At 41.9% G+C, this 115,343-nt stretch carries 119 protein-coding genes and 1 tRNA gene (1 of these 120 running past the window's edge); 79 read left to right on the top strand and 41 right to left on the bottom strand.

Annotated features, from left to right (window positions below):
* Positions 1 to 985, bottom strand: the 5' portion of a protein-coding gene (gene metK / locus M8998_RS10440; RefSeq protein ID WP_249992552.1) for a methionine adenosyltransferase. 272 nt of this gene lie to the left of the window's left edge; the window shows 985 of its 1,257 coding nt (coding positions 1–985); it begins with the start codon at positions 983 to 985; its stop codon lies off the left edge, out of view.
* A 275-nt stretch (positions 986 to 1,260) separates the two neighbouring features.
* Between metK and M8998_RS10435 the strand changes: the two genes are divergently transcribed.
* From M8998_RS10435 to M8998_RS10310, 26 genes are all read left to right on the top strand, one after another.
* Entirely contained in the window at positions 1,261 to 2,139 is an 879-nt protein-coding gene (locus M8998_RS10435; protein WP_249992551.1) for a diacylglycerol/lipid kinase family protein, read from the top strand.
* 10 nt (positions 2,140 to 2,149) lie between these two features.
* Entirely contained in the window at positions 2,150 to 2,500 is a 351-nt protein-coding gene (locus M8998_RS10430) for a translation initiation factor (RefSeq protein ID WP_249992550.1), read from the top strand.
* 396 nt (positions 2,501 to 2,896) lie between these two features.
* Positions 2,897 to 3,727: a MotA/TolQ/ExbB proton channel family protein gene (locus M8998_RS10425; protein WP_249992549.1), complete on the top strand. Its 831-nt coding sequence runs from the start codon at positions 2,897 to 2,899 to the stop codon at positions 3,725 to 3,727.
* A 101-nt stretch (positions 3,728 to 3,828) separates the two neighbouring features.
* Entirely contained in the window at positions 3,829 to 4,482 is a 654-nt protein-coding gene (locus M8998_RS10420) for an ExbD/TolR family protein (protein WP_249992548.1), read from the top strand.
* 12 nt (positions 4,483 to 4,494) lie between these two features.
* Positions 4,495 to 5,052, top strand: a complete 558-nt coding sequence (locus tag M8998_RS10415; protein WP_249992547.1) for an ExbD/TolR family protein — start codon at positions 4,495 to 4,497, stop codon at positions 5,050 to 5,052.
* 20 nt (positions 5,053 to 5,072) lie between these two features.
* The gene (locus M8998_RS10410; RefSeq protein WP_249992546.1) at positions 5,073 to 5,957 is read left to right on the top strand and encodes an energy transducer TonB; all 885 of its coding nucleotides are present in this window, start codon (positions 5,073 to 5,075) and stop codon (positions 5,955 to 5,957) included.
* Positions 5,958 to 5,967: 10 nt separating this feature from the next.
* A complete protein-coding gene (locus M8998_RS10405; RefSeq protein WP_082785015.1) occupies positions 5,968 to 6,204 on the top strand; it encodes a hypothetical protein in 237 nt (78 codons plus the stop codon).
* A 39-nt stretch (positions 6,205 to 6,243) separates the two neighbouring features.
* Positions 6,244 to 7,182, top strand: coding sequence for a PstS family phosphate ABC transporter substrate-binding protein (locus M8998_RS10400; RefSeq protein ID WP_249992545.1), 939 nt, complete (start codon positions 6,244 to 6,246; stop codon positions 7,180 to 7,182).
* Between the two features lie 30 nt (positions 7,183 to 7,212).
* Positions 7,213 to 8,946 carry a tetratricopeptide repeat protein gene (locus M8998_RS10395; protein WP_249992544.1) on the top strand — a complete coding sequence of 578 codons (1,734 nt, stop codon included), beginning with the start codon at positions 7,213 to 7,215 and terminating at the stop codon, positions 8,944 to 8,946.
* A gap of 130 nt (positions 8,947 to 9,076) precedes the next feature.
* Positions 9,077 to 9,442, top strand: a complete 366-nt coding sequence (locus M8998_RS10390; protein ID WP_249992543.1) for an NADH-quinone oxidoreductase subunit A — start codon at positions 9,077 to 9,079, stop codon at positions 9,440 to 9,442.
* A 58-nt stretch (positions 9,443 to 9,500) separates the two neighbouring features.
* A complete protein-coding gene (locus M8998_RS10385; protein WP_249992542.1) occupies positions 9,501 to 10,055 on the top strand; it encodes an NADH-quinone oxidoreductase subunit B in 555 nt (184 codons plus the stop codon).
* Positions 10,048 to 10,545, top strand: coding sequence for an NADH-quinone oxidoreductase subunit C (locus M8998_RS10380; RefSeq protein ID WP_249992541.1), 498 nt, complete (start codon positions 10,048 to 10,050; stop codon positions 10,543 to 10,545). The genes M8998_RS10385 and M8998_RS10380 overlap by 8 nt, the downstream gene beginning before the upstream one ends.
* Positions 10,546 to 10,569: 24 nt before the next feature.
* The gene (locus tag M8998_RS10375; RefSeq protein WP_249992540.1) at positions 10,570 to 11,805 is read left to right on the top strand and encodes an NADH-quinone oxidoreductase subunit D; all 1,236 of its coding nucleotides are present in this window, start codon (positions 10,570 to 10,572) and stop codon (positions 11,803 to 11,805) included.
* Positions 11,798 to 12,325, top strand: coding sequence for an NADH-quinone oxidoreductase subunit NuoE family protein (locus M8998_RS10370; protein ID WP_249992539.1), 528 nt, complete (start codon positions 11,798 to 11,800; stop codon positions 12,323 to 12,325). Before M8998_RS10375 ends, M8998_RS10370 begins: the two co-directional genes overlap by 8 nt.
* A 4-nt stretch (positions 12,326 to 12,329) precedes the next feature.
* Positions 12,330 to 13,688, top strand: coding sequence for an NADH-quinone oxidoreductase subunit NuoF (nuoF, locus tag M8998_RS10365; protein WP_249992538.1), 1,359 nt, complete (start codon positions 12,330 to 12,332; stop codon positions 13,686 to 13,688).
* A 16-nt stretch (positions 13,689 to 13,704) separates the two neighbouring features.
* Positions 13,705 to 14,721 (top strand): NADH-quinone oxidoreductase subunit G, encoded by a 1,017-nt coding sequence (locus tag M8998_RS10360; RefSeq protein ID WP_249992537.1) that lies wholly within the window; start codon positions 13,705 to 13,707, stop codon positions 14,719 to 14,721.
* Positions 14,722 to 14,734: 13 nt separating this feature from the next.
* Positions 14,735 to 15,772 (top strand): NADH-quinone oxidoreductase subunit NuoH, encoded by a 1,038-nt coding sequence (nuoH, locus tag M8998_RS10355; protein WP_249992536.1) that lies wholly within the window; start codon positions 14,735 to 14,737, stop codon positions 15,770 to 15,772.
* 15 nt (positions 15,773 to 15,787) lie between these two features.
* Positions 15,788 to 16,303, top strand: coding sequence for a NuoI/complex I 23 kDa subunit family protein (locus tag M8998_RS10350; RefSeq protein WP_249992535.1), 516 nt, complete (start codon positions 15,788 to 15,790; stop codon positions 16,301 to 16,303).
* A 12-nt stretch (positions 16,304 to 16,315) separates the two neighbouring features.
* Entirely contained in the window at positions 16,316 to 16,825 is a 510-nt protein-coding gene (locus M8998_RS10345) for an NADH-quinone oxidoreductase subunit J family protein (protein WP_249992534.1), read from the top strand.
* Positions 16,818 to 17,147 (top strand): NADH-quinone oxidoreductase subunit NuoK, encoded by a 330-nt coding sequence (gene nuoK / locus M8998_RS10340; RefSeq protein ID WP_249992533.1) that lies wholly within the window; start codon positions 16,818 to 16,820, stop codon positions 17,145 to 17,147. Before M8998_RS10345 ends, nuoK begins: the two co-directional genes overlap by 8 nt.
* A gap of 60 nt (positions 17,148 to 17,207) precedes the next feature.
* Positions 17,208 to 19,136, top strand: a complete 1,929-nt coding sequence (gene nuoL / locus M8998_RS10335; RefSeq protein ID WP_249992532.1) for an NADH-quinone oxidoreductase subunit L — start codon at positions 17,208 to 17,210, stop codon at positions 19,134 to 19,136.
* Between the two features lie 11 nt (positions 19,137 to 19,147).
* Positions 19,148 to 20,608: a complex I subunit 4 family protein gene (locus M8998_RS10330; protein ID WP_249992531.1), complete on the top strand. Its 1,461-nt coding sequence runs from the start codon at positions 19,148 to 19,150 to the stop codon at positions 20,606 to 20,608.
* Between the two features lie 4 nt (positions 20,609 to 20,612).
* Positions 20,613 to 22,022 carry an NADH-quinone oxidoreductase subunit N gene (locus M8998_RS10325; RefSeq protein ID WP_349665663.1) on the top strand — a complete coding sequence of 470 codons (1,410 nt, stop codon included), beginning with the start codon at positions 20,613 to 20,615 and terminating at the stop codon, positions 22,020 to 22,022.
* A gap of 104 nt (positions 22,023 to 22,126) precedes the next feature.
* Complete coding sequence (locus tag M8998_RS10320; RefSeq protein WP_249992529.1) at positions 22,127 to 24,646, top strand: DUF5686 family protein; 2,520 nt, start codon at positions 22,127 to 22,129, stop codon at positions 24,644 to 24,646.
* A gap of 12 nt (positions 24,647 to 24,658) precedes the next feature.
* A complete protein-coding gene (locus M8998_RS10315) occupies positions 24,659 to 25,429 on the top strand; it encodes an enoyl-CoA hydratase/isomerase family protein (RefSeq protein ID WP_249992528.1) in 771 nt (256 codons plus the stop codon).
* A gap of 44 nt (positions 25,430 to 25,473) precedes the next feature.
* Positions 25,474 to 26,532 (top strand): AI-2E family transporter, encoded by a 1,059-nt coding sequence (locus tag M8998_RS10310; protein ID WP_249992527.1) that lies wholly within the window; start codon positions 25,474 to 25,476, stop codon positions 26,530 to 26,532.
* 4 nt (positions 26,533 to 26,536) lie between these two features.
* On the opposite strand, the gene hemW is transcribed toward M8998_RS10310, so the two are convergent.
* The 7 genes from hemW to porX form a co-directional block, all read right to left on the bottom strand.
* A complete protein-coding gene (hemW, locus tag M8998_RS10305; RefSeq protein WP_249992526.1) occupies positions 26,537 to 27,667 on the bottom strand; it encodes a radical SAM family heme chaperone HemW in 1,131 nt (376 codons plus the stop codon).
* 32 nt (positions 27,668 to 27,699) lie between these two features.
* Positions 27,700 to 28,749: an ABC transporter ATP-binding protein gene (locus M8998_RS10300; protein ID WP_249992525.1), complete on the bottom strand. Its 1,050-nt coding sequence runs from the start codon at positions 28,747 to 28,749 to the stop codon at positions 27,700 to 27,702.
* Positions 28,750 to 28,816: 67 nt separating this feature from the next.
* Positions 28,817 to 29,638: an outer membrane beta-barrel protein gene (locus tag M8998_RS10295; protein WP_249992524.1), complete on the bottom strand. Its 822-nt coding sequence runs from the start codon at positions 29,636 to 29,638 to the stop codon at positions 28,817 to 28,819.
* A gap of 25 nt (positions 29,639 to 29,663) precedes the next feature.
* Positions 29,664 to 30,485, bottom strand: coding sequence for an anti-sigma factor (locus M8998_RS10290; protein ID WP_249992523.1), 822 nt, complete (start codon positions 30,483 to 30,485; stop codon positions 29,664 to 29,666).
* A gap of 20 nt (positions 30,486 to 30,505) precedes the next feature.
* Positions 30,506 to 31,051, bottom strand: a complete 546-nt coding sequence (locus M8998_RS10285; protein ID WP_249992522.1) for an RNA polymerase sigma factor — start codon at positions 31,049 to 31,051, stop codon at positions 30,506 to 30,508.
* A gap of 75 nt (positions 31,052 to 31,126) precedes the next feature.
* Positions 31,127 to 31,537: a tRNA (adenosine(37)-N6)-threonylcarbamoyltransferase complex ATPase subunit type 1 TsaE gene (gene tsaE, locus M8998_RS10280; protein WP_249992521.1), complete on the bottom strand. Its 411-nt coding sequence runs from the start codon at positions 31,535 to 31,537 to the stop codon at positions 31,127 to 31,129.
* 12 nt (positions 31,538 to 31,549) lie between these two features.
* A complete protein-coding gene (gene porX, locus M8998_RS10275) occupies positions 31,550 to 33,103 on the bottom strand; it encodes a T9SS response regulator signal transducer PorX (protein WP_249992520.1) in 1,554 nt (517 codons plus the stop codon).
* Positions 33,104 to 33,330: 227 nt separating this feature from the next.
* On the opposite strand from porX, the gene M8998_RS10270 reads away from it, so the two are divergent.
* From M8998_RS10270 to M8998_RS10240, 7 genes are all read left to right on the top strand, one after another.
* On the top strand, positions 33,331 to 34,560 hold the full coding sequence (locus tag M8998_RS10270) for an HD domain-containing protein (protein ID WP_249992519.1): 1,230 nt from the start codon (positions 33,331 to 33,333) through the stop codon (positions 34,558 to 34,560).
* A gap of 18 nt (positions 34,561 to 34,578) precedes the next feature.
* A complete protein-coding gene (lpxD, locus tag M8998_RS10265) occupies positions 34,579 to 35,613 on the top strand; it encodes a UDP-3-O-(3-hydroxymyristoyl)glucosamine N-acyltransferase (RefSeq protein WP_249992518.1) in 1,035 nt (344 codons plus the stop codon).
* A 44-nt stretch (positions 35,614 to 35,657) separates the two neighbouring features.
* Positions 35,658 to 37,052, top strand: a complete 1,395-nt coding sequence (locus tag M8998_RS10260) for a bifunctional UDP-3-O-[3-hydroxymyristoyl] N-acetylglucosamine deacetylase/3-hydroxyacyl-ACP dehydratase (RefSeq protein ID WP_249992517.1) — start codon at positions 35,658 to 35,660, stop codon at positions 37,050 to 37,052.
* 10 nt (positions 37,053 to 37,062) lie between these two features.
* On the top strand, positions 37,063 to 37,857 hold the full coding sequence (lpxA, locus tag M8998_RS10255) for an acyl-ACP--UDP-N-acetylglucosamine O-acyltransferase (protein ID WP_249994107.1): 795 nt from the start codon (positions 37,063 to 37,065) through the stop codon (positions 37,855 to 37,857).
* Between the two features lie 24 nt (positions 37,858 to 37,881).
* Positions 37,882 to 38,514 carry an ABC transporter ATP-binding protein gene (locus M8998_RS10250; protein WP_249992516.1) on the top strand — a complete coding sequence of 211 codons (633 nt, stop codon included), beginning with the start codon at positions 37,882 to 37,884 and terminating at the stop codon, positions 38,512 to 38,514.
* A gap of 43 nt (positions 38,515 to 38,557) precedes the next feature.
* The gene (gene efp, locus M8998_RS10245; RefSeq protein WP_249992515.1) at positions 38,558 to 39,118 is read left to right on the top strand and encodes an elongation factor P; all 561 of its coding nucleotides are present in this window, start codon (positions 38,558 to 38,560) and stop codon (positions 39,116 to 39,118) included.
* A 123-nt stretch (positions 39,119 to 39,241) separates the two neighbouring features.
* The gene (locus M8998_RS10240) at positions 39,242 to 39,817 is read left to right on the top strand and encodes a 5-formyltetrahydrofolate cyclo-ligase (RefSeq protein WP_249992514.1); all 576 of its coding nucleotides are present in this window, start codon (positions 39,242 to 39,244) and stop codon (positions 39,815 to 39,817) included.
* A 78-nt stretch (positions 39,818 to 39,895) separates the two neighbouring features.
* Here the strand turns inward: M8998_RS10240 and M8998_RS10235 are convergent, their stop codons facing one another.
* A complete protein-coding gene (locus M8998_RS10235; protein WP_249992513.1) occupies positions 39,896 to 40,795 on the bottom strand; it encodes a sugar phosphate isomerase/epimerase family protein in 900 nt (299 codons plus the stop codon).
* Between the two features lie 18 nt (positions 40,796 to 40,813).
* Positions 40,814 to 42,334, bottom strand: coding sequence for a glutamate--tRNA ligase (gene gltX / locus M8998_RS10230; RefSeq protein WP_249992512.1), 1,521 nt, complete (start codon positions 42,332 to 42,334; stop codon positions 40,814 to 40,816).
* A gap of 94 nt (positions 42,335 to 42,428) precedes the next feature.
* Here gltX and M8998_RS10225 point away from each other — a divergent pair, with 94 nt between their 5' ends.
* From M8998_RS10225 to M8998_RS10215, 3 genes are read left to right on the top strand one after another with little or no spacing between them, the layout of a single operon-like run.
* Positions 42,429 to 43,667, top strand: a complete 1,239-nt coding sequence (locus M8998_RS10225) for a sensor histidine kinase (RefSeq protein ID WP_249992511.1) — start codon at positions 42,429 to 42,431, stop codon at positions 43,665 to 43,667.
* Positions 43,645 to 44,193 (top strand): DinB family protein, encoded by a 549-nt coding sequence (locus M8998_RS10220; protein WP_249992510.1) that lies wholly within the window; start codon positions 43,645 to 43,647, stop codon positions 44,191 to 44,193. Before M8998_RS10225 ends, M8998_RS10220 begins: the two co-directional genes overlap by 23 nt.
* Positions 44,183 to 44,599 carry a hotdog fold thioesterase gene (locus M8998_RS10215; protein ID WP_249992509.1) on the top strand — a complete coding sequence of 139 codons (417 nt, stop codon included), beginning with the start codon at positions 44,183 to 44,185 and terminating at the stop codon, positions 44,597 to 44,599. The genes M8998_RS10220 and M8998_RS10215 overlap by 11 nt, the downstream gene beginning before the upstream one ends.
* A gap of 47 nt (positions 44,600 to 44,646) precedes the next feature.
* Here the strand turns inward: M8998_RS10215 and M8998_RS10210 are convergent, their stop codons facing one another.
* The gene (locus M8998_RS10210; protein WP_249992508.1) at positions 44,647 to 47,124 is read right to left on the bottom strand and encodes a beta-N-acetylhexosaminidase; all 2,478 of its coding nucleotides are present in this window, start codon (positions 47,122 to 47,124) and stop codon (positions 44,647 to 44,649) included.
* A 116-nt stretch (positions 47,125 to 47,240) separates the two neighbouring features.
* On the opposite strand from M8998_RS10210, the gene M8998_RS10205 reads away from it, so the two are divergent.
* Positions 47,241 to 47,312, top strand: a tRNA-Glu gene (locus M8998_RS10205).
* A 356-nt stretch (positions 47,313 to 47,668) separates the two neighbouring features.
* Here the strand turns inward: M8998_RS10205 and M8998_RS10200 are convergent.
* Both M8998_RS10200 and M8998_RS10195 read right to left on the bottom strand, forming a co-directional pair.
* Positions 47,669 to 48,640: a recombinase family protein gene (locus tag M8998_RS10200; protein ID WP_249992507.1), complete on the bottom strand. Its 972-nt coding sequence runs from the start codon at positions 48,638 to 48,640 to the stop codon at positions 47,669 to 47,671.
* Positions 48,641 to 48,645: 5 nt separating this feature from the next.
* Positions 48,646 to 49,137, bottom strand: a complete 492-nt coding sequence (locus M8998_RS10195) for a recombinase family protein (RefSeq protein WP_249992506.1) — start codon at positions 49,135 to 49,137, stop codon at positions 48,646 to 48,648.
* A 115-nt stretch (positions 49,138 to 49,252) separates the two neighbouring features.
* Between M8998_RS10195 and M8998_RS10190 the strand changes: the two genes are divergently transcribed.
* The 11 genes from M8998_RS10190 (at position 49,253) to M8998_RS10140 (ending at position 65,369) form a co-directional block, all read left to right on the top strand.
* Positions 49,253 to 49,453 carry a helix-turn-helix domain-containing protein gene (locus M8998_RS10190; RefSeq protein WP_249992505.1) on the top strand — a complete coding sequence of 67 codons (201 nt, stop codon included), beginning with the start codon at positions 49,253 to 49,255 and terminating at the stop codon, positions 49,451 to 49,453.
* Between the two features lie 47 nt (positions 49,454 to 49,500).
* On the top strand, positions 49,501 to 51,615 hold the full coding sequence (locus tag M8998_RS10185; RefSeq protein ID WP_249992504.1) for an ATP-dependent nuclease: 2,115 nt from the start codon (positions 49,501 to 49,503) through the stop codon (positions 51,613 to 51,615).
* Positions 51,612 to 53,387 carry a UvrD-helicase domain-containing protein gene (locus M8998_RS16300; protein WP_249992503.1) on the top strand — a complete coding sequence of 592 codons (1,776 nt, stop codon included), beginning with the start codon at positions 51,612 to 51,614 and terminating at the stop codon, positions 53,385 to 53,387. Before M8998_RS10185 ends, M8998_RS16300 begins: the two co-directional genes overlap by 4 nt.
* Before the next feature lie 48 nt (positions 53,388 to 53,435).
* The gene (locus tag M8998_RS10175; protein WP_249992502.1) at positions 53,436 to 53,897 is read left to right on the top strand and encodes a dsDNA nuclease domain-containing protein; all 462 of its coding nucleotides are present in this window, start codon (positions 53,436 to 53,438) and stop codon (positions 53,895 to 53,897) included.
* A gap of 81 nt (positions 53,898 to 53,978) precedes the next feature.
* Positions 53,979 to 57,338 carry a P-loop NTPase gene (locus tag M8998_RS10170; RefSeq protein WP_249992501.1) on the top strand — a complete coding sequence of 1,120 codons (3,360 nt, stop codon included), beginning with the start codon at positions 53,979 to 53,981 and terminating at the stop codon, positions 57,336 to 57,338.
* Positions 57,339 to 57,341: 3 nt separating this feature from the next.
* Positions 57,342 to 60,563 carry a sacsin N-terminal ATP-binding-like domain-containing protein gene (locus M8998_RS10165; RefSeq protein ID WP_249992500.1) on the top strand — a complete coding sequence of 1,074 codons (3,222 nt, stop codon included), beginning with the start codon at positions 57,342 to 57,344 and terminating at the stop codon, positions 60,561 to 60,563.
* An 843-nt stretch (positions 60,564 to 61,406) separates the two neighbouring features.
* Positions 61,407 to 62,924: an ArnT family glycosyltransferase gene (locus M8998_RS10160; protein ID WP_249992499.1), complete on the top strand. Its 1,518-nt coding sequence runs from the start codon at positions 61,407 to 61,409 to the stop codon at positions 62,922 to 62,924.
* A 481-nt stretch (positions 62,925 to 63,405) separates the two neighbouring features.
* Complete coding sequence (locus M8998_RS10155) at positions 63,406 to 63,714, top strand: TM2 domain-containing protein (RefSeq protein WP_249992498.1); 309 nt, start codon at positions 63,406 to 63,408, stop codon at positions 63,712 to 63,714.
* Between the two features lie 122 nt (positions 63,715 to 63,836).
* The gene (locus M8998_RS10150; protein WP_249992497.1) at positions 63,837 to 64,130 is read left to right on the top strand and encodes a DUF2752 domain-containing protein; all 294 of its coding nucleotides are present in this window, start codon (positions 63,837 to 63,839) and stop codon (positions 64,128 to 64,130) included.
* Complete coding sequence (locus M8998_RS10145; protein WP_249992496.1) at positions 64,127 to 64,564, top strand: magnetosome magnetite crystal formation protein family; 438 nt, start codon at positions 64,127 to 64,129, stop codon at positions 64,562 to 64,564. The genes M8998_RS10150 and M8998_RS10145 overlap by 4 nt, the downstream gene beginning before the upstream one ends.
* A 79-nt stretch (positions 64,565 to 64,643) precedes the next feature.
* The gene (locus M8998_RS10140; protein ID WP_249992495.1) at positions 64,644 to 65,369 is read left to right on the top strand and encodes a M48 family metallopeptidase; all 726 of its coding nucleotides are present in this window, start codon (positions 64,644 to 64,646) and stop codon (positions 65,367 to 65,369) included.
* Between the two features lie 34 nt (positions 65,370 to 65,403).
* Here M8998_RS10140 and M8998_RS10135 read toward each other — a convergent pair whose 3' ends face one another.
* From M8998_RS10135 to M8998_RS10115, 5 genes are all read right to left on the bottom strand, one after another.
* Positions 65,404 to 65,982 carry a Crp/Fnr family transcriptional regulator gene (locus M8998_RS10135; RefSeq protein WP_249992494.1) on the bottom strand — a complete coding sequence of 193 codons (579 nt, stop codon included), beginning with the start codon at positions 65,980 to 65,982 and terminating at the stop codon, positions 65,404 to 65,406.
* A 139-nt stretch (positions 65,983 to 66,121) separates the two neighbouring features.
* Positions 66,122 to 66,742: an alpha/beta hydrolase gene (locus M8998_RS10130; protein WP_249992493.1), complete on the bottom strand. Its 621-nt coding sequence runs from the start codon at positions 66,740 to 66,742 to the stop codon at positions 66,122 to 66,124.
* 51 nt (positions 66,743 to 66,793) lie between these two features.
* Positions 66,794 to 67,096, bottom strand: a complete 303-nt coding sequence (locus M8998_RS10125; RefSeq protein WP_249992492.1) for a GNAT family N-acetyltransferase — start codon at positions 67,094 to 67,096, stop codon at positions 66,794 to 66,796.
* Positions 67,097 to 67,106: 10 nt separating this feature from the next.
* A complete protein-coding gene (locus M8998_RS10120) occupies positions 67,107 to 68,036 on the bottom strand; it encodes a ring-cleaving dioxygenase (RefSeq protein ID WP_249992491.1) in 930 nt (309 codons plus the stop codon).
* Positions 68,037 to 68,222: 186 nt separating this feature from the next.
* Positions 68,223 to 68,870: a hypothetical protein gene (locus M8998_RS10115; RefSeq protein ID WP_249992490.1), complete on the bottom strand. Its 648-nt coding sequence runs from the start codon at positions 68,868 to 68,870 to the stop codon at positions 68,223 to 68,225.
* Between the two features lie 111 nt (positions 68,871 to 68,981).
* Between M8998_RS10115 and M8998_RS10110 the strand changes: the two genes are divergently transcribed.
* The 4 genes from M8998_RS10110 to M8998_RS10095 are packed head-to-tail and all read left to right on the top strand — an operon-like array spanning position 68,982 to position 70,753.
* Positions 68,982 to 69,392 (top strand): hypothetical protein, encoded by a 411-nt coding sequence (locus tag M8998_RS10110; protein WP_249992489.1) that lies wholly within the window; start codon positions 68,982 to 68,984, stop codon positions 69,390 to 69,392.
* 13 nt (positions 69,393 to 69,405) lie between these two features.
* A complete protein-coding gene (locus M8998_RS10105) occupies positions 69,406 to 70,092 on the top strand; it encodes a M949_RS01915 family surface polysaccharide biosynthesis protein (RefSeq protein WP_249992488.1) in 687 nt (228 codons plus the stop codon).
* Complete coding sequence (locus tag M8998_RS10100; protein WP_249992487.1) at positions 70,080 to 70,223, top strand: hypothetical protein; 144 nt, start codon at positions 70,080 to 70,082, stop codon at positions 70,221 to 70,223. Before M8998_RS10105 ends, M8998_RS10100 begins: the two co-directional genes overlap by 13 nt.
* Entirely contained in the window at positions 70,214 to 70,753 is a 540-nt protein-coding gene (locus tag M8998_RS10095) for a GNAT family N-acetyltransferase (RefSeq protein ID WP_249992486.1), read from the top strand. The genes M8998_RS10100 and M8998_RS10095 overlap by 10 nt, the downstream gene beginning before the upstream one ends.
* A 21-nt stretch (positions 70,754 to 70,774) precedes the next feature.
* Here the strand turns inward: M8998_RS10095 and M8998_RS10090 are convergent, their stop codons facing one another.
* From M8998_RS10090 to M8998_RS10080, 3 genes are all read right to left on the bottom strand, one after another.
* On the bottom strand, positions 70,775 to 72,304 hold the full coding sequence (locus M8998_RS10090; protein ID WP_249992485.1) for a SulP family inorganic anion transporter: 1,530 nt from the start codon (positions 72,302 to 72,304) through the stop codon (positions 70,775 to 70,777).
* A gap of 241 nt (positions 72,305 to 72,545) precedes the next feature.
* Positions 72,546 to 73,577 (bottom strand): LLM class flavin-dependent oxidoreductase, encoded by a 1,032-nt coding sequence (locus M8998_RS10085; RefSeq protein WP_249992484.1) that lies wholly within the window; start codon positions 73,575 to 73,577, stop codon positions 72,546 to 72,548.
* A gap of 26 nt (positions 73,578 to 73,603) precedes the next feature.
* Entirely contained in the window at positions 73,604 to 74,185 is a 582-nt protein-coding gene (locus M8998_RS10080) for a MiaE family protein (protein ID WP_249992483.1), read from the bottom strand.
* Positions 74,186 to 74,251: 66 nt separating this feature from the next.
* Here M8998_RS10080 and M8998_RS10075 point away from each other — a divergent pair, with 66 nt between their 5' ends.
* The 3 genes from M8998_RS10075 (at position 74,252) to M8998_RS10065 (ending at position 76,526) form a co-directional block, all read left to right on the top strand.
* A complete protein-coding gene (locus tag M8998_RS10075) occupies positions 74,252 to 75,487 on the top strand; it encodes a glycosyltransferase (RefSeq protein WP_249992482.1) in 1,236 nt (411 codons plus the stop codon).
* Between the two features lie 76 nt (positions 75,488 to 75,563).
* Complete coding sequence (locus M8998_RS10070; protein ID WP_249992481.1) at positions 75,564 to 76,037, top strand: DUF4293 domain-containing protein; 474 nt, start codon at positions 75,564 to 75,566, stop codon at positions 76,035 to 76,037.
* Between the two features lie 33 nt (positions 76,038 to 76,070).
* On the top strand, positions 76,071 to 76,526 hold the full coding sequence (locus M8998_RS10065) for a hypothetical protein (RefSeq protein WP_249992480.1): 456 nt from the start codon (positions 76,071 to 76,073) through the stop codon (positions 76,524 to 76,526).
* A 9-nt stretch (positions 76,527 to 76,535) separates the two neighbouring features.
* On the opposite strand, the gene M8998_RS10060 is transcribed toward M8998_RS10065, so the two are convergent.
* Positions 76,536 to 77,075, bottom strand: coding sequence for a tetratricopeptide repeat protein (locus M8998_RS10060; RefSeq protein WP_249992479.1), 540 nt, complete (start codon positions 77,073 to 77,075; stop codon positions 76,536 to 76,538).
* A gap of 96 nt (positions 77,076 to 77,171) precedes the next feature.
* Between M8998_RS10060 and ung the strand changes: the two genes are divergently transcribed.
* Positions 77,172 to 77,843 carry a uracil-DNA glycosylase gene (gene ung, locus M8998_RS10055; RefSeq protein ID WP_249992478.1) on the top strand — a complete coding sequence of 224 codons (672 nt, stop codon included), beginning with the start codon at positions 77,172 to 77,174 and terminating at the stop codon, positions 77,841 to 77,843.
* Between the two features lie 6 nt (positions 77,844 to 77,849).
* Here ung and M8998_RS10050 read toward each other — a convergent pair whose 3' ends face one another.
* The gene (locus M8998_RS10050) at positions 77,850 to 78,917 is read right to left on the bottom strand and encodes a DUF6695 family protein (protein WP_249992477.1); all 1,068 of its coding nucleotides are present in this window, start codon (positions 78,915 to 78,917) and stop codon (positions 77,850 to 77,852) included.
* A gap of 14 nt (positions 78,918 to 78,931) precedes the next feature.
* On the bottom strand, positions 78,932 to 79,402 hold the full coding sequence (locus M8998_RS10045; RefSeq protein WP_249992476.1) for an Lrp/AsnC family transcriptional regulator: 471 nt from the start codon (positions 79,400 to 79,402) through the stop codon (positions 78,932 to 78,934).
* Positions 79,403 to 79,720: 318 nt separating this feature from the next.
* Between M8998_RS10045 and sufB the strand changes: the two genes are divergently transcribed.
* From sufB to sufD, 3 genes are all read left to right on the top strand, one after another.
* Positions 79,721 to 81,172, top strand: coding sequence for a Fe-S cluster assembly protein SufB (gene sufB / locus M8998_RS10040; RefSeq protein ID WP_249992475.1), 1,452 nt, complete (start codon positions 79,721 to 79,723; stop codon positions 81,170 to 81,172).
* A gap of 75 nt (positions 81,173 to 81,247) precedes the next feature.
* Entirely contained in the window at positions 81,248 to 82,006 is a 759-nt protein-coding gene (gene sufC / locus M8998_RS10035; RefSeq protein WP_249992474.1) for a Fe-S cluster assembly ATPase SufC, read from the top strand.
* 48 nt (positions 82,007 to 82,054) lie between these two features.
* Entirely contained in the window at positions 82,055 to 83,368 is a 1,314-nt protein-coding gene (gene sufD / locus M8998_RS10030; protein WP_249992473.1) for a Fe-S cluster assembly protein SufD, read from the top strand.
* 58 nt (positions 83,369 to 83,426) lie between these two features.
* Here the strand turns inward: sufD and M8998_RS10025 are convergent, their stop codons facing one another.
* Together M8998_RS10025 and M8998_RS10020 are read right to left on the bottom strand one after the other, a co-directional pair.
* On the bottom strand, positions 83,427 to 84,257 hold the full coding sequence (locus M8998_RS10025) for an MBL fold metallo-hydrolase (RefSeq protein ID WP_249992472.1): 831 nt from the start codon (positions 84,255 to 84,257) through the stop codon (positions 83,427 to 83,429).
* 66 nt (positions 84,258 to 84,323) lie between these two features.
* Complete coding sequence (locus tag M8998_RS10020; RefSeq protein ID WP_249992471.1) at positions 84,324 to 85,046, bottom strand: ThuA domain-containing protein; 723 nt, start codon at positions 85,044 to 85,046, stop codon at positions 84,324 to 84,326.
* A gap of 243 nt (positions 85,047 to 85,289) precedes the next feature.
* Between M8998_RS10020 and secA the strand changes: the two genes are divergently transcribed.
* Genes secA through M8998_RS09995 form a run of 5 tightly spaced genes read left to right on the top strand, consistent with a single transcriptional unit; the run spans position 85,290 to position 91,333 of the window.
* On the top strand, positions 85,290 to 88,595 hold the full coding sequence (secA, locus tag M8998_RS10015) for a preprotein translocase subunit SecA (protein ID WP_249992470.1): 3,306 nt from the start codon (positions 85,290 to 85,292) through the stop codon (positions 88,593 to 88,595).
* A gap of 12 nt (positions 88,596 to 88,607) precedes the next feature.
* Positions 88,608 to 89,063: an SPOR domain-containing protein gene (locus M8998_RS10010; protein ID WP_249992469.1), complete on the top strand. Its 456-nt coding sequence runs from the start codon at positions 88,608 to 88,610 to the stop codon at positions 89,061 to 89,063.
* Positions 89,064 to 89,084: 21 nt separating this feature from the next.
* Positions 89,085 to 90,269: a M20 metallopeptidase family protein gene (locus M8998_RS10005; RefSeq protein WP_249992468.1), complete on the top strand. Its 1,185-nt coding sequence runs from the start codon at positions 89,085 to 89,087 to the stop codon at positions 90,267 to 90,269.
* Positions 90,270 to 90,275: 6 nt separating this feature from the next.
* Positions 90,276 to 90,845, top strand: coding sequence for a thiamine diphosphokinase (locus M8998_RS10000; RefSeq protein ID WP_249992467.1), 570 nt, complete (start codon positions 90,276 to 90,278; stop codon positions 90,843 to 90,845).
* Entirely contained in the window at positions 90,842 to 91,333 is a 492-nt protein-coding gene (locus M8998_RS09995; RefSeq protein ID WP_249992466.1) for a GNAT family N-acetyltransferase, read from the top strand. Before M8998_RS10000 ends, M8998_RS09995 begins: the two co-directional genes overlap by 4 nt.
* A 7-nt stretch (positions 91,334 to 91,340) precedes the next feature.
* Here the strand turns inward: M8998_RS09995 and M8998_RS09990 are convergent, their stop codons facing one another.
* Entirely contained in the window at positions 91,341 to 92,654 is a 1,314-nt protein-coding gene (locus M8998_RS09990; protein ID WP_249992465.1) for a M20/M25/M40 family metallo-hydrolase, read from the bottom strand.
* Between the two features lie 167 nt (positions 92,655 to 92,821).
* On the opposite strand from M8998_RS09990, the gene M8998_RS09985 reads away from it, so the two are divergent.
* The 4 genes from M8998_RS09985 to M8998_RS09970 all read left to right on the top strand — a co-directional run bounded on the left by M8998_RS09985 (position 92,822) and on the right by M8998_RS09970 (position 95,346).
* Positions 92,822 to 93,136: a rhodanese-like domain-containing protein gene (locus M8998_RS09985; protein ID WP_249992464.1), complete on the top strand. Its 315-nt coding sequence runs from the start codon at positions 92,822 to 92,824 to the stop codon at positions 93,134 to 93,136.
* 200 nt (positions 93,137 to 93,336) lie between these two features.
* Entirely contained in the window at positions 93,337 to 94,761 is a 1,425-nt protein-coding gene (locus M8998_RS09980; protein ID WP_249992463.1) for a Glu/Leu/Phe/Val family dehydrogenase, read from the top strand.
* A 31-nt stretch (positions 94,762 to 94,792) separates the two neighbouring features.
* Positions 94,793 to 95,083: a hypothetical protein gene (locus M8998_RS09975; protein ID WP_249992462.1), complete on the top strand. Its 291-nt coding sequence runs from the start codon at positions 94,793 to 94,795 to the stop codon at positions 95,081 to 95,083.
* An 11-nt stretch (positions 95,084 to 95,094) separates the two neighbouring features.
* Positions 95,095 to 95,346 (top strand): DUF6358 family protein, encoded by a 252-nt coding sequence (locus M8998_RS09970; RefSeq protein ID WP_249992461.1) that lies wholly within the window; start codon positions 95,095 to 95,097, stop codon positions 95,344 to 95,346.
* A gap of 164 nt (positions 95,347 to 95,510) precedes the next feature.
* Here the strand turns inward: M8998_RS09970 and gcvT are convergent, their stop codons facing one another.
* The 4 genes from gcvT to M8998_RS09950 all read right to left on the bottom strand — a co-directional run bounded on the left by gcvT (position 95,511) and on the right by M8998_RS09950 (position 98,503).
* A complete protein-coding gene (gene gcvT / locus M8998_RS09965; RefSeq protein ID WP_249992460.1) occupies positions 95,511 to 96,593 on the bottom strand; it encodes a glycine cleavage system aminomethyltransferase GcvT in 1,083 nt (360 codons plus the stop codon).
* A gap of 76 nt (positions 96,594 to 96,669) precedes the next feature.
* Complete coding sequence (locus tag M8998_RS09960; RefSeq protein WP_249992459.1) at positions 96,670 to 97,398, bottom strand: pseudouridine synthase; 729 nt, start codon at positions 97,396 to 97,398, stop codon at positions 96,670 to 96,672.
* On the bottom strand, positions 97,398 to 97,766 hold the full coding sequence (locus M8998_RS09955; RefSeq protein WP_249992458.1) for a DUF4359 domain-containing protein: 369 nt from the start codon (positions 97,764 to 97,766) through the stop codon (positions 97,398 to 97,400). The genes M8998_RS09960 and M8998_RS09955 overlap by 1 nt, the downstream gene beginning before the upstream one ends.
* Positions 97,767 to 97,771: 5 nt before the next feature.
* Complete coding sequence (locus M8998_RS09950) at positions 97,772 to 98,503, bottom strand: SIMPL domain-containing protein (RefSeq protein ID WP_249992457.1); 732 nt, start codon at positions 98,501 to 98,503, stop codon at positions 97,772 to 97,774.
* A gap of 149 nt (positions 98,504 to 98,652) precedes the next feature.
* Here M8998_RS09950 and M8998_RS09945 point away from each other — a divergent pair, with 149 nt between their 5' ends.
* Positions 98,653 to 98,844 (top strand): cold-shock protein, encoded by a 192-nt coding sequence (locus tag M8998_RS09945; RefSeq protein WP_066755833.1) that lies wholly within the window; start codon positions 98,653 to 98,655, stop codon positions 98,842 to 98,844.
* Between the two features lie 86 nt (positions 98,845 to 98,930).
* Here the strand turns inward: M8998_RS09945 and recO are convergent, their stop codons facing one another.
* Together recO and M8998_RS09935 are read right to left on the bottom strand one after the other, a co-directional pair.
* Positions 98,931 to 99,647, bottom strand: coding sequence for a DNA repair protein RecO (gene recO, locus M8998_RS09940; RefSeq protein WP_249992456.1), 717 nt, complete (start codon positions 99,645 to 99,647; stop codon positions 98,931 to 98,933).
* Between the two features lie 7 nt (positions 99,648 to 99,654).
* Entirely contained in the window at positions 99,655 to 99,882 is a 228-nt protein-coding gene (locus M8998_RS09935; protein ID WP_249992455.1) for a hypothetical protein, read from the bottom strand.
* Positions 99,883 to 100,177: 295 nt separating this feature from the next.
* Here M8998_RS09935 and rpmB point away from each other — a divergent pair, with 295 nt between their 5' ends.
* From rpmB to M8998_RS09885, 9 genes are all read left to right on the top strand, one after another.
* Positions 100,178 to 100,411, top strand: a complete 234-nt coding sequence (gene rpmB / locus M8998_RS09930) for a 50S ribosomal protein L28 (protein ID WP_066755822.1) — start codon at positions 100,178 to 100,180, stop codon at positions 100,409 to 100,411.
* 86 nt (positions 100,412 to 100,497) lie between these two features.
* On the top strand, positions 100,498 to 100,680 hold the full coding sequence (gene rpmG, locus M8998_RS09925) for a 50S ribosomal protein L33 (RefSeq protein ID WP_066755820.1): 183 nt from the start codon (positions 100,498 to 100,500) through the stop codon (positions 100,678 to 100,680).
* A gap of 64 nt (positions 100,681 to 100,744) precedes the next feature.
* Positions 100,745 to 100,906 carry a DUF4295 domain-containing protein gene (locus M8998_RS09920; protein WP_249992454.1) on the top strand — a complete coding sequence of 54 codons (162 nt, stop codon included), beginning with the start codon at positions 100,745 to 100,747 and terminating at the stop codon, positions 100,904 to 100,906.
* A gap of 157 nt (positions 100,907 to 101,063) precedes the next feature.
* Complete coding sequence (gene ftsY / locus M8998_RS09915; protein ID WP_249992453.1) at positions 101,064 to 102,026, top strand: signal recognition particle-docking protein FtsY; 963 nt, start codon at positions 101,064 to 101,066, stop codon at positions 102,024 to 102,026.
* Positions 102,027 to 102,107: 81 nt separating this feature from the next.
* Positions 102,108 to 103,442, top strand: coding sequence for a 30S ribosomal protein S12 methylthiotransferase RimO (gene rimO / locus M8998_RS09910; protein ID WP_249992452.1), 1,335 nt, complete (start codon positions 102,108 to 102,110; stop codon positions 103,440 to 103,442).
* 120 nt (positions 103,443 to 103,562) lie between these two features.
* Positions 103,563 to 105,158 (top strand): bacillithiol biosynthesis cysteine-adding enzyme BshC, encoded by a 1,596-nt coding sequence (gene bshC / locus M8998_RS09905; protein ID WP_249992451.1) that lies wholly within the window; start codon positions 103,563 to 103,565, stop codon positions 105,156 to 105,158.
* 283 nt (positions 105,159 to 105,441) lie between these two features.
* Entirely contained in the window at positions 105,442 to 105,729 is a 288-nt protein-coding gene (locus tag M8998_RS09900; protein ID WP_066755808.1) for an HU family DNA-binding protein, read from the top strand.
* A gap of 6 nt (positions 105,730 to 105,735) precedes the next feature.
* Positions 105,736 to 106,578: a tetratricopeptide repeat protein gene (locus M8998_RS09895; protein WP_249992450.1), complete on the top strand. Its 843-nt coding sequence runs from the start codon at positions 105,736 to 105,738 to the stop codon at positions 106,576 to 106,578.
* A 298-nt stretch (positions 106,579 to 106,876) separates the two neighbouring features.
* The gene (locus M8998_RS09885; RefSeq protein ID WP_249992449.1) at positions 106,877 to 108,430 is read left to right on the top strand and encodes an Rne/Rng family ribonuclease; all 1,554 of its coding nucleotides are present in this window, start codon (positions 106,877 to 106,879) and stop codon (positions 108,428 to 108,430) included.
* Positions 108,431 to 108,487: 57 nt separating this feature from the next.
* On the opposite strand, the gene M8998_RS09880 is transcribed toward M8998_RS09885, so the two are convergent.
* From M8998_RS09880 to M8998_RS09850, 7 genes are read right to left on the bottom strand one after another with little or no spacing between them, the layout of a single operon-like run.
* Complete coding sequence (locus M8998_RS09880; RefSeq protein WP_249992448.1) at positions 108,488 to 109,120, bottom strand: NAD(P)H-dependent oxidoreductase; 633 nt, start codon at positions 109,118 to 109,120, stop codon at positions 108,488 to 108,490.
* Positions 109,121 to 109,163: 43 nt separating this feature from the next.
* Positions 109,164 to 109,544 (bottom strand): DUF1304 domain-containing protein, encoded by a 381-nt coding sequence (locus tag M8998_RS09875; protein WP_249992447.1) that lies wholly within the window; start codon positions 109,542 to 109,544, stop codon positions 109,164 to 109,166.
* Between the two features lie 9 nt (positions 109,545 to 109,553).
* Positions 109,554 to 109,976, bottom strand: coding sequence for an organic hydroperoxide resistance protein (locus M8998_RS09870; protein WP_249992446.1), 423 nt, complete (start codon positions 109,974 to 109,976; stop codon positions 109,554 to 109,556).
* A 4-nt stretch (positions 109,977 to 109,980) separates the two neighbouring features.
* A complete protein-coding gene (locus tag M8998_RS09865) occupies positions 109,981 to 110,574 on the bottom strand; it encodes a MarR family winged helix-turn-helix transcriptional regulator (protein WP_284040310.1) in 594 nt (197 codons plus the stop codon).
* The gene (miaA, locus tag M8998_RS09860; protein ID WP_249992445.1) at positions 110,540 to 111,436 is read right to left on the bottom strand and encodes a tRNA (adenosine(37)-N6)-dimethylallyltransferase MiaA; all 897 of its coding nucleotides are present in this window, start codon (positions 111,434 to 111,436) and stop codon (positions 110,540 to 110,542) included. The genes M8998_RS09865 and miaA overlap by 35 nt, the downstream gene beginning before the upstream one ends.
* A gap of 20 nt (positions 111,437 to 111,456) precedes the next feature.
* Positions 111,457 to 112,629: a Gfo/Idh/MocA family protein gene (locus M8998_RS09855; RefSeq protein WP_249992444.1), complete on the bottom strand. Its 1,173-nt coding sequence runs from the start codon at positions 112,627 to 112,629 to the stop codon at positions 111,457 to 111,459.
* A 37-nt stretch (positions 112,630 to 112,666) separates the two neighbouring features.
* The gene (locus tag M8998_RS09850) at positions 112,667 to 113,428 is read right to left on the bottom strand and encodes a hypothetical protein (protein ID WP_249992443.1); all 762 of its coding nucleotides are present in this window, start codon (positions 113,426 to 113,428) and stop codon (positions 112,667 to 112,669) included.
* Between the two features lie 176 nt (positions 113,429 to 113,604).
* Between M8998_RS09850 and def the strand changes: the two genes are divergently transcribed.
* Positions 113,605 to 114,192, top strand: coding sequence for a peptide deformylase (gene def / locus M8998_RS09845; RefSeq protein WP_249992442.1), 588 nt, complete (start codon positions 113,605 to 113,607; stop codon positions 114,190 to 114,192).
* Positions 114,193 to 114,210: 18 nt separating this feature from the next.
* Here def and M8998_RS09840 read toward each other — a convergent pair whose 3' ends face one another.
* A complete protein-coding gene (locus M8998_RS09840) occupies positions 114,211 to 114,831 on the bottom strand; it encodes a trimeric intracellular cation channel family protein (RefSeq protein ID WP_249992441.1) in 621 nt (206 codons plus the stop codon).
* Positions 114,832 to 115,343 lie beyond the last annotated feature (512 nt).

Genomic DNA, 115,343 nt, shown 5'->3' with positions numbered 1-115,343 from the left:
CATAAGTATTTACATATATTCCCATCGGATCCTTCACACCGATGGCGTAAGAGATTTGAACCAGAATTTCATCTGCCAGACCAGCTGCTACCAGATTCTTAGCAATATGCCGTGTGGCATAGGCAGCAGAACGGTCTACTTTTGAAGGGTCTTTTCCTGAAAATGCACCACCACCGTGTGCACCCTTTCCACCGTAGGTGTCTACGATAATTTTACGTCCTGTAAGACCGGTGTCGCCATGTGGTCCACCGATAACAAATTTACCCGTAGGGTTAATATGATATTTAATGTTTTCATTAAACAAGGGCTGTAGTTCAGCCTTTAATTGTGCTTGTACACGAGGAATCAAGATCTCAACAAGGTCCTTCTTAATACGCTGTTGCATGGCTACCTCATCCGTATCAAAGTCATCATGCTGGGTAGATATCACGATGGTATCAATGCGCAAAGGCTTATTGTTTTCATCGTATTCTAATGTTACCTGCGCCTTTGCATCCGGACGCAAGTAGGTGATTTGGGTGTTTTCGCGTCGTAGTTCTGCTAACTCGTACAGTAAGCGGTGCGAAAGATCCAATGCTAGCGGCATGAAGTTCTCGGTTTCATTGCTGGCGTAGCCAAACATGATGCCCTGATCACCAGCACCCTGATCCTGCTTGGTTTGGCGCTCCACACCTTGATTAATCTCGTTTGACTGCTCATGAATCGCCGACAAGATACCACAAGAATTAGCCTCAAACATATACTCAGACTTGGTATACCCAATGCGCTGAATCACCTGACGCGTAATTTTCTGCACGTCCAAATAAATATTAGACTTCACCTCACCGGCTAATATAACCTGGCCTGTAGTTACCAGGGTTTCAATAGCTACCTTGGAATCCTGATCCCAGGCAAGAAAATTATCGATTAAAGCATCAGATATCTGATCGGCAATTTTATCTGGGTGGCCTTCCGAAACAGATTCAGATGTAAAAAAATATCCCATAAGTCTTACTTACTTAACTTTAAATAATTAACGATTTGTAGAGAGAGCGGGCAATGTGTTAAAGCATTATTCGAATGGTTTTAGCACTTTTTTTCTGTGGTTGCAATCTCTTTGTTAATCTCGAACGAGATAATAACGCAAATCAATCCACTTTTTTGTACCTGCAAAACTACGACTCTTAATTGTATTTGTGAAATGCAAAGTAGCAATAGGCCAAATAATAGATTATAATGACAATAATTTTAGCTTATCTTTATGATCCGTAATGAAAACCGATGAGTACAAAAAAAAAGATCCTGTTTGTGATCAATCCCATTTCGGGAGGTAAACGAAAGACGGCATTTAAAAAGCAGATTCTCGAAACATTAGATCTGAGTAAATTTGAGCCCACCTTTCAGCAAACAGATCATGCAGGCCATGCATACGAATTGGCAAAACAAGCAGTACTTAATAAGTACGATGTGGTGGTTGCTGTCGGTGGCGATGGTACGATCAATGAAATAGGATCGGCATTGGCAGGCACCGATACGCCCCTGGGCATCATACCTGAAGGTTCGGGAAATGGCTTGGCGCTTTATTTGGGCATTCCGCTACACGAGGCCGGAGCTATTCGCCGCATCAATCGTTTCGACACGATGACAGTGGATACCGGCAGTGTCAATGAGCGATTCTTTTTTAATGTAGCAGGTGTCGGCTTCGATGCATCTGTGAGTGATAAATTTGCAACCGACTCTATACGTGGCCCTATTGGCTACCTGCGAACCGTCATGAATCTGCTAGGGTCGTACCGATCCAAAAAATATCAATTATCGATAGATGGAAAATCGTACACCCGAGAAGCATTTATGATCAGTGTGGCCAATTCACCACAATATGGCAATAATGCCTACATTGCTCCCAATGCCTCTGTCACCGATGGGCTGATCGATGTATGTATTGTACACAAGTTTCCATTATACCTATTACCGATGATGGTGTTTCACTTATTTAACAAATCGGTAGATCAATCGGAATATGTGGAAATTATCCCTGGTCGAGTAATTACTATCGAATCCGATGAGATAGGACCAGTACATGTTGATGGGGAGCCCTTGACATTGGAAGCGCCGTTGCAATTTACGGTTCAGGAAAAATCCTTAAAGATCATTTGTTAGTATACACAATATGGCAAAACAGAAGAAACAACAATACGAAGGAGTCGTGTATTCTACGGCTGATGATTTTAATTACAGTGCCTTTGGTGAGCTTGCTACTCAGGAAACCCTGCCAAATCAACAACAGCAGCTGCGTGTTGGTTTAGACAGAAAGTCCAGAAAAGGAAAGGTAGTGACCGTGGTCGAAGGATTTAAAGGTCAGGAGAGCGATTTGGAAGCGCTTGCAAAACAACTGAAGCAACGTTGTGGGGTCGGCGGTGGTGCAAAAGATGGAGTCATCTTAATTCAGGGCGACTTTAAGCAGAAGCTTATTGAGCTGTTAAGTGCTGATAATTATAAGGTTAAAGGTTTTGGAGGATAAATATATTTGTTTAAACACAATAGTATGCTTGTTACACCGTTACTAATAGCACGTGTATCTATTATGAAAATCGCTGAGTGAACACTTACTTAATTTTGGCAATTAATAATTTGATAATTTGCATATGAGAAAAAAAATACCTTTCATTGCAAAACCAAAATCCAAATGGAGCTATTTGGTTATTGAAATATGATTGAAAAACGTAGGCGGACTGCTGGCTATATTTCATTACAGACAATCGGAAGTGATTTCATGGAATTATTTGACATAAATTTTATTTTTATCATAAAATAGTATATTTGTTTTTGAAGTAAGCGCCAAAACCGCTTATTTCTTGTGAAAATTTTGAATTAAACTATAATAATTAACAACAGTAAAATCTAAAAATCAGTAAAAATGGCAAACGCACCAAAAACAACAAGTCCTGCTAAACAAGAGGGAGGAAATTCGGGTAATTTATTTGCAAGTTTAGCGATTATCATATGTTTGGTAATTGGTTATTTAGTTTATGAGTTTGTAATGGGATCACCAAGCAACTTTATAGACGGAGATCGCGAGAACCAACCTTTGCCAGGAAACTACTATGGTATGGTATATCACGCAGGAGTAATTGTACCGGTTCTTTTGGGTTTATTCTTAATGGTATGGGTTTTCGCTATCGAGCGCTTCATCGTAATTGGTAAAGCTTCAGGTACAGGAAACGTAGGTAACTTCGTACGTAAAGTACAAGGTCTATTGAGAGCTCAAAATATCGATGCAGCAATTTCTGAGTGTGACAAACAAAAAGGTTCTGTAGCGAACGTAATCAAAGCTGGTTTGTTGAAATACAAAGATGTTCAAGCTAACCCAGGATTAGATGCAGAAAAATCAGTATTAGCAATTCAAAAGGAGATCGAAGAAGCGACTACATTAGAAATGCCAATGTTAGAGAAAAACCTAACCGTTATTGCTACTTTGGTATCTATCGGTACACTTTCTGGTCTATTAGGTACAGTAACAGGTATGATCAAGGCCTTCTCTGCATTAGCTACAGGTGGTACACCAGATTCAGCTAAATTGGCGAATGGTATCTCTGAGGCACTTATCAATACAGCAACAGGTATCGGTACATCTACTATTGCGATTATCTTCTACAACATCCTTACTTCTAAAATTGATACATTAACTTACTCTATCGACGAGGCAGGTTTCTCTATCGTACAAACTTACGCTGCAAACCACAAGTAAGATAGTGATGTAATTATTTCAGATTTCTTTATGGAATTTGAAATAATAGATCATCATTAAGATGTAGCGAGTTAAGTAAGTAATTTTAAAGAAGAAAAGAAATGGCAAAAGCAAAAGTAAAAAGAGCAAGTACCGTCATTGATATGACGGCCATGTGTGACGTAGCTTTCCTACTTCTTACATTCTTCGTATTGACGGCTACGGCACGTCAACCAGAAACTTTGGAAGTAGATACGCCTGCTTCGACAGTGAAAGAAAAGCTAGTTGGTGACAACATCGGCATGATCACTGTAGGTGATGGCGGCAAGATTTTCTTTGGATTGAAAGATCCTGCTATCCGTCGTGAGACGTTGAAGAATATCAGCGCTAAGTACAAAGTCAATTTTTCTGAGGAAGAATACGAGAAGTTTTCGGAGGCTGAGGATTTCGGTGCGCCTATCCGCACATTGAGACAACTGCTGACGTTGCCCAAAGACCAGAGGACGGTAGAGATTCAACCCGGTATTCCGGTGGATTCGACAGAAAATGAATCCAATGAATTGTACCATTGGGTACAACAAGCACGTTTAGCGACGGTTAAAGTAAACCGCGATCGTGAAAACGAGCAACGTGATTATGTGAACCCAGGTCCAATGCAGGTAGCTATCAAAGCAGATGCGGAAGAAAAGTACGCAGTAATGAATTTGATCATTGAGTCGCTTAGAAACCAGAAACAAAACAAATTTAGTTTTGTAACCGGTTTGAGAGCGGAATAAGAAAATAGGAAAATGGCAGAATTAAATCAAGATTCCGGCGGCGGCAAAAAAGGCGGTAAGGTAAGATCAAAGAAAAACGGTGGACGCGTCGACTTGACGGCCATGGTGGATCTAGCGTTCTTATTGATTACGTTCTTCATGTTGACGACATCATTAAACACGCCGCAGGCGATGGATGTTGCCATGCCGGATAAGAACAAAGATAAAAACGAGGTAAACCCGGAGATCGAAATCGCGGACAACCGTTCTATCACCCTATTGTTGGGCTCCGACAATAAGATTGCTTGGTATTACGGTCAGTTAGCTAGTCCAATCACGCCTCCTACAGTAATTGATTACAGTGCAGAAGGTATTCGCAAGGTGCTAATCGAGAAAAAGGCACAAGTGCCTCGCGTAGCGGGTGGAAAGGATCTGATTGTAGTAATCCGTCCAAGCGATCGATCTGTTCAACGGAATCTCGTCGATATTTTAGATGAAATGAAAATCGTGGATGTAAAGCGTTTTATGATTTCGAAAATCAAGCCAGAAGAAATTACTGTCTTGGAATCAAACGGAATTTATAACGACTAATCCCGAATAAATAGAAAGATATGTTTGGATCGAAACTAGATTTGTTCAAGAAAGAATGGCTAGACGTCGTCTTCGAGGACAGGAACAAAGAGTACGGCGCATATGAGCTGCGTAAAAACGCTTCGAAAGCAACCAATATGGGTTTGCTGGCAGTAGTCGTGATCGTAGCCATCATCAGCTTGCCTAAAGTATTCGGCTTTAGCTACTTCCCAGCAGGAGAACCTAAAGAGGAAGTAGAATACACCGAAGTTACATTAGAGGATTTGGAGATTCCAGAACCAGAGGAGGAAGAAGAGGAAGAGCCTCTTGAAATTGAAGAGACTCCACCTCAGCGTATCGCGGAAGAACCACCTGCAGAAGACCTAATTCGTTTTCCAGAGCCAAAAGTTGTGGACTCTAGGGATGTAAAAGAAGAAGTTGTTTCTCAGGAAGAAATCAAAGAGAAAAATGCCACTCCGGCACGTTTAACCTTAAAAGGAACGCCAGGCGCTTCTGGGGTACCAACAGGTGAATTCGGACCGAAGAAGGTAGAAGGCGCTATCACAGGAAGTACAAAAGGTGATCCAGATGGGGATGCAGATCCGAATAAGATCTTTACATCCGTAGCGGTAGAGCCAGAGTACCCAGGAGGTATGGCCGCATTCCGTAAGTACGTGGAAACAAGTTTCCAATACCCGTCGGGTGCAATTGATGCCGGTGTTAAAGGAGCTGTTGAATTGACATTTGTTGTCGAGAAAGATGGATCATTGACCGATATCAAAGTGTTGAAAGACCTAGGATATGGTACTGGCCAAGCAGGTGTAAACTTGTTGAAGCGCTCCAAAAAGTGGAAACCAGGTATCCAGAATGGTCGTCCAGTACGTGTTCAATATAGATTACCAATCTCGTTGAACTTACAAAACTAATAACACAAAAATGTCGGAAAATCGACGTATATCAAATTACAGACGGAAATCGCCCACACAGCGATTTCTGTCTATTTTAGGGCTGGCGATGTTCTTATTTTACTTCGTCTTGGGTCTGGTGGTGATCTTCTGGGAAGAACTTCCAATCCAAATTGATCCTACCTACCGAAAGCTTTTTGGAGGTTTGCTAATCGTTTATTCATTTTTACGATTTGCCAGACTTTGGCAGAATAATTTTAGAGATTAGTATTAATCCTTTTCTTATTTTTCTAATCTTATATTACAAATGGCAAAGTATTTGAACATATCATTATTTTGTGGTGCACTCCTCGGATTAGCGGCATGCGCCAATAATTCCGACGGTGGAAAAGAGCAATTAACAGAAACACCATTGGCGGGTGATAGTAATGATATTCTGACCGGTACGATGACTGTTATTGTAGATGAAACCGTGGCAGATTTGTTGGAGCAGCAGGTCGATGTGTTTCGCTCCTCCTACATCAATTCTACGGTTAAGGTTGTTGCAGATGCAGAGCGCCCGGCTATCAACAGATTGTTGAAGGGAGAAGGCAGTATTGCCGTCTTGAAACGCGAGCTTACAGCTGCTGAAGCGAAAGGCTTTACGCAACGATCCATCAAACCTCGTGTTTTTGCGGTAGGATACGATGCTGTTATTTTCGTGACAAATGCACAATCGTCCGATTCGACTATCAGCTATGCTAAAGTGGGAAAGCTGATGAATGGAAGCGCTAAAGGTGAGCAGAACTTGGTGTTCGATGATATCAACTCCAGTTCGTTACGACTGTTAAAAGAAGTGACAGGTGTAGAGAAAGTGAGTGCAGGGCAAGTTACTGCGGTCGGCTCCGATATTGAGGTAATTAATACGGTTCAAAGTAAGCCAAATACGATAGGCGTTTTAACGTTAAATCAGTACTTGGCACGTAGGGATTCGTTGGGCGGTCTCAATAAAATTCGTATATTGAGCGTTAGTAAAGAAGATAATGGTGTCGCTTTTCGTCCTTCACAGAGTACATTAGGTGACGATACATATCCGCTGAAACAAGAGTTCTTTGTACTGAATTATCAGCCAAATATGGGTTTGGGAATAGGGTTTTCTGCCTTCCTAACCGGTGATCGTGGACAACGCGTGGTGTTGAAATATGGGCTATTGCCATTCACCATGCCCGGACGAGAGTTAATCATTCGAGAAGAAGCAAATTTTTAATAGGTAAACAACAAGAATTAGGGATAGATTATGACAAAAAGAGAATTATTTTTAGGACTATTAATGGCCGGTGTAGCAGGCGGTGCCAGCGCACAGAAGTTGAAAGACGCGCAGGATGCTATGCAAGTCGAGCAATATGACAAAGCTAAAACTATATTGCAAGAGTTGATTCAGAAGAAACCTAAAGATGCAGATAACTACTTTTATCTAGGTCAAATTCATTTGGTGAACGATAAAGTGGATTCCGCAGAAGTAGTGTTTCAACAAGGTGCTGCAAGCAATCCTAAGGACGTGTTAAATACAGTAGGTTTGGGTGCGGTGGAGTTGCAGAAAGGAAATAAATCTGCTGCGGAAACCAAATTCACTCAAGCTACTTCCAACTTAGGTAAGAAAGACTATTTGCCATTATATTTTACAGGACGTGCTTACATTTCTGCACCAACACCTGATTATACTAAGGCTATTGAGTACCTAACACAAGCAAAAGAAAAAAATGCAAAGGATGCAATGATACCTAATGCATTAGGTGATGCTTATGCAGGACTACGCGAAAGTAATCAGGCTTATATTAGCTATCGTGATGCATTGAGCTTAGACGAAAGTCTAATTGCTCCAAAAATTGGTCAAGCAGTGATCTCTCGTTGGGCACAAGCGTACGATGTGGTAATAGAAGATCTAAATAACTTGATCGCAGAAAATCCGTCTTATGCACCGCTTTATCGCGAGTTAGCGGATACTTATTATTATTCTTCGTTGAAAGCAGCTGAAGAGGATTACCGTGAGATCAACCAAAAAGGTTTAGATGCTTACAAAAAATACTTAGAAGTATCTGGTGACAAATCGCTTGATGCACAAGTTCGTTACGCGGATTTCTTGGTGTACACAGGTAACTACGAAGAATTGAAAACAGTAGCGCAACGCTTGAGTAGCTTAGAAGGAATAGATCCAAAAGTATACCGTTACTTAGGCTATATCGCTTTCTTACAGGACAAAGACTATGCAAAATCCAGCGAATACATGGATAAGCTTTTCGCACAAGTAGACGAAAACAGGTTGATCGGACGTGATTACCTAATCGCTGGTCTTTCTGCAGTGTCTAATGGAGACGAAGCAAAAGGAGCAACTTTGTTGAAGCAAGCGGTTGAAAAGCAAGGTGAAGATGAGGATTTGGATTCAGAAATTGCAGAAACAGCATTCTCTAAATACCAAGATGGTGAGCAAGATATCGCAATGAAAATCTTCGCTATCCCTGCGGCTAATCCAGAGTCAGACTATTACTATGATTCGAACTACTACTTAGGTACTACAGCGTATACAGAAGGTTCTAAATTGTATATCGGTGAAGGTGGCGAGCCAGCAGACAAAGGTGTGGCTAACCTAGAGGCGGCTAGACCATTTTTGGAAAAAGCGATTAAAGCGTTCGACGTAGTCATTGGAGCAACAAAGCCTGAGGCCGTGGAGAAATACAAAATCAATGCGATCTACTTCAAAGGTTTGTCCGAGTTGGCATTAGACAATTTACAGTATAACCCTGAAGAGCACCAAGGTTTATTTGCACCTACATTCGAGCAATTAATCACGTTGTTAACTGAAAAAGGTGAGCTGGATGAAGTTCAACAAGGTTACCTAGTAGATGCTTACAATTACTTAGGCTACCATACTTATTTCAAAGGCGATATGGCTAAGGCCAAATCTTATTTCGAGAAATCTTTAGCGATTGACCCGGAAAATGAAACGGCTAATGCATTCGTTAGTCAAATGTAATTGAGATAGTTTAGATACGTTATAAAAGGGCTGATATTTATATCAGCCCTTTTTTTTTACCCTTTATTTTTATATATTTGATAGAGAGAAGATAAGAGAATTCTAACACGATTATAATACAACATTGCCAATGGAAAACACGCCATTTGACTATGTGCCTATACTGATTCAACTTGCTGTAGCAGCTAGCTTCGGCATAATCACCATTATTGGTACACACCTGTTAGGGCCAAAAGTTCGCACGCCAAATAAGCTAACTTCATTCGAATCGGGTGTAGAAGTGGTAGGCAACGCCAGACAGCCGTTTTCCATTAAATACTTCTTAGTAGCAATACTCTTCGTCATCTTTGATATAGAAGTTATTTTTATGTATCCCTGGGCAGTAAACTTTAGAGAATTTGGTTGGCAAGGGTTAGTGGAGATGTTTGTATTTATGGGTTTGTTGTTGCTTGGCTTCATCTACATCTTAAAGAAGAAAGCACTGGACTGGGAATAGGAAATACCTTCCCCTGAAGTCTATAATATGGCTTTGGAATATAGAAAGGAATTAGAAAATGAGTCAAATAACATTAGCGGATCGTCCACCAGGCGTGGAAGGATCTGGTTTTTTTGCAACAACATTAGATAAGGCCGTTGGTTTGGCTAGAGCCAATTCCTTGTGGCCGCTTCCTTTTGCAACATCATGTTGTGGAATTGAATTTATGGCTACCATGGGTTCCACTTACGATCTTGCTCGTTTTGGTGCCGAACGGCCCAGTTTTTCGCCCCGTCAGGCAGATATGTTACTGGTGATGGGTACGATTGCCAAAAAAATGGCACCCGTCCTGAAGCAAGTATATATACAGATGGCAGAGCCTCGGTGGGTTATTGCAGTAGGCGCATGTGCATCTAGCGGAGGTATTTTTGATACCTACTCGGTGTTGCAAGGCATAGACGAAATCATTCCAGTAGATGTCTATGTACCCGGTTGCCCGCCAAGGCCGGAAGCGATTTTGGATGGTGTTATGCGCTTACAAGACATTGTAAAGAGTGAGTCGCTGAACAGAAGAAATACGCCAGAATACAAAGAATTGTTGGAAAAATACGGTATAGCAACGGATAATGGATAAACGCGATAATCAATCACTCTTAGCAGAGTTAACGGATCGTTTTGGCACCGGTATTAGTCGCCATGAAGAGCCATATGGCTTATTAACAATCCACACCAGCAAAGAGCTGATCCTAGATGTGCTTGCGTTTCTGAAAGAATCGGCAGGGTTTACTTACCTCACCGATATTACCGCAGTACATTATCCGGATGGAGATAACACATTTGCCATCGTATACCATGTGCACAACCTATTGGAGAACGTGCGCGTGCGTATCAAAGCGTCAATACCAGTAAGTGATCCGAAGATACCGTCCGCTACAACCTTATGGGCCGGAGCCAATTGGATGGAGCGCGAGACCTACGATTTCTTCGGCGTACAGTTTGAAGGCCACCCGGACTTACGCAGAATCTTGAATATGGACGATCTCGATGTTTTTCCGATGCGACGAGAGTATCCGCTAGAAGATCCCAACAGAGTAGATAAAAGAGATTTTTATTTTGGACGTTAGTCCATAGTATAAGGAGCGATACGTATGAGCAAGCCGATCACTGAATTAACATCCAACAGACCAGTCTTTGAAGAGCACGACCCAGAGGAAGAGCTCACCACGCTAAACCTTGGTCCCACACACCCTGCTACACATGGTGTATTCCAGAATGTATTGCAAATCGACGGCGAACGAATCATTAGTGGCGTATCGACTATTGGCTATATACACCGCGCTTTTGAAAAAATTGCAGAACACCGCCCTTTTTATCAAATCACCCCGTTGACCGACCGTTTGAATTACTGTTCTGCCCCGATAAATAATATGGGCTGGCACATGACGGTCGAAAAATTACTGGAGATCGAAATTCCTAAGCGCGTGCAGTATATGCGTGTGATTGTGATGGAGTTGGCACGCATTGCAGATCACATTATCTGCAATGGTATCCTAGGTGTAGACACCGGAGCCTTTTCTGGCTTTCTCTACCTCATGCAGGAGCGAGAATTTATCTATGAGATCTTCGAAGAAATCTGTGGCGCTCGCCTAACGACTAATATCGGTCGAATCGGAGGCTTCGAGAGAGATTTCAACGAAATCGCCTTCACCAAAATTGATGAATTTTTAAAACGCTTTCCAGCAGTACTCAGCGAATTTCAGGAACTTTTTACAAGAAACCGAATTTTTATCGAGCGTACTTCTAACGTCGCCGCTGTAACACCAGAACAAGCCTTGAATTACAGTTGGAGCGGACCGATTTTGCGTGCTACAGGGGTAGATTACGATGTGCGCGCGATGGCACCCTACTGTTCGTACGAAGAATTCGAATTTGATATTCCGGTAGGTACCAATGGCGATGTATACGATCGCTTTATGGTGCGCAACGAAGAGATGACGCAATCCATGCGCATCATCGAACAAGCAATAGAAAAAATAAAGGGCGAGCCGGCAGGAGTATTCCATGCCGATGTACCCGAGTTTTACCTACCTCCAAAAGAGCAGGTATATACCAACATGGAAGCGCTTATTTACCATTTCAAGATTGTAATGGGCGAATGGGAAACACCAAAATCGGAAGTGTACCATGCCGTAGAAGGAGCCAATGGCGAATTGGGCTTTTATCTCATCCATGATGGAGGCCGTACACCGTACCGCCTGCACTTCCGCCGTCCATCTTTTATCAATTATCAAATGTTTGCGCCGATGAGCAGCGGCATGCTGATCTCCGACGCCATTATTAATATGAGTAGTTTAAACGTAATTGCGGGAGAATTAGATGCTTAATGTCAAAGAAAATCTGATCGTAGACTTCTCTCCCAGTTTATTAGAGAAGTTTAGCGAGATCGTTGCCCGCTATCCAGAAGGTCGGCAAAAATCGGCCTTGTTGCCGGTTTTGCACGAGGTGCAAGCCGTATATGGCTGGCTCAGTGTAGACGCGATGGATAAAGTAGCCCATTATCTGGCTATCCAACCGATTGAAGTGTATGAAGTCGCTACATTTTATAGCATGTACTTCTTACAGCCACAAGGCAAATATATGCTCGAGGTGTGTCGCACCGGACCATGTTGTTTGGTCGGCGCAGAGAAGATCATGGATCATCTGGAAGGCACCTTGGGCGTCAAAGAAGGAGAAGTGACCTCCGACGGATTGTTTTCTTGGAGAGGTGTCGAATGTCTGGCTGCATGCGGCTTCGGTCCTGTATTGCAAATTGGACCTGAATATACCTTTTATGAAAACCTCACACCGGATAGTGTAGATGAGTTGATCGGCAAGTTGAAAACCGAAGCACAAGCTAAAGATTAGTATCATGGGGCGAAAGTTATTACTCACACATATAGACGTACCCGGCATACAAAGTTATTCCGTGTACAAGGCACAAGGCGGATATCGTTCGGTCGATAAAGCGCTGAAGTCTATGAGTCCAGACGACGTCGTAGAAGAGGTGAAAAAATCTGGACTACGTGGCCGCGGAGGAGCAGGATTCCCTACCGGAATGAAATGGAGTTTTCTGGCGAAGCCAGAAGGCGTACCCCGTTATCTGGTCTGTAATGCCGACGAGTCGGAACCCGGCACATTTAAAGACCGGTATCTCATGACGCATATTCCGCACGCACTGATCGAAGGAATGATCGTATCCAGCTATGCTTTGGGCGCGCACACTTCGTTCATCTATGTACGCGGCGAAATGATGCCACAGATTCGTATCCTGGAAAAGGCCATCGCAGAAGCGAAGGCCGCAGGATATCTGGGTAAAAATATATTAGGTTCTGGCTACGATTTGGAGCTGTACGTACAACCCGGTGGTGGTGCCTACATTTGTGGAGAAGAAACTGCATTGCTCGAATCTTTGGAAGGCAAACGGGGCAATCCGCGTATTAAGCCCCCTTTTCCGGCGATAGCCGGTCTTTACGGCTGTCCTACAGTGGTTAATAATGTAGAATCGATAGCAGCGACGGTACCGATCATCAATGATGGCGGCGAAGAATACGCTAAAATCGGCATTGAGCGAAGCACCGGAACCAAACTGATTTCCGCTGGTGGAAATTTGGCCAAGCCCGGTGTCTACGAAATAGAATTAGGACTTCCCGTAGAAGAATTTATCTATTCGGATGAATATTGTGGCGGTATCGCCAATGGGAAGAAACTAAAGGCGGTGGTAGCAGGCGGATCATCTGTGCCCATCTTACCAGCCAACCTGATCACCAAAACGATTAAAGGCGATGCACGTCTGATGACGTATGAGTCTTTGGCCGACGGCGGTTTTCAATCGGGTACGATGATGGGCTCTGGTGGTTTTATCGCTTTTGATGAGGATCAATGCATCGTTCGAAATACCTGGAATTTCACTCGCTTTTATAGACACGAGAGCTGCGGACAGTGTTCGCCTTGTCGGGAAGGTACCGGTTGGATGGAAAAGGTGTTGTACAATATTGAACATGGGAGAGGCACGACGAACGATATCGACCTGCTGTGGGATATACAACGAAAAATTGAAGGGAACACTATCTGCCCATTGGGCGATGCAGCGGCATGGCCTGTTGCGGCAGCGATAAGGCATTTCAGAGACGAATTTGAATGGCATATCAACCACGGGCAGGAAGCACAGAATAGAAATTATGGATTGGCACATTATGCTGATCCTTTGGAAGTCGTAACGGAATCATAGAGCTAAGCATACGGTGATGGCGGAAGAAGTACAAAAGTTTAAAGTAAGTATAGATGGTATATCGGTCGATGTCGACGCGGGTACAACAATATTAAACGCTGCCCGTAAGATTGGCGGAGATATTGTGCCGCCAGCCATGTGCTACTATTCCAAGCTGGAAGGCAGTGGCGGCAAATGCCGTACCTGTTTGGTGAAGGTTACCAAGGGTTCTGAAAAAGACCCTCGTCCGATGCCGAAGTTGGTTGCCTCTTGCCGTACGACGGTGATGGATGGCATGGAAGTGCAAAACATCACTTCGCCAGATGTGGTAGAAGCCCGCAAAAGTGTGGTGGAAATGCTTCTGATCAATCACCCGCTGGATTGTCCGGTATGCGATCAGGCTGGAGAATGTAAGCTGCAGGATTTGGGTTATGAGCATGGCTCCGAAAATACCCGTTACGACTTTCCGCGTCGTACCTTCGAACGCATTGATATCGGAGATAAAATCCAGTTGCACATGAATCGCTGTATTCTGTGCTATCGTTGTGTATATGTAGCCAACCAGTTGACGAACACACGCGAGCATGGTATCTTATACCGGGGAGATCATGCGGAGATTTCGACTTACATTGAAAACGCCTTGGATAACGATTACATTGGAAATGTCATCGATGTTTGCCCAGTAGGCGCACTAACCGACAAGACTTTTCGCTTCAAAAACCGGGTTTGGTTTACTAAACCAGTCAATGCACATCGCGACTGCCCTTCATGTTCGGGCAGAGTAACGCTTTGGTACAAAGGATCGGATGTATTGCGCGTAACGGCACGGAAGGATGAATACGATGAGGTGGAAGAGTTTATCTGTAACACCTGTCGGTTCGACAAAAAAGAGACGGCAGATTGGACCTTAGAAGATCCAACCAAAGTGAGTCAAGAGTCGGTGATCGCTTCTAATCACTACACGCAGTTTCAACCGCCGGCAGTAATTCCAGAAAATACCCCATTAAAAGAAGCCAATTGGGAACAGTTGGCCAGAACAGAGAAATTGAAATAGGCGCCGAACAGATATGGAGACAGCATTTCTATTAGAAAAATTGATATTAGTGGTCGTCGTATTTACGATCACCTTAGTAATCGCGATGTATTCTACGTTGGCGGAGCGCAAGATTGCGGGCTTTATGCAAGACAGGCACGGACCAGATCGCGCCGGAGCATTTGGATTGCTGCAGCCCCTTTGCGACGGTGGTAAGTTCTTTTTCAAAGAAGAAATTATTCCGGCAGGAGCGCATAAGGGCTTATTTATCATCGGTCCGGTGATTGCCATTATTACCGCCTGCATTAGCTCGGCCGTGATTCCTTGGGGACAAACCCTCACCATAGGAGATGCTAGCATCAAATTGCAGGTGGCGGAAGTGAATATCGGCGTATTGTATATTTTTGGGGTCATTGCACTAGGCGTTTATGGTATTATGCTAGGTGGTTGGGCATCCAATAACAAGTTTTCGTTGATGGGTGCTATTCGTGCCGCTTCTCAAAGTATCAGTTACGAAATTGGCCTGGGCTTATCACTGATTGCTTTATTGATGGTTACCGGCACGCTTTCTATCGGCGAGATCGTCGCACAGCAATCTGGCTTTGTGAACTGGAATATCTGGTCTCAACCGCTCGGCTTTCTCATCTTCGTCGTGTGTGCCTTTGCCGAATGTAACCGTGTTCCCTTCGATTTGCCAGAGTGTGAAACCGAATTGGTTGGTGGATATCATACGGAGTATTCGTCCATGAAACTGGGCTTGTACATGTTCTCCGAGTATATCAATATGTTTGTGTCTTCCGCATTGATGGCAGCATTATATTTCGGAGGATATAACTTTCCGTTTATGAATGACCTAGGTCTTTCAGCGAACTGGATCACCATTATCGGGGTACTCGTCTTCTTCGCCAAAATATTTGCCTTTATCTTCTTTTTTATGTGGATCAGATGGACCTTGCCGCGTTTTCGGTACGATCAGTTGATGCGCTTAGGCTGGAAGAAGTTGATACCATTAGCGATCGCCAATATTGTATTGACGGGAGTAATCATATTGATTAAGGATACATTTTTTTAGAGAGAGGAGCTTTATATGCAGTCGTTATCGAATAGGAAAAAAGTACTGGAACAAAAGCCCATGAATTTCTGGGAGCGCATTTACCTGCCTGCCATCTTCAAGGGGTTGTCCATTACGCTCCGGCATTTTTTTAAAAAAATCCCGACCGTAAAATATCCGGAAGAGGTACGCCCATATTCAAAGAATTTTAGAGGACAACATTCCTTGAAACGTGATGAAGAAGGCAAGGAACGTTGTACCGCTTGTGGCTTGTGCGCCCTATCCTGTCCGGCAGAAGCCATTACCATGACCTCGGCAGAGCGCGCCAAAGGCGAAGAGCATCTGTACCGCGAGGAGAAATATGCGGCCGTGTACGAGATTAATATGTTGCGTTGTATATTTTGTGGATTGTGTGAAGAGGCTTGTCCCAAGGAGGCGATTTATCTGGACGGCCCACACGTAACGGCAGATTACCTGCGTAAAGATTTTATCTATGGAAAAGATAAGTTGGTGGAGCCCAAATTTGACATTACAAAACTTGCTAAAGATTAAATATATAAGCCGATGTCTTTCTTTTATCTCGTAGCTTTTCTATCCGTGATCTTTTCACTGATGACCATTTTTACGAAGAATCCCGTGCACAGTGTACTGTACCTTGTAATCACGTTTTTTACGTTTACGGTACATTATATCATGCTCAATGCCCAATTTCTGGCTGTGGTAAACTTTATCGTTTATATGGGTGCCATTATGGTATTATTTCTCTTTGTGCTCATGTTATTGAATCTGAACAAAGATACAGAACCCATGAAATCTCCCTTGGTGAAGGTGATGGGTACAATCGCAGGAATGTGTTTATTAGCGACCTTTTTAGGAGCCTTCCGCGCTTTAGAGCACAATGACATACTCATCACTCCACACGAAAACATAGGGCTGGTAGAAAACTTGGGGAAAGTACTCTTTGGGGAATTTCTACTACCTTTTGAACTGTCTTCTATTCTGCTGCTAACCGCCATGGTTGGTGCAGTATTGTTGGCCAAACACGAGAAAGGAGTGAAGAAGCAACATGGATAATATGGTCTCTCAGCTCCAAGGAATTCCCTTACAGCACTATTTGATATTCTGTAGTACCATCTTCGCGATCGGCGTAATCGGTGTGTTGACCAGAAGAAATGTCATTATTATTATGATGTCTATCGAGTTAATGCTCAATGCCGTGAATCTGCTACTGGCCGCATTCTCTGCACATCATGCTGATCCTGCTGGTCAGGTATTCGTATTTTTCATCATGGCGCTGGCGGCGGCGGAAGTGGCTGTCGGACTCGCTATCGTGATTATGGTGTATCGCAATACCAAATCGCTTGATATTGATTCATTGACCAAACTGCGCTTTTAGAAGCCACAAAATACTCTGCTAACCCAAGAACATAAACTTGAATAGAAAAAATAACCGCGTATGAACGAATTGATTTGGATAGTGCCCTTGCTGCCTTTATTGGGCTTCGTATTCATCGGGGCGTTGCGAAATTACCTTCCGCACTGGCTGGTGAGCTTAGTTGGCTGTGGCACGGTACTCGCCGCATTCATAGCTAGTGTGGCACTCTTCTCCAATGTATATAGCGCTCGGATGGTTGGAGGCACAGGTGAGATAACTCAGGAGCTATTTACCTGGATTTCTGTTTCCGACTTTCAGGTCTCTTTTCGCTTTTTAGTCGATCCATTAAGTGCCATCATGCTCTTAATTGTCACTGGAATTGGTTTTCTAATTCACCTGTATTCCACGTCGTACATGCATAAAGATCCTGGATTTGCTAAATTCTTCAGCTACCTGAACTTGTTTATCTTTTTCATGCTGTTGCTGGTATTAGGATCCAATTATTTGGTGATGTTTATCGGATGGGAAGGCGTAGGCCTTTGTTCCTACCTATTGATTGGGTTCTGGTATAAAAATACGAACTATGCTAAGGCAGCAAAAAAAGCTTTTGTGATGAATCGCATTGGCGATCTGGGCTTTTTAATAGCGCTGTTCTTTATGATTGCTCACTTTGGTACTTTGGAATTCGCTGGTGTACTAGGACAAGCTAAGTTGATGGTTTCTGGTGACAGCACCTTGTTGATCATTACCTTATTACTTTTTGTGGCGGCAACGGGTAAGTCCGCACAGATTCCACTCTTTACCTGGTTGCCTGATGCGATGGCAGGGCCAACGCCTGTTTCTGCATTGATTCACGCAGCCACGATGGTTACGGCCGGAATCTACATGATTGCCCGATCCAATATTATGTTCACACTATCGCCCATCACGATGCAAGTGATTGCCATCATCGGTGTGGCTACCGCTGTCGTAGCGGCATTTATTGCGCTTACCCAAAACGATATTAAGAAAGTATTGGCCTATTCTACCGTATCGCAATTAGGATATATGTTTCTAGGACTAGGGGTAGGTGCTTTTACCGGAGCATTTTTTCACGTATTGACGCACGCTTTCTTCAAAGCGCTATTGTTTCTTGGTGCGGGATCTGTGATCCATGCGATGAGCGACGAGCAGGATATGCGGAAGATGGGCGGGTTGCGCAAAGCCTTACCAGTTACCTTCGCCACGATGCTAATCGGTACAATTGCGATTGCGGGCATTCCTCCTTTCGCAGGATTTTTCTCCAAAGATGAAATCTTGGCTTATGCCTTCGTCGAAAATCCACTCTTTTGGGTGTTAGGCTTGGCGGGTGCATTAATGACAGCATTCTATATGTTTCGCTTATTGTTTATGACTTTTTCTGGCAGTTTCCGTGGTACAGAATCACAAAAAAGCCATTTGCATGAATCTCCCTGGCCAATGACGGCAGCCCTGATCGTGTTAGCGATGCTATCCGTAATAGGTGGCGCATTGAATGTGCCAGAGGCTTTGCATGGACATCATTGGCTAGCCAACTTCTTGAGTCCCGTCTTTGCCGACTCAACAGCACTATCGGTGCCTTTTAGTTTAGACCATACGACGGAATATCTACTTATGGCGGTATCTACTGTCGCAGCGATTGCAATGGCTGCAATAGCTTATAGGCGATACGTGAAGTCAACTCCACGTGCCGAAAAGGCCGAGCAGGATCGCGGATTGTTATATAAACTGTCCTATCACAAGCTATATGTAGATGAAACTTATGAGCTGCTTATCACCAAACCGCTAAACGGTCTGGCGAGCACATTTAAGAAAGCAGACGTAAAGCTGGTAGACGGCTTGGTAAACGGCGTGGGTAAAGTGTTTTTGTCGGCTGGAAACGGCATCAGGCATTTGCAAACCGGACACGTTAGTTTTTATATATTCATGATGGTGTTGGGCGTGGCAGGCATCATGTTGTACGGCTTTATTGCACAATTAATAGAAAGATAACCTAAGAATTCATGGACAACCTTTTTTCGCTGTTGCTAATCCCTTTATTAAGTGCTATTGCTCTATTCTTTGTGCGTTCGGATCGTGCTAAGTGGGTGGCACTTTTGCTATCCTTAATTAATGTCGGGCTTACCGTACCTTTTTTACTGCGTTTTGATCCACAAGCCGGAATACAGTTTGAGCAGATGTGGGTGTGGATAGAACGGTTGAACGTCAATTTTCATATCGGCTTGGATGGTATAAGCTTGCCATTGGTTTTGTTGACCAATGGGCTGATTCCGTTAATTATTGCCACGGTCGATCAAAAGCGCTTCAAAGGTAATTTTTATGCTTTAGTGTTGTTTATGCAGGTTGGTCTATTGCTTGTGTTTACAGCACTGGATGCATTTTCATTTTATGTCGGATGGGAGATTGCCTTAATTCCGATTTACTTTATCTGTGCCCTGTGGGGCAGCGGTGATCGTATCGCCACCAACCTCAAGTTTTTTATCTACACATTTGCCGGAAGTATTCTGATGTTGATTGGTATACTATACCTGTATCAACAGACGCCGACGCATAGTTTCGAATGGACAGCATTTGCAGCGCTGAATCTTAATGAGGAGGTACAACATTGGGTGTTCTGGGCATTCTTTCTCGCATTCGCTATTAAGATTCCTATTATCCCATTTCATACTTGGCAGCCAAACACCTACGTGCAGGCACCTGCCGCAGGAACGATGCTCTTGTCTGGCATTATGTTAAAAATGGGAATCTTCGGCTTATTACGATGGTTACTGCCGATAGCACCTTTGGGCGTCGCGGAATACGGTACACTGGTGATGATTCTTTGTGTAGTAGGGATTGTTTATGCTTCCGTCATTGCCTTTCGGCAAGATGATGCGAAACGTTTGATCGCCTATTCTTCCATTGCCCACGTCGGCCTGATTGCCGGAGGCGTGTTTTCTTTAACAATCGACGGATTGCAGGGAGCGATGATACAGATGATCAATCATGGTATCTCTGCGGTAGGCTTATTTTTTGTAATCGACTTGATAGAGCGCCGTACGGGAAGCAGAAGCTTATCGGCGCTGGGTGGATTAGCTGCGCGCACGCCTAAACTGGCTATAGCATTTTTAATTCTCGTGATGGGGGCCGTTGGCTTGCCCTTAACGCACGGTTTTATCGGAGAATTTCTTTTGTTGAAAGGATTGTTCGGAGCGGAGGGGTACGGTCTTTGGTATGCAGTTTTCGGTGGGCTAACGCTGATCTTAGGCGCAGTCTATATGCTTAGGCTATACCAGAAGACCATGCTTGGCGAGTTACAGACACAATGGGAATCCATTCGGGATGTAAAGAGTACCGACCTGCTCGTGCTCGGAATTTTGGTCGTCTTGGTCATACTGATTGGCGTGTTGCCAAACTACCTACTACAATTATCAGAGCCAGCAATACAGGAGTTATTACAGCAAATTTCATTTAGAACAGCATAGCTTAATACCAACATACATTATGGGTGCAATTATCACGCTTTCATTATTGGCAATACTGCTTTTGTACTTAGGACTATTTAAGGCCAGAACGGCGTTATTGCCGGTCACCTTAGCTGGCTTAGCATTAGCCGTCGGTTTCGAATGGTATGGCTGGGATCAGGTAGCGGTGCCGCAGTACAGTGGCATGGTGCTGTTCGATCGTTATGCGATCGCGTTTTCCATATTATGTATATTTATTGCTGGCTTAGTCTTATCCCTTTCTAAAGCCTATTTCAAAGCGATCAGTGAGAACGTAGCCGAGTATTATGCGTTGATTTTATTCTCTTTAGTAGGTGCCTTGCTGGTGTGTTCATATCACAATTTTGCTATTCTCTTTATCGGTATTGAGGTCATGTCTGTGGCGCTATATATCTTGGTCGGCATCCGTAAGCGAGATCGTTTATCCAATGAAGCCGCATTGAAATACTTTTTAATGGGTGCTTTCTCTACCGGATTTTTACTTTTTGGTATTACGCTGATGTACGGTGCTACTGGTTCATTTGATTTGGGAGAGCTGCAACGCTACGTACGTACTACGCCCGATCATCAGATCTCACCTTTATTCTTTGGCGGGATATTATTGATGCTAGTTGGCCTCTGTTTCAAGGTAGGTGCCGCTCCATTTCATTTCTGGACCCCAGATGTGTACGATGGATCACCCATTCTGATTACGGCTTACATGAGTACCGTAGTGAAGGTGGCTTCCTTTGCCGGTTTCCTTCGTTTATTTTCTATGGTTATGGTGCCATTAGACAGTTTTTGGGAGCCGTTGCTGCTCACTATCGCGATCATTACGCTTTTCGTGGGCAATATATCTGCTTTAGTACAATCTAGCTTCAAGCGTATGCTGGCCTATTCCAGTATCGCACATGCTGGTTATATGTTATTTGCTATTCTTTCTATAGGAACCCTTTCCCCCGCAGCGATCTTAACCTATGGTCTAGCCTATTCACTGGCTTCTGTGGTCGCATTTGCGGCATTAATTTTGGTGAAAAGACAAATCGGTACGGATCAGTTTGAATCTTTCAATGGATTGGCAAAGCAAAATCCGTTTCTGGCCTTTGTGCTCACCGTAGCCATGCTATCATTGGCTGGTATTCCGCTTACAGCCGGATTTATCGGGAAGTTCATGATGTTTGGCCGAGTAATGGAAAGTTACCATACTTTATTGTTAGTTCTGGCAGCGGTAAATGCGGTCATTGGTGTGTTCTACTACCTGCGTGTGGTGGTACATTTGTACTTCAAATCCGCCGATGTCGAAGCAGATTCTTCTTCGATTAAGGTGCCCTTAAATTTTCAAATCATCTTCACGGTATCCATCCTTTTAACTTTAGCCGTAGGAATCTATCCGGATTGGCTTATCAACCTGTTGTAAATAAGGATCATAATCTAACGTTAACAAAGGAATAAGTTTTTCCTCTGTAAGCGATTAACTCTGCGAACAAATTGTATCTTTATCAGAGTGAGCATAGATGAAACATGACTATAGGGGCTTTAGCGATTAGATTTATATACCTACTTTTCCTGACATCTTTTTTAGCACCTGTAGTACTACTTGGCCAACATAGAATACAAGGTGTGGTCGTGGACGAAGATACAGACAGTCGATTAATGGGTGTTTCCGTCCGTGTATTGGGTAGCAGTACTGGCACGTCGACAGACTCTGTAGGGCAGTTTGTGTTAGTGCTTGATCGACCCTATGCACAGGTAGAACTTACCTCTATTGGCTACGCTACAAAGATGGTACGCATTACCGAACAAGCACCAAACATGATCTCCATGCGCCCCGAAGGTACGCTCATCGAAGGCATTACCGTAAGGGTAAGTAGAAAATATTCGAATAGAGATAATCCCGCTGTGGAGTTGATCGACTCCGTCATCCGTTACAAATCACAAAATCGCTTATCTGGGAATGCTAGTATACAGTTCGAACAATACGATAAAATAAAGATCGGCATTGTAGACCCTCCAAAACTCTTGAAGCGCACTTTGTCTATGGTGAACTTCCCGACCGACAACCTGGATACATTAACATTAGTTGGTAAGGAAGTGCTGGGTATTTATCAGGAAGAAAACCTAGCTAGGGTATATAGCCAACGAGATCCGTCTCGTTCTAAACGGCGCATTGATCATCAGGTCAAAACTGAGTTTGATCAACGATATGTAAACAACCCGAACATCCAGTCTTACATCAACTACGTCTTGCAACCCATCGATATTTACGATGAAAGTATTTTCATGTTGGATAAGCTGTTCTTAAGTCCGATTGCGGATAATGGGAAGGTCTTTTACAAATATTTTTTAATAGATACAGTTACCAATGAACATGGAAAGTTTATGGAGCTGGAGTTTGTGCCGCGCAATGAGAAAGATTTATTGTTTCGGGGGAAGTTGCAAGTGGCTATGGATGGTTCTTATGCGGTAAAGCGTGCGGAGTTGCATATTGGCACCTCTGCCAATCTTAATTGGATAAGTGCGGTAGATCTTCGATTGAATTATTCTCCACGCGACGGTGTGATGTTGCTAGATAGTACGCACGTTGCGGTCTCCTTTGGTTCGGAGAATAATCAAGCGATGTATGGCGAGCGGATGAGTGTGCATCGTGATTACGATTTGTATAGCCCAATTGATATTAGTCTTTTTAGTGGACCGCCTGTCGAAGTCTTACCCGATGTTAGCACATTTATTCCGAATCGTCCGGTGCCTCTTTCTGTTTTTGAGCGAAATACGTATGAAAATATAAATAGACTTAAAAGGGATCCCACTTTTCGCTCTACGTTGGCATTGGGGTATCTGATTGCTCAAGGCTATTACAACCTAAATGCATTTGAATTAGGGCCGTTGGAGTACACCTATAGTCGTAATAATATAGAAGGAAACCGGATTCGATTAGGTGGGAGAACAACGCCATTGCTTTCCGAGAAGATGTATGTGGAAGGATATCTAGCCTACGGCACCCGCGACAATGACCTAAAATATTACTTGAGTACCGCCATATCTGTAGATGGGCGAAATATTGCAACCTTTCCAGCACATTATGTCGAAGGCTCTATCCAACACGATATCCTAGAACCTGGGCGTCAACCTAGTTTTTTGCGAGGCGATAGTTTTTTCGATTCCTTTAGAAGAAATAGGCCAACCAAATGGTTCATGACAGATGCATACCGCTTGCGCCATATGGTGGAGTTTGGGAATCATTTTTCGGTAGAGACCGCCTTTAGTCATATTAGACGACGCACAATAGGAGACTTCCGACTAATTAGTTCAGGAGATCCTACTACGGCAGTACGAGATATAAATACAAATGATGTACAGGTGACCCTAAGATGGGCTCCTTACGAACGATTTTACTATCGAAATCTAACCCGACGAACCATCATAGAACAGCACCCTGTTTTTACGGTGGAATACAACAAGGGGTTGAAGGGATTTTTGGATGCACCGTACGAGTACGATATGGTTAAGGCATCGGCATCACGTCGTTTCTTTTTAAATCAATTCGGCTTCGCCGATATGACCTTCACAGCAGGTAAGATCTGGGGTGTATTGCCTTATACGTTGCTCCATATGCCGAATGTGCGGCAAAAATTGGATGGACGGCACGAAATTCGCTATGATTTGATGAACAGTATGGAGTTTGCGGCTGATGAATATGTGAAGTTCGGTTTTGAACATGCACTGAATGGGTTTATCTTCAATAAAATTCCTTTGCTGAGAAGGCTCAAATTACGCGAGATCTGGGGCGCGCAAATGTTTTACGGCCGTATGAGTACGCAAAATGATCCGGCGCGAAGTGATCAGGTAGTCGAATTTGATACCGATGCTCAAGGTTTCCCGTTGACGCGAAGCCTATTTGGTAGGCCTTATTGGGAAGCGTCAGTAGGAATAGATAATATACTGCGCGTGCTACGTGTAGAATATGTGAGAAGACTCACACACCGCGACTTTCCAAACATCAGTCAAGATAGATACCGCGTATCGCTGTCACTAAACTTTTAAAACCGACGAGTTATGTATAACAACATCAAAATCCAATTACTTGATCAGACCGCATTATTAGAAATCGATCGGCCCAAATACCTCAATGCTCTAAACAGGGAGACGCTGGAAGAGATTGAACATGCTTTTCAACATGAACTGCTCAGCAACACCGACATCAGAGGCGTGATTATCACGGGTGCTGGAGAGAAAGCGTTTGTAGCAGGTGCTGACATTAAAGAATTCATGAAATACAGCACGGAAGAGGGAATGGCACTCGCCAAATGGGGACATGGAGTGATGAATCGCATTTACACTTTTCCCAAGCCAGTAATCGCAGCGATTAATGGTTATGCCTTGGGGGGAGGTTTAGAGCTGGCTTTAGCCTGTCATATGCGTGTAGCATCGAATTCTGCAAAAATGGGTCTTCCTGAAGTCTCACTCGGATTGATTCCAGGATATGGCGGCACACAACGTTTGACGCAATTGGTAGGCCGTGGTAAAGCTTTAGAGATGATTCTGAGTGGAGAAATGATTGATGCGGAGGATGCTAATCAATGGGGATTGGTTAATTATACCACAAATTCAGATGAACTAATAAGCAAAACGACAGATCTGCTGAAAAAAATGTACGGAAAATCTGCTCATGCTATTGCGGCAGCCATTAAGGCAGTAAATGCAGGGTTGGGTAAGGATACAGATGGGTATGAGGAGGAGATCCGATCGTTCGGCGAGAGTTTCGGAACGCCTGATTTTCATGAAGGGGTCGATGCATTTCTCACTAAGCGCAAACCAAATTTTTAAAGCGCTGTTATACTGATTTCAAACCATAATTTTTTTTTCTAAACATGGAAAATCCAGTTTTTTCTCAGAAAGAGCGCAATATTATTATCCTAATTATTGTCCTAGTATTAGGGGCTATTATTCTACATGCTACACGAGGATTATTTGGTGCATTTTTGGGTACTATGCTGATGTATACGCTCTTTCGGCAACTCAACATCTTTTTAATAGAGCGGTGGAAATGGCCAAAACCAGCATCATCGCTTTTCATTATTATTATCTCCATCTTAATTATTGTCCTGCCTATCTACGGAATAGGAAAAATGCTATTTTCAAAAGCGATTGAATTACAACGCGATCCAGAATGGATTAATAATTTGGTCAGTGCCATCAAGCAATTTGCTGGAGACAAATTGGGTCAGCCTGATTTCATAGAAAAGCAGTTAGAAGCCAGTTCATCCTATGTAGGAGGCTTGTTGACCAATACACTTGGCGGTGCCGCGAATCTGTTTCTGGAAATTACCGTGATGTATTTTATACTTTACTTTATGTTTGTCGGCTACAAAGGTTTCGAACAGGCACTACGTTTTTACTTGCCATTTGATGATTCTAACGCTGGCGTTCTAGCAGAGGAGTTTAAAAATGTGACGTATGCAAACGTCGTTGGCCAAACCTTAATTGCCATTGTACAGGGGGCCTGTTTGAGTGTAGGTTTTTATATATTTGGGGCATCCGACCCTTTCTTTTGGGGGGTGATTACCGCTATATTATCCTTCGTCCCGTTGTTAGGCCCTCCCCTGATATTTGTGCCGGCGGCAGTGATTATGTTTTCTCAGGGAATGACCTGGCAGCCCATCGGATTGCTGATCTGGGGATTCGGACTGGTGATTAATATAGATAATGTTTTGAGGTTCATCATTGCAAAGCGAATGGGAGACATTCACCCGATCATTACAGTCGTGGGGGTAATTATTGGTATCCCGCTATTTGGGCTTTTAGGTTTGGTATTTGGCCCGTTGCTTTTGGTGTATTTTCTTTCGGCCGTAAAAGTGTATAAAGCGAATAAGCGATTATCATTAAAACAACAAACTCTACAGCAGCAAATGCAAGAGCGCGGAGGCTAAAGTATTAATCTTCCGTGATAATGAACAGCTCGCTGGCAATACGATCCGCGAGCTGTTTTCCATTTGCAGAAAGCTTCAACGTGTATTGCTCTAAGATCAATTGCCCGCCGAGAATATACGGCTGAGCTTGCTGCAGCATAGCATGCATGACCTCTACACCAAATTGCTCTTCGACAACATGGAGACGAATACCCCACATCGTGCGTAAGCTCGTCATGATATACTCATTAATACGATCCTCCTTACTTAGTATCTCGCTTTCCAAGACAGGGAGATCGTTAGATATGCCGTGCATATACAATGCATTGTTGCTTTTGTTCCAAGATCTCGATATGCCATTAAAGGAATGCGCAGATGGTCCGATTCCTAGATAATGTGTACCATTCCAATAATTCGTATTGTGTTGTGCATATCTACCATCTTTGGCAAAGTTGGAAATCTCGTAGTGTTCAAAGCCATTGGAGGTTAGCTGATCGATTAAGATCGCCATCTGGTCGGCACTTTGTCCCTCATCTATCGGCCTAGTTTTTCCTTTTTTGATCTGATGATGCAGGGCGGTACGCTCTTCCACCGTCATCGCATACGAAGAAATATGAGGAATGCCGTAGTCAATTAGCTGTGCGATATTACGGTGCCATTTTTCGTCTGTCAACAAAGGATAACCGTAAATTAGGTCGCAAGTGATATTGTCAAAACCCGCATCCTGAACCCTTTTGATGACCACATCAGCTTCTTTAGCATTGTGAGCCCGGTTCATCCATCGGAGATCTTCTTCGAAGAATGATTGAATACCGATGCTGAAGCGGTTAATAGGAGTAGCGCGGAGCTCTTGTATTTTGGACAGGCTAAGGTCATCTGGATTTGCTTCTAACGTAATCTCCGCTTGACTATCTAGTGTGAAATTTTCGGATATTTTATCCAATATGCGTTGGATGTCGGACGCCTCCAGTAGTGAAGGTGTACCGCCCCCAAAATAAACGGATCGTATGTGCCGATCTACGAGATAATCCGACCGGAGTTCAATTTCCCGTAGCAATGCGTTTATCATTTGTGCTTTATCACCTAATTGCGTGCTAAAGTGAAAATCACAATAGTGGCAAGCCTGTTTACAAAAAGGAATGTGGAGATAAAACATGAGTGTGATGTCGTTTTAGGAGTTTCTAGGTCTTAAGAGGTGAAAACGACATGTCGTTCGAAGCTGATCTGCACCTTGTCTCCCTTCACATAATCCGGTGTGCCAATCTTTGCCGCGCGCAAGCTGACAGCTTCATTGCCTACCACGTATTCATAATACATGCCGCGAAACTTAATTTCCTGCACCTGAAATGGAGCAGAATCATCGCCAATCAGTGAAATATCTTCCTGATGTATCGCAACGGACGATGAGGTATCCAGTCCTAAAGCCCTTGCTTCATCAGCAGTTAGGATATTGCTCTTCGCCAGTAACTGGGCTGTATACCTATTGCTAGGCTTAAAATACAAATCTTTGGGCTTCCCGTCATCAATGATTTTTCCGTCTTTCATTACGATGAGTTGATCGGACATGGCCAGCACCTCCGATGGGTCATGAGAAACTAATAGCACGGTAAGTCCGGTATCCGCTACAATCTGTTTGATATCCTGTTGCAGCGCATCACGAAATGCGGCATCTACTTGATTAAAGGGCTCATCCATCAGGAGTACTTCGGGATCGTTGACCAGTGCGCGAGAAATGGCCACTCGTTGTCGCTCTCCTCCACTCAGATCTGCTACGCGCTTTTGGGAAAGATGCAAGATTTGAAGCTTTTGTAATGTTTCTTCTGTTTTCCGCTGTTTGTACTCCAAGTCGATATTGGATAATTGAGAAGCCACATTGTCCCAAACTTTAGCGAAAAGATTGAGGTCATCAAAATTCTGAGAGACCATCTTCATGGCATCATGACCAGGAATGAGCTTATCTTTTCGAGTTGGCACTAGCCAGCCGCGGTAGCGGATCTCGCCTTCGGTTGGCTCAATAAGTCCGTAGATCAATTTCAATAAGGTACTCTTGCCACTTCCAGAAGCACCGATGATCGCCGTGATGCTGTTCTCCGTAATTCCTACACTTACCTGATCCACAGCAACGACATCTTCTTTTCCTTCGAAAACACAGGAAACCTGCTGAACATGGATCAATGGAAGGCCATGTTGTTGTACGTCCTGAGGAACCAATTGACAAGAGGAAGATGTTGTGCTCATAAAAAGTGCCGGATCCTTTTAGGTGATCCGGCACAAAAATACGGTTTTAAAATCGGGAATGTTTAACCTAGAAGCCTAAGGTTAGACCGAATGCAAAATTCCTGAATCCTTCTTGAGCAGGAGATTGTTCAAACATATCGTTCATGTAGTATTTGGTGAAAACAGCGAAGGAACCAAATCCTACGCGCAAATGTCCGCCATATTGGAAAGATTGCAGGTTGTAGGTGTCTCGGAAACTTTGTCTTCCCAGCTCCTCGCTGCGCAATCGTTGCGATCCCTTTAATAGGATGCCAAACATTGGCCCTGCCACGATACGCACACGATCTCCACCACGGCTGCGGCCGCTTCGCCACTCAAAAGCTAAAGGCACACGCAGATAAGTAGAGGTTAATACATTGCGGGTGTAATTTACCTCGTTACGATCTACAAAAGTGGGCGTAAGTGGCGCTTGATTTTGATTCAATAAGACATTGCTTGTCAAGCGCATGTAGTTCCATTCGAAGCCCGCTGCAGTATATATCTTGATGTTGTCATCTAAGCGAACACCGAATTGTGCAATATCGAAACCAAAATTAGAAGCTCTGCTGTGCGACAAAAATTGATTCTCCTCCGAGAATGTAAAACTGCCATTGTCCATTGGGCGAGAAAATCCCCAGTCAATACGCGTAAACGTCAGTCCACCAAAAACTCGTGGATATTTTACTTTCTTTTTCTCTTTGTCATTGTTTTGATCGTCATCATCATCTTTTCCTAGCGATAGATTCATGTTTACTTTTTTAGCAGAATCTTTTTCTGTGATGATAGTATCTTGGGTCTGCGCTTGCGCAGCAGTGGTAGCTGAAAGTCCGAACGCGATCCAGACAATCATATGATATACGTATGTTTTCATAGTTGTTTAATGAGTATATTTTGAGTTATTTACGTTTTCTTATTCTGTTTTTGGCAAAGAGGTTTCCTACTTCTAAACGGAAGGAGCCCTCATCATCCTTTGTTACATATACATCCTTCGTCACCTGCGTCGGAGTATGATCATTCACTACGTTAATGATTTTATTAATTACGTTAGTCGTTGCTTTCCGAACAGTACCAGCAATCATCATTTCTTCTTCCTCTTCAAAAGGTTCAATGAGTGGTTTGATAGGATCCACCTCGGTCACATAGCGGGTTGGTAAATCTGCCATCGGCACTTCTGCCAATTGTACCTGATATCGATCCGCCATTTCTGATTCTTCTATCGTGACCACCTGATTTGCTACCGGCAAATTAACAGAAGCGATGCTTTTTTGTTCTGTTGAGACGCTTGGAGAATTTTTTATAGATTCCTCTTTTTGCACCAAGTTCGGGCTATAAGCCAAATGTTTTTCCTGCGGCGAAGCATTATTCGATGATTCTGTATGTATCGTAACGTCTTTCTTGGGTTGCTCAACATCCTTTAGTTCGCTAGAATTTGGCACAGTAGCTTTTTGTTGTGCTATCTGAGTGTTAGCGTCAATAGATTCGTGTTGATTGGCAAAATAGGCGAATAATCCCACTCCAATTAACGCACAAGCCGCTGCGTACTTCACCCACTGGTAACTTCGTTTTTTGGTAAGAGGAATCAGGGGAACAATCCCTTCTTCAGATTCCTTTTCTTCATCCAACTGCTGCGCGATCCTGTCCCATAGCTGTGGGCTGGGTTTGGCCATGTGATCTTCCGCTGCATCGCGAAACAGTTTGTCGATATCGTTCTCTTTCATATCCATTCCTCCTTATACTCTTAACTGATGTTATCCATTTTTGTCAACCGTTCTTTTAGCCAACTTCTTGCTCTCGAGAGTTGCGACTTAGAGTTCGTCTCCGTAATCGACAGATTATCGGCAATCTCCTTATGGCTGAACCCTTCTATCGCGTAAAGATTGAAGATTGTCTTATAATTTACGGGCAGTTGATTAATCAGCTGCAACAAATCTTTGTATCCTGTCTGATCTGCCTGAAACGTGCTGACGATATGCGATGCACCATTGCCCTCTTCCTGCAAATCCATGTACACGATTTTCCGTTTTCTGTATACCTCAATAGCCGTATTCACCATGATGCGTCTAATCCAGCCTTCGAGCGATCCAGTTCCATCATATAAATGATGTTTGGTATACACCTTTACAAAGCCATTTTGTAGTATATCTTCTGCTTCTAAGTGATCTTTTGCATACCGCAAACAAACCGAAAACATCTTCGACGAAAAGTGATGGTATAAAGCTGCTTGTGCTTTGCGATCCTGCTTTTTGCAGCCCTCCCATACCATGTCAATATTCGTCAGTTTCAATTTTACCAGGTTTTATAGGCAAGACGGCACTTCTGCGCTTAAGGTTGCAACAGAAATAAAAAAAGTTAAAAAATCTTAAATAAATTCGATAATGCGACTTTCCGGGCCAGTAACCCGGAGGTGGATCGACTTTGTATCGGAAGGTAATAAATTGGCAATCTTCTCTGGCCATTCGATCAGGCAGTAGTGGCCGGAATATAAATATTCTTCATAGCCCATGTCAAAGGCTTCCTGTTCATCTCGCAGGCGGTAGAAGTCGAAATGATATATAGGTCCACTAGGTGTTTCGTACTCGTTTACAATAGAAAATGTGGGACTAGATGTATTTTCTAGTACACCTAGCTGTACACAAATTTCTTTAATAAATGTCGTTTTCCCGGCGCCCATGTCTCCGTAAAATAAGATCACACGAGCGTCAGAAAAGGATTGTACAATGGTGTTGGCGACCGCGCTGAGGTCCGCCAATGTGTCTACGCGGTATTCCATCACCAAATTTACTTATTTCGGCGTGTAGGTCGCAAATGGAATGATCATTTCTTCCAGGGAGATCCCCCCATGCTGGAAGGTGCCATAGAAATGATTCACAAACTGATTGTAATTGTTGGGATATACAAAATAGGCATCTTCTTTAGCGAAGGTGTATACCGAACTGATGTTTAACTTAGGAAGTTGCGCATCGTGCGGATTCTTGACAACAAATACATCTTTATCCTGATAATTGAGATTTTTGCCCTGTTTGTAACGCAAGTTGGTATTGGTGTTGCGGTCGCCCACAATCTTACTCGGTTTCTTCACACGGATCGTGCCATGGTCTGTGGTTACGATCACGCGTACTTTATGCTGCGCCAGCCATTTCAACACATCCAGCCAAGGCGAGTGCTCAAACCAAGAAAGGGTGAGTGATCGATAGGCCGCATCATCGTTAGCCAGTTCGCGGATCATCGCCATATCTGTACGCGCATGAGATAGCATATCTACAAAATTGTATACCAGCACGTTCAGGTCATTGTTCATCAGGTTGTTTAGATTTTCTAATACATCCTTGCCCTGTTCGTGAGTTAATATCTTGGTATACGAATGCTTGATATCTTTGCGGTATACCCTTTTGATCTGATCGGCCAGGAATACATCTTCGTGCATGTTTTTTCCGCCTTCATCATTGTCATTTTGCCAATGATCTGGAAACCTACGCTCCATCTCCAGTGGCGTAAGGCCGCTAAAGATCGCATTACGGGCATACTGGGTTGCTGTTGGGAGTATGCTAAAATAGCTATCTTCTTCTTCTAGTCGGAAGTACTCGGTGATGATTTCGTTGATCACGCGCCATTGATCGTAGCGCAAGTTGTCTATCAAAAAGAAGAAAGTAGGTCGATCGTCTTCCATCGTTGGAAACACTTTCTTTTTAAAAATATGGTGAGATAGATTAGGACCACTGCCCGGATCATTGATCCAGCCCAGGTAATTGTTCTCGACATACTTTGCAAATAGGGCATTGGCTTCCGATTTTTGCATCGTCAGAATTTCATGCATTCCGCTATCTTCCAATTTTTCGAGCGATAGCTCCCAGTAAAGCAATTTCTTATACGCTTCAACCCATTGCTTATAATCCAGGGCATCATTCATGATCGTGCCCAGATTTCTAAAATCCTGCTGGTATGCCAGTGACGTTTTTTCGCTTACTAACCTTCGGTTTTCAGTAAGCTTTTTTATCGTTAATAATATCTGCTTGGGGTTTACCGGCTTAATCAGGTAGTCATCTATTTTAGAGCCAATTGCGTCTTCCATCAGGTGTTCTTCCTCGTTTTTTGTAACCAGTACGGTCGGAATAGAAGCATTGACAGATTTTAGGATGCTCAACGTTTCTAATCCTGTTAGGCCCGGCATATTTTCATCGAGGAAAACCAGATCGTACGGATCACTTTTAAAGGCATCTACCGCATCGTAGCCATTATTTACGGTCTTGACTTTATACCCTTTTTGTTCGAGTAATAGAATATGGGGCTTCAGAAATTCAATTTCATCATCTGCCCAGAGTATACGTGTCTTCTGCATGTGTGTTGCCTTAAGAAATCTATCAGTTCAACAACTGAAGTTAAAAAATGATTTGATTGGTGAAGATAAGGGGAAGAAACCCATCTTGCTTTCAAACCATCAATTGATTGCGCTTTTTTAACAAGAATTAACGCACATCTGTGTATCTTTGCCGTTATATTCGGGCAGTTTTACGCGTAAATGTAAAACGATAAGTCTGGAACGATATATTAATAGATTATAAAGTATTGAATAAGAAAAAAATAATTAATGACCCGGTGTATGGTTTTGTGACCATTCCATCTGCTTTCATTTATGATCTTATTCAGCACCCTTTCTTTCAAAGACTGCGGTATATCAAACAAGGTAGCATGAGCCACTTGGTGTATCCAGGAGCCCTGCATACTCGTTTTCAACACGCTATTGGTGCGATGCACCTGATGAGTCTGGCCATCAGCACGTTGCGTAATAAAGACGTAGAGATATCGGAAGAGGAAGAAGAAGCTGCTCTTACAGCGATACTTTTACATGATATAGGTCATGGCCCATTTTCTCACTCGTTAGAGCAAACGATCATCGAGGGCGTATCACATGAGATGATTTCCTCCTTATTGATGCAGCGCCTCAATGAGGCATTTGAGGGAAAATTGGATTTGGCGATTTGCATCTTCAATGATAAATACCCGAGACCGTTCCTACATCAATTGGTATCCAGCCAGTTGGATACAGATCGGATGGATTATCTAAATCGAGACAGCTTTTTTACTGGTGTTTCCGAGGGAGTCATATCCTTCGATCGCATTATCAAAATGTTATATGTGGTCGATGAGCAGCTGGTGATCGAGCAGAAAGGAATTTACTCTGTCGAGAATTTTCTGATTGCTAGACGCTTAATGTATTGGCAGGTATACCTGCACAAGACCGTGGTAGCCGCCGAGCAAATGCTCTTGCAAGCATTGCGTCGGGCGAAAGAGTTGGCGCAGGAAGGAATTAGTTTATTTGCAAGTCCGGCATTGGTTCATTTTCTACATCAGCGGATTACAAAAGACAACTTTATGAGCGATCAGTCTCACTTGTCCTGCTTTACCCGTTTAGATGATACCGACATCATGTCTGCGATCAAGGCTTGGAGTACGCATGAAGACAAGATTTTGCGTATCCTGTGTTCCAAGTTAATGAATAGAGAACTATTTCGGACAGAAATGCGCAGTGAGGCGATTACGAACACAGAATTTCAGGATATGCAACGACGCGCGCAAGTTGCCTTCGATTTACAGGATCATGAGGTAGATTATTTCGTGTACACGCAAACCATTAAAAATAGTGCCTACGATCCTTTGCAGAGTGGTATTAAAGTCTTGGCAAAGGACGGTACATTACTGGATATCACGGCAGCATCTGACCTTTCAAATCTTGATGCCTTGTCAAAAATCGTAGTCAAATATGCGGTCATTTACCCAAAAGAAATATTTAATTAACAATAGTCCATATACGCGATGAAATTTTCAGCTCAACAAATTGCGACATTATTGCAGGGCACGATAGAGGGGGATGCAGCAGTATCGGTATCTCGCCTATCTAAGATTGAAGAAGGTGATATCGAAAGCTTATCCTTTCTGTCTAACCCAAAATATGAGCAGTATCTGTACGATAGTGAAGCTGCTATCGTCGTGGTAAATGAATCCCAGGTATTGGATCCGCAACGGGTAGTAAAGCCGACGATGATCCGGGTGAAAGACGCTTATCAAGCGTTTGCTGAATTACTGAAGATATACGAACAAATGCGTTCTGACCGCTCTGGACGTGAAGAATATAGTTTTGTACATGATTCTGCAGAGCTTGGAGAAGGCTACTACGTAGGTGCCTTTGCCTACATCGGGCAACAAACTGTGATCGGTAAAAACGTAAAAGTATATCCGCAAGTGTACATCGGTGATAATGTTCGTATTGGTGATAATAGTGTGATTTATCCCGGAGCAAAAATTTATCATGATTGTGTATTAGGGAGTCATGTAACTGTGCACGCTGGCGCCGTGGTGGGTAGTGATGGCTTCGGCTTCGCACCGCAAGAGGATGGATCGTATACAAAAGTGCCTCAGATTGGTAATGTAATTCTGGAAGATTGGGTAGAAGTAGGTAGCAACACGACAATAGACCGGGCGACACTGGGTCATACTACGTTACGTCGTGGTGTGAAGTTAGACAACCTGGTGCAGATTGCGCACAACGTGGAAGTGGGAGAAAACACCGTGGTGGCAGCACAAACCGGGATCTCCGGCAGTACGAAGATTGGTGCAAAAGTAATTCTGGGGGGACAGGTTGGCGTGGTTGGCCATATTACGGTGGCTCCGGGCACTCAGGTACAGGCGCAATCTGGAATTAACAAAACGATAAGCGAAGAAAACAAAAAATGGGCTGGTTCTCCGGCATTTCCTTATCAAGGGGAGCTTAGGTCGCAGGTGCTTTATGCTAAACTGCCTGAGCTGGAAAAAAGGATCGCCGAGCTGGAGAAACGCCTCAGTGAAAAATAATAGCTACTTTTAATACTTTACTTGACGTCAATATAATGCTAGATATGAATGTAAAACAGCGAACTATCCAATCCGAAGTGACGATTTCGGGTGTAGGACTGCATACGGGGCACCCTGTAAATATATGCATCAAACCTGCACCAGAGAATCATTGGTACAAATTCCAACGTGTGGATTTGGAAGGTAAACCATTGGTAAATGTAGATGCCGATAACGTAACAGATACCTCTCGTGGAACTACCATATCCCAAAATGGCGGATCTGTCAGTACGATTGAGCACCTCATGTCTGCTTTGGTAGGGTTAGAATTGGACAATGTTCTGATCGAAATTGACGGTCCGGAAGTACCCATTCTAGACGGTAGTGCCGCTATCTTCGTCGAGAAATTGCGCGAAGTAGGTTTTGTAGAACAGGAAGCCGATCGCGAGTATTTTGAAGTAACAAGCAACATTCATTATAACGAACCTGAAAGACAGGTGGAGATCGTCGCGATGGCACTGGATGGCTATCGTCTTACGTGTATGATCGACTTCAATTCGCCTGTGTTGGGAAGTCAACATGCATCTATCACGCATATCACAGAATTTCCAAAAGAGATATCTTCGTCTAGAACATTCTGTTTCTTGCACGAGTTGGAGATGTTGGTACAACAAAATCTGGTTAAAGGTGGCGATTTGTCCAATGCGATCGTTATAGTGGATAAGGAGATCGACGAAAATGAACTCAATAAGCTGGAGCATGTCTTCAACAAGAAAGTGGAGGTGGCTAGTGAAGGAATATTGAACAATGTACAGTTGCGTCATTTAAACGAGCCTGCTCGTCACAAATTGCTCGATATGATCGGCGATTTGGCTTTGGTGGGTAGGCCTATAAAAGGACATATCATGGCAGCGCGCCCTGGACATGCGGCGAATGTTGCGTTTGCGAAGCGGATCAAAGCACAGATGAAAAAGGAGCGTTCCCGCAAGAATGTAAAAGTGTATGATCCGAATATGACGCCGGTATACGATACGGTTCAGATTATGAACATCCTGCCGCATCGTCAACCATTTTTAATGATCGACAAGATCTTGGAGCTTTCGGAGCGCCATGTTGTTGGTCTGAAAAATGTAACGATGAACGAAGACTTGTTTATGGGACATTTTCCAGGATCTCCATTATTCCCCGGTGTATTGCAGATTGAAGCAATGGCGCAAACAGGAGGGATATTGGTGCTGAATACGGTTTCCGATCCGCAAAATTGGTTGACATTGTTCCTGAAAATAGAGAATGCAAAATTCAAACATCCTGTTCGCCCCGGCGATACAGTAATATTCACCTGTGAGTTATTAGAGCCAATACGTCGTGGTATTGCTCGGATGAAAGGTGTAGGATTGGTCGGTGAGAAAGTAGTGAGCGAAGCGGAGCTGATGGCACAAATCGTTCGAGTTAAAGAATAAATTAAACATGATGATACAACCATTATCATACATACATCCTGATGCGCAAATTGCTCAGAATGTGGTTATTGAACCTTTTTCTACCATCCACAAAGATGTGGTGATTGGAGAAGGTACATGGATAGGCTCTAATGTGACGATCATGGATGGTGCGCGCATTGGAAAAAACTGTCGTATTTTTCCTGGAGCGATCATCTCGGGTGAGCCGCAAGACCTTAAGTTTGAAGGCGAAATCACAACAGCAGAAATTGGTGACAACACCACGATTCGTGAGTGTGTAACTATCAATAGAGGTACCAAAGATCGTTATCGTACGGTCATTGGTAAAAACTGTTTGATACAAGCGTACAGTCACATTGCGCACGATTGTTTCGTGGGAGATAACTGTATCTTCTCGAACTCCAGTACACTTGCCGGGCACATCACCGTAGGAGACTACGTGGTGTTGGCGGGGATGGTAGCGGTACACCAGTTCTGTAAAATTGGCTCGCATGCTTTTGTGACTGGTGGTACGCTCGTACGTAAGGATGTGCCGCCTTATATCAAAGCTGCCCGCGAACCCATTGCGTATGCCGGAATCAATTCAGTCGGCTTGCGTCGTCGTGGTTACACCAACGAGCAAATCAATGAAATTCAGAATATCTACCGTGTGCTTTTTGTAAAGCATAGTAATTTGGGTAAGGCTTTGGATTTGGTAGAAGCAGAATTTGAAGCAACAGAGCTGAGAGACGAGATTCTGGGCTTCGTACGCGCGTCGAACCGTGGCGTTGTAAAGGGTTTTGGACAAGGAAAAGCCAGTCTTTAACACAGCGTATATAATTCCAAGGAGTTGAACATTACGCTGCACGATATAGGAAGAAGGTATAACCGAGAGTGGATATTCAGACACTTAAGTTATACCTTTTCTGCTGGAAAGCGGTACGCTATTCTGGGGCCGAATGGTTCCGGAAAGTCGACGCTCATTAAGTTGCTGACGGGCAGTCTGTCGGCAAGTGAGGGTACAGTGCAGTATCAACCAGAGTTGCAACAAGCTTGTTCGATCGATGAGGTATACCAATACCTTACCATCGCAGCGCCTTACATGGAGTTGGTAGAGGAGTTCAGCCTGTCGGAATTGATTGACTTTCACTTCCAACACAAAAACTATTTGCCGGGCTACGACAAAGAATCACTTTTGCGATTGTCACAGCTGGAGGATGCCCGAGACAAAGAGATAAAACATTTCTCCTCGGGAATGAAGCAACGCCTTAAATTGGTACTTGCATGCTGTTCGGCCAGTGATTTAGTTTTTCTCGATGAGCCGACCAGCAACTTGGATGTACACGGAGAAAACTGGTATCTGGATCTGGTGGAGCAAACTATTGGCATCGAGCGTATACTCATTATTGGCTCCAACCAGCCAAAGGAATATGCTTTTTGTGATGAACATTTGGATATCCAAAACTACAAGCTTTTTAAATAACCACGGATTTTTCTATTTTTGAGTCCGAAATAAAAGAATAATTATGGCTAAAGCATCAGACGTAAAATCTGGGAATATATTGCGTTTCAACGGAGAGTTGGTAAGCGTAGATGAATTTTTGCACCGCACACCAGGCAATCTACGTGCATTTTACCAAGCAAAAATGCGTAACCTGAAGACAGGGAAATTGGTTGAATACCGCTTCAGAACAGACGAAGAGGTGGAGATTGCACGCGTGGAAACCAATGACTATCAATACCTGTACGATGATGGCGACTTTTTCGTGATCATGGACAATGACAGCTATGAGCAGTTCAATGTGCCAAAATCACTTTTTGGTGATAGTGCCCGCTTTCTGAAAGAAGGTATGAACGTGATCGTGGCTTTCGAAAGCGAAGAACCGATCATGGCGCAAGCGCCTACCACTGTTGATTTGGAAATCACCTACACAGAGCCCGCTGTAAAAGGAGATACCTCTACCAACGCATTGAAAAGTGCGACGGTAGAAACCGGTGTAGAGATTCGTGTGCCTCTATTTGTTAATCAGGGAGACCGCGTGAAAGTAGATACCCGTACTGGAGATTATATTGAGCGTGTCAAATAAGAGAGACGAGCTTATTATTCCTTAAGTAATATAGAAAACGGCCTGTGGTAAGTTCCAAAGGCCGTTTTCGTATTTTAGGATGGGTTTTTAAAGGTCGATACGTGTGAAAATAGTGGAAAAAACATGACGAAAGATACTCTTAGGACAATATATAAAGCCAAGCGCATGGCGCTTATGCCGGAAGAAAAGCAGCTGCTGGACGATGAGATACTCAACGGATTGAAAAGTTTGGATTTATCCAGCGTATCCTACTTGCATGTATACCTACCCATAGTGAAGTGGAATGAGTACGATACCTATCCATTCATTTATTGGCTTCGCCAGCATCATCCTGCGGTGCACATTGTCGTGTCGATATCCGAATTTGAGAAAGGGACATTGCAGCATTATGTCTGGAATAAGGAGTCTGTCGTGGCTAATGTTTGGGGGATTCCAGAAATTATTGTGCAGCCAGACACCGTGCATGTCGATCCACAAGCTATAGATTTGATCTTGATCCCCTTATTGGTTTGCGATCGCGATGGAAATCGTATTGGTTATGGAAAAGGGTTTTATGATCGTTTTCTACAAGGATGTAAAACAGACGTCCAAAAGGTAGGTATATCCTATTTTGATCCGATGGAAGAACAGATACCCGCAGATAGGTGGGATGTGCCTCTGGACAGCCTCATCACTCCCACTGGCAGCATACGTTTTTAGCAATACAAGATTGATTATGCCACAAAAAAAGCGATCAAGTCTTTCGTCTTGATCGCTTTTTTTGTGTGTTTCCTGCGGTTACAATGCTTGTCTGAATTTTTCTACACTGGCTTTTACATCACCCGTGTTGTTTTCCCAGTTATGCTCATACTCCGCGGAGATCATCCCTTTAAATTGCTGACGTTTCAGCTCTTCGATAATCTGTGGCATACCAATTACCCCAGTGCCCCAGTGTACGTCGTGTGCTGCCTTATCGTTGGCTACGTTTAAATCTTTAAAGTGTACATGGAAAACTTTTCCTTCCAATTTTTTCAAAGATTCTACAGGGTTCAATCCCGAACGCTCCCAATGACCTACATCGGCTGCTGCACCCATCTTGTCGCTTCTACCTTCAATCGCTTTCAAAACGATCGCAGGATCCCAGTACGTAGAAGGCTCTGGGTGGTTATGTATCGCTACTTTGATGTTATATTCATCACATAGTTTAGACAGGATATCCAAATGTGCCTCTTTAGGCTCGCAAACCACCACCTGTATGCCCATCTCTTTCGCAAAATCAAAGATCTGACGCCACTCTGCTTCATCTTTACCATCCACCACGCCGTAGGCGTTCAACGTAATACCATGCTCAGACAATAGTTCTTTCGCTTTTTTCCTACCCTCTGCATTAAGCTGATGGCCGGTTTTTTCTGAACTACCTTTAGTAAGATCTTGTCCTGGATACATTTCTACATGCTGTAAGCCAGCCTCTTTAATCTTATGTAAGGCCTCCTCGAAAGAGAATAAGCGAAAGGTGTAGGCTTGAGCGCCTAGCTTCCATCCTAGTTCTTCTTCTGGATAACTTGCCGCAACAGCTGCCGTGGTATCGGTAGTTTCTTCCGTCTCCTTATTGGACGATGAATGGTTGTTACAAGCAGTTGTAGTCCATGCTAGCATGGCCACCAAAGCTGCCTGTAGCATGGTGTTTTGTAGTTTCATAGTGATGTTTATTAGTGATTAGTCTTGTATAATTCTTAATCCATTTTTTATGCGTTGTACAACCTGTTCTTTTCCAAGTGTCTCTGCGATCACAAATACATCTGGGCCAAATTTTCCACCGACCAACATGATACGCAATGGCAGCATCAATTCCCCTACTTTGAGTCCGGACTGTGCTATTTTATCCTTAAATAGGGTTTCTATATTACTCGCGGCCCATTCGTCCTGCGCTTCAAAAACGGTAATTATTTTTTCGAAAAAAGTTGTTTTTTCTGCTGTCCACTTTGGCTTTACAGCAGCACTATCCAATGATTCTGGTGCTTGAAAAAAGTAGGAAGCATGCTCCCAGAAATCGGCAATAAACGTCATCCGATCTTTAACCAAAGCTAATAGGGTATTTATTTTTTCTACCGCTGCCTGAATGCCTTTTTCTACTAATAGTGCTGCGATCTTCGGGACCAATTCTTCATTCGGAGTACGTTGAATCCATTCTCTGTTGAACCATTTCGCTTTCTCAAAATCAAACTTAGCGCCCGCTTTACTAATACGATCTACGGAGAACTTTTCAATAAGCTGATTCAGGGTAAAAAATTCTTCCTCCGTACCATCGTTCCAGCCCAACATGGCCAACATGTTTACAAATGCTTCGGGTAGGAAACCCTTCTCGCGAAATCCTACGGTGGTATCTCCGGAAGTAGGATCTGTCCAATTCATAGCATAGACTGGGAAGCCCAGGCGATCGCCATCCCGTTTGCTTAACTTTCCATTACCGTCTGGTTTTAAGATTAACGGTAAATGAGCCCATTGTGGCATCTCCTGTTTCCAGCCGAGATATTCCCATAGCAAGATGTGAACAGGGGCAGACGGCAACCACTCTTCTCCACGGAAGACGTGAGAAATTTCCATCGCCTTATCATCCACGACAACCGCAAGATGGTAGGTTGGCATACCATCCGCTTTTAGCAACACTTTGTCATCAATCAGTTTGGTCTCGAAGACCACACGTTCCCGTATCATATCCTCAAAAGAGACCGTACCTTCTTCAGGCATTTTGATCCGGATAGTGTGCGGATGGCCTTCTGCTAAAAGTTTGGAGACTTCTGCTTCATCTAAGCTCAGTGAGTTACGAAGACTCATGCGATTTTCATGACTATAGCGAAAGTTTGGTTGTAATTTACGCTGTTCGTCCAGCTCTTCGGCCGTGTCGAAAGCATAATAGGCATGTCCGGATTGAATCAACTGCTCCGCGTATTGACGATAAGAAGGCTTCCTTTCGCTTTGGCGATAGGGCCCGACTGCACCGGGTTTTTCTGGACTTTCATCCGGGGCGATGCCACACCAGGCGAGACATTCGTTGATATACGCTTCGGCACCAGCAACAAAACGGGTTTGATCGGTATCCTCGATGCGAAGAATAAAATCTCCGTCGTGGTGCTTTGCAAACAGATAATTGAACAATGCGGTACGTACGCCCCCTAGATGTAGACCGCCTGTCGGGCTGGGCGCGAAGCGCACCCGGACTTTCTTTTCCAAACTCATAAGAACAAAACTACGTATTATTTCCCGATCATAGGGGCGCATAACCGCTCCTACTAACTAGAAAATGCCTATTTTGTAGCGCGATTAAGAATTTATGCAAAGAAATCCGTACCGCCATCATCGGCAACATTGGAAACTATTTCTATTTTTATTTGCCGCCATGATTGCGGCTGCATCTCTTTTGTATACCAATTACCTCACCAAAAGCCTTTCGAAATCCGAACGGACGAAAGCAGAGGTGTGGGCCATGAGTACACGGAGCATTGTATCGTTGCCCGATGTAAATGACGAGTTCATAAGCTTTATTTACGCGGTGCGTGATAGTCTTTCCTTGCCCGCAATTATCACTGACGACGCTGGAGATATTATTTTTTGGCGTGATCTGGATAGTACACGAACAAATATCTCGGTGGACCCGGCGGATACTTTGGCACAACCGCTTGTCTATGATCCAGGCTATTTTGCAAAGGAATTGGCCGAGATGCGCAGGCGCCATGCCCCCATCATTATCGAACTGGAAACCGGGCAAAAGTGGTTTGTATTTTATAAGGATTCGGATGCGCTTCGGCAATTGCGCATCTTCCCCTATATTCAACTTTCGTTGATCGCGATCTTCCTCATCATTGCGTATACAGTATTCAATTCTATCAAACGATCGGAGGAAAACTTGGTATGGGTTGGGATGGCCAAAGAGGCAGCGCATCAGCTCGGCACGCCTATCTCTTCTCTGATGGGATGGCTGGAGTTGGCTAGGGTAACATTTGAGTCGGAAGATAATACCCTTTTTGATGAGATGGAGCGAGATGTCTATCGCTTAGAAGTGGTGGCCGACCGTTTTTCCAAAATTGGCTCCGATCCGCACCTATCTAACCACAATATTTTCGAAGTGGTTAAAGACTATATGGATTATTTCCGGGTGCGCACCAGTGGCCGTATCTCTTTTGTACTAGAAGGTGACCAACATGTGGAGGCCATGCTGAATGTACAACTATTTGACTGGATTATAGAAAACCTACTAAAGAATGCGGTCAACGCGATTGAGTCGGAAGGAAAGGTGCATATTCATATTTTTGAAAACATCGCAAAGGAAGAGATCTTCATGGATGTGAGCGATACGGGGAGAGGAGTTCCCAGGTCTAACTGGGAATCGATATTTTTACCCGGATTTACTACCCGTAAACGTGGATGGGGCCTTGGCCTCAGCCTCACCAAACGTATGGTTAAGCTGCATCGTGGCCAGATATTTGTGAAAGAATCGGAAGTAGGGAAGGGCACTACATTCAGAATAATTTTAAAAAGTAATTTGCGATATGAACCAACTGAAATCGGATGATTTTCCGGCGTTTTACAGGGGATACATTGAGAGTGTGACTAACCCAGTAATGGATGAATTAATGGAGCAGTTAACCTCTTTTCCTTTATTTGTGCGCGATATACCCAAGGATAAAGAAACGTATCGCTATACCGAAGACAAATGGACGGTCAAGGAAGTGCTATGCCATATCCTAGATAGTGAGCGTGTGATGGCTTATCGTGCGCTGCGTTTCGCCCGAAATGATATGACGGCATTAGCCTCATTCGAACAGGATGAATTCGTGGCCAATGGACGGCACGATGAACGTAGTCTGGAGAGTATCGTCAAGGAATTTACAGCATTAAGGCAGTCGAATATTTGTCTATTTGAGACCTTTAACGAGACAGAGTTGAACAGAAAAGGCATGGCCTCCGATCGACTAATAAGCGTGCAGGCATTTCTTTACATCATAGCAGGACACTTGAATCATCACCGCACGGTATTAGCTACTCGTTACCTAAAGGAGGATAGTAGCAATAATAATCAGCAAGAGCATGTGGTTTAAGGAATATAGTCTAGAGGAAATCAACACACTTTTCGCAAAGAATATGACGGGTTTTCTTGGAATAGAGGCGGTTGAAATTCGTGATGATGCTATTATAGCACGTATGCCGATTACTGATAAAGTCAAGCAGCCCTATGGTTTATTGCATGGCGGCGCATCGGTAGTGCTTGCCGAGTCGGTAGGAAGTGTAGCCACGAATCTGATCGTGGACCCGGATAAATATGTGGGTGTAGGACTCGAAGTCAATGCTAATCACCTGCGCCCTGTTTTATCAGGGGAAGTAATCGCTACGTGTACGCCATTACATATTGGCGGTAAAACGCATATCTGGGATATCAAAATACGAGATAGTAAAGGTAAGCTGACTTGTGTATCTCGCCTAACTGTTGCCATCATCCGTAAATAACAACACCAAACGCCTATTGAAACGACGTTTGGTGATTTTGAGCATTGTTATTGTTGCGTGTAGGTGCTCACACGGCCTTTACGGCCATCCACATCTGTGGTAAAAACCTGAATTTTCTCGCCCACCTTCAAGGATAAGCCTTCTGAAGGAAATGGTTTTGCTGATGTGTTTTCTCGGGTACCTACTGTATAGTGAATTGGAAAGCCTGGGTATTCGGCATTAGCCATTAACTTGCCGTCTTTCTCTTTCAAACCAACTGCTGGTAAACGGTAATGAAAGCCACCAGCAAAGCGGCGTAACTTCGGTAGCTCCGTGCTACCCACCTTGTCAATAAATTCAGCATACCTTTTATCAAACGCTTTTTTGTCGAAGTTGGCTTCGCTTTCCCATTCGGTTGCTGGTGCCCAGGCACGCTCAGCCAACGCGAAGAAGCGCGGGAAGATCATATAATCCAGCGCATCATTATCCAATACGGTTTCTGCCCAAAGCGCACCTTTCAGGCCAACAAGGTGTATTGCGCCTTCCGGTGTCAACCTAGTCTTCTTTGCAAAATAACTCTCTTCCAACGGCTTGCCGCGATCGGTATATTTTATATTGGCAAAGTAGCTTTCTGGAAGTAGAGAGTAGGCATGATATAAATCCGTTTTTGATGCCCAGGTTAGGCCAGGTTCTTCAAAACGGTTGTCCCATGCCATATCAAAGTAGAAATTACTGGCGCTCACGAAAACGGTGTTGTGTCCGGCATTAGCCAACTTATAGGCTAGATCTTCCTGCCCGCCACCAATGGTATTATTCCACACATCCAGTACGAATCCGCGATCCGCAAAGGCTTCATTCACTTCCATACCCTTGCCACGGTTTACCATCCCGATCTCTTCCCATCCGGCCATGGTGAGTTGTTTCTCTTCGAGAATAGCGTGCACACGATCAATATAATACGTCCACACTTCATGTACGGAAGAATAACCTTTTTCTTTCATCAAGGCTTGCACTAAGGGTGATCCTTCCCAAGATCCAGTCGGTAATTCATCTCCACCAATGGAGATCAGCTGTAGTGGCACATCCGCTTCCTGATACATACTTTTGATTTCATCTACGATATGAGCAATGAAACGATAGGTGCCGGACATGGCAGGATTCATCACATTGTCTTGCCAGTATTGTGCGGAAAAGTAGGTAGAGGTATCTTGAAAATCATTCATTAAGAATCGTTCTGCTTCTTCCTTTTGTCCTTCTTTCAGCAATCGGTGATACCGCGCTTCCATGGCCTTTACTGCTGCCCGGGCATGTCCTGGCGTCTCGACTTCCGGGATCACCGTAATGAATCGCTCGTTTGCGTAGCGCAAAAGGGCTTTAAATTCTTCTTTTGAGAGGTATTGCTTTTCCTTCACGTGGGCTCCTGATCCATACGACGGTTGAATGCCGGATCCATCCGCATACTGAGGTGTTCTGTTTGCTCCGATAGCCGTCAACTCAGGTAGGGAGGGGATTTCTAATCGCCATCCTTCATCATCGATGAGGTGAAGGTGCAGTTTATTCAACTTGTACCGCGCCATCACATCTATATAACGTTTTAGCGTTTTCAAATCTTTAAAGTTTCGAGAAATGTCCAACATCAAGCCCCGGTAGCCATAGCGCGGGGCGTCCTCAACCTGTACAAAAGGAACGGATATAGATTTGCTTTCAGGATAGTTAGCAGGGAATAATGATATCAGAGACTGGATACCATAGAATGTCCCTTTTGCATGACTGGCTTGCAAGCGTATGCCGTTGGCGTCTATAGATAGCCGATAGGCATCGTCGGCAAGTCCATCAATTTTTTGAATCGCCAGTTGTGCTTTTTCCGGCTGGTTGACATTTTTAGGCTTCCACCTCGAGAAATCTTGGTGTATCTCCTTAAATGTACCAGAAAGATCTTTTGCTAATGCCGCGTCGATGTAAAAAGAAAAACCGGTGCTGATTTCATAACGACCCGTTGATGCGGTTATGGATTGCGGTGTGGGTAAGATGAGCTGTGATTCATCACCTTCGAATAGTGCATTTTTGTCGTACAGGTCGGCAAGCATTTTTATATGCTTTTCTCTGGATAAGTTTGGCGCAGTAATATGCGGGTCAGGTAATGAAGTTACCTGCCTTGGGTCTTTGCGCGACTGTAAATAGAAGCCGTTTGGCGCAATGGATATATGCGTAATTGGAAAATCCGTACTATAGGTGATGACTAAAGAATCGCGATTCGCTAGACTAATTGGTTCTTTAAAGCTGATGCGGTATAGATTTCCATTTTCGTCTGATAGCGTGTATTTGATATGGCCTTGCTCCTTAATGTGATAATTAGAATTAAACCATAGATCGTATGCGCTCATGTCCAATACCTTGTCATGATTGTTCTTCAATACAATATCAAACTGCTTTCCTGTAGTATCTTGATGAGAAGCTCGCCAGGTTAGCGTGTAGGGCTGTTTTTGGGCATGCCCTATAGTTAGGGCAATGAGGTAAACAAAAAGTGATAGGCCTATTTTTTTCATCTGGTTCGTTTTACGTTGCTCTAAAATAGCTTTTTTAATAAGTAGCTGCAATTTTTTGAAAATAATTTTGATGTATATAGATATAATTCTATATTTGCACACCGAAACAGAAAAATGGCCCGTTCGTCTAGGGGTTAGGACGCCAGATTTTCATTCTGGTAACAGGGGTTCGATTCCCCTACGGGCTACTTAAGGAGATTTCATAAATTTGAAATCTCCTTTTTTTATGGCAATAAAAATCTAATAACCAATATTTTATAATCGAATTATTTAGAGTTCGATATTTACGGTAAAATTCTTTAGATTTTTTGCTGGGATAGTCTTACAAACCATTCAGAAGCGAAGGTTATTGCATTTTTTCCAGAGTTCGAAATCTCTTTAAGGTTCTGATGTATTTTCTTCTTCTGGTTTCGTGTGATTTTTAGCCATTAGATATAGAAAATCTAGAATAACTACGGCCTCACTATCGTCCACGTGGATGCCATTTTTTGCTAAAATAGTAATTGTTTTTTTAACGGAAATCCTTTTATCTATGAAGTTCATATTAACTGCTTTTTGCGTTTCTTTTTGTTTCTAGTATTTTTGATAATGCACTGTTTAAGTCCAAAGAGATATCTCCCGTTTGGAAGTCAACTTTAAGTGGCGGGATGAGATTGACAAGATGTTTTTTATCCGCCGTATCCAAGTATGGGAATCCCTGGAAAATATTTACAAACGATCTGTCCTTGGAATAGATCTGCTTATCAATATTTCCTAATTTAGTATTGATATCTTGTAGTTCTCTTTTCAGGCTTTTGGAATTAGCGTTGCACTCCCTTTTTAATTCGGTGTAGTCATTGAGGTCTAATACCGCTCCTACAAATAATTTCCGGGAGTGAGAAAGGATGGATTCCTGTTCGTTTAATCTCCTGACAACTATGTTTCGTTCCTGTACATGTTGGGCTTTTAGTGTTTTTGTATTCCAATCCTCTAAAATGCTATTAAATAGATCAACTGCTCCGCTCGCAAGTACCATTTGTCGAAGTCCCTCGTGGTATCTTTCATTTAAAAGAGAAGCATTTATTCTTGTCTTACATCTTCCATAGCAATGGTAGTATGGGTACTTTCTTGTTTTGCCCTGAGAAATACTCCCGCATATATTTCGGCCACAAAGGGGACAGACCAAAAAGCCTTTTAAAAAAAACATCGCCTTCAGATTATCTTTCTTAGCGGTGACTTTTCTCTTCGTTGTGATGATTCGCTGAACCTCATGATACAGGGTTTCCGAGATCAGAGGATCATGAATACCTTTTATCATGTGCTGTTCTTGCGCATTGATTTTTATTGGAATAAGGCCACAATAAGCAGGATTGCGAATAATCCTGAAAAAGTGAGACCGGGAGCATTTCAAACCCTTCTCTTCAGCCATCTTTCTGATATCCTCTATTCTGTGTATATTCTTAGCAAGTTGGTGGAAGACCCATGTTATTATCCCTGCCTCGGGTTGCTTGGGAGCGATGATTTTTTTACCGTCCATTTTGGTCAGGTTGATGAAGCCCAAAGGGGCTCTGCTGGGATATCTCCCCGTCTGCTTTGCTCGTCGCATACCATTGCTGTATTCATCGCTCTTCTGCGGTTCTCTGCTTCAGGTACCGAAAGGTAGACGGCAAGCATAACCGTACTTTCCGGCACCGAAAAATCTATAGGTTGATCGATGGCCATTGCAGTTGTCTTGTATTTTCGAAGCAGGCCTATCATCTCGTATGCGTATTCAATATTCCGGCTGAACCGGTCCCATTTGATAAATAGTATGTTCTTATCTTCTTTGGATTTGCTTTTTACTATTGTAACTAACCTTTTCCACTCTGGGCGGTTGAAGTCCTTGGCTGAATAGTCTTCCCGATAGATGCCCTTGACAACTATGCTGCTGTGCTCGCAATATTTTAATAACCGATCTTCCTGTTCTGGCAAGGAGTAACCTTTTCTTTTTTGTTCGTCCGTGCTTACGCGGACGTATAGATAAGCTGTTTTCATATGAATAATGTGTTATTTGATTTTCAAGGTTAGCATTTCTTGCAGACAACACATCTCATTTCATGATATATTTTTAGATGAAAATGTTATCTTTATGTTCAAACTTTTTAAAACAATGAATCGTATTAAAGAAGTTTTGGAAGAAAAAGGCGTTAAGCAGACCTGGTTAGCTGAAAAATTAGGTAAAAGCTACAATATGGTCAATTCATACGTACAGAATAGAAGGCAGCCAAGTTTGGATATATTAAATGAAATAGCAGGAATACTTGATGTTGATGTAAGGATTCTAATCGTATCAAATAGGAAAACATTATAATATTCAGATTTTTTCAAAATATCAATTTTAAACACTTAACCTAAATTATGTTTATTTCTTCTCTCGCTATTCGTAATTTTAGAAATTTCAAGCAAGCCAAATTCAATTTCAAAAATGGCATAAATACAATTATTGGAGAAAATGGATCCGGCAAGACCAATCTATTCTATGCACTAAGGATATTACTTGATGATACAATGCCAAGATATATCAAGTTTTACCCAAGTGACTTTAATAGGTCACTGGGCAACCAATGGGTGGGACATTGGATAATTATTTCCCTTGAATTTGAAAATCTTGATACAAGTGAAGAAGCCCAAGCGCTAGCTGTTCAAACCAGTGGTCATATGGATAGTGTCAATAAAGGCAGTTATTCCGTTTATTTTCGTCCAAAGTATCAATTCAGAAAAGAACTGTATGACTACTCACAAACTGGTGGAAAGAACGAGGCTGATCTTCAACTATTGTTAAACAAAATAACTATCGAAGATTATGAAGCTGTTTATTTAAGTCGTGGTATGGGAGATTTTAGCGATAATGCTACTTATAAAAGATACGTGGGAGACTTTGAATCAATTGAATTTCCTGACCCTGATGAAAAAGAAGATTTAATATTTGGCACGTGGCTGCCGAGAGAAATAAACATTCACAATGAAGTATCTTGCACATTTATTAAAGCTTTGAGAGATGTAGAAAGTGACTTGCGATCCTATGCCAATAATCCTTTAGTAAACCTACTTAGAGGAAAAGAAAAAACCGTAGAAGTAACTAAGCAAAATGACATCATAGACAGCATTGATAAACTTAATGATCAAATAAGTTCTCTTGATGAGGTACAAAGTGTCAGAAAGGGCATTGACAAAAGCATAAAAGAAGCTGTAGGAACAACTTATGCCCCTAATATTAATATCAAATCCGAACTTCCTAATGAAATGGAAAAGCTTTTCCAATCTCTTAAATTATGGGTGGGTGATCCTGACGATGATGGGTACGAGGGTCGGATATGGGAGTTAAGCTTGGGTGGAGCAAATCTTATCTATTTATCACTAAAGCTACTTGAATACGAAAGAGTCAAGACGGATAAAATTGCTAACTTTCTTTTAATTGAAGAACCTGAAGCACACATCCATACACATATTCAGAAGACCCTGTTTGATAATCTTAAAGAGAACAAAACTCAGGTTATTATCAGTACTCACTCCACACATATATCTTCGGTTAGTAAAATCAGTAGTGTTAATATCCTTTGCAGAGGCAAACAAGAAGCTCATGTGTTTCATCCATCCAACAATTTAGATGAAAATGAAATTGGCAGAATTGAACGATATTTAGATGCTGTACGCAGTAATCTTCTTTTCGCCAAGGGTATTTTATTGGTAGAAGGTGATGCGGAGCAAATCCTCATCCCGGCGATGTTCAAAAGGGTATTTGGATTATCACTTGATGAAATAGGTGTAAGTCTAGTGAATATAGGAAGCACAGGATTTGCCAATGTTGCCAGACTTTTTCATGAAGATCGAATTAATAAATGCTGTGCCATTATTACTGATTATGACCAGTCAATTGTGACACTACCGGACAATCCAGATGATGATACGGACTATGAGAAGCACTGTCGCGCTTCTCAGGAAAAAGGGGAAGAGAGAAAAGCACACTTAGATTCTTTTTGTGATGGAAACGCTTTCTTAAAACCTTTTTATTCAAAATATACTTTCGAAGTAGACTTATTGATGAATGGGAATAGTTTTGAATTTGTCAATTGTCTTAACAAAATCTATAAACGAGCAACTAACGTTCAGAAATCAAAAGATAAGTTAGAGAATAGCTCCGTCGAAATCGCCGGTGTTGAAGCATTAAGATTGGCGGAAAAATATGGCAAAGGCTGGTTGGCATTATTACTGGCGGAACAACTAGTCTACAACACTTTCATACCAGACTATATCTTAGAAGCCATAGCATTTGCATCTTCTCATCTCAATCTGGCGTCGAAAGCAAAAGCTATAAACTATCGTCTAAAAGCTATACGAAGTCACAAAGATGCTGGGGATTATGATACAGCCCAGAAATTTATTGAAAAAGGAAAAACACCGGAACAACTGGTGGTTGACTTTTGTGCCTCGTTCGAAAATGACCAATTAACTAAATTTTTCAACTTATTGTGATCCTATCGAAATTAAGTGACGAACAAAAAGCCGCTGTCCAACAAGATGGTCATGTTTTATTGACAGCATGCCCTGGCAGTGGTAAAACGAGAGTTATAATTCATAAGCTTGCTTATGAAGTGTCCAATATTGAAGCACACAGCAAAAAAAGAGTCGCTGCGTTAACTTTTACAGTTCGAGCTGCCGAAGAAATTTTTCGAAGATTGAATGCTATGGGTATAAATAGCAGTAGAATTTGGTCGGGAACCCTGCATTCCTTCTGTCTGGAATGGATTATAAAACCGTATTCATGTTATTTACCGGAGTTAAGAAATGGATATTCAATTGCTGATGAAACTTTCTGTTCAGACCTCCTGGATACACTTAAAGCCAAGCATAATTTAAAATCAATTGATCCTGTTAATCTTCGTTTTAACAGGGACGGTAGTTTCGTTGAACCTAAGTCTGTTCAGCGGAATCTACTGAAAGAGTACCACGAAATTCTAAAAAGTAAAAGGTTAATTGATTTCGAACTCCTGCTCTATTACTCCTATCTGATTTTAGTCAATCATCCTAAAATTCAGGCTACCTTATCAAATTTATTTAAGTTAATCTGTGTTGATGAATACCAGGATACACAAGACCTATTATATGCAATTATTTCACTAATCATTAAAGCTGGAAAGGGGAAAACGTCGCTATTTCTTGTAGGTGATACAGATCAGGCAATATATGCATCATTGGGAGGCATCGCAAAAAACATAGACGAGGTTAGCGCCGAAATTAACAATATGCCAATTACCCCTCTGACCCTAACCGGTAATTATAGGACATGCCAAAGAGTTATTGACTTTTACAGCCATTTTCAAACACAGAAAATCGAAATTCGGGCAGCGGGACATAATGCAGAAGAAATTGGATGTATTACATTTAATAATACGGTAAGCCAATCTCATATTGTAGATGAAATTGCAAGCTTGATTAAGCTGAGCATTATTAAAGGAATCCCCGAAGATGAAATTTGTGTACTCGTGCCACAATGGTGGTTAATAACAAATATTTCAAAAAAACTAAGAGCTATTCTACCAAATGTCAATTTTGATGCCTCTGGCTTGGCTCCGATGTCGAAAAATCGTGAGAATATTTGGTACAAATTGTCACGATTACTTCTAACGCAGCCTAACCCAAAGATATATTCTTTAAGATACAGGTGGACAGCGGAATTAATCGATAATTTCAGAATTCAAACTAATACGGAATTAGAAGAGAAATATTTGACCGAAAGAGCTTTACTAAAGCTTATAAATTCAATAAAATCCAATGAAGATGAAGGCATTGATTACTTAAATGATTGTTTCGATCAATTTGTTGGTGCTATCGGTGTTGACTACAAAAGGTATCCAAACCTTGTAGAAAGCAGAAAACAGTTTTTTGATACAATAGAGAAGAGACTTAACGACCCAACATTTACTATCCCAAGTGACATTCAGACATTTAAAAGTTTTTATAGAGAAATGACAGGTGTTGTTATAAATACCTGTGTGGGAGTTAAAGGAGAAGAGTTTGAAACTGTAATTGCTTATGGGTTATTGAATGGGTATATTCCTCATTGGAATGAAATATTTTCTGGAAACGCCATTGAAGCCTCGAAAAAACTCCTGTATGTGATCTGTTCCCGTGCTAAAACAAACCTCCATCTCATAAGCGAAACTGGTAGAAAAACAAAAAAGGGGGACGCTCTTTTAATTACGCCTGAATTAGAAAACGTTGTTTTTGAATATGATGTGGTCTGAACTATTATGCATTTGTTGTTGGATCGTAGAATAAAAAATCATTAGAAGATGAGAGCTGAACCTAAAACCACAACCCTAAAACAAGTTACTGAAAACTTAGATAACATTTTACAGAAAAGAAATGGAGGAGCCACCAACTTTAGAGGAATTCATTTTCAAATACTTTATGCCTGTTATTTAATACTACAAGAGCTAAAAAAGGATGCAAAAACAAAATTCATACAATTGGAGGGAATTGAGGACATCGACTTGCATACGTCTCAAACTATTACTATTGATTCCGAATATATCCAATTAAAGTCATCTGTTAATAAAATGGATGCTGGCACTTTTTGGGGATTAGGAGTTCTTCAGAATTTCCTAGAAGTGTACGAAAAAAATCCTGACAGCAGATTTAAACTTGTCTATAACATGAAGATTGCAGATGGAAACCTCTCTACGCTCATAAGCAAAAGACAAGGACAGCCGCTTTCGAAATACTGGATCGACAAATTGGAAACACTATCTTAGAACACAAATTTTAGTGATTTTGGAGATAGGATTTCTTTTGAACCCCAATCAACAAATGAATTATATGCAAAAATCCAGGTATTGCTGTATAAAGAATGGAATGTAAATAGAGGAACGGAGTTCCAGTTTCTTAATGCATTATTTTACAACACACTTATTTGGTCAAAAAATCGGACGATAATCAGTGAAGCTGATGTCATTTGTCTCTTTCAGGACATAAGAGACTCGTTTTCAAAAGCACCTGTAAATAAAGCCATTCAGAATAGTTGGGTGTTAAAAGTCTCTTATTTAGACAATGGGAAACAATCGGATGATTATTATGATGGTAAGGCAGCGAGACCGTTACGTATTGTTCAGGGACTTCCTGTAAGGAGAAAGAACTGGGAAAGGCAAATCGAAGAAGCAATTCAAAAGTCGGACATTGTCGTCATTAGGTCTTCCAGTGGACAGGGGAAATCGACATTAGCATGGCAGATAGGGTATAATTTAAAACCGAACCATGCTATCTATCAATTAAATACTTGCAGAGACACAAACGAGGCTAATGCTGTCGTGGAATTTTTAGAATCAAGAGTTTTTATTGGGGAAGCTCCTTTAGTTGTAATCGATGGACTAGATAATTCCGTAATCTCTTGGTCTTATATTGCGGAGAAGACTAGCGATATGCCTGTTAAGTTTTTGATTACTTCAAGACAAGAAGACTGGTTTAGATTCGGTGCTGATATATCACGTGTCAACTTGACTCCGATAGATATTTCTTTGTCAACTCATGAAGCAAAAGATATTTTCGAACAATTTAAAAAGAAAAAGAAGATCCACGCTGATATTAAAGAATGGCAACCTGTATGGGAACAGGTAGTGAATAAGGGACTATTGATAGAGTATACCTACCTTTTAACAAAAGGGCAGATGATTCATGAGCGACTTTTGGCTCAAATAAAGTATCTGTACGAATCTGCATCATCGGCAGCAAAAATTGAAATCCTACGAATGGTTTCCTTGGCAGATTGTTTGAATATTAAGCTGGAGACCAAAAGACTTATAGCTTATATAAAAGCTGAAATTGGTTTTCAGCAAGACAGAGGAATATTACTAAATGAACTTGAAAAAGAATATTTTCTGAATTTTGATGGTCAATATGTCGAAGGGCTTCATCCAGTTAGATCCAACCACTTAAAAGATTTACTACACAGCAATTTACCCATAGAAGAATCACTGATTAATCTTTTAAAGATAGTTGATGAGAATTACAAACATGATTTCTTTATAAATGCTCCACTTTTATTGACTAACAGCAATAAAGCTATTTTTTACAACGGTTTAGCAAGCTTGTTGAGCGAAAGTGACATTTCTGATATGGTTTTCGCCCTAGATGGTATCATGCATGGAGAACCTCAACGTTATTGGCTTTCGAACAAGGAGCTATTTGATGAGGCTTATAATACAGGAGGTATAGAGCTATTCTCTATGGCCACAGTACCATTTACAGAGCTTAATACTTTAGACGAGCTTTCAAGAATAATGGGTGAACGAGGAAGAAATTTTCAACAGCTCGCTGAATTAAAAAAGAAATTGCCAATCTATTCTTTTGAAAACACCGATTTAGTATTGTTCGCCAATGCCTTGAAAGATAGGCTGACAAAACGAACTTCTCCTATCACTTCCTATCAGGGACTTGAATTTCTTTTCAAATGGTTTAATGAGTTAAAATTATCGTTGAGCTTACCTTTTATACAGAATAAAATATTGATTGATGATCTGATCTGTATGGATATCCAGGAAGCTAAAGAGTTCATGTTGTACTTACAGATTAGCAATCCGATAGCCTTTCAAGAATTTGTAAGCAAAAATAAAAGCGTTATACTGAGTTATCTAAAAGTAAGCACCAACTCATTAACTATCGAGGAAAAAGAAAGTAATATCTACATACAGTACCTGTTGTTTGATAGTGAAGTGGATAAAGCAAATGAATTCAGTGTATTCAGAATACAAGTGATGCATGCTTTCCTTCCGTTTTATGAAAAGTATTGTACAGAAGCAATATTATTGCCTTTTCCCTCAGAGGAAATTATATCTGTTGTCAAACAAAACTCCATCAAACATCTTACTGTGGAAGCCATTGGTAATTTATTTGATGTACATCTCAATAAAATATGGTTGTCTGCCATACAAAAAAAATATCAGGAAACTTCGGCTTACGAATGGCAGAAAAATACTCTGGAGGTTCGTAAGATAGCTATTGAGTGGTCAAAAAGCATTGTTAAATTGGTAGATTCCTTATTAGAAGGAAATAACGGCAAAAAAGAAAAAGCGCTTCCGTATGTTGCTCAATTCAGGCTTAAACTCAGTGATGCTATTGCCAAGAAAAGACCTTATCCTAAGTATGAGAAAAAATATTTCGAACTGAATGACCATCTGCCCGAAGAGAAAGAAATAAACAAATGGTTTTCTTCTCTTGGAAACATCAACAACCAGTTGCTAAACATCTTCGTTCCGAAAGAGGAACATGCGAGAAATGTTGCCTTAATAAATCTTAAAGCCGTTTATTTAGAACTAGGCAATATGCAGGAAGCATTTAGAAAAATTGAAAGTAAGACAATTCCTTATTTTGATTCGGAAAGTATATGTCTGGAGGAACAAAAGTGTTTTGAAAGACTGTATGCTACTATACAATATTACATTTCCAATATCCCTTTAGAAAATAAAAAAGCAGTGCATGTTGCTCGGAAAGCTGTCGAGGAATGGTGGCATCAAGCCAAAAACGAAAAGCTGAACAAATTAAAAGCAATACTAAATGTAATAGAGGAAGATGCTAGCTATGAATTCATTCTACCAAATGGTCTCGAAGAAACCGAGACACTTACATACGCTACTTTCGGCATTAGAGACTTTGATTTTTCTGATGGAGATGCCTTCTTTCAATTGTCAATGGATTTATCATTGTTATCAAATATAGATATTGACTTTTTTTCGATTATTGTTGTAAAGGATGATGTGGCTATTGGAGGATTGAGATTTAAGAAAGATTATTTTGAAGCCTTTAATAAGCTGTTAATCAGGGAAGAAGATGTCGATCAAAATGGATTGAGTCCGCTTCCTATACCTATTGATGAAAAAATAATTACAACCTTGCCAGAGATTAGTTTACCGATTCCTTCTGTTATTAGCCAAGAAAAAGAAAAACAGTGTCAAATCTTGTTTGAATTATGGAAGCTATCTGAACACAGGATCAGATTGAATAAGGAGTCAGAAATCGAAAAAAATTGGCTACAAACCGTCGAATTGCAAAGTAAGAAAACGATAGAAAAACTGATGAATTCCGTAAGTCAGCAACATAGCGACTTTACAGAATTTGTCTCTAAGGGATTGAAAGCAGATCTTGTTTATACAAAAGAAGATGTCGTTCATCAACTATTTAAAACAGTACAAAAAGTAGAATAATATATGGAAGAAAATATACTATTTGATCGGAAGGAAGCTGTTAAAAGAGCACAAGAGGAATCGGAAAGATCAGATTTAAAACAGCATGCCGATAAAATGCTTAGGGATTTCGAAAAGTTCAATGACTTTTCATCTAATCGAGCAGTATGGGAACTGGTTCAGAACGCATGTGACCTGACAACTAATTGCCAAGTAATTCTGGATTACAAGAATGGTAAGTTTTCATTTACACATAATGGACGGCCTTTTAATTCGAATTCCCTCGTCTCTCTTATCAAACAAGTTTCTGGCGATAAAGACGAATTTAGCGACATTCCCCCTGTCGGGAAATATGGTACGGGCTTCCTTACTACTCACTCTTTGGGTAGAAAATTTTTAATCAACTCTGTTTTGGAGTCATCAGGAACCTATATTGAGATCAAAGACTTTCTTGTTGATAGAAGTTCAAAAAAATGGGAAGATCTAAGTGAACAGATCAGGTTGCAAAAGAATCGGGTTTTTGAAATTATTGAAACCGGAAAGATTATTGAAAATCCTGAATTATCTACAACATTTACTTACCTGCCTGGAACCGAAAAAGAAAAGAAATACGTTGCCGAATCTTATCGTGACCTGGACGAATATATCCCTATTGTTTTAACAATCAACAACAGATTGGAATATGTCAAGGTTATCTCGATAGATGGATCTGAATCAAATTTCACCTTATTAAGGAAGGAACAAGTGTTCAATGAAAAAGAGATCGGGTTATATAAAACCTCTATTAATAAAAATGGAGAGGAAAAGATTATTTATTCAATTGTAGATATCGCCAATGAAATAGAGATTATTTTACCCATAAATAAAGATCTGACCCTATTTGAGTTTCCTGAACGGGTCGCTCGGTTATTTCTCTATTATCCCTTAATTGGTTCTGAAGACTTTGGAATTAATTTTATCATTAATTGCAATCGTTTTCTGCCAACGGAACCAAGAGACGGAATTCACCTAAAAAGTAACAAAGATCAGGTAAAAGATCAGGAAGAAGCGAATAGATTAATATTAGAAAAGGCATCAGCTTTGTTGTTTCAGTTTTTGAACAGTAATGTTTTAACGGTAAAGAATCCGTTGCTATATGCAAATATCTACTTCAAAAGAAATACAGATAATACACTTCTAAATGAGTATTTCATTGGCCTACAGGAAGAGTGGGTAAATAATTTTAAGAGTTTGGAAATTGTTGATACAAAAGACGGGTATAAGGAAGCCAGTGAAGTAACCTTTTTGAATCCCGAACTATTGAAAAAGAAAGAATATTTCAACGATATATATTACTTAGTTGATAAGTTTTTTTCAAATGTGCCTTCCAAACAAACAATAGAGTATTGGAGTATATACGTTGATAAATGGGATAATGATGAATTTATTTTCCTCAACAATGAAGACATCGTAAAAAAAATAGAGGAGTGCTCTCTGGTTGATTTTGATGAAACATTACTAAAAAAATATTATGACTATTTGCTGGAAGAAAAGCGTGGTGATTTATTTACAAGCTATAAACTATTGCCAAATTTGGATGGAACATTCCAAAGTTATAGCAACCTAAGACAAGGCAAAGACATAAATGATCAACTGATTGAAATTGGAAAGAAAATTATGCCACATTCAATTTCACAATTGATTGACGAAAGGTTTAAGTTTGATTTCAACTTTGATATTTATCACCGTAAAGATTTTTCGAACAGTATCAATAATAAACTTAATGAGATTTTATCCGATAATCATCTTTGCTTTCCTAGCGAGTATGATGTTGATTTGTTTGTTAATTGCGATGAGTCAATCTATTCAACTTTTGATATTGATTCATTCGAAGCCTTATTGTCATACTGCAAGCTAACCAACAATATAAATTCGCAAAGCAAGCCAAACAGATTGATGGCTCTTATAAGTGATTATTACAATGTCAACAATAACCTTATTTACATCGATTCAGTCAATAATAAAGAAGAGGATCTTGATGTTAGACAAGTTCAAAAAAAGGTTGTTAAACTGTTTTTTAATACCATTTTACATCAAACAAGTTCTTGGATTGAAAGCCATATAAGATTTATATTTGATGTGATTAGCTGTTATGAAGATAGGTATAAAGAAGTTTTTCTGACCTCAAAAATTTATCCAAATCAACTTTATACACTGCGGAATATCTCTGAACTCAAGAAGGATATAGATTTGAAAGAAGAAATAATTGAGCTCTATAACAAAGTTACGAAATCAGAGATCCGGGCAATTCTCGCTCATAGAGATTTCAACAACTTTCTCGTTGAAAACGACATTATTGACAACAAGTATTTATCTAAACAAATTGAGGATGTATTTCTTGAAACGGACATCAATGATATTAATGAGCATTCATTTAAAGAGGACATTATTTGCATTATATCTAAATTAAACAATCCATTTTATAAAGATCTTTTCCAACGCTTGGATGACAGAAAAGCTAACTTGATGCTGGAAATTGTTACCAACCAAGACACGAAAGATGACATATTCTCGATTGTTAGACTGAAAGAAGATCAATTAAAGAAACTGGGCAAACTTGTTCAATTACCCAATTTTGATGAAATTTTATCTAAAGCTGAGGATGTCGTAAGGCTAGAAAAAGAGCGAAATTCAGACTTCCAGCATAAGCATAAGATTGGAACTTATATTGAAAGAAAGATTCGGGAAAAACTTAGTTCTACTATCACTTCACAGTTAGTCATAGATAAGGAAAAGAGAGTAGATGCCGAAGATGTACAAGGAGGTCAGGATATTATTATCTATTACAATGGTGACCCTGTATATTTCATCGAGGTTAAGTCGAGATGGGATTCGAGAAATTCGGTCACTATGAGTAAATTACAACTGGAAAGAGCCTCTGATAATGCCGATAAATATGTATTAATTTCCGTTGATATTACTAAATATCAGGGAGAAAGTGATAGATATGAGCTATTGGAAGAAGAGGTGATATCATTGGCTAAGGTCATTAATAACATAGGACAAGATATCACGCCACTGATCTCAAACAACCTTATTGCAGAAAAAGATTATGCGTCAAGGGTCAAATTGACTGATTACCGAGGTGTAGTAAATCAAGATTTTATTAATGCCGGTAGCGATTTTGACACGTTCGTGAATACTTTAATAGGCCACGTAGAAACAGTGATTTCCTCCGGATTTACAAATTATGAAACTAAAATATAAGCCATCCCTAGGATAAGATAAGAGGTACAATTTAGACAATCATTAAGGGATTTTGAACACCTTTTCAATATTGAAAAGTCTAACCTCAGTAACATCATTACGGTTTAAACCCTCGATTCCTTTTGGCTGGCAAAGATTTAGGTTGTTTTTTTAACGTTTGATCTACCGTTATAATATTTTCAAAAACTGCTAAAAATTCAAATAAAGTTTCAAATGGAACCCCCTGTTGCCTACCAACCGAAAGGTTAAAATCATACAAGAGCTTGCAAATTACATATTTGCAAGCTCTTGTCGTTTTAGAGATTATCTAAATATTTTATGTAATCTAAAAGAACTAAAACATCTTTTGGTAAGTAAATTACTCATGAACTCCAACCCAGTGATTATGGGTTAACTATTTAAAAATAAATATTTTAACCTTTATATAGTCTTGATTTACGAATACTGAAAAGCTAATCCGCACTGCGGAAAAGGATCTTCTATGATGATATGGTAGTGCTGATAAACAATTTCATTTTGTTTCACGTTTGATGATATCATGAACACCGATTATTCTTTGTACTTCTATCTAAAGAAGCCAAAAAACTATATTAATGGGTAGTCGATAGTATGTTATATATACTAATAATAGTTTTATGTTTTTTTTGTAAATTGCCTCTAGTCAAACTAGATCAATAAATGATCAGACCAATATGTGCCCCCTTACGGGCTTTTACAAATTATGAAAAAAAGGCTTTTCTTACGTTGGTGTCAAGTTGAAAGTTCTGTCTTTCCACTCCGCTTCTTCTTCAAGCTGTATAGACATTGTGCGCATTTTAGAACGGCTTCTTTAATAAAAAGCAAATGGATAGACAAACTAAATTAGTTGTATTTTTCTTCTGTCTGATAAAACTCATTATCCATTTAATTGCTGACTATCACTCCGGTTTTCAGGGAGACGAGTTACTACATATTGAGACAGGAAACCATCTTGCTTTTGGCTACATGGAATTTCCACCTTTGATTGCTTTGATTGCCTTTATTCAAAATCTATTTCAATCGCAATCTGTTTTTGTTCATCATATTTTTCCGCATATCGCTACTATTTTGATCTTTATTTTTGTCTCAAAAACAGTAGTAGCATTAGGTGGAAAATGGAAAGCGGTATTTTTAGTTTTATTATGCTTAACTCCGTTAATGGGACGTTCACAACAGCTTTTTCAACCTGTTGTTTTCAGCCAATTGTTTTGGGTGGCAAGCTTCTATTTTCTTACAAAATATGTAAAGTTTCCTGACATAAAATATTTATGGTATCTCACATTCACAGTCGTCTTAGGTTTCCTGACAAAATATGATATTGCATTTTTTATTTTTGGGTTAGCTACTCTATTGCTTTTCCAGCAAACCAGAGAAGCTTTGATAAGGCACAAATTTTGGTGGAATGTCATTGTCTTTATTCTGATTGTCAGCCCAAACATCATATGGCAGTATTTTAATGATTTTCCAGTGCTCAAGATGTTTTCGCGATTATACGAGACACAACTGGATAAACTTTCGCCCATTAAGGTATTATTCGGGCTGATAATGTCTCTGAATCCGCTCACATTATTGCTTTTTGTTCCAGCAATCATTTTTATGTGTCATCAAAGCATGAAAAGATACCGCGTATTATCGATTTCGATATTGTTGTCGGTTTTGTTGCTGGCTTTTAGTAAAGGGAAGGGATATTATTTTTATCCTATCGTAATTACCATTTTGCCATTTGGTGGAGTATTCTGGGAGTCCGTAATCTTAAAAAAGAGAAAGTGGTTTATCTACCCAGTTAGTTCGCTACTGATTATTTCTGGATTTTTGCTTCTTCCTTTTTCTCTACCGATAACATCGTTAGAAAACTATTTAAACAATGAATATCAATATGAAAAAAAAGAGATAGAAGGTGGGAAGTATGCAATAAAAGAAGAACGATATTCTCAAGCAAAGTGGAAAGAGACCCTTGTTGAATTGAAAACTGTTTATGACAGCTTGCCAGAAGAAGAACAGAAAAACTGTCTGATTTGGGGTAAGCATTATGGGCAAGCAGGAGCTATTGCTCTACTCGGGGGGAATTACGGTTTACCAGAAGCATTTTCTCTACACGGAAGTTTTTACCTTTGGTTACCAGATGGAGATATGCCTAACACAGTAATCGCCATACGATATAGTGATCAAAAAGGGTCGGATTTTTTTAAACCTTATTTTGAAGAAGTCAAGCCTGTTAGGAGCATTTATAATCCTTATGCAGACGAAGAGGAGCAAGTTTGGCAAACTATCTTCATTTGTAAAAGCCCTCAACAAAATTTCAACACACTAAAGAAACTATTCGAAAATAGAGTATTTGAATAAAAAACTGCATACGAAATTGTATTTGCAGTAGGCGGGCAGAACGACTTGGTATTAAATTCAGTGATGGGAGACCGTTTAAGACTTCTAAATCCGCTCTTTTGCCAAGCGTCAAACTGTCAATATCTCATTCTTACATCACAGAATTTTTATGCTAATAGCATTGTACTAGGAACGAAAACATATGTCAAACTGGTGAGTAGGAAAAGGGGGATTTGTAGCATACTAATGAATAGATTACTACCCATTAGGCTCTATTCGTGTTTTCCTTACACAAACCCACCACTATTTTTATTCCTTAAAAGGAAATTAGTTGTATTCTAGTATGGGCATATCCGGCAGAAAAATGTATTATTGAGAAATAAAAGAGTTTCAAATCACAGTTAGCTAACGCCATTTCATCACAAATGCTGGGATTTGTACTTTCAAAAAGCCAAATTTAAATACTAAAATAATGGATGCACAAAAAGTCGACATGTTTGTCATGACAAATAGTAAATTCTTTGAAGCTCACCAATTGAATTTGATAAGAGAACGATTGCTTGCGCTTGATGATTCACATTGGGTCATCCTCTCCACCACTCAATTCAAGGATCCAACCATGAGTCTTATCATATCCATATTAGCGGGCACTTTTGGTATTGATCGGTTTGTTATTGGCGATGTCGGTATGGGTATCGGAAAACTGTTGACCTGTGGTGGTTTGGGAGTATGGACGATTATTGACTGGTTTATGATCCAAAGTGCGACAAAGCAAAAGAATATGGAAAAAATTCAGCAGTTTTTGTTCTAGTGGTACAACAGAAAAACAAGCTATACGCCTTAGTGCTTACAGCCTGTTTGGCGGGTTATATTTGGCTTTTTTTCAACAGTAAACAAAATCTCATCGAACACAAACCCGATCAGATGTGCTTAATGAAATATGCCACAGATGTGCCTTGTCCTTCCTGTGGAGCCACGCGCTCTGTGATTTTTTTGACTAAAGGAGATTTCACTAATGCATTTTTGTTAAATCCGATTGGTTACATGGTGGTGATCATTATGCTCATCGCCCCAATTTGGATTCTTGCAGACTGGACTACGAAAAGACGAACCTTTCTTGATTTTTTTAAAAAAATGGAAGATTTCCTTAGAAGACCGTCTTATGCAATTCCATTAATTTTGCTCGTCGTTGTTAATTGGATTTGGAATATCGCGAAAGGACTATGATACGAATAAGACACTTTGGATATACGCCAGCGGAAAATGAGGAGGAGTCAGCTTCAAATAGTTATTTGATGTCATTGGTAGCCATCATTGCTGGGCTGCCGTTGCCGATTGTCAACCTGATTGCCACGCTGATATTTTATATGGCAAATCGGAAATCAACCTTCTTTGTACGATGGCATTGTACGCAGGCGTTGCTATCTCAATTTAGTATGCTTCTGATCAACAGCGTTGCTTTTTGGTGGACTATTTCCATATTATTTATTGGTAAAGTACCCACCAGCAACTACGTTGCATACATTATCGCCGTTATACTTTTTAACTTGGCAGAATTTATTGTTACCATCTATACGGCCATCCAAACCCGGAAGGGTATTCATGTGGAATGGTGGTTTTACGGCTCATTGACAAACCTAATTTGTAGACCCACTGCATGATAAGAAAGACGATCATAGAAGACTGATTATAGTCATCCTATTTTTTGCAACCTGGTTGGGTTTGTCGCAAATTGACTGGATGCGCGTTTTGAAAGTTCAGCAAATCACCAATAAGACAGAACAAAAATTAGGGGATCTGTTTTGGAATGTTTTTAGAAAGTCAGAACAAGAAAATCGGGATAGCTTGGTTGTGGGTAAGATGGATAGTATTGTTTCGCATATCTGCGATGCAAATAAGATTGACCGAAAGAGATTGAAAGTACATGTTTTAATGAACAATCAAGTCAATGCTTTCGCGCTCCCAGATGGTCATTTAGTGATTTACAGTGGTTTGATTGCTCGTGTGGAAAATCAGGAAGAGTTAGTCGGTGTGATTTGTCATGAACTGGCTCACATCCAGTTGAATCATGTGATGAAGAAGTTAGTTAAGGAGGTCGGCCTCTCGGTTCTGTTATCCATGACAACGGGTAATACAGGTGCAGAAGTGATTAAAGAAACAGCAAAGTTACTTTCTTCATCTGCCTTTGATAGGAGTATGGAAAAAGAAGCAGATATCAAAGCGGTTGATTATCTCATAAACGCAAATGTGAACCCTGAACCCTTTGCAAATTTTCTCTGCAAATTATCAAAGGGTGATGACGATACCAATAAATACCTAAGTTGGGTGAGCACCCATCCGGATTCTCAGGAAAGAGCAGAATATGTTTTTAAATACAGTAATGGAAGAGGAAATAGTTATAAATCAATCCTTTCTAGCGCTGGCTGGAAGGAGTTGAAAGATAGGTCTTCACAAACCTCTGAGTAGTTTAAGGAATAAAATTTCACGAGTTAATTGACTTTTATTTAATCGATAATCTCTTCCTTATTGTACTGACAAATTCAGGAGAGATGCCCAAATACGAAGCAATGTAATATTGTGGCACTCTTAAGGGTACGGAGGGATATAATTTTATGAAATCGAGATATCGTTCTGTCGCCGTTTTTGAAATGGTGTTTACCAATCTGTTTTGGACGGTAGAAAGGTTTCTTTGTACCAACATTCGAAAGACCCGTTCAAATTTCGGAATAGCAGATAACAATTCTTCTTTGGTTTTAGGGGTAAGAATATCCATTTCTGTATCTTCCAAAGCTTCTATAAAGAAATTAGATGGTTTACTTTCATGAAATGAAGCGATATCACTAACCCACCAATCTTCTACGGCAAAAGATAAAATAACTTCTGCTCCTTTTTCGTCCATATAATAGATCCGAATACAACCCTTTTTGATGTACCCTTCAAACTGACAAATCTCCCCTTCTCGAAGCAAAATTGTTTTATTAGGAACGGTTTTACTTTCCAGAAAACTGATAAATAAAGTTTGCTCCTCTTCCGTTAATGTGATCCATTTGGTGACGTTTTTAATAATGTTTTCAAACATGGTATACCCCGATTTTAAGCACTCTTATCTCTATATAAATATAGCGACAAAAGTGATAAATAAAATCAGATTGCGTGACGGCAATGGTTTCCGTCATGCAGCGATATGGCTATGAATGGTGATCTGGCTTGAGTCTGCGCTATTTAAACACTATTTTATTAGCCCATTCTATTTCGTCTTGATTAATGGAGTGTCCAAAGTTATCGTATACCTTCACCGTCACGTCCGCATTCATTTCTTTCAAAATATTTTCCGACGCATAGACGCGTTCGACAGGGACGTGTGAATCAGGATTGCTTGTTCCGATGAAGATGGGTGTTTGTTGAAAATCTCCTTGGTAGTTGCGACCGTCAATTCTTTCACCGATTACACCGCCTATAACTGCAGTGGCTCCACCATATCTCTGCGCGTTTCTTGCCAGAAACTCAAGGGTAAGGCAGGCGCCTTGCGAAAAACCAAAGAAATAAATGTTTTCCGTGGCGATTCCAGCATCAAAAGCAGATTGAACGGTTTGGTTGACTATTTCTAGTGCAGAACTCAGCCAAGGCTCGTTCTGCTCAACCGGTGCAATAAACGATTGCGGGTACCAGGTATAATTAGTTGCCTGTGGCGCCAATAGCGCAAAATCTACCACATTCAAATGCTGCGACAAGCTCAAAATATCGGTGGCAGCGGCACCGCGTCCGTGCAACATGATTAAAGCTTTTTCCGCTTTATCCAAGTCTAATCCTGCGGTTTTGATATCTAATGTGTGTGCCATTATTTAAAGTTTTCAGGTTGATAATGTATTAGGAGGATGATCATCTTCCCATTAGCTATGCAATTTTTTATACCATACATCCTGAAACTCCTCAGGACGACGCTTAAATTGCGCGTGTACAAAAGGACAAAGTGGGATTATTTTTAAACTGTGCTCCCTGGCGTACGACACCAACTTATTCAGCAACAACTTGGCAAATCCCTTGCCATTGTGCTCCTCGTCTACTTCGGTATGAAATACGCGGAGCAAATCTCTGGAAATAGATATATCCATCTTTCCGGCTTTTTTATCGTCAGAGAATAGCTGGATTTCTCCGATGTTTTTTTCGTCTAAAATTACTTCAATCCTTTCCATATTGGTTGTTTTATAACTGTGGTAAACTCTGTTCTATATCGTGTCTTCGTCCTTCATATTGTTTAGGCAATTTCAAATGACGACCTAACTCCGCCAGAGGCTCATCTTTTGTGAAGCCAGGATTGTCGGTCGCCAATTCAAACAACACTCCTCCAGGTTCCCGGAAATATAAGGAATAAAAATAATCGCGATCAATCTTTGGTGTGATCTGTAGGCCTGCGGATAATACTTTTTCCCGGAAATCCATCAGTACGTGATCATCCTTCACCCGAAAAGCAATGTGATGATTGGTTCCAGCAGCTCCACGCCCGTAAGGAGTCGTTTCATCCTCCATGATATCCACTATGTTTGCCGTATCTATGGTATCTGTAGAAAGGCGGAAACGGTTTCCTTCCTGCTTTTCCATGCTATATCCCAAGATGTCCGTCAGTACTTTAATCGTTGGCTCCGAGTTTTTCAACGTCAAGGTTACATTGTGAAAACCCTTCAGTCCATTTTGGGTAGTTATTTCCGGCGTACTCCAGGGTGTGCGGTTATCAGTACTTTTCGGTACAATGAATTGCAACTGCAATCCGTCTGGATCTTTAAATGATAGCGTCTTCTCCCCGAATATTTCATTTTCCTCTACCACTATATTATGAGTGCCTAATCTTTGCTTCCAGAAGTCGTATGCTTCCGGAGCGATGGCATAACCAATGTGCGTGGCCTGCCCGGCGCCGTTGATGCCCTGCCCAATGCCTTCCCAAGGGAAAAACGTTAAAATAGTGCCGGGAGCACCAGTTTCGTTTCCGAAATAGAAATGGTAGGTTCCGGGATCATCAAAGTTCACGGTCTTTTTTACCAACCGCAGTCCTAAAATATGCGTATAGAAATCCAAATTCCTTTTTGCTTGGTTGGCAATAGCAGTAATGTGATGCAAGCCTAATATCTTATTTTCCATGTTATCAAAATTATATACACGAAATTACGAGATTCCTAGCCGATGGAAATTAAACTGGTTTAAGAAATAGATAAGAGAGTTGGTTTTATAGAGATGCTACTTTCTACAAACTCCTGAAAGGTATAGAGCGCGATCGGTATTCCTATTGGGTGATCAAAATTAATAACCACCCAAGCAGCCTTAATCTTATGGTCGAAAATTCCGAATGATGGCTTTGAACTTGTTGATGTTTACGGAGTCCATGCTATTCTCGGTATTGTTGATATACTGCTGCATGGCGGCGATATAGCTTTTACGAAACTCTTCTGTCTCGGGGCTAAATTCATATTTTGTTTTTTCCTTCTCCACCACTTTTAGGTTATCATGGTTGATGCGACGCTTGCCGTATTCGGATTCGTCGGACATGATCACCATGTTTTTTTCGTAGCCTGGGATGTACCGAACTACAAATGTCTGATTTGGTGATGGGATCTCAATGTTGTTGCGAATCGGATAGATGGATACGTTGCTGGTGGTAAATTGACTTTCTACCGCTTTGCCTGAGGCAGTTTTAATCACCACGTCATACTCCCATATATAGTGCTCATTCATCATCGAGCTAGTTTGCTCTGCCGAAGTAATGATCGCTGTACCATTAGTGCCAAATTTCGCTAAGAACCATGCATTCAATATGTTTCCGGCGAAAAAATTAAGCATCGACAAGATGAAAGTGATCACCATAACCCTAATCTTGAATCTCCAGATGACGAGCAAAAAACCAATTAAATTAATCACTAAAATAGCGATCACAGCATGTTGAGCTAAGAAATATAATAGCGCGGATAGTACTTGCATGATGCAAAATAGTTATATATTCATGATAAATAAATAGGAAATGTATATATTTTGGATCAGAAATAGCTGATCTGATGGCATTTTTCGCGAACTACTAAAAATAATACACAGATGTTAAAAATTTTATCACTTCTATTTCTGACGATTGGTTTCATTAGTGTTCCCATACTACGTGAGGGTACACATGCGGTCACGCATCAGATGATCAGTTGGGATGCGCCCGGGAAGGTGAGCATCAAGAAATGGGCAGCAGGTAAGTATAACATTTCTGGGGGCCAGAAAAACAGTAAAAATGGAGATTACCTGCAGATTAATGGCACGCTGCAGGTAGTTAATAGTCGAGAGCTGCTTTTTCAGGGAGATATATTAACCAAGATTACCGGAATTAATGGTAACGCGGAGTGTAAAAGATCCGGAACGTATCATTTTGAAGCAAAAGGTAAAAGAAAGTATTATCGTTTACAGGAGATGACTAATTGTGAAGGCGGGATGACCACCGAGTATATTGATATTTACTTCTAAGAACTTACTTAATATGCGCCCATTATTGACTGTATTCGTATTTCTTTGCTGCTGCGCAAAGTTGTTTTCACAGGTAGAGCCTGCTCCTACAACAATACTGAGCTCAGAAGAGACGACAACATTATTTCCTGCTGCTATCCGGCAGGCCTTGGATATCACATATCCCATCTTTCGAGTATATAAATATACCGATGAATTGGGGTGCTTATATACTGTTTTGACAGAAAGCAATGACCAAATCACCGAGGAAGGCGACACGTTGAATACAAAGATTAAAGCACTGCAGCTTTTGGAAGAGCATGGTACACTCAGAAAACTATGGGAAGTAAAGGATGAAATTGGCCCCGAGGAATCTTCCATTCGATTTTGGACTAAATTTATTGATTTTGTAGATCATGACCGAGATGGTATAGTAGAACCCCTACTCATTTATGGTACATCTGCTGAAAACGGTTACGATGACGGTCATGTAAAGATTCTAATTTATTTCAAAGGGCAGAAGATCGCTATCAAGCATCAAAATGGTATTTTAGATTCCGAAAGAATAACTGTGGTCGATCGTGCATTTTACAATTTGCCAATTGCTTTACAAGATGCGGTCAAAGACACGATAGAAATGTTGCAGGATGATAATTTAGCCATCTTTCCGTATGGTTGGCAGCAAGCCTTGAAAAAGAAAAAGTTAAGGTGGACGGAATAGTGGCAATGACGGTGACGGTATTTGAAGAGATCAACGAAATCAAAACAAAGCAAAATAATATCTTCCGTTTAGAACGGGATGAGCAAAACAGAGATTACGATGAAAAAAATGCTATAGGATCATGGTATTAGACTTACAACCAACTTTAGAAAACGATCTGGTCATCCTCAAACCGTTGAAAGCAACGGACTTTGAGGAGCTGTATGCAACGGCTAACGATCCTGCTATCTGGGCAGGACATCCTAATAAGAATCGTTGGCAACGAGAGATTTTTCAAACTTTCTTCGAAGGCGCCATGCGAAGTGGTGGTGCATTTCTAATTATTGATAGGCAAACAGCAAAGATTATCGGGAGTACACGCTATTACAATTATGATCGGGAAAATAGAAGCATTTTTGTGGGTTATACTTTCTATGCTACTGCCTATTGGGGAAAGGGAATAAATCCTATTGTAAAGAGGATCATGTTGAATCATGTATTTCCCTTTGTAGATAAGGTTCAATTTCACGTCGGAGCCGAAAATCTGCGCTCTCAGATCGCGGTGACACGCTTGGGAGCGGTGAAAGTAGATGAGCTAGAGATGTCCTATTTCGGTGAGCCGTCGCGATTTAATTATGTGTATGAGCTTCGTAAAAGTGATTACTTTGAAAAACTGCCGTAGTAATAAAGTTATGCTCGATGACTAATCATCGGGCATAACTTTATACGTTGGATCTTCCATGATATTGACCTCCACGATGCCAGAAGCATTGGAAAGCAAGGTTCTACAGTCTGGACTTAGATAACGAAGGTATACTTTCTTTCCTAGCTTGGCATATCGCTCGGTGACTTTGTGAAGGGCATCTATAGCAGACATATCCACTACACGACTTTCCTTAAAGTTGATCACGATAGTATCCGGATCTTCACTCACGTCAAATTTTTCCAGGAAGGCTGTCGTAGAACCAAAGAACAATGGCCCGAAAATCTCATAATGCTTCACGCCATCTCCATCCAGGTATTTCCGCGCTCGAATGCGTTTAGCATTGTCCCAGGCAAAGACTAGCGCGGAGATGACCACGCCGACTAGCACTGCTAGTGCCAGATTATGTAACAGTACGGTGATGATGGCTACGAGTATTCCGACAAAGATGTCGGACTTTGGAAACTTATTGATAATTCTAAAACTGAGCCATTCAAAGGTAGAGATGGCGACCATCATCATGACACCGACAAGGGCAGCCATAGGAATCATTTCGATTACAGGGCCACCAATCAATATTACTAATAGAATAGCAATCGCGCCAACAAAAGCGGATAAACGGGTCTTCGCCCCAGCGTTAAGATTTACTAGGGTTTGAGCTACCATCGCGCAACCACCCATGCCACCAAAAAAACCATTGACTACGTTTGCGGTGCCCTGTGCCATCGCTTCCCGGTTGGATTTTCCTTTTGTTGCGGTAATCTCGTCGACCATATTCAATGTCAAGAGCGATTCGATCAGCCCCACACCGGCCATCACCAGGGCATACGGAAAGATGAGTTGCAACGCATCTAGCGTAAACGGAATCTGCGGAATATGAAAGCCGGGCAAAGAGCCACTAACAGAGGCGATGTCGATCACTTTCTTAGTGTCGACTCCAAAATAAGTGACTAGGCCGAAAACGACCAATATGGCGACGAGGGAGGAAGGAACTGCTTTTGTAAGTCTTGGTAGTCCAATGACGATTGCGATGGTGAGTAGCGTCAACCCAAGCATAATATACAGCGGTGTGCCACTCATCCATACGGAGGAATTGCCGGGGATCTTAAACTGCTCGATCTGTGCCAGAAAGATAATGACTGCCAGGCCATTTAGAAACCCATACATCACAGGTTGTGGAATTAATCGTACAAACTTTCCCAGTTTGAATAATCCGACGGTGAATTGGAGCATACCTGCGAGTACTACCGCCCCGAATAGGTATTCCACCCCATGGGTTGAGGCTAACGCGATTAAAGTCACCACAGTAGCACCGGCTCCGCCGGAAACCATTCCGGGTCTTCCACCTAATATGGAGGTTACTAATCCCATTAAGAACGCCGCGTACAATCCGGTAAGTGGAGAAAGGCCTGCCAGAATGGCGAAGGAGAGCGATTCCGGAATCATAGTCATCGCGACTGTGAGTCCGGCTAATATTTCATTTTTGATGTTGATATCACGAATGGAGGGGAAATGTGAAGGTTTTATCATTTCTATGTATTAAAACGAGGTAATCTTCAAAGGAAGATCAGGATCTAAAAGATAATAATATAGTGTAAAGGAGTATTGAAGCCACTGAAATGTGCACTTCTTATCTCGATCAGAAAATCAAGAGGGTATTTGAAGTAAAGGCTAGTGTGGTGTCACCATGAAAGTAAAAACTACTTTTGTATGTACAAAAGTAGTTTTTTTAAAAAATATAACAAATATAAGTTGTGTTCGACGATATCAACTACCTGCCTAACGCCTCTTTTACTTTAGGAATAATCTGAGTGCCATAAATTTCAATAGATTTCATCATCTGTTGATGATCTGGACTTCCCACATCCATATGTGCTGCAAATCGCGTCAGTCCAAAAGATTCCTGAATTTGCAAAATTTTGTCTACCATCTCATTGGCGTTACCTACTAGAAGATGCCCATGAGTAGAGCGGCCGTAATCATATTGTGTGCGCTGATAGGGTGGCCAACCTCGTGATGCACCTACGCGATTCATCTGTGCCGCATAAAACGGATAATACCATTCTGCAATCGCTTTGGAGTTTTCACCGAAGAAAGCATGCATATGCACACCGACCTGAAAGTTCGCCATGTCATGGCCACTGTCGGTATAGGCTTGTTGGTATACCTCAAATAAGGATTGGAAGCTGGCATAAGACCCACCTATGATAGCAAACATCACGGGTAAGCCCAGTTTGCCTGCGCGAATCACAGATTCTGTTGTGCCACCTACCGCTATCCAAATAGGTAGCTTTTTAACTGCCCGAGGATAGATTTCCTGGTTGATCAACGAAGCACGATGCTTACCTGTCCAATTGACAGTCTCATTGTTGTTGATCTGCAAAAGTAAGCTCAGCTTTTCCGTGAAAAGTGAGCTGTAATCCTTCAAATCATAGCCAAATAGAGGGAAGGATTCAATGAAGGACCCTCGTCCGGCCATAAGTTCGGCACGTCCATCAGATAACAGATCCACTGTTGCAAAATCCTGGTACAATTTCACCGGATCACTGGAGCTGATTACAGACACGGCGCTGCCCAATTTGATGCGTTTGGTGACAGAAGAAGCTGCGGCCAGAATAATCTCTGGCGAAGCTACAGCATAGTCTGCGCGATGGTGTTCGCCCATGCCGAAGAAGTCTACTCCCACCTCATCCATCAGTTTAATTTCTGCTAAAATTTCTTTTAATCGTTGTTGTGGTGCTTGTATTGCTCCCGTTTTTTGATCTATCTGAAGATCTCCAAACATGCCTATGCCTAATTCCATCTGTCGTCTTGAGTTATAAATGCGTATTAACCGTGGATCTGTTCTTTGGTGCCGTAGCTCTGAATCAGCTCGCCTTCGAAAGCGAGCCATTCCTGCCAACGCTTGTCTACATCCACCCCTTCAGTATATTTCTTGGCGAAATTGAGGAAGGTGGTATAATGATTTGCTTCGGACACCATTAGGTCATGATAAAACTTGGACAGCTTATCATCCTGCAGGTTCTTCGACAAGACACGGAAGCGTTCGCAACTACGTGCTTCGATCATCGCGGCAAATAATAATCGATCAATAAAGGCTTGGTTTCTCGAGCCGTCTTTTTTAGAAAATTTCATCAATCGACCGACGTAGTCATCTTTGCGCTCCCGGCCTAAGGTGTAGCCGCGTTCTTTGATAATATCAATCACCATTTGAAAATGCTCCATCTCTTCGATCGCGATAGCAGTCAATTCGTGTACGAGATCTTCGTATTCCGAATTTTGTGTGATCAGCGAGATCGCGTTCGAAGCAGCCTTCTGCTCGCACCACGCATGGTCTGTCAGTATTTCTTCTAGGTTAGACTCCGCTACGTTTGCCCACCTTGGATCCGTCAGTAATTTCAATCCTAACATCTGTATGTCGTTTGTACAAATTTACGAAAATTAAAAACACGACGTTTAAATATCCTAACTTGCGGTATGCATTGCAAAAAGCTCTTTGTCATTGGTCAAGTATGGCCAGAGCCGACCTCTTCGGCTGCCGGATGGCGTATGTTGCAACTACTTCATTTGTTCTTAGATCAGTATGATGAAGTACATTTTGGTTCGGCCGCGGCACACTCTCCACATAGTCATCCCTTGGAAGAGATGGGTATTGTGTGCCACGAAATCCTGCTGAATAGCAGCTCTTTTGACGCATTGATACAAGAGCTGAATCCAGATGTGGTTGTATTTGATCGCTTTATGATAGAGGAGCAATTTGGTTGGCGCGTGGCAGAGCACTGTCCGCAGGCAGTTCGTATCCTGGATACAGAAGATCTGCACTTCCTACGGTTGGCAAGGCAGGAAGCCTATCGCCAACAGATAGCTTGGTCCGATGATCTATTGTATTCGCCGACGGCCATGCGAGAGCTGGCCGCGATCTACCGCTGTGATCTTTCTATTATTATTTCGCGCAGCGAATACCAGCTGTTAGTAGATCAATTTCGTATACAGGAATCTTTGTTGCATTATCTCCCATTTTTTTTGGAAAAATTAATGGATCTAGCATCTCTGCCTCGGTTTGAAGATAGAAAAAACATGATTTTTATAGGGAATTTTTTGCACGAGCCGAACTGGAAAACAGTGGAATTACTCAAAACAACCTATTGGCCAGCTATCCGCAAAGCGATGCCGGAGGTAGAGTTGCATATCTACGGAGCATATGCTTCACAAAAAGTGGAGCAACTTCATCGGCCACAAGAGGGGTTTCTTATTAAAGGTCGAGCAACAAATGCCCAACAAACTATACAATCGTACCGGTTACTGTTAGCGCCGATTCCTTTCGGCGCCGGACTAAAAGGAAAGTTTGTGGACGCGATGATGACGGGTACGCCTTCTATTTCTTCTCGCTTAGGTGCCGAAGGAATGAATCCCGAACATTGGCCAGGTAGCGTGGCCGATACGCCAGAAACATTCGTTTCTCAAACGGTGGATTTATACACACATAGCGGCTATTGGCAAGAGAAGCAGGCACTAATCCCGCAAGCCCTAAGCAATTTGATGGCAGACGAACAGGTACAAGATGCCTTCATCATAAGAATCGCCGATCTGAGCAAAAACATCAGCCTGCATCGGAATGAAAATATAGTAGGTCGGATTTTGGCACAGGATCAGTATGCTGCCAAGAAATACATGTCGCGATGGATCGAAGCAAAGAATATTGCCGGTCTTTAAATGTTTCCCAAACCAAGAGCCATTCCAGCTGTTTATAGTATATTTGTCACCATAGTAATAAAATGTTCGCGCTATTATGATACAACGTATACAATCCGTCTGGCTTCTACTTTCAGGTCTCGTATTGATGACCTTGTTTTTATTTCCTTATGTAAGTTATATAGATTTAGTGGGGCTAGGTAAGCAAATCTATGTTTCCGGGATTTATACCTCTGTGAACAATGAAAGCGTAAAGCAAGACACCTTTATCTTGCAAAGCATTGTAGCGGTATTTATCGCGGTCATGCCAATTGTCCTTATCTTCTTGTACAAGAATCGTAAGCGACAAATCAAATTCATCTTTTTGCAAATGGTTCTCATTGTATTATTTGCAATTTGGATGTATGTAAGTGCTAATAATGTGTTGTCGGTAAACAATCAGTATTTAGGAGCAAATAACATCGGCATTGGCTTCTTTCTGCTACCTGTATCCATCATTTTTCTATCCATAGCGTTGGGTGCGATTCGCAATGATGAGAAGTTGATCAAATCGGCCGATCGTCTCCGTTAATACGCTATTTTTAATTTCTTAATGCCTGTATCCATGTTAAAGAAAATACTCTTTTTTCTTGCTTTCAGTCTGCCATTTCTGCTAGCTGCGCAGGAAGATACCACCGTATTAATATTAGACGATCTACAGTTTGATGTGAGATCGGTCAAAATGAATAAAGATACCGCAATTGTCGATCTATATGTGATCTCATCGCTTCGCCAAGAGAGAGAATTCAAGATGAATACGTATGCCTCTACATTGGTAGACAAGAAAGATAATGATGTAATGTATTCTCAGATACAAATGGGAAGAGTTCGGATAGATATCAGTGATCGGCAGAATTACCTCAACCACATTCTAACGATGGATATTCCGGTCGCTCTGCAATTCAAGGTAGCGGGATGGAAAAAAGAAAACGGCCCACCACAGGCCGTTAAAATTGTTTTTGAGGATAGCAGAGAACCCGGTCGCTTTCGGCAAATCAAAGTTCAGTTGCAGAAATCTTAGTATGCTAAATTATCTGGAATAGCGAAACTGTTGCTTATCCATCATACCCATCTGAGATTTCATCATTTTAATCTGCTCTTCCAGTAATTTATTTTTGTCCGCTCTCTTTGCTTCAGACAATAATTTTTCGGCACCACGTTTATCACGTTTCGCCATAGCAATTCCTGCGAGGCTTAATTTTGCCAACGCAACGTTGTGATCCATGTGTAAACCCATGGATAAAGCTTTCTTAAAGAACTTTTCTGCTTGCAATGGCGCCTTTTGTGATTCAATAAGCCCTAGCAGCATATGATAATAACCGTGCTGTGCTGGCACCAATTCTTTCTGGAAGTTCTTGATTTTTTTCAACCAAAGTTCTGCCTTTCCCATATTTTCTTTGCGCAGGTGCCACTGCGCAAGCAACATTTTTTCGTTAAAAAATACGGTTACCCAAGCTAAGATAGTTACTAAAACAGCCAATATACCCCAGCCCCATAGCCCAAACCAGAATAGTGTAGCGGTTCCAATCACCATTATGCTGGCTATGACAATACGTATTAAATTAGACATAATATTTTCTCAATTTTTCTTTAAATGCAAATATCCGATAATTAATAGAGGTATCCAATTGTGTGCCACAATTAAACGAAAATTGTACATTTGAGTATGTCGAAAAGATATCATGAAAGTTGGACACCTATTTTAAAACCACTGTTCGAACAGCCTTCTATGCGTGCTCTATCACAGTTTGTGCAGAAGGAGCGGAAAATCGCCCAAGTATTTCCTCCAGAAGACCTGGTTTTTAATGCATTCCGTCTAACGCCCTTGCCAGAAGTCAAAGTCGTTATTCTTGGTCAAGATCCTTATCATAATATTGGTCAAGCACATGGCTTATCTTTTTCTGTGCCTTCAGGAGTCGCCATTCCGCCTTCTTTAAAAAATATCTATACCGAGCTGGTGGATGATATTCCTGGTTTTGTATATCCGCGCGGTGGTGATCTAACAAAATGGGCGGAGCAAGGCGTACTATTGCTTAATGCAACATTGACCGTGCGCGCTCATGAGGCCGCGTCGCATCAGAAGCGAGGTTGGGAACAATTTACAGACGCCATTATTCAATCCGTTTCAGCGCAGTGTGCAGGAGTTGTTTTTATACTGTGGGGAAGCTATGCCATTAAAAAATCGGCATTGATTGATCAAACAAAGCATTTGGTTTTGACATCAGTACATCCGTCGCCATTATCGGTATATCGCGGGTTTCATGGATCTAAGCCATTTTCGCGCACCAATGCATATCTCATGCAGCAGGGAAAGAAGCCTATTAATTGGCAGGTATAAGAAAACCTACGCGTATAGCTCTTTTACAATTTCGAACTTGAAATCTTCTTTCTGAAGCTGTTTAACATGGCTAATGCGTATTTTGATGTCGTTCTGTTCAATATGCGTAAATAGCAGGTGACTATCGTAAACAACCCTCCAAGGAGCATCTGTTTGGATGTCTGCGCTGGATTCTCCCTGCACCACATATTCTAACTCACCGTGTGTAGTGAACCGCTTGATCATAAATTGCCGATCGCCGAGATGGGTGACGGCATACCATGCCCCATCGCCCACACCGCCAAGATAGGTGGCGTTTTTAGGAATAGTAATCGGTTTAGAACGAAAATCAACCGCTCCAATAATCTGGTCGTTTGGCAAAAGATTGGATTTCTTCTGAGAAACGTTATCACCTAATTGCTTGATCAAGAACCAAAAAGATTTCCAGCGATTCATGTGAAAATATTGAAGCCCTTTTGTAGGGCAAAATGAATAGATCATCCTGTTGTTCACGACATTGACTACGTTGCTGATCGGGCTTGCTTTGAAAGTCTCAGGGAGGTTGATACCATGCCAATAATGGTATTTTTTGGATGCTTTCATCAGCATGCGTGTGATGAATCTGGAGCAGTTATTATTGTGTCGTGCCACAGCACCATACGGATAGGTACCTCTCTCCACCCAAGAGTCGCCAAAATGCTTTGCTAAAATAAAGTTGACGTTCTCGGCGACAGAAAAATATAACTGCCCCTCCCCGTACATGGCGCTTTTTAAGGTTTCGAAATAACGTACAATCTCCTCCAAATTGGTGATCTGTCCATCCTTTACATGTGCTTTGAGCCCGATAATAAGGCGGGGGTCGGAATCCTGAGAACGTGCTCTACCATATCCTCGCGGCGATATGTAACGTCCGAAATCGTAAAAACGCATATTTCCAGTGGCTTTTTCTACCAAGACAATACCGGTATGGCCTACTTTAAAATTAAGGTTTTTTACGAATCCAATTTTCTTAAAAAACATCATCCACTTCTCGTCCCCGCGGATAGTCGCATCGGGCCAGGTAAGTATGATTGCAAGATCACTGAATGTATGCATAAAAGTAGCTAGACTTAGTATTGAAGGGGTACGATAGGTTGTTTTTTGCTTGTTGACATAATGACCATGGTCTGGAAAGTTTTTACGTAAGGAATCTTTGTGATTTTTTCCATAATCACACCCTCATAGGCTTTGATATCTCTTACATATACCTTTAGAATAAAATCGCAGTTACCTGTGACGTGGTGGCACTCGGTGACTTCAGGTATCTCCAAGACAGCATCGACAAATTTCGGTATCGCATCCTGCGTATGAAAATCGAGCGAGATCTGTATGAAAGATTTTATGCCTAAGCCCAGTTTTTCCTCGTCCACAAACGCATGATAGCTCTTAATGAAGCCCGAGTTTTCTAATTTACGAACGCGCTCCAGCGTTGGTGCAGGAGATAGGCCAATGCTCGTGGCTAGCTGCAAATTAGTGATGCGGCCATTCTCTTGCAGCAATTTTAAGATTTTAAGATCTGTCTTGTCAGGCTGGTAGGGCATTACAATAAAATTTTGTGAAATGTAAATATACAATATTTTATTTGCTGCTGTATTTTTACAGTAGGTAATCATAGTGCAATATTTTACTTTTCTGTCATTGCGCATAGTAGTGGGTCATCATAGGCAAATTACCAACCTAATTGGTAGGTAGGGCTTTATCTGCCATTTTTAATGAATTTTGGACTTTGATGAATAATGCATTTTTTAAGATAATCGCCACGAATGGTGGTTGGCGATAGTGCGTTATTCCTATTAAAATGCTAAATTTGCAAATTGAAAATAGGGCAACTACAGGTTGCTTCATAAGGTGAAAGAGATATGAGTACCAAAGACGACGAATTACTAAAAGAGCTTGAGCACGAGGAGTATAAATATGGGTTTACGACCGATATTGATATGGAGATCGCGCCGAAGGGTCTTAACGAAGATACTGTACGCCTGATTTCTGCTAAGAAAAATGAGCCGGAATGGCTATTGGAATGGCGGTTGAAGGCATTTCGCCATTTTCAAAGTATGGATATGCCGACTTGGCAGAACTTTGATAATCCAGAAGTGGATTTTCAGGATCTTTCTTACTATGCCGCTCCAAAAGCGAAAAAGCTGTTAAACAGCATGGACGAAGTAGATCCAGAATTATTATCCACGTTTGCCAAATTGGGCATCCCATTGGATGAGCAGAAGGTTTTAGCTGGTGTGGTAGCAGTAGATGCGGTATTTGATTCCGTGTCCGTGAAAACCACATTCCGGGAAAAACTGAAAGAAAAAGGGGTTATATTTTGCTCTTTCGGTGAGGCGGTTCAAGAATACCCGGAACTGATCAAAACCTATTTGGGTACGGTAGTGCCTCAAACAGATAATATCTATGCGGCATTAAATTCTGCGGTATTCTCCGATGGTTCGTTTGTCTATATTCCTAAAGGTGTTCGTTGCCCCATGGAGCTTTCTACCTACTTCCGGATCAATGCTCAAAATACGGGACAATTCGAGCGTACGTTAATCGTTGCAGATGAAGGAGCTTATGTCTCTTACCTGGAGGGATGTACCGCTCCGATGCGTGACGAAAATCAATTGCATGCTGCCGTAGTAGAGCTTATTGCGATGAAAGATGCCGAAATAAAGTACTCTACCGTACAAAACTGGTATCCAGGCGATAAAGACGGTAAAGGTGGTATTTTTAACTTCGTGACCAAACGGGGTATCTGTAAAGGAGATAACTCTAAGATTTCCTGGACACAAGTAGAAACCGGTTCGGCCATTACTTGGAAATATCCTGGTGTTATCTTGAAAGGTGATAATAGTGTGGGCGAATTTTATTCCGTAGCGATGACGCGTAACCGTCAGGTAGCAGATACGGGGACCAAGATGATCCACTTGGGTAAAAACACCAAGTCGAAAATCATTTCAAAAGGTATTTCAGCCGGATTGAGCCATAATAGTTACAGAGGTTTGGTGAAGATCGGACCTAACGCAGATCAAGCGCGGAACTTCACGCAGTGCGATTCATTATTGATTGGCGATCGTTGTGGAGCCCATACCTTCCCGTACATAGAAAGTAAAAACAAATCGGCCAAGCTAGAGCACGAAGCGACAACGTCCAAAATTGGAGAAGATCAGGTGTTTTACTTAAATCAGCGAGGAATCGATCCAGAGAAAGCTGTTGGGCTAATTGTGAATGGATACGCCAAGGAAGTGCTGAATCAACTTCCTATGGAGTTTGCCGTAGAAGCGCAAAAACTGCTGGCCATATCATTAGAAGGATCAGTAGGATAAGCAAATTAAAAAGCAATACACGATTTTGGATGAGTTGCAACGCACTTTTTCCGAATGAACAAATAATAAAATAGCATGTTAAAGATTGAGAATTTACACGCCTCTGTAGAGGATAAAAACATATTAAAAGGATTAAATCTGGAAGTGAAAGCGGGTGAAGTACACGCGATCATGGGGCCAAACGGTGCGGGCAAAAGTACGTTAGGTAATGTACTAGCCGGTCGCGAATCCTATGAAGTAACGGATGGTACCGCGCTACTAGATGGCGTAGATCTATTAGACCTTTCTCCAGAAGATCGTGCACGTGAAGGTCTGTTTTTGGCTTTCCAGTATCCTGTGGAGATTCCGGGCGTTTCCAATATCAACTTCCTGAAAACAGCATTGAACGATATTCGTGAGTACAAAGGCTTGCCGCCATTAGAAGCCAAAGAGTTCTTACAGTTGGTAAAAGACAAGCAAAAGTTGGTCGAGTTCTCTGCTAAACTAACAAACAGATCTTTAAACGAAGGCTTCTCTGGTGGAGAGAAAAAACGTAATGAGATCTTTCAGTTAGCGATGCTTAATCCTAAGCTTTCTATTTTGGATGAAACAGACTCAGGTTTGGATATCGATGCACTACGTATCGTAGCGAATGGCGTGAATCAACTACGTTCCGAAAACAATGCATTCGTCGTAATTACGCATTACCAACGTCTGTTAGATTATATCGTGCCAGATTTTGTACACGTATTATACAATGGTCGCATTGTAAAAACAGGTCCTAAAGAGTTGGCCTTAGAATTGGAAGAAAAAGGTTACGATTGGTTAAAAGAATTAGATACGCAGACGGCCTAAACTAGGGAAAAGAAAGGGAAGGTTATGAGTGTATTGACAACAAAAAATATGAGTACAATAACAGCAGAATCTCTGTTTCAACAATTGACAACGACTTTCCATGATCTGGAGAAGATCGATGAGCCAGCTGCCTTAGCAGCGATTCGTCAGGAAGCGTTCGCAAAGTTTGAACAGGCAGGGTTTCCTACGGTAAAAAATGAAGATTGGAAATATACCAATATCTATAGTCTGGTACAGGCACCCTATGTGCTGAATAGTGATGTGGATGTGGCCGATCTTGATCTGAGCCAGGCAGACATTCCAGAATTGGATGCGCACCGCCTGGTGTTGGTCAATGGCCAATATACGGTGGCTTTTTCCAGCCTGGAAGAGGAAGATGGTTTGGTGGTGAAGCCAATTGAAGATGCTGCCAATGATCCGCAATTTGCTCGTCATTTTGCGCAGCATGCCGACAAGACAGATAATGCTTTGGTGTACCTTAATACCGCATTGTATACTGCGGGTATCTTTATTGAGGCAAAGCGTAATGCGGTGGTGCGTAAACCAATCCACTTGGTGCATGTGGCTACAGGTAGCGAAGCGTTTTTTGCCCAAACTAGAAATCTGATCGTTGCCGGAGCAAACTCGGAGTTAGAAGTAATCGAATCATTCATCACATTAGCAGGCAGTGCGAAAAACCTACACAACAAGGTGACGGAAGTAGTGCTGGAAGAGAATGCAAAGATGCAACATTACTACTTGCAGGTTTCTGATTCAACGAGCAACTACATCAACCATACAGAAGTATACCAGAATAAGCACAGTCTGTATAATAACTATAACTGTAATTTCCCTGGTGCCACATTCGTGCGTAACAACATCAATGTGCGCCTGGATGATGAGCAGGTAGAGTCGCATTTGTACGGAATCAATCTCTTGGCCAACAAGCAATTGGTGGATAACCATACCATTGTAGATCACATGAAGCCACATTGTGAGTCGTACGAGTGGTACAAAAATATTCCGCAAGACGAATCTACAGCAGTATTTAATGGAAAGATCTTTGTACGCTTAGATGCACAGAAAACAAATGCTTTTCAGCAGAATAATAATATGTTGATCGGCGACAAATCTACTGTATACACCAAGCCACAGTTGGAAATTTTTGCTGATGATGTGAAATGTTCGCACGGTTGTACGATGGGTCAGTTCGACGATCAGGCATTATTCTATCTTCGCGCCAGAGGTATTGGAGAAGAATCGGCACGGACTTTATTGGTACATGCATTCGCATTCGATGTTACTTCTCGTTTCTCTAACGAATCTGTTCGTAAGTATGTAGAAGCGTTGGTGGCGCAAGGATTGGAGCCTCGTCAGAACTAGCATAAGACAATAATTAATATAAAGCCAAAAGCGTCTGATGTTTCATCAGGCGCTTTTTTTATACCACTTCGCGCATCAACGGCGAGGTAATCTCTGCTACGATGGCTTGCTGCGTACTCGTTTGATGAAAGTCTATCAGATCAAAGATGATGGAAGCCTGATGTCTTGTCGCAATGGATAGGGTGATGTCTGCGCAGTGCGGCGAGAAAGTTTCCTGTACTTTTTCTACTGTATTATTTTGGCCGGATAGATGCCCCAAGATTAGATGTTTCAATCGCTTTGTGCGGTTTTCCAAAAATAAAGCTAATGCCATATTATTAGATATATGCCCAAAGCCACCACGAATCCGGTTTTTGAGATAGTACGAGTAGCGTCCGTTTTGCAACATCTCTTCATCATAATTGCTCTCCAAAAGCAATACATCCACGTGCTGCACCACATGTTTCACATTGTCGCAGGCCTGGCCAAGGTCCGTGAGAATACCGATATTATTTTTGCCGTCAGACACGACAAAACTGCAGGGTTCTTTGGCGTCATGGTATTTTGGAATCCCAATAATCTCCAACGGCCCAATATGCACGCGTTCATTAGACTTAATAACACGTACCAAATGTGCGGGCAACCGCAGTTTGCTACCATCTAAGGTGCCTTGCGTGATGTAAATGGGTAAGTCGTATTTCTTCGCAAAAACGGAGAGCCCGCAGATATGATCGGTATGTTCGTGCGTGATGAAGATCGCCTTCACCTGAGTGGGTAGGATCCCCAACTGATCCATACGTAAGTGCATGTGTTTGTTGTTGATGCCTACATCGATTAATACAGCTGTATCATCCTTAGCGATATAATAACAGTTACCATTACTTCCGGAAGCGATCGAGCAATATTTCATTGGTAGCAAAAATAAGGAAAAATAATCCGCCAGTCAAAGCCTGCCAGATGCTGTCGATTAATCTGTCTAGCGCTCACCAATGGCATAAGAGATGCCACCTAATATGTGTTGAAGAAATTCGGCTTCCTCATACGCTTCCTTCGTATGCCCTAATGCGGTATAAAATGCACGCCCTCCGTCGTATTTATGATACCAGGATACGGGGTGAAATGAACCCATCTTACCTCCCTGATAGCTGTTTTCATCGATGGTCATCAAAATGTTGACATCAGGATTCATGCTTTTAAAATCATACCACTCATCTTTGTGATGCCAAATTTCAGGAAGATGGGCTGTCGCTGGATGGACATGGTCTTGTACATGTACGTCGGCATGTTGTACTTCAGGATGGCTTTCGAAATACCCTCCCACCATTTTTCCGTACCATGGCCAGCTGTATTCGGTGTCGCTGGCAGCATGAATACCAACAAAGCCTTTTCCTCCTTGAATAAAACGGACGAAAGCATTCTTCTGATCTGCATTCAGAATATCCCCGGTCGTACTCAAAAATAGGACAGCTTGGTACTGCTTGAGTTGGTCATCTGTAAATACATCCGAATCTTCACTGTGCGTCACCGCAAAACCATGCTGTTGGCCTAATTGCTGAATTGCTTCTGCTCCCTTCTCAATGCTGTCGTGTCGAAAACCAGTAGTCTTAGAGAATACCAGCACGCGCGGTACATCCTGCGCGATGCTTGTTGAGATAGCAGATACAAAGACAAGAACTAGAAGAGAAAGGTTTTTCATCATGTTTATAGGTTGATTATTAAAGGTATCATTTATTTCTCAAAAAGGTCAAATTCTTCCTGAGATATGCGCTGTATCGGCGTCCTTTAGCCCTGTATTAAGGCAATTAAAAAAAACAGTAAAAAAACAGTGATAAGCTGTTACTTATCATTGCTAATAATTAAATTTGCCCGATTAGTGCCAAATTGTCTGTTTAGGAACTTTGGATTTATTATTGTGCACTACTGAGTACAGATTAAAAAGATTATGTTAAAATTCTTAAGTAAATTATTTGGTAGCAAGTCTGAGCGGGATATCAAAGGAATACAACCTATAGTAAATAAAATCAAGGAAGAGTATGAGAAGCTTGCTAGCTTATCAAATGATGATCTGAGAGCCAAGACAGCAGAATTCAAAAGTCGTATTGCCGCGTATCTGAAAGAGATTGATGATGAGATCGCGAGCTTAAAAGAGCAGGCTGAAAGTACCGAAGATATGGAGACCAAAACGGCCTACTATGAGAAGGTAGATAAGCTCACTAAAGATAGAGATAAGAAACTGGAGGAAGTACTTTTGGAGATCTTGCCAGAAGCCTTTGCTGTGGTAAAAGATACGGCCAGACGTTTCACAGAAAATAAGGAAATTTCGGTTACCGCTAGCCAGTTTGACCGCGACATCGCAGCCTTGAAGCCCAATGTCTCTATACAAGGCGATCAAGCTGTCTGGAAAAATAGCTGGTCTGCTGCAGGTACAGAGGTAACCTGGAATATGGTGCACTACGATGTGCAACTCATTGGTGGTATTGTACTGCACCAAGGTAAAATATCGGAAATGGGTACTGGTGAGGGAAAGACCTTGGTAGGTACATTGCCGACTTACCTCAATGCATTATCTGGTCAGGGTATGCATATCATCACGGTGAATGATTACTTAGCACGTCGTGACTCGGAGTGGAATGGTCCGTTGTTTGAATTTCACGGTTTAAGTGTAGACTGTATTGATAAGCATCAGCCAAATTCACCACAACGTCGCAAGGCGTATCAATCCGATATTGTTTACGGTACTAATAACGAATTTGGTTTTGACTATTTGCGTGATAATATGACGCAAAACCCAGAGGCAATGGTACAGCGCAAACTACACTTTGCGATGATCGATGAGGTGGATTCCGTACTAATTGACGATGCGCGTACACCGTTGATCATTTCTGGTCCAATTCCACGTGGAGATCAACACGAATTTTATCAATTGAAGCCAAGGATTGAGCGTTTGGTAAATGCGCAAAAAGCGTATGTAAACGGCGCCCTGAATCAGGCAAGGAAAGCCATTGCTGCTGGAGATATAGATCCGGAAGCAGGTGGTTTGGCATTATTCCGCGCTTATCGCGGTTTGCCGAAGAATAAAGCGCTGATTAAGTTCCTAAGTGAAAGCAATCACCGCCAGGTGCTACAAAAAGTAGAAAATTTCTACATGGCAGAGCAAAACCGTCACATGCCAAAGGCAGATGAGGAATTGTTCTTCGTGATTGATGAAAAGAACAATCAGGTAGAGCTTACCGAAAAGGGAATTGAGCTGATCACGACTTCTGGAGAAGACCCAACCTTCTTCATCCTACCAGATGTAGGTACAGAGATTGCGGCCATTGAAAACTCCTCTGATCCTTTAGAAGAAAAAGCACGTCAGAAAGAAGAATTATTGCGCGATTACTCCATCAAAGCAGAACGTATTCACTCCATCAACCAATTGTTGAAGGCCTATACTTTGTTTGAGATTGATGATCAATACATCCTGGATGAAGGCAAGGTTAAAATCGTCGATGAGCAAACCGGTCGTATCATGGATGGTCGTCGTTACTCCGACGGTCTACACCAGGCGATTGAGGCGAAAGAAAATGTAAAAGTAGAAGATGCTACGCAGACCTATGCGACCATCACCCTGCAAAACTACTTCCGTATGTACCACAAGTTAGCCGGTATGACGGGTACTGCTTCTACAGAAGCAGGAGAATTGTGGGAAATCTATAAACTCGATGTGGTAGAGATTCCTACAAATCGTGACATACAGCGGGACGATAGACAAGATTATATTTACCGCACAGCACGAGAAAAATACAATGCCGTTGCGCAAGAGATACAAACGCTTACAGATGCACAAAGACCAGTCTTGGTGGGTACTACTTCTGTAGAAATCTCTGAATTATTAAGCCGAATGCTGAAGATGCGCGGCATCAAACACAACGTGCTGAACGCGAAATTGCACCAGAAGGAAGCAGATATCGTGGCAGAAGCAGGTAAGCCTGGTCAGGTAACCATCGCAACGAATATGGCAGGTCGTGGTACGGATATTAAGCTAGCTTCCGAAGTAATTAACGCGGGAGGTTTGGCTATTATCGGTACAGAACGTCACGAATCACGTCGGGTGGATCGTCAGTTACGTGGTCGTGCTGGTCGTCAGGGAGATCCGGGTTCTTCTCAGTTCTTCGTTTCTCTGGAAGATCCATTGATGCGTTTATTCGCTTCAGAACGTATTTCTAATTTGATGGTGCGCATGGGTGTGGAAGATGGTGAAGTGATGCAACACGGCATGCTGACCAAGTCTATTGAACGTGCACAACGCAAAGTAGAAGAAAATAACTTTGGTATACGTAAGCGTCTATTGGAGTATGATGATGTAATGAATTCACAGCGTACCGTCATCTATACAAAGCGTAAAAATGCGTTGTTTGGCGAGCGTCTGGATGTAGATTTAAATAACACCATCTTCGATGTAGTGGAAGATGTGGTGCTTTCATCTAAAGAGGGTGGTTCATTTGAAGAATTTCAAATCGAAGTAATCCGCATCTTCGCTGTGGATCCTGCTATCGCTGAAGAGGAATTTAAATCTGGCAATGTGGCCACGTTGATCGACAAACTATTTGCCCAAATCATGGCGCATTACCAGGAGAAGGCATTGCATGTAGCAGCACAGACACTACCTGTTATGACCAACGTCATGGCAGAGCGTGGAGATATGATTGAGAACGTGGTGGTGCCATTCTCTGATGGCACGCGCGGCATTCAGGTATCTACTAATTTGAAAAAAGCAGTAGAATCTAAAGGCAAGGAAGTATTTAGATCTTTCGAAAAGGGTATAGTTCTTGCTCTAATTGACGAAGCTTGGAAAGAGCATTTACGCGAAATGGATGATTTGAAGCAATCGGTACAAAATGCCGTTTACGAGCAAAAAGATCCGATCGTGATCTATAAAATGGAGGCATACAACCTATTCAAGCAGATGTTGGCCTCTATGAACAAAGAAGTTGTAAGCTTCTTATTCAAAGGAGAAATTCCAGGACAACAAGGTCAACAGGAAGAGCAAGTGAGAGAAGCGCGTCCAGTACCCGCTCAGCCCGCACAGGTCACGGCTTCCAAGCAAGAGCTTTCTTCACCAACAGGTGTTAGTGAAGAGGATGTAGATGACACTCGGGTACCACAGGTGACGGCGCCGATTCGCAAAGAGCAAACGGTAGGCCGTAACGACGAGTGTCCTTGTGGTTCTGGCAAGAAATATAAAAACTGCCACGGCAGTAAATAAGAGACGTTAATCATGGTTAGAAAGGGATTGATTTTATGTGGGTTACTCGGTGGTTTATCTGCCGGAGCATATGCTCAGGAACAGCACGTAGATGTGGTTGTGGATCCAATGATCGCCGCGCTACAAGCGTTCAGGGCAGAGCATGAAATCAATCCTGCTACCCGTCCTACAGTGAGCTTAGCTGATAAGAAAGTTGTGGATAAGCGCAATATGCGGCGGGTACGAACCAGAGGTTTTCGGGTGCAGATTTTTTCCGGTGCTAACCGGACAGACGCCGTATCCGTACAAAATGGTTTCTTACGTCAGTTCAGTGATATGGCTGCGTATATTAATTACGAGGAGCCTAACTTTCGGGTAAAAGTTGGAGACTTCCGTACGCGCACCGAAGCCAATAACTTTATGCGTAAGATCCGCGGGCAGTACAGCAATGTATTTGTTTTTGTAGAAGACATCTGGGTCTGGCAATAAATCACCCTTAACCCCACCATTATGATGATAGAGCAGATCAAAAGCCTAGCCTCTTCCTTCGCAGAAGAAACGGTAGGCATAAGACGGCATTTGCACCAAAATCCTGAGCTTTCTTTTCAGGAATACAATACATCAGCATTTGTAAAACAACGATTGGATGAGTTGCTTATTCCCTACACTGCTATGGCAGATACTGGCGTAGTGGCCTTAGTGCAGGGCGATCTTCCTTCCGATAAAGTGATTGCTTTACGTGCCGACATGGATGCTTTGCCTATTTTGGAAGTGGAAGGTCGCAGCTACGGATCGCAAAATCCTGGTGTGATGCACGCTTGCGGACACGATGTGCATACCTCTTCTTTGTTGGGAGTGGCCAAAATTCTGCAAAGTTTGAAATCACAATTTGGCGGTACCGTTAAACTCATATTTCAGCCTGGTGAGGAGCGTCTTCCTGGAGGAGCTTCGCTCATGATCAAAGAAGGGGTTTTACAAAACCCAACACCCGATGCCATTATCGGCCAACATGTGATGCCACTTATTGAAAGCGGACAAGTTGGATTCCGATCAGGAAAGTATATGGCTTCTTGCGATGAGCTTTTTCTGACGCTTCGTGGTAAAGGTGGGCATGGCGCGCAGCCTCATCAAAATATAGATCCTATTGCGATCACGGCACAAATCATTACCGCTATGCAACAGATCGTGAGTCGCTATGCCGACCCGCGTATCCCTACCGTACTTTCCTGGGGAAAGATCATCGGCAACGGTGCTACCAATGTAATCCCAGATGAGGTAAAGCTAGAAGGTACTTTCCGTACGTTCGACGAGGCATGGAGAGCGGAAGCGCATGAAACGATGACAAAAATGGTCGTTGGCATTGCAGAAGGAATGGGTGCTACGTGCGACTTTAGAATCGACAAGGGATATCCTTTTTTAGTGAACGAACCTTTTACTACGGAAGCAGCACGTGCGTGCGCAGAAGTATACTTAGGGAAAGAAAATGTGTTGGAGCTTGACCTTTGGCCCGCCGCCGAAGATTTCGCATATTACTCTCAGGAAACGAATGCCTGTTTCTACCGTTTGGGTACGGGGAATAAGTCGCGAGGAATCACCTCAGCGGTACATACACCAACTTTTGATATTGATGAGACTGCGTTGGAAACGAGCATAGGCTTAATGTCCTATATTGCGGTCAAGTCGTTGGAGGGGTAGATAAATATGTCATCTCATCATATCGTTCGAGAGAATCAGGAGCCCGCATTGCTCATCATGGATGTAGATGCTATTTCAGAAGATTCACTAGGGCAGTTGTTGGAATGGAGTCCGATTGTCGTCACAATTGATGCGAACGTGGACTTTTTGCTCTCTAGAGGAATCAAGATAGATGTGGTATTTACGTCAGAGCTTGATTTTGTGATCCATCAAGACGGCACGCTAGTATTGCCCATTCAACAGCATGTCCTTTTGGATGCATTAGAGTACCTAAAACAGAAAAAGCAATTCGCGCTCCATATTCTGTGGAATGAATTTCCTGCTGATGCTTTATTGGAACATAGTCAAGCATTCACGTTTGCGGTATATAGTAGGCATTTCAAATACGTCATACGATCTTCCTTTCATAAGTGGATGCCGCAGGAAAGTGTTATGAAAGTTATTGCCATTATTAGCGATTATGCAACCGAAAATTTGAAATCCGTTAGTGATGGAAAATATCGTGCTATTGCAGATGGTTTTGTTAACATACATTCGCGGAGCGGGAATGTATTGATCATAGGAGAAGCATTATGAAACCACGCATTAGACCCGCCGTTGCATCAGATTTCGCGGTGATATCAAAGCTCGCTCATGAGATCTGGTATCCTACCTACAGCCCAATTCTTTCTAAAGAACAGATCGCTTTCATGCTGGATCAGTTGTATTCCCGAGATGGGCTATCGCAAGCAGTAGCGCAAGGCAAAGTGTTTTATTTGCTTTGTGAAGAAGAAAAAGCGATTGGTTTTATCGCTGTTCGGCCAGTTCCGGAAAAAGCCGTTTTTAGAATAGAGAGTTTGTACCTAAATCCTTCCACACAAGGAAAGGGTTATGGTCAGTTATTGATTAATTTCGCGGCCGAATTAGCAAAGGCTCAATCGTTTCACACGTTAGAGCTAAATGTCAACCGTCATAACAAAGCACACTTCTTTTACCGTAAAGTAGGCTTTGTGGTAGCCTACGAAATTGACATTCCATACCATGGCTACGTACTCGACGACTACGTGATGCAGAAGGTGCTTTAATTCACCGCTACTCCCGCAGCTTTTCTACTCGAGTAGGCGTTTGTTCGCCACTCACAATGCCGGTGATACCGTGCGCAATCGCCTCAATACTGGCGCGGATATTCTCGATATCCAACGTGGAAACTTCATCCTTCACGGTATGATAATATTCATCTTTATCAATTTGAGAAGTAGAAAACGTATGTGCTGGAACACCCAAGGCAGCTAATGTCGCATTATCACTTCGGTAAAACAGGTTCTGCTGCGGATAAGGATCCGGATGGAAGGTAAAAGCTGATCCTTTGACCTTTTCTTGTACGAGTTGGCCTAGGTTGGAAGCTTCAAATCCGGTGATATACAAGGTGTTGGGGCCAAACTTGGAGTCTTTGCCAATCATTTCTATGTTGATCATCGCTACGACCTTATCTGGATCTATGTTATTGCCAAAGTGCTTTGAACCATACATACCAATCTCCTCTGCGGTGAAGGCCACAAAAAGTAAGGTGCGCTCATTGTTATCTAAAGCTTTGAAATGTTTTGCTAATGCGATAACTGCGGTTGTCCCTGAAGCGTCATCATCAGCTCCATTAGCAATGGAGTCCTGTCCTACAGCATCAATAATACCAATGTGATCGTAGTGTGCAGAGAGAATTACGTACTCCTCAGGTTTGGATTTTCCAGGAAGCAAGCCTACTACATTAAAAAGGGGGATTTCTTGTTGGTTGCTTTTCGCCGTGAATTGAAAATTTTGAGGTGCGGCATCCTGAATCACGAAAAATTTAGTGGGTGCTTGCTTGGCGTTTGGTGTGACGGGTATTAGACTTTCTTCACCGATCATCTTTTTAAAACGGGTGAGCAATGCTTGGTGTGCCGGATGCACCCATATGATCTCATCTTCTTGCCCTTGCAATGCATGTGCTCTAAAAGCTTGAGAGAAATCATCCCCTTCTGCAATGCTGCTTGTTTTGATGGCCTTATTATGATCCCATTGAAGTTCTCCCGGACGTCCGAAAATCAGAAATTGCTCCGGGCTTAATGCAGCACCATCGACCATCACACTTTGTCCTGCTGCGGATATCCTGTTCAGGTGAAATGTTTGACGGAAATTCTCTTCAGCATACGGCTTAAGGCCAATTTCTTTAAACTCCTGAGCGATAAAATCTGCTGCGCGTTCGATGTCTGGCGTCAAGGCATGTCGGCCGCGCATTTCGTCGGAAGCCAATGTGTTGAGTATGCGTTCGAGGTAAGCCTTTTCGGCGACTTGCGCAGACAGGGTAAGGCTGGATAATACTAGACCAAAAGCAAGACTCAGCTTTTTTATAGAGAAGAAAGGATGGATCATTTGGTAAAAATAAGCAAAACAAATGTGATCTATATACTATTGCTCTTTTCCCGTACAAGTCCTATATTTGACTAGAGCCGTGGTATGGTAATTGCCTTGTGAAACAAGGTAGGCTACTTAAGTTGGCAAACCTTCTGGCTGGATATTAACATAAAATAGAGATACGCATGAAAGAAGTAACCGTAAAAGAGCTTAAGCAAAAGATCGATAATAAGGAAGAGTTTCAATTGATTGACGTTCGTGAACCTTTTGAATACGAAACCTCCAATCTAGACGGCGTCAATATCCCGCTATCAGGCGTGGTGATCGAGGCAGACAAGATCTCCAAAGATATCCCTGTGATTGTACAATGCCGTTCGGGTAAAAGAAGTGCGCAGGCGATCATGCTATTGGAGCAGCAAGGATACACCAATCTTTCCAACTTGAAGGGCGGCATTCTAGCATGGAAAGAAGAGATCGACCCAGAGATGGATGTGTATTAGCACACGATGTAAAAAACAAAAAAACGCTACCTCAAAGGGTAGCGTTTTTTTGTTTGTCTAGGGCAGTGAGCCTGCACGGCATGATTTATGTGTTTTATATGACGATAAAAACTAAACGTCGAACTCGGTTATTGCCGATAATAAATTAACTTTATTACGATACGACAATTATAAACATTAACACAAATTAAAATATTGTTATGGGCAATTCAATACCAAACAATTTCGGTTTTTTTAAAGGGGTAGAAAAGAACTTTGACAAGGCCGCAAAGCACACTAAGTTTTCCAAAGGCATATTAGAGCAGATTAAAGCCTGCAACTCTGTTTTGCAGGTAAAGTTTCCTGTCAAGATCGGGGATAACGTAGAAGTTATCGAGGCCTATCGTATTCAGCACTCGCATCATCGCACACCATGTAAAGGCGGTATTCGCTATAGTATGGCCGTAAATCAGGATGAAGTAATGGCATTAGCTGCACTAATGACGTATAAATGTGCGATTGTGAATGTGCCATTTGGCGGAGCCAAAGGCGGAATCCGTATCGACCCAACTAAATATTCAGAGTATGATCTGGAGAAAATTACGCGTCGATATACCAGCGAATTGGTCAAGAAAAATTTTATTGGTCCAGGTGTGGATGTGCCAGCTCCAGATTATGGAACAGGTGCTCGAGAAATGGCCTGGATAGTGGATACTTACCGCTCTCTGCATCCAAACGAGGTGTATTCTAATGCTTGCGTTACCGGAAAGCCTGTGACACAAGGCGGCGTTCGTGGGCGTGTAGAAGCGACTGGTTTGGGTGTATTTTATGGTGTGCGCGAGGCCTGTCAGATAGAAGAAGATATGAATCATCTTGGCTTATCTGTCGGGATTTCAGGCAAACGGATTATCGTACAAGGCCTAGGTAATGTAGGCTATCATGCGGCAAAATTCTTTCAAGAAGCAGGAGCAATTTTAGTAGGATTGATCGAATACGAAGGGGCTATTTACGATGAAAATGGGCTGGATTTAGAGGAAGTCGTGGCTCACCGAGCTTCTACAGGTTCTATCTTAAACTTTAAAAATGCTAAAAGTGTAGAGAAGTCGAATGAGGTATTAGAATATCCGTGTGATATCTTGATTCCAGCTGCGCTGGAAGCGGTGATCAATGAAAGCAATGCCGACAAGATTCAAGCAAAGATTATTGGCGAGGCAGCGAATGGTCCGCTAACACCAGAAGCGGACGAAGTGTTAAATAAAAAAGGCGTACTGGTTATCCCAGATATTTATCTGAATGCAGGAGGCGTGACGGTATCCTACTTCGAGTGGCTCAAAAACTTAAGTAACGTACGTTATGGTCGTCTAGAAAAGCGTTTCGATGAAAATATGTACGCGGAGATTTTGAATATCATCGAGGGGATGACCGATAAGAAGGTGTCTAAGATGGAAAAAAAGATCCTACTGCGCGGACCAGATGAGATCGACTTAGTGCATTCTGGCTTGGAAGACACCATGATTGGCGCCTATCGTGAGGTGTGGGATATTTGGAAAAATAGAGAGGGTGTAGAAGATTTACGAACAGCGGCATTTGTCTGTGCGATCGACAAAGTGGGTGTCGCCTACCAAGAGTTAGGTATTTTCCCATAGCAAGCACCATTTCAAAAGGTATATTTGCAGTATGCAGAAAATCTATCGCCAGACTAAGCAAGCTTTTTTGTTTAGTCTGGTTTTTTATAGTCTTTCATTGGTGCTGATCGTGTTTCAGCTGCCTATCGCGCCCGTGATGGTGAGCGTATCCCTGTTGTTATCTATGATCTGGGTCATTCTGGTGATTCGGGAAATTATGCGGTCTCCACATATTGATAACATCGAGCGGCTGGGACTCGCTTTTTTCATTATTATGCTTAATATTCTTGCCGGAATTATTTATTTCACTCTTATCCGTCGCAAAGTGACGGGTATTTCCTAAAAGTTGCTCCTATGACTAAAAAAGTAATTTTCAACGTAATACTGAATTTAGGAATCATTTTGATGATTATGAGTACAGTAGCGGCATATCGTGTGGGGCATGTATTATTCTTCGGCCTGTCTATTGCGCTGATCGTGGTGTTTATCTATCTGAAAGTGGTATTGCTGAAATATGTCAGTCGCACCGTGCGTGCGCAGTCGCAAGAGCAAAAGGTTGCATCGCAGCCTCAACGCAAAGCAAAAAAGAAGAAGTTATCTAAATAAGGCTATGGAAAATAAAAAAACGTCTTTGCGAGGAAGCATGACGAAGCAATCTTATGTTTTTAATGTTTAGATTGCTTCGTCGTCGTTCCTCCTTCTCGCAAGGACGCTTATAGTTTTTTAGTTAGCAGTTTTCTGCTGCTAGCCTTCGGTCTTACTCCGATTCTCTATTTCACAAAAGGTGGTTTTTTCACGATTGCTTTCACCGACTGGTTACGAATCTGAACGTAGATTTCCGTTCCTTCTTTAGCAAAGGCTGTATCAACGTAACCTAAACCCACTGATTTCTTTAAACTAGGAGATTGTGTTCCTGACGTGACGCGTCCGATGGTCTCGCCTTCTACATTTACAATAGGATAATCATGACGCGGAATACCGCGGTCGATCATTTCAAAACCTACCAGCTTTTGTTTTACGCCAGCTTCTTTTTCAGCTTTCAGGTTGGCACTATTTACGAAGTCTTTGGTAAATTTCGTTACCCAACCCAATCCAGCGGCTAAAGGAGAAGTCTGGTCATCGATATCATTTCCGTATAAGCAGAAGCCCATCTCCAAGCGTAATGTATCACGTGCACCTAAACCAATTGGTTTAATGCCGTATTCTGCGCCTGCTTCCATGATCGCATCCCACACCTGTTGCGCATGCTCATTATCAACATAGATTTCAAAACCACCCGCACCCGTGTAGCCGGTAGCGGAAACTAAAACATTATCCACTCCCGCAAATGTGCCTTTTGCAAACGTATAGTACTCCATAGGAGCTAAGTCAATGTCCGTCAAAGATTGGAGCGCATCAGTCGCCTTTGGTCCTTGTACTGCGAACAAAGAGGTGTCGTCCGAAATGTTTTTCATATCCACACCATACGTATTGTAGCGCGAGATCCAATCCCAATCTTTCTCTATATTAGAGGCGTTTACTACCAATAGATATGTTTTTTCATCAATCCGGTAGGTTAGGAAATCATCCACCACACCGCCGGTTTCATTTGGAATGTATCCATATTGTACCTTGCCATCGTATAGCTTGGCGGCATCATTAGAAGAGATTTTTTGAATAAGCTCTAAAGCGTGGTCACCTTTCAGAATGAACTCGCCCATATGGCTTACATCAAACATACCTACCTTGGTGCGCACTGTTTCGTGCTCATCGTTGATGCCTGAATACTGTACCGGCATATCAAAGCCAGCGAAAGGTACCATCTTCGCACCTAAAGAAATATGATGATTGGTTAATGCCGTGTTTTTAGTCATAAAATGTTCATCGTTCAAAGTCGTCCAAAAATACACAAAATACGCGTAAGCCGAGAAAGATTACTAGCGTAAAATGCTATACATCCATTGTTGGTAGCAGATCGGGAACATGTACATCTGCAGAAGATATCTGTAAGGTGGCCAATACACGGGCGAACTCGTAGTGTATTGGAGCTTCTATGCTTATTGAAGTGTTGAGTATAGGGTGTATGAAAGAAAGTGATGATGCATGCAGCATCATCGTATCCATCTGGTAGGTTTCTTTCCACAACTTGTTTTGCTTGTTGCAACCATGTGGTCTGTCGCCAATAATCGGATGTAGAATATGAGCAAAATGCCTGCGTAGCTGATGCATTCTGCCTGTTTCAGGTTGCGCTTCCACCAAGCTGTACCGAGATGTAGGATGTTTGCCAAAAGGTAAATCTATTTCTGCGAGCGCCAATGTTTTGTAATGAGTGATGGCTTCCTGCATCATGCCATTCTCTTTTTTTAATGGGTAGTCGATAGTGCCTTCGGCAGCGGAATGACCGCGCAGTACAGCCAGGTATTTCTTGCTGACCTGCCTGTTTGCAAATAGAGACTGTATCAAGCCATCCATCTCTCGATTCAGGCTAAAGAGCAATACCCCGCCAGTTTTTCGATCTAATCGATGCGCAGGGTGTACCATTTTCCCGATTTGTTGCCGCAAAATTTGTAAAGCAAACTCGCTGGCATCACTGGCGATGGATGAACGGTGTACCAACAGACCATGCGGCTTATTTACCGCAATGAGATATTCATCTTCGTACAAAATGTCCAAATGCATTACAAATCTTTAAGTATAAGTATAATCTTGTCGGCTTCAGAGTCAATCTTGGAGCTAAGCCAAACTTGCCCCAATGCACCACCACCAACGACCTGGGCTTCTGCTTGCCATCTGATCTCGACGAGAGAGAACAGATAATAATTTTTGATATAGACGTTATTCGCCAAAAATTCATCAATCACCCGGTCTCCAAACAACATCATGCCGAGCTGCATGGCGTCTTCATGTTCATAATCGAGTTGTGAGGTCAATAGTTCTTTCGCTTTGGCACGAAGTACTTCCTCGTATTTCTCTTCACTAGGATTGGTCAGAAAAGCTGCGACAAGCACAACTATTCCGACCAACGCAAAGATGCGTGTTTTACTCATCTTACCTATTTGCTGTTTAATTCAAACACCGCGTCCACATTCGCAATTAATTTGATCGGGCGAATGCTGATATTGATATTGCTCTCTTCTACCGCGCCTTCCGCAAAATCCGCGGATTTTGCACTCATAGCATACATGCGACCTGTTGGCACGATGTCATTCCAGTTAAAAGAGCTGTTGTCATTGATCAAGATCGCTTTTCCGATTGTCTGACCGTCTGCACTGGCTAATACTTCTGCATTAGTGCGCGCATCTTTCACGGCTTCTGTTTTTAGCTCACGCTCGATCTGGCGTTTTTGCGAGTGATCGTATTCGCTAATCGAGGTACTCTGCATTCCGCGGCTGTCTACTTCGTCGAATAAACTATTTAACTTCGATAAATCCGTCACCTTGATGCGGTATTGACGCGCTTGCAACAATTCTTGATTTTTATTCTTTTTTGTCTCATAGTTGTAGCTGTAGATATTTTGGATAGTTAGGTCTTCCTGCTTCACTCCGTTTTTGAGTGCTGCATCAAACAGTTGTTTTTCCAACGTTTCAATTGTTACTTTCTTACGCGAATTGCCATCAACCAAGTACTCGCGCAGCGATACAGCTAGGTAAATGATGTCCGGTGTGATTTCTTTTTCCGCGTAGCCTCTAGTAGAAACCCTACGTGCATTATCTCCAGTCATAGTTTGTGCATTACTTGCCGATACAAGGCCAATCAGGGCCATAAGATAGATGAATTTTTTCATGTGTTTGTCTTTTAAATAATGTACGTCTAAAACTATTCAATTGTTACAGAAAGACCAAAGTTTTTTCTTTTGGTTTAAGTGCATTTAAAAATAATTCCCAATTATTGAATATATTCAATATCTTTATGGAACAATAATATCAATACAAAATGCAAGAAGGAACAGTAAAATTTTTCAATGAAACTAAAGGTTTCGGTTTCATTATTCCAAATTCTGGCGAGAGCGAAATTTTCGTTCACGTGTCAGGTTTGGTAGACAAAGTTCGTGAGAACGACCACGTATCTTACGAAGTAGAGCAAGGACGTAAGGGCCTTAACGCGGTAAATGTAAAACTTATTTAAGACTACGATTAGATATTAAATATATTTATTGTGTAAAAGCCCGAGATCGCGAAATCTCGGGCTTTTGTATTTTACGAGATGTCGTTTTAGGCAAAGATTTCTTCAAGAATCAGTAAGGAACGTACCTCTCCAAAATTTTCAGTGTGCAAGCGATAGAGGTCTAGTATTTTCTCTAGTAGATACCTACGCTCTTCTTTGGAAAGTACGATCTCATGCATCGTCTCGTAGCTGGCGCGCATGAGCATTCGAAATACGCTTGTGGTTGGTTCTGCAATGATATGCGCGTGTGCTGGTAAGCTATCTGTAAAGACGCCCTCTAGCAAGTCGAGGTATGGCTTTTCCGTACGAATGGGGTAGAAGCCTAAGTATCTACTCAAGCCAATCAAGAAAATTAAATGAAAATTACCCAATTTTGTAGCCGCCTGATCCAGCCACTGTATGGAGTCTGCTACATATTGAAACACAATTGGATCTGGGTTTTGATGTCGAAGCACTTTATAGAGCACTTCGTTTAAGAACATCGCAATAGAACTTTTAACAATATCTAGGGGGATGTGTCGTAAAACCGGATATTGTTGTGCCTCTTTTACCCGCTGAAGCTGATTGTTATCTCTGTGATAGACCAATAAATCCAAGAGATGAAAAGGTTGAAGGATGGCAAGTGGAGTCTTTGCCTTGGGCTTTTTGGCTCCTTGGATCAAATATGATTGTAAGCCGTGGTCTTTCGTAAAGATTTGAGCCACAATACTGTTCTCCGCATAATTTGTTAGTTTAAGCGCTATACCCTGTGTGCGAAGAATCATTCAATTTTTATTTGATCTTTTGCTGATCGCGGCGATGTCTTTGCAAGGTGCTACGGTCTATTTTCCGAAACAAGCTATTCATTGTTAAAATAACTCCACCACCGAAGCATACTACGCCAAGTGTCATGATTAATTTATAGATGCCATTTTCTGCCTGCATCAAATTCAGGCTATACGTCGTAGTAATTGCACCGATTACGAGTAAGGCAATGCCTCGGAGTAAATGTTTGTTCATGTTGTGAATTGTTGAAAACTATTTAGCGTCCTTTTGATCCAATCTGTTCCGCAAAATACGTTCTTTTGTGGGAAATCTGTATAACACAATCGCTTTTACCTGTGAGAATGTGCTATACTAGGACATTCTTTATTAGGCATATCTCGTGCCAAAACCTGAATTAAGACAAGCAAATTACTTGTTTTTCGAAAAAATATTGTATCGTCATATTGCATATCCCAAAAGAAATTTAGATATTTGCAAACTCTTTGAAAAGAGAGTATTGAACAAAATACAACATTAAAAATCAGATATCATGTCAAGAATTTGTGATTTAACAGGCAAAGCAGCATTGAAAGGGAATAACGTTTCTCACTCAAACGTTAAGACCAAAAGAAAATTCTACCCGAACTTACAAACGAAACGTTTCTACATTCCAGAAGAAGATCGTTGGATTACATTGAAAGTATCTACTGCTGCTATCAAGACGATCAACAAAAACGGTATAACTGCGGTTATCGATAAATTCATTAAAAAAGGATACGTTTAGTAGTTACTACTATACAGCCTGTTGTATCAGAAGTCAATATTTATTAGAAATTCAAGCCCGTGAGGGTCTAAATAAAGCGTAAGAAAATGGCTAAAAAGGGAAATAGAGTACAAGTTATTCTAGAGTGTACAGAGCACAAAGAAACTGGTCTTCCAGGTATGTCTCGTTACATCACGACAAAAAACAAAAAGAACACTACAGAGCGTTTGGAGTTGAAAAAATTCAACCCAGTGTTGAGAAAAGTAACCGTTCATAAAGAAATTAAGTAATCAATCGGCGGTTTTGCTTGAGCTACTGTTGTAGCATTAGTGCATCGCGTAAAATATAACAACCATGGCAAAGAAAGCAGTTGCATCATTACAAAAAGGTGGTGGTAAAGAGTATACTAAAGTGATTCTTACCGCTAAATCTGCTAAAACTGGATCTTATACTTTCAAAGAAAGTATGGTACACAACGACAAAGTGAAAGACGTTGTCGCTGGATCTTCCAAGTAAGCATTGTACCTTTCTTTTTTAAGATCATCCTTTTAAAAGATTCATAGCCGTTTTGGTCCTTGCCAAAAGGGCTTTTTTAGTATATTTGGCTTTCTTCAACGTAGTATGGCGTGGAGAATAATAGTGAACATTTCACCTATAGCAAATAGAATTCAACATGGGATTATTCGATTTTTTTAAGAAAAAACAAGAGACACCAGAAGCCCATGAGGCACTTGATAAAGGGCTGGAGAAGACCAAGGATGGCTTCCTTTCCAAAATCACGAAGGCTGTTGTTGGAAAATCGACCATTGATGATGATGTGCTAGATAATTTGGAAGAGGTGCTAGTGACTTCGGATGTAGGTGTCTCCACCACATTGAAGATTGTTGATCGTATTCAGAAGCGGGTAGCCAAAGATAAATACGTAAGCACGGATGATCTGCACGGATTGCTTCGTGATGAAATTCAATCTCTGCTGGCAGAAAACAATAGCGACGACTTCGAGCGATTAGAATACGGCGACCATAAGCCCTATGTGATTATGGTTGTTGGTGTCAATGGTGTGGGTAAAACAACTACCATCGGTAAGTTGGCACATCAGCTCAAGGAAGCGGGAAATAAAGTGGTGCTCGGTGCAGCAGATACTTTCCGCGCTGCGGCTGTCGATCAGATTCAGTTGTGGGGAGAGCGTGTTGGCGTTCGTGTTGTCGCCCAACCCATGGGGTCAGACCCGGCTTCTGTCGCGTTCGATACCGTTAAGTCGGCAGTCTCTAATGGGGATGATGTCGCGATTATTGATACCGCAGGGCGCTTGCACAATAAGGTTGGTTTGATGAACGAGCTGACTAAGATTAAGAACGTAATGCAGAAGGTAGTCCCTAATGCACCGCATGAAATATTACTCGTGTTAGATGCTTCGACAGGTCAAAATGCCATCGAGCAATGTAAGCAATTCACCGAAGCAACTGATGTCAATGCATTAGCACTGACCAAGTTGGATGGTACTGCTAAAGGCGGTGTGGTGATTGGGATTTCCGATCAATTCAAGATTCCCGTAAAATATATCGGTGTAGGCGAGAAGATTGGGGACTTGCAATTATTTCAGAAAAAAGATTTTGTAGACTCCCTATTTAATTAAGCAGGGTTATACCAAAAACAAGGATATGCCAGATGCGATCTGTCTAAAGATCAACGTGTTTGGACATCGGATAGAGATAGTATGAGAACGAAAGAAAAAAAGGTAGCTCCATTGTTGAGAAAACCACGTGTAAATGTGGTGACGTTGGGTTGTTCAAAAAACATCCACGACAGTGAGGTATTAATGGGACAGTTAAAAGGTAACCGCATTGATGTTGTGCACGAATCTTCCAACATTCAGGCAGACGATATTGTCGTGATCAACACTTGTGGATTTATCGACAATGCAAAGCAGGAATCTATTGATACCATCCTTCAATTCTCCGAACTCAAAGAACAAGGTAAAGTAAATAAGGTTATCGTGACCGGATGCCTTTCAGAACGTTACAAACCAGAACTGCAAGCTGAAATCAGCAATGTAGATGCTTATTTTGGAACCAATGATCTGCCCGATCTATTGTCGAGTATTGGGGCTGATTATCGGCATGAATTGGTTGGCGAGCGTTTGTTGACTACGCCATCTCATTTCTCTTATTTCAAGATCGCTGAAGGCTGCAATCGTCCCTGTTCATTTTGTGCTATACCGCTTATGCGTGGTAAGCACGTATCTAAGTCTATTGAAGACTTAGTGAAAGAAGCAAAATTTTTGGCTTCGAACGGCACGAAAGAGTTGATCCTAATTGCACAGGATCTAACCTACTACGGGCTGGATATTTATGGTAAGCGTAACTTGTCGGATTTGATGCGCCATCTTTCGGATGTGGAAGGTATCGATTGGATCAGGATGCAGTATGCATACCCTTCTGGTTTTCCGATGGATATTCTCGACGTGATGAACGAACGTAGTAATATCTGCAATTATCTGGATATGCCATTGCAGCATATTACGGATAATATGTTAAAATCTATGCGTCGGGGAATTGATAAGCAAAAAACAATAGATCTTGTCAACAAGATTCGTGATAAAGTGCCTGATATCGCCTTGCGCACCACGTTAATATGTGGTTATCCGGGTGAAACCGAAGCGGACTTTGACGAGATGGCTCGTTGGGTAGAAGATTCCCGGTTCGATCGATTGGGTTGCTTTACCTATTCACACGAAGAAAAAACACATGCACACACTTTAGTGGACGATGTGCCTGAAGAAGTCAAGGAATACCGTGTAGAGCAAATCATGGAAATTCAGCAAGGCATTTCATACGATAAGAATCAAGAGAAAGTTGGCCAAGAATATCGTGTCTTGATCGATAAGAAAGACGGTGATTATTTTGTGGGGCGTACAGAATACGATTCTCCAGAGGTAGATAATGAGGTGCTAATCAATGCAACGACAGAATATGCGCGTGTTGGCGATTTTGTGCAAGTGCACATTGACCGTGCTGAAGATTTTGATCTTTATGGTACCATCGTGAGATAGTACCCGCTGGCCTTCTTAATTATTTTCTGAACTACTCATTTGTTTGTCAAATCTTATCGTGCCCTACCGAACAGGCGCTAAAAGCACTACTTTTGTGCAGATTAAATTTTTGGAAAAGGAATGAAAGCCACTTACATCGATTATAAAGATACCAATAGTTTTTCCAAGACTCTACTAGCGTACTTGGCTGGAGACGAAGCCTTGTCGCCATTTTATGGACACTATCCCACGCTAGAGAACTTCGGTAAACAGATCGAAAGTAAAAGTGCCTTCTCTCTCGACCAACGGACTGTGTTGGTGCAGGAACTGCGAAAGCAGTATGACGGTTTGCTGGAAGACGCACCTGAAGTGCGCCAACAGATAGACTCCTTGCAAGATCCGCAGACATTTACTGTCGTGACAGGCCATCAGCTCAATATATTTACCGGACCTCTGTACTTTATTTTTAAGATTGTGTCGGCGATACGACTGGCTCAGGATCTTAACAAAGCTTATCCGGATCAGCACGTTGTGCCGGTGTACTGGATGGCTACTGAGGACCATGATTTTGAGGAAATCAACCACACTCGCGTACATGGCAAAAAGGTAAGTTGGGATCGGCCATCGTTGGCTGCTACCGGGCGAATGCCTACCGAAGACATGGTAGATGTTGTGCGGCAGTATATTGGCATGCTTGGTCTGAATGGGCACTCGGCTGATTTGGCGACATTGGTAGAAGATGCATACTTAAGTGGATTGCCATTGGCAGATGCTACCCGAAAGCTGGTTCATCAACTGTTCAAAAAATATGGCTTAATCATTATCGATGCGGACAGGCCATCTTTTAAGCGGCAGTTTTCTGATATCATAGCGAAAGATATTCTCTCTGAGGCGAGCTTTCGCGCTATTGAGCACACGTCGTCGCTGTTAAATGAACGAGGCTACGCAACACAGGTTAATGCTCGCGAGGTGAACTTCTTTTATCTGACGGATACCTTTCGCGAACGACTGGTTCGTACATACGATGGACGCTTTGAGGTATTGCACCGAAATATTTTTTTTACGGAAGAGGAGCTACTTCAAGAAATAGCTAATTATCCCGAACGCTTTAGCCCTAACGTGGTGATGCGCCCGCTATACCAAGAACTCATTTTGCCTAATTTAGCTTATATCGGTGGCGGTGCTGAGATTGTTTACTGGTTACAATTAAAAGCAAATTTCGATCAATATCAATTGCCGTTTCCAATCCTGGTACCACGAAATTCGGCTATCGTAACTGATGATGCCGTCGTAGGTAAAATTTTCAGACTGGATCTCACCTTAAAAAGTATTTTTAAGCCGTTAGATGTATTGAAGAATGAATACGTGCGGCGTTACACCAAGCATCGCCTCACCTTGCGGGATGAGTGGATGGAGCTAAATGCCATCTTCGGGAAGATGAAGCTACGCACGCACAAGATCGACCCTAGCTTGGGTCCAAGTACAGAGGCGGTGAAAGCTCGGTTAAAGAAGGCGATTAACAGCTTAGAAAAGAAGCTGCTTAAATCGGATAAAAGAAATCATCAGGAAGGCTTAATTCAGATTGAGCGAGTCAAAGATCGACTATTTCCAGGTGGTGGATTGCAAGAGCGTTCTGAGAATTTTGCAACATTATATGTGAAATATGGCGACGTACTTATTGCTGACCTTGTTACGTACTTCAATCCATTAGATTTTAAGTTCACCATTTTATATTAAATATTAAGCCCGCGAAAGGCTCCGACTTACTGGTTTTTCGACAAAAATCAATAGAAGAGCAAGTGAAACAACTGTTTGATATACAGATATAAAGTTTTATCTTTGCGATTCCTTTTTTGGAGGAGCTGGGGGTTAAGGACGAATATCGCGGCATTAGGATTATATGGCCTAGCAGGCTAAAAAGCGATATTTATTTTTAAACATCAATATAAAGCGATACCTTTGCGTCCCCAAAGTGCTGTGCGCCTAGGGGTTGTAATGAAAATTCAGTATATAACACAATATGACTAAAGCAGAAATCATCGCAGAAATCTCAAACAAGACAGGTTTAGAGAAAGTAGATGTTCAAGAGACAGTAGAAGCATTCTTCAAGGTGGTAAAAGGCGCTATGGTTGGCGGCGAGAACGTGTACGTAAGAGGCTTTGGCAGTTTCGTAGTGAAGAAAAGAGCTGAGAAGACCGCGCGTAACATTTCAAAAAACACCGCTATCATCATTCCGGAGCATTTTGTTCCTAGCTTCAAGCCGGCCAAAGTGTTTGTAGAAAAAGTAAAAAGCGGAAACAAGAAATAAGTAACCTTGAAAAGTACTAAACAAATACAGATTGTGGTTGTGCTGGCAGTAGTTCTGGTAATGGGACTGCTATTGGCACAGCCTATCAAAGGTTTAGTCACAGAGCCTCAGGCTGCAGAGACAGCGAGCAACGATGGAACGATGCCAATGTTTACCATGGAGGACGTATCCGCCATGTCTAAACAGGGTATGAATGCAACTTTGGCTGATGAGATCACTGAATTGGAAGCACAGCTGGCAGGTAGCGAAGGCGAAGAGCGCATCGCAGTATTGCAGAAGCTTGCTAACAAATGGGATGATCTCGCAAAATATGCTCCGCAGGGATTTGTGTATGAGGAGATGGCCAAAACCGCTCCGAAGTTCGAATACTGGTTGCAAGCTGGAGATGCGTATCGCAAAGCATACACTAATTTGCAGGACACTGTTTTAGCAAGAGAACTGAACCGTATGGCTATGGCGTCGTACCAACAGGCTGTTGATTTGGATGGAAGCAGCTTGGCTGCAAAAACCGGACTTGGCGCTACGATGGTGACTGGTACCAACAATCCTATGGCGGGAATTGCTATATTGCGGGAAGTTGTAGCGAGCGATCCGAAAAACCTCGAGGCCAACAAAACATTAGGTTTGTTTTCTATGCAGTCACGACAATTTGACCGTGCTGTAGACCGCTTTCTTACGGTCATTGAGATCAAGCCTGATGCAGAATCGTATTTTTATCTAGCAACAAGCTATGAAAATATTGGGTTGAAGAATGAAGCTATTGCTGCGTTTCAAAAAAGCAAGGAAATGGCTGCCGATCCAACTCTATCTCAATTCATCGAACGCAGGATTGAGGAATTGAGCAAGTAATTAACATATTATTTTATAATCATTTAAAAACATTAAAGCTATGCCAAGCGGAAAGAAAAGAAAAAGACACAAAATGGCTACTCACAAGCGCAAAAAACGTTTAAGAAAAAATAGACATAAGAAGAAATAGGTTGATCCCTCTATTTTTTGGAGGGAGACACTTGTTGTCATCTTGGAATGATTCTCTTGCCTCGTAATGAGGCAGGAGAATCTTCCGTTTTTAATTAAACAATTTTGTTTTATTGGACCTAGAAAAGATATGGAGCGAGTCTGTATCTGTCCATAATTGAAATAGCTGTTGGTAAAGGAATTAATCATCGATTCAACTCCCGATAAGGGGGTGACTATTGCTTTACTACAAGACAAGCAGTTGGTAGAACTGAACACTGAAAAGGTGGACAACCACTATGCGGTGGGAGACATCTACCTCGGTCGTATCAAAAAGATTATGCCAGGACTCAATGCAGCATTCGTAGACGTAGGATACGAAAAGGACGCATTCCTGCATTACCTCGACCTTGGTCCACAAGTTCAGTCACTACTCAAGCTTTCCCGAATAGTAAAGAATGGCAGTTATCAAGAGAAACTGCTCAGTAGTTTAAAACTCGAGAAAGATATCGATAAGGCAGGGAAGATCTCGGACGTATTGTCCAAGAATACACTCATTCCTGTGCAGATAGCCAAAGAACCTATTTCGACCAAAGGCCCTCGCCTGAGTTCGGATTTATCTATCGCAGGCCGTTTTGCGGTCCTTGTCCCTTTCTCCAGTTCTGTTTCCATCTCCAAGCGAATCAAAGGTAACGCCGAGCGTAACCGTCTAAAGAAGATTGTCGAAAGCATAAAGCCACCAAACTTTGGTGTCATAGTCCGTACTGTTTCCGAAGGAAAGGGTGTGGAGGAGCTGCAGAAAGATCTACAGGATTTGATTTCTAAATGGGAACTGTTTACCAAGCGCCTGAAAGATGTAGAACCCGCACATAAAGTGTTGGGCGAAATGGATCGTGCCTCTACCATTCTCCGAGATATATTGACCGACGAGTTCAGTCATATTTACGTGAACGATGCCGGAATTTTTGAAGAGGTCAAATCCTATGTACAGGAGATCTCGCCGGATCTGGAGCGAATCGTAAAGTTCTATAAACATAAAGAACCTATCTTTGAGCACTACGGTGTAGAGAAGCAGATTAAAGCATCCTTTGGCAGAACGGTAAACCTACATGGCGGCGCTTATCTCGTTATCGAGCATACTGAAGCGTTGCATGTTATTGATGTAAACAGTGGGAACCGTATAGCCAGCAAAGAGAATCAAGAGGATAATGCACTCCTTGTAAACAAAGAGGCGGCAAAAGAGATTGCCCGTCAGCTTCGTTTACGCGATATGGGTGGTATTGTAGTGATCGATTTTATCGACATGCACAAGGCCACTAATCGCAAAGATCTCTATGGATTCCTAAAGGAATGTATGGCTGGCGATCGTGCCCGACACACCATTCTTCCGCCGAGCAAATTCGGATTGGTACAAATCACCCGGCAGCGGGTACGCCCAGAGATGAGCGTAGTAACCAGCGAGAAATGTCCGGCTTGTGATGGTACAGGAGAGATCCGCTCAAGTATTGTATTGCTAGATGATATTGAAAGTAATTTGAGCTTCATCTTGCAAGAACAAAATGAGAAAAGCATTACCCTTTTTGTGCATCCATATATTGATGCATATATTAAAAAAGGATGGATCTCCAGGCGTGTAAAATGGTTGCTGAAATACGGTAAGTGGATTAAGGTCAAACCCGTAGCTTCGTATTATTTGACTGAATTTCATTTCTTCAACGCAAAAGAAGAAGAAATCAAGTTATAGTCATCAAGACATTACAGAAAGGTCGCTCTCTATTTCAGGGAGCGACCTTTTTTGTTTTTACATTTCCAAGATAAATTCTTCTCTTGGCCAACGTACTTTTTTCATTGGAGCAAGCCAGTCGCGCTCTTTATCAGCGTAACCGATATACATTAAGCTCACGCTTTTCAAGCCCATCGCTTCCAAACCCAAAACTTGATCAACAGCAGCATTGTCAAACCCTTCTGCTGGAGTGCTATCAATTTTTAGTTCTGCCGCTTGTGCTAATGCCAGGCCTAAGGCAATGTAAGTTTGTCTGGCAATATGAGCGAAGTTAGACTCAGCCGCTTCTTGCAGATACATTTTCTTTAACATGTCGGTATAGCTTTCAAATCGCCCTCTTGGTAAGTCGCGCTCATCGGTAGTAAAGTTATACATCGTATCAATACGTTCTTCCGTATACCTATCCCATGCAGCAAAAACTAAAATGTGAGAACATTCACGAGCACACTCAGGATTAAATGCTGAAGGAGCAATCTGATCTTTTAGGTTTTGATCTTCTACCACAATTAGTTTGAATGGTTGCAAACCAGATGAAGAAGGGGCAAGCCGAGCAGCTTCTAATATCTGCTCTAAATCTTCTTTTTGTATTTTTTTAGTCGGATCGTATGCTTTACAGGCATGTCTCCAATTTAGATCTTCTAGTAATGACATATGTTTTTTTATTATTAAAATATAATGATTTGATGGCGAAGGGTTAAAAGGCCAGACAACGTACCGCCAGTACAGCGGCAAAAGCGAGTATAGCTGGAAGGCCTTGCTTCACCAAAATGCTTTTAGATGAAAAGATTCCGCCGTATAGTGCCGCAATGACAACGCAGCCTAAGAAGAATAAACGAATATTGGAAGACCATAAAGCATCTTCAATCAGGAAACTCCAGCCTAATCCGGCTGCCAAAAAACCATTATACAGACCTTGATTGGCTGCTAAAGATTTTGTTGGGGTAAATAATTCTGCTGGAAGCGCTTTTCCAAATGTTTTTTTTCCAACTGTTTCCCAGGCAAACATTTCCATCCATAGAATATACAGATGTTCAATGGCCACCACAGCAGTCAATATACTTGCGAGAATTTCCATAGTGAATACCTAGCTGTTGCTTACGTTTAGTTTCACTTCGATATTATTGCGTGTTGCATTCGAATACGGACAGATTTGATGTGCCTTTTCTACCAATGCCTGCGCATCCTCTTGTGAAACGCCCGGGATATTGACCTTCAACTCGGCAGATAATCCAAAACCACCCCCCTCTATTTGTCCGATACCTACGAAGGCCGTCACCGAAGTTTCTCCGGCAGGAGCTTTCTCTTTTTTGATAACAAGGCTCAAAGCACTATCAAAGCATGCAGCATATCCTGCCGCGAACAGCATTTCCGGATTGGCGTAATCATCATTTTGACCACCTAATCCTTTTGGCATTCTTACCTCTATATCCACAACGCCATTTTCACTTTTAACGTGCCCTTCTCTACCTCCAGTAGCGGTAGCACCAATACGATACAGTTCTTTCATGTCTTTAAATTTTATGAATGTTTTTACGAATTTTGCAAATAATGCGTTGAAGAGTTTCCAGTTCCTCAGACGATACCGGCATAGCCTGCATGAGTTTCGCTGGAATATTGGCCGCTTTAGCTTGTAAAGAGACGCCAGCTTCGGTAAGGGTAATGAGTACACTGCGTTCGTCTGTCGTACTTCGCCTTCTGTACACTAAACCTTTTTGTTCCAATCTTTTCAATAGCGGCGTTAACGTTCCGCTATCCAGATCAAGCTGTTCACCCAATTGGGATACGGTTTGCTCCTGTTTTTCCCATAATACCAAAAGCGTCAAATACTGCGGGTAAGTGATATCAATAGCCTCTAAAAAAGGACGATAAGCGGCGATGATATCCCGAGCTAAAGCGTAGATGGGAAAGCATAGCTGGTTATTTAACTTCAGCTGTTTGTTGTTTTCTGCATTATTCACAACACAAAAATACAGTAAATTGCATTGCGCACAATACAATTTTGCAAAACTTACATTGCCGTTATAATTTGATGTCTTAATTTCGTTGTTTAAAAAAGTAACTTCTTCTAGCTTAGAAAGCTGGTGTCCAACTGATCGAAATGCCATCTTTTTCCATTTTTCGGAAATAGGTCATCTGCCGTTTGGCGTATCGCTGTATTTCAGTTTTTAGCTTTTCTACCATAGCATCATAGGACAAAGTGCCTTGCAGAAATAAGCTTATATAACGGTACTCTAGACCATAATAGTCGAGGTCATGGTGGGTAAGACCGAGAGACAGTAGGTTTTGCACTTCGGAGACCAATCCCTGCTCCAAACGCTGTAAAAGTCGCTGATGGATAGCTTCACGTCTTTTTAGAAGCGGGGGATTTATTCCAATAGCGTAATAATTACTAAGAACCTGCGGAGGTAGTAGCGTTGGATCGTGTTGCTCGAGATACAAGCTGATCTCCAATGCCCTAACTAAGCGCTTATGGTTGTGAAAATCTATTCTATAATCTTTAGGAATACCCAATCGCGTGATGTCCTCGATCAAGTTTTCTTTTGAGCGCAATGCCAGCTCGGCTTGTAGCGCCGAATCTTTCGGTATTTGTGTGTAAAGCGATTGCTGAAGAATAGATTGTATATAGGAACCTGTGCCGCCGCACAAAATTGGCTGTTTCCCGCGGGATAAGATCCCATCGTATGCCTGGAAAAAATCGTGTCGGAATCGGTCTACCTGATACCGATCGCCAGGTTCCGCGATATCAATCAAGTGGTAGGCAATCTCGCCATAGCTATCCAAATCTTTTCCAGTCCCGATATCCATACGTCGGTATACCTGTCTGGAATCTGCTGATATGATTTCCCCATTGAGCTGCTCTGCCAGGTTTACTGCTAATGCGGTCTTTCCAGATGCAGTAGGCCCGAGGATGATTAATAATGAATCAGGCGAAAGATTATCTTTCGCCTGATCTACTAGTGTTTTCAAATTCGGCTCACCGATCATGGTTACACGTCAAATTTTGTCCATTTCTCGTTGCTGTCGTTACTGCGTACCACCGTATCAATAAACGTCATACCTCGAACACCATCATCCACAGTTGGGAAATCTAAATTTTCGTCAGATGGCGTTTGGCCATCGCGCTTAGCAGATACCGTTTCCGCGAAATTACGGTAAATATTGGCAAATGCTTCGAGTAAGCCCTCAGGGTGCCCCGAAGGAATACGAGTGTTATGTGTGGCAAAAGAGCTTAAAGTATAAGGAGCAGCATAGGCATTTCCTGTGCGATACAATTGTCGTGGTTGGTCTAGCATTTTTACTATTAAGGTATTCGGCTCTTCATTTGCCCATTCTAAACCACCATTTTCGCCATATATACGAATACGTACGGCATTCTCTTCGCCGGCAGAAATCTGTGATGCCATTAATACACCTTTTGCACCTTCGGTGAAACGTAGTAATACCGAACCATCATCGTCCATAGTTCTTCCGTCCACAAAAGAGGTTAGATCGGCACATAGATCAGTAATCTTTAAGCCAGAAATGTATTCCGCGAGATGAGCTGCATGTGTGCCAATGTCTCCCATTACTAACGATTTTCCAGACTTTGCCGGATCAGCACGCCATTCAGCGCCGCCGCTTTTCTCTTTATCCGTCAATCGTACAAGCCATCCCTGTGGATATTCTACGACGATCTTTCTAATTTTTCCGAAATGCCCTGCTTTTACCATCGCTTTAGCCTGCTTTACCATCGGATATCCCGAGTAAGTATGTGTAAGAGCGAGTGTACGACCAGTACGTGCTACGATTTCTTGCAATTCTTTGGCTTCTTCGACCGATACAGTCATCGGCTTGTCTACCACCACATCAAAACCATTTTCCATCGCAAGTTTGGCAGGGCCAAAGTGTACAGAATTAGGAGTTACTATGCTGATGAAGTCCATGCGAAGATTTTCGGGAAGTGCTGCTTCCTTCTCAATCATCGTTTTATAATCTGGATAAACGCGGTCTTGTGGTAAAAACAAAGCTTTACCAGATTCGGCTGCTCTTTCAGGATCGGAGCTAAACGCGCCACAAACCAAATCAATCTTGCCGTCCATAAAAGCTGCTATGCGATGTACCGCGCCAATAAAGGCATTTTGGCCGCCGCCAACCATACCCATGCGTAGTTTACGTGTCATGTATGTCTATTTTTTTGAGGTCTAAATATAGCGAAAACTAAACCGAATTGGCGAATCGTAAGACCAACTTTGTGCTTCCGCTATTCATCTTGGAGATCGTCAGCCGCTCAGTTTCTTCGGAGAGAAGGTCTGAGACCATCGGATTAAAGGTGATGGATTGTGGTGCGAGCGTCCCTTCTTCTTTAAAGCCGATCTGCTGCAAAGAGGAATCTTGCGACCAATCCCGGTCTACGTAAGTCATGAGATCTCCAGGATTGAAATCTTTTCTAAAAGCGGCGATCAATTTGGACAAACCGCCAATAGCAATGAAATCGCGCTTGTGGCAGAAGCGAATCAACTCAAAAGATCGGTAATGTTCTGGCTGCCCTTGCATCCTTCTCCCACCGCTAAATACGGCTATACTAACCAGCTCCCCATCAAAGTATAATCCGTACCGGTATTTTCCAGGCATGGCAGTTTGTAAGTGATGCTCTGTAAGAAATGCCAATGTAATGCGTTTGTCCACCCTGGCTACGACGGTTTGCCGCGCATACAAGCGGCGTCCACATCCTGCGATAGTGCGTATTCGTGCAAGCACTTTGGCCATATCGTTCGTCAGTACATGTACATCGATATGAATGGTCTTTATACTATCGCTATTGGTGGCTCTATCGCTAACGTGGTCTGGATAAAGCCATAAGCGCATCGGCATTTTCTCGGAAGAAAGCTCCATCACCCCGTTACCGCGTCTGATCACCGTGATTTCTTCTTTCATGATCTCGCCAAGAGCCGTTGTAAACCTGTCCAAAATTACTTGCATCCCTCAAAACTACCATTTTTTCTATTCGGCCTTACGATCTGGCTGTTATAAGTTGGTTTGTTCTGTTTCAATCGGATGAGGAAATAAGGCAAGAGCTCGAATTTAAGCACATCTATTGCCGATAATATGTACACTGGCGAATAATTGGTAACTTTGCGGTGCAAAATAATAATAGCATGAAATTACCTATAGTAGCTTACGGAGATCCTGTATTACGTACAAAAGCACAAGAGATAGAAGAGGATTATCCTAATCTAAAAGGACTGATTGAAGATATGTTCGATACCATGTATGCCGCTAGTGGTGTGGGCTTAGCGGCACCGCAGGTAGGCTTGCCAATTCGATTGTTTGTGATCGACGCGTCTCCTTTTGGTGAAGATGATGAAGATGGTGCAGGAGATCCTACCGCGAAAGACTTCAAGCATGTATTTATCAATCCGATCATGGTAGAGCAAAGCGGAAAGGAGTGGGGGTTTAATGAAGGCTGCTTAAGTATTCCACATATCAATGAAGAAGTGATGCGTAAAGAGAACATCATCATTAACTACCTAGATGAGAACTTCGAGGAATATGAGATGGAGTTGACTGGGCTAGCCGCTCGTGTAGTGCAGCACGAATACGATCATATTGAGGGCAAATTGTTCCTGGATAAGTTAAAGCCCTTGAAAAAAGCAATGCTAAAATCGAAGTTAGAAGCCATAGCTAAAGGAGAGGTGCGGACTTCTTACAAAATGCGTTTCCCTCAGCAAAAGAAAAAGCGATAGATGACTATCGCTTCCTATTTATGACTTTCCCGGATAAATTTGCTTCACAGCGGGTAAAGACCAGTTGTAACGAACAGAAATAATCCGAATAGTAAATACCAGACTCGCGCTGGCAAAGGCATTAATCGCTGGGTCGACAGTGAAGTTGTCTAGAATTACAAAAAGTGTCGCCCCGGCGATACAGGCTGTCGCATAAATCTCGCGACGCAAGATTAAAGGAGTGCGGTTGAGTAGTACATCCCGGATTACCCCGCCCATGGAGGCAGAAAACATCCCAAGCAGCACCGCTGCAAAAGCGTTGCTTTCATAATTCAGTGACTTCTCTACGCCGACCACCGTAAAAAAACCTATACCTATAGCATCAAATAATGTTAATGTACGCGCTAGCGCGTACAACTGCTTATTGAAGGTAAGCGAAATTAATACCCCCAAAGAGATTACCATAATATAGTTGCCGTCTTCTACCCATACAGGACGGATGTTGAGGAAGATATCTCGGAGAGATCCTCCGCCAATAGCCGTGACAAATCCCATGAACCCAGCACCAAATACGTCTACGTTATTTCGATTGGCCGCCATCGCTCCAGATATCGCAAACATCATTGTACCTAATAGATCCAGTCCGTATATAATATTCATTTTAATGCTTTAATGCCCCTTTATCCAAATATATATAATTTAATAGATTCGCTTGAGCAATTTTGGAGAAGATCCTGCGTTATTATAAAACCCTCTTGCGATACTATTTATTTTTAGTGGGGCATTAGGTTTGAAATCAGGGTATTGAGTATCATTGATGAGAGGTAAATCAGGCATGCAGTGAGAAAATTTGAAGATTTATTTTGCAAGTCCTAAAAAGTATTCTACCTTTGCACCACTCCGCAAGGGAGGAAGAGTGGTGAAAGGATATAAAAGTGGGTTTATTTGGGTTTAGGCTTGGATAATCACATGAATTAAGAAGGGGAGATTCTCAAATTATTTTCACAAATAATTTGGAAGTTCAGAAAAGATTCCTACCTTTGCAATCCCAACCGAGAGGAAGGGTAAACAAAATGAAACGTCAAGCTCGAGAGAGTAAGATATAAAAGGCCAAAGCGCGATGCGGCGGCGAGAAAGTTCTTTAAAGAAATGATCATGATGCGTGGTGAGTA

It is taken from the genome of Sphingobacterium sp. lm-10 (assembly GCF_023554555.1).
Classification (GTDB): Bacteria; Bacteroidota; Bacteroidia; order Sphingobacteriales; family Sphingobacteriaceae; genus Sphingobacterium.
The sequence above is the reverse complement of the archived record's forward strand: the minus strand, read 5'-3'. Positions and strand labels throughout refer to the sequence as shown.

Excerpts from the sequence above, each read along its gene's own strand:
- M8998_RS10435 (WP_249992551.1), top strand. The coding sequence starts at position 1,261 with ATGAGTACAAAAAAAAAGATCCTGTTTGTGATCAATCCCATTTCGGGA.
- M8998_RS10430 (WP_249992550.1), top strand. The coding sequence starts at position 2,150 with ATGGCAAAACAGAAGAAACAACAATACGAAGGAGTCGTGTATTCTACG.
- M8998_RS10425 (WP_249992549.1), top strand. The coding sequence starts at position 2,897 with ATGGCAAACGCACCAAAAACAACAAGTCCTGCTAAACAAGAGGGAGGA.
- M8998_RS10420 (WP_249992548.1), top strand. The coding sequence starts at position 3,829 with ATGGCAAAAGCAAAAGTAAAAAGAGCAAGTACCGTCATTGATATGACG.
- M8998_RS10415 (WP_249992547.1), top strand. The coding sequence starts at position 4,495 with ATGGCAGAATTAAATCAAGATTCCGGCGGCGGCAAAAAAGGCGGTAAG.
- M8998_RS10410 (WP_249992546.1), top strand. The coding sequence starts at position 5,073 with ATGTTTGGATCGAAACTAGATTTGTTCAAGAAAGAATGGCTAGACGTC.
- M8998_RS10405 (WP_082785015.1), top strand. The coding sequence starts at position 5,968 with ATGTCGGAAAATCGACGTATATCAAATTACAGACGGAAATCGCCCACA.
- M8998_RS10400 (WP_249992545.1), top strand. The coding sequence starts at position 6,244 with ATGGCAAAGTATTTGAACATATCATTATTTTGTGGTGCACTCCTCGGA.
- M8998_RS10395 (WP_249992544.1), top strand. The coding sequence starts at position 7,213 with ATGACAAAAAGAGAATTATTTTTAGGACTATTAATGGCCGGTGTAGCA.
- M8998_RS10390 (WP_249992543.1), top strand. The coding sequence starts at position 9,077 with ATGGAAAACACGCCATTTGACTATGTGCCTATACTGATTCAACTTGCT.
- M8998_RS10385 (WP_249992542.1), top strand. The coding sequence starts at position 9,501 with ATGAGTCAAATAACATTAGCGGATCGTCCACCAGGCGTGGAAGGATCT.
- M8998_RS10380 (WP_249992541.1), top strand. The coding sequence starts at position 10,048 with ATGGATAAACGCGATAATCAATCACTCTTAGCAGAGTTAACGGATCGT.
- M8998_RS10375 (WP_249992540.1), top strand. The coding sequence starts at position 10,570 with ATGAGCAAGCCGATCACTGAATTAACATCCAACAGACCAGTCTTTGAA.
- M8998_RS10370 (WP_249992539.1), top strand. The coding sequence starts at position 11,798 with ATGCTTAATGTCAAAGAAAATCTGATCGTAGACTTCTCTCCCAGTTTA.
- nuoF (WP_249992538.1), top strand. The coding sequence starts at position 12,330 with ATGGGGCGAAAGTTATTACTCACACATATAGACGTACCCGGCATACAA.
- M8998_RS10360 (WP_249992537.1), top strand. The coding sequence starts at position 13,705 with ATGGCGGAAGAAGTACAAAAGTTTAAAGTAAGTATAGATGGTATATCG.
- nuoH (WP_249992536.1), top strand. The coding sequence starts at position 14,735 with ATGGAGACAGCATTTCTATTAGAAAAATTGATATTAGTGGTCGTCGTA.
- M8998_RS10350 (WP_249992535.1), top strand. The coding sequence starts at position 15,788 with ATGCAGTCGTTATCGAATAGGAAAAAAGTACTGGAACAAAAGCCCATG.
- M8998_RS10345 (WP_249992534.1), top strand. The coding sequence starts at position 16,316 with ATGTCTTTCTTTTATCTCGTAGCTTTTCTATCCGTGATCTTTTCACTG.
- nuoK (WP_249992533.1), top strand. The coding sequence starts at position 16,818 with ATGGATAATATGGTCTCTCAGCTCCAAGGAATTCCCTTACAGCACTAT.
- nuoL (WP_249992532.1), top strand. The coding sequence starts at position 17,208 with ATGAACGAATTGATTTGGATAGTGCCCTTGCTGCCTTTATTGGGCTTC.
- M8998_RS10330 (WP_249992531.1), top strand. The coding sequence starts at position 19,148 with ATGGACAACCTTTTTTCGCTGTTGCTAATCCCTTTATTAAGTGCTATT.
- M8998_RS10320 (WP_249992529.1), top strand. The coding sequence starts at position 22,127 with ATGACTATAGGGGCTTTAGCGATTAGATTTATATACCTACTTTTCCTG.
- M8998_RS10315 (WP_249992528.1), top strand. The coding sequence starts at position 24,659 with ATGTATAACAACATCAAAATCCAATTACTTGATCAGACCGCATTATTA.
- M8998_RS10310 (WP_249992527.1), top strand. The coding sequence starts at position 25,474 with ATGGAAAATCCAGTTTTTTCTCAGAAAGAGCGCAATATTATTATCCTA.
- hemW (WP_249992526.1), bottom strand. The coding sequence starts at position 27,667 with ATGTTTTATCTCCACATTCCTTTTTGTAAACAGGCTTGCCACTATTGT.
- M8998_RS10300 (WP_249992525.1), bottom strand. The coding sequence starts at position 28,749 with ATGAGCACAACATCTTCCTCTTGTCAATTGGTTCCTCAGGACGTACAA.
- M8998_RS10295 (WP_249992524.1), bottom strand. The coding sequence starts at position 29,638 with ATGAAAACATACGTATATCATATGATTGTCTGGATCGCGTTCGGACTT.
- M8998_RS10290 (WP_249992523.1), bottom strand. The coding sequence starts at position 30,485 with ATGAAAGAGAACGATATCGACAAACTGTTTCGCGATGCAGCGGAAGAT.
- tsaE (WP_249992521.1), bottom strand. The coding sequence starts at position 31,537 with ATGGAATACCGCGTAGACACATTGGCGGACCTCAGCGCGGTCGCCAAC.
- porX (WP_249992520.1), bottom strand. The coding sequence starts at position 33,103 with ATGCAGAAGACACGTATACTCTGGGCAGATGATGAAATTGAATTTCTG.
- lpxD (WP_249992518.1), top strand. The coding sequence starts at position 34,579 with ATGAAATTTTCAGCTCAACAAATTGCGACATTATTGCAGGGCACGATA.
- M8998_RS10260 (WP_249992517.1), top strand. The coding sequence starts at position 35,658 with ATGAATGTAAAACAGCGAACTATCCAATCCGAAGTGACGATTTCGGGT.
- lpxA (WP_249994107.1), top strand. The coding sequence starts at position 37,063 with ATGATACAACCATTATCATACATACATCCTGATGCGCAAATTGCTCAG.
- efp (WP_249992515.1), top strand. The coding sequence starts at position 38,558 with ATGGCTAAAGCATCAGACGTAAAATCTGGGAATATATTGCGTTTCAAC.
- M8998_RS10240 (WP_249992514.1), top strand. The coding sequence starts at position 39,242 with ATGACGAAAGATACTCTTAGGACAATATATAAAGCCAAGCGCATGGCG.
- M8998_RS10235 (WP_249992513.1), bottom strand. The coding sequence starts at position 40,795 with ATGAAACTACAAAACACCATGCTACAGGCAGCTTTGGTGGCCATGCTA.
- gltX (WP_249992512.1), bottom strand. The coding sequence starts at position 42,334 with ATGAGTTTGGAAAAGAAAGTCCGGGTGCGCTTCGCGCCCAGCCCGACA.
- M8998_RS10225 (WP_249992511.1), top strand. The coding sequence starts at position 42,429 with ATGCAAAGAAATCCGTACCGCCATCATCGGCAACATTGGAAACTATTT.
- M8998_RS10220 (WP_249992510.1), top strand. The coding sequence starts at position 43,645 with ATGAACCAACTGAAATCGGATGATTTTCCGGCGTTTTACAGGGGATAC.
- M8998_RS10215 (WP_249992509.1), top strand. The coding sequence starts at position 44,183 with ATGTGGTTTAAGGAATATAGTCTAGAGGAAATCAACACACTTTTCGCA.
- M8998_RS10210 (WP_249992508.1), bottom strand. The coding sequence starts at position 47,124 with ATGAAAAAAATAGGCCTATCACTTTTTGTTTACCTCATTGCCCTAACT.
- M8998_RS10200 (WP_249992507.1), bottom strand. The coding sequence starts at position 48,640 with ATGGACGGTAAAAAAATCATCGCTCCCAAGCAACCCGAGGCAGGGATA.
- M8998_RS10195 (WP_249992506.1), bottom strand. The coding sequence starts at position 49,137 with ATGAAAACAGCTTATCTATACGTCCGCGTAAGCACGGACGAACAAAAA.
- M8998_RS10190 (WP_249992505.1), top strand. The coding sequence starts at position 49,253 with ATGAATCGTATTAAAGAAGTTTTGGAAGAAAAAGGCGTTAAGCAGACC.
- M8998_RS10185 (WP_249992504.1), top strand. The coding sequence starts at position 49,501 with ATGTTTATTTCTTCTCTCGCTATTCGTAATTTTAGAAATTTCAAGCAA.
- M8998_RS10175 (WP_249992502.1), top strand. The coding sequence starts at position 53,436 with ATGAGAGCTGAACCTAAAACCACAACCCTAAAACAAGTTACTGAAAAC.
- M8998_RS10165 (WP_249992500.1), top strand. The coding sequence starts at position 57,342 with ATGGAAGAAAATATACTATTTGATCGGAAGGAAGCTGTTAAAAGAGCA.
- M8998_RS10160 (WP_249992499.1), top strand. The coding sequence starts at position 61,407 with ATGGATAGACAAACTAAATTAGTTGTATTTTTCTTCTGTCTGATAAAA.
- M8998_RS10155 (WP_249992498.1), top strand. The coding sequence starts at position 63,406 with ATGACAAATAGTAAATTCTTTGAAGCTCACCAATTGAATTTGATAAGA.
- M8998_RS10150 (WP_249992497.1), top strand. The coding sequence starts at position 63,837 with ATGAAATATGCCACAGATGTGCCTTGTCCTTCCTGTGGAGCCACGCGC.
- M8998_RS10145 (WP_249992496.1), top strand. The coding sequence starts at position 64,127 with ATGATACGAATAAGACACTTTGGATATACGCCAGCGGAAAATGAGGAG.
- M8998_RS10140 (WP_249992495.1), top strand. The coding sequence starts at position 64,644 with ATGCGCGTTTTGAAAGTTCAGCAAATCACCAATAAGACAGAACAAAAA.
- M8998_RS10135 (WP_249992494.1), bottom strand. The coding sequence starts at position 65,982 with ATGTTTGAAAACATTATTAAAAACGTCACCAAATGGATCACATTAACG.
- M8998_RS10130 (WP_249992493.1), bottom strand. The coding sequence starts at position 66,742 with ATGGCACACACATTAGATATCAAAACCGCAGGATTAGACTTGGATAAA.
- M8998_RS10125 (WP_249992492.1), bottom strand. The coding sequence starts at position 67,096 with ATGGAAAGGATTGAAGTAATTTTAGACGAAAAAAACATCGGAGAAATC.
- M8998_RS10120 (WP_249992491.1), bottom strand. The coding sequence starts at position 68,036 with ATGGAAAATAAGATATTAGGCTTGCATCACATTACTGCTATTGCCAAC.
- M8998_RS10115 (WP_249992490.1), bottom strand. The coding sequence starts at position 68,870 with ATGCAAGTACTATCCGCGCTATTATATTTCTTAGCTCAACATGCTGTG.
- M8998_RS10110 (WP_249992489.1), top strand. The coding sequence starts at position 68,982 with ATGTTAAAAATTTTATCACTTCTATTTCTGACGATTGGTTTCATTAGT.
- M8998_RS10105 (WP_249992488.1), top strand. The coding sequence starts at position 69,406 with ATGCGCCCATTATTGACTGTATTCGTATTTCTTTGCTGCTGCGCAAAG.
- M8998_RS10095 (WP_249992486.1), top strand. The coding sequence starts at position 70,214 with ATGGTATTAGACTTACAACCAACTTTAGAAAACGATCTGGTCATCCTC.
- M8998_RS10090 (WP_249992485.1), bottom strand. The coding sequence starts at position 72,304 with ATGATAAAACCTTCACATTTCCCCTCCATTCGTGATATCAACATCAAA.
- M8998_RS10085 (WP_249992484.1), bottom strand. The coding sequence starts at position 73,577 with ATGGAATTAGGCATAGGCATGTTTGGAGATCTTCAGATAGATCAAAAA.
- M8998_RS10080 (WP_249992483.1), bottom strand. The coding sequence starts at position 74,185 with ATGTTAGGATTGAAATTACTGACGGATCCAAGGTGGGCAAACGTAGCG.
- M8998_RS10075 (WP_249992482.1), top strand. The coding sequence starts at position 74,252 with ATGCATTGCAAAAAGCTCTTTGTCATTGGTCAAGTATGGCCAGAGCCG.
- M8998_RS10070 (WP_249992481.1), top strand. The coding sequence starts at position 75,564 with ATGATACAACGTATACAATCCGTCTGGCTTCTACTTTCAGGTCTCGTA.
- M8998_RS10065 (WP_249992480.1), top strand. The coding sequence starts at position 76,071 with ATGTTAAAGAAAATACTCTTTTTTCTTGCTTTCAGTCTGCCATTTCTG.
- M8998_RS10060 (WP_249992479.1), bottom strand. The coding sequence starts at position 77,075 with ATGTCTAATTTAATACGTATTGTCATAGCCAGCATAATGGTGATTGGA.
- ung (WP_249992478.1), top strand. The coding sequence starts at position 77,172 with ATGTCGAAAAGATATCATGAAAGTTGGACACCTATTTTAAAACCACTG.
- M8998_RS10050 (WP_249992477.1), bottom strand. The coding sequence starts at position 78,917 with ATGCATACATTCAGTGATCTTGCAATCATACTTACCTGGCCCGATGCG.
- M8998_RS10045 (WP_249992476.1), bottom strand. The coding sequence starts at position 79,402 with ATGCCCTACCAGCCTGACAAGACAGATCTTAAAATCTTAAAATTGCTG.
- sufB (WP_249992475.1), top strand. The coding sequence starts at position 79,721 with ATGAGTACCAAAGACGACGAATTACTAAAAGAGCTTGAGCACGAGGAG.
- sufC (WP_249992474.1), top strand. The coding sequence starts at position 81,248 with ATGTTAAAGATTGAGAATTTACACGCCTCTGTAGAGGATAAAAACATA.
- sufD (WP_249992473.1), top strand. The coding sequence starts at position 82,055 with ATGAGTACAATAACAGCAGAATCTCTGTTTCAACAATTGACAACGACT.
- M8998_RS10025 (WP_249992472.1), bottom strand. The coding sequence starts at position 84,257 with ATGAAATATTGCTCGATCGCTTCCGGAAGTAATGGTAACTGTTATTAT.
- M8998_RS10020 (WP_249992471.1), bottom strand. The coding sequence starts at position 85,046 with ATGATGAAAAACCTTTCTCTTCTAGTTCTTGTCTTTGTATCTGCTATC.
- secA (WP_249992470.1), top strand. The coding sequence starts at position 85,290 with ATGTTAAAATTCTTAAGTAAATTATTTGGTAGCAAGTCTGAGCGGGAT.
- M8998_RS10010 (WP_249992469.1), top strand. The coding sequence starts at position 88,608 with ATGGTTAGAAAGGGATTGATTTTATGTGGGTTACTCGGTGGTTTATCT.
- M8998_RS10005 (WP_249992468.1), top strand. The coding sequence starts at position 89,085 with ATGATGATAGAGCAGATCAAAAGCCTAGCCTCTTCCTTCGCAGAAGAA.
- M8998_RS10000 (WP_249992467.1), top strand. The coding sequence starts at position 90,276 with ATGTCATCTCATCATATCGTTCGAGAGAATCAGGAGCCCGCATTGCTC.
- M8998_RS09995 (WP_249992466.1), top strand. The coding sequence starts at position 90,842 with ATGAAACCACGCATTAGACCCGCCGTTGCATCAGATTTCGCGGTGATA.
- M8998_RS09990 (WP_249992465.1), bottom strand. The coding sequence starts at position 92,654 with ATGATCCATCCTTTCTTCTCTATAAAAAAGCTGAGTCTTGCTTTTGGT.
- M8998_RS09985 (WP_249992464.1), top strand. The coding sequence starts at position 92,822 with ATGAAAGAAGTAACCGTAAAAGAGCTTAAGCAAAAGATCGATAATAAG.
- M8998_RS09980 (WP_249992463.1), top strand. The coding sequence starts at position 93,337 with ATGGGCAATTCAATACCAAACAATTTCGGTTTTTTTAAAGGGGTAGAA.
- M8998_RS09975 (WP_249992462.1), top strand. The coding sequence starts at position 94,793 with ATGCAGAAAATCTATCGCCAGACTAAGCAAGCTTTTTTGTTTAGTCTG.
- M8998_RS09970 (WP_249992461.1), top strand. The coding sequence starts at position 95,095 with ATGACTAAAAAAGTAATTTTCAACGTAATACTGAATTTAGGAATCATT.
- gcvT (WP_249992460.1), bottom strand. The coding sequence starts at position 96,593 with ATGACTAAAAACACGGCATTAACCAATCATCATATTTCTTTAGGTGCG.
- M8998_RS09960 (WP_249992459.1), bottom strand. The coding sequence starts at position 97,398 with ATGCATTTGGACATTTTGTACGAAGATGAATATCTCATTGCGGTAAAT.
- M8998_RS09955 (WP_249992458.1), bottom strand. The coding sequence starts at position 97,766 with ATGAGTAAAACACGCATCTTTGCGTTGGTCGGAATAGTTGTGCTTGTC.
- M8998_RS09950 (WP_249992457.1), bottom strand. The coding sequence starts at position 98,503 with ATGAAAAAATTCATCTATCTTATGGCCCTGATTGGCCTTGTATCGGCA.
- M8998_RS09945 (WP_066755833.1), top strand. The coding sequence starts at position 98,653 with ATGCAAGAAGGAACAGTAAAATTTTTCAATGAAACTAAAGGTTTCGGT.
- recO (WP_249992456.1), bottom strand. The coding sequence starts at position 99,647 with ATGATTCTTCGCACACAGGGTATAGCGCTTAAACTAACAAATTATGCG.
- M8998_RS09935 (WP_249992455.1), bottom strand. The coding sequence starts at position 99,882 with ATGAACAAACATTTACTCCGAGGCATTGCCTTACTCGTAATCGGTGCA.
- rpmB (WP_066755822.1), top strand. The coding sequence starts at position 100,178 with ATGTCAAGAATTTGTGATTTAACAGGCAAAGCAGCATTGAAAGGGAAT.
- rpmG (WP_066755820.1), top strand. The coding sequence starts at position 100,498 with ATGGCTAAAAAGGGAAATAGAGTACAAGTTATTCTAGAGTGTACAGAG.
- M8998_RS09920 (WP_249992454.1), top strand. The coding sequence starts at position 100,745 with ATGGCAAAGAAAGCAGTTGCATCATTACAAAAAGGTGGTGGTAAAGAG.
- ftsY (WP_249992453.1), top strand. The coding sequence starts at position 101,064 with ATGGGATTATTCGATTTTTTTAAGAAAAAACAAGAGACACCAGAAGCC.
- rimO (WP_249992452.1), top strand. The coding sequence starts at position 102,108 with ATGAGAACGAAAGAAAAAAAGGTAGCTCCATTGTTGAGAAAACCACGT.
- bshC (WP_249992451.1), top strand. The coding sequence starts at position 103,563 with ATGAAAGCCACTTACATCGATTATAAAGATACCAATAGTTTTTCCAAG.
- M8998_RS09900 (WP_066755808.1), top strand. The coding sequence starts at position 105,442 with ATGACTAAAGCAGAAATCATCGCAGAAATCTCAAACAAGACAGGTTTA.
- M8998_RS09880 (WP_249992448.1), bottom strand. The coding sequence starts at position 109,120 with ATGTCATTACTAGAAGATCTAAATTGGAGACATGCCTGTAAAGCATAC.
- M8998_RS09875 (WP_249992447.1), bottom strand. The coding sequence starts at position 109,544 with ATGGAAATTCTCGCAAGTATATTGACTGCTGTGGTGGCCATTGAACAT.
- M8998_RS09870 (WP_249992446.1), bottom strand. The coding sequence starts at position 109,976 with ATGAAAGAACTGTATCGTATTGGTGCTACCGCTACTGGAGGTAGAGAA.
- M8998_RS09865 (WP_284040310.1), bottom strand. The coding sequence starts at position 110,574 with ATGGCATTTCGATCAGTTGGACACCAGCTTTCTAAGCTAGAAGAAGTT.
- M8998_RS09855 (WP_249992444.1), bottom strand. The coding sequence starts at position 112,629 with ATGACACGTAAACTACGCATGGGTATGGTTGGCGGCGGCCAAAATGCC.
- M8998_RS09850 (WP_249992443.1), bottom strand. The coding sequence starts at position 113,428 with ATGCAAGTAATTTTGGACAGGTTTACAACGGCTCTTGGCGAGATCATG.
- def (WP_249992442.1), top strand. The coding sequence starts at position 113,605 with ATGAAATTACCTATAGTAGCTTACGGAGATCCTGTATTACGTACAAAA.
- M8998_RS09840 (WP_249992441.1), bottom strand. The coding sequence starts at position 114,831 with ATGAATATTATATACGGACTGGATCTATTAGGTACAATGATGTTTGCG.